Source organism: Aidingimonas halophila (assembly GCF_900106955.1).
In the GTDB taxonomy this organism is placed as follows: Bacteria; Pseudomonadota; Gammaproteobacteria; order Pseudomonadales; family Halomonadaceae; genus Aidingimonas; species Aidingimonas halophila.
The window spans coordinates 230,687-346,029 of record NZ_FNNI01000006.1; the positions used below are offsets into that span (position 1 = coordinate 230,687).

General features: G+C 59.1%; 96 protein-coding genes and 1 pseudogene (2 of these 97 running past the window's edge). 39 read left to right on the forward strand and 58 right to left on the reverse strand.

Annotated elements, in window-relative coordinates; all coding sequences use genetic code 11:
• Window positions 1–1,834, forward strand: the 3' portion of a protein-coding gene (locus tag BLW01_RS12905) for a sensor domain-containing phosphodiesterase (RefSeq protein ID WP_092570360.1). Its footprint begins 752 nt before the window's first position; only the last 1,834 of its 2,586 coding nucleotides appear in the window; its start codon lies beyond the left edge, outside the window; it ends in the stop codon at window positions 1,832–1,834.
• A 111-nt stretch (window positions 1,835–1,945) separates the two neighbouring features.
• On the opposite strand, the gene BLW01_RS12910 is transcribed toward BLW01_RS12905, so the two are convergent.
• From BLW01_RS12910 to relB, 6 genes and pseudogenes are all read right to left on the reverse strand, one after another.
• The gene (locus BLW01_RS12910) at window positions 1,946–2,314 is read right to left on the reverse strand and encodes a hypothetical protein (protein ID WP_139243937.1); all 369 of its coding nucleotides are present in this window, start codon (window positions 2,312–2,314) and stop codon (window positions 1,946–1,948) included.
• 45 nt (window positions 2,315–2,359) lie between these two features.
• A complete protein-coding gene (locus tag BLW01_RS12915; RefSeq protein ID WP_092570364.1) occupies window positions 2,360–6,415 on the reverse strand; it encodes an O-linked N-acetylglucosamine transferase family protein in 4,056 nt (1,351 codons plus the stop codon).
• A gap of 214 nt (window positions 6,416–6,629) precedes the next feature.
• Window positions 6,630–7,814 carry a FliC/FljB family flagellin gene (locus tag BLW01_RS12920; protein WP_092570366.1) on the reverse strand — a complete coding sequence of 395 codons (1,185 nt, stop codon included), beginning with the start codon at window positions 7,812–7,814 and terminating at the stop codon, window positions 6,630–6,632.
• A 413-nt stretch (window positions 7,815–8,227) separates the two neighbouring features.
• Entirely contained in the window at window positions 8,228–10,483 is a 2,256-nt protein-coding gene (locus BLW01_RS18895) for a flagellin N-terminal helical domain-containing protein (RefSeq protein ID WP_175529839.1), read from the reverse strand.
• A gap of 217 nt (window positions 10,484–10,700) precedes the next feature.
• Window positions 10,701–10,907 (reverse strand): annotated as a pseudogene (locus BLW01_RS18785) (type II toxin-antitoxin system RelE family toxin); the annotation flags it as partial.
• 42 nt (window positions 10,908–10,949) lie between these two features.
• Window positions 10,950–11,174 (reverse strand): type II toxin-antitoxin system RelB family antitoxin, encoded by a 225-nt coding sequence (gene relB / locus BLW01_RS12940; protein WP_092570374.1) that lies wholly within the window; start codon window positions 11,172–11,174, stop codon window positions 10,950–10,952.
• 270 nt (window positions 11,175–11,444) lie between these two features.
• Here relB and BLW01_RS12945 point away from each other — a divergent pair, with 270 nt between their 5' ends.
• Both BLW01_RS12945 and BLW01_RS12950 read left to right on the forward strand, forming a co-directional pair.
• Window positions 11,445–11,792: a toxin-antitoxin system TumE family protein gene (locus BLW01_RS12945; RefSeq protein WP_092570375.1), complete on the forward strand. Its 348-nt coding sequence runs from the start codon at window positions 11,445–11,447 to the stop codon at window positions 11,790–11,792.
• On the forward strand, window positions 11,792–12,145 hold the full coding sequence (locus tag BLW01_RS12950; protein WP_092570376.1) for an HVO_A0114 family putative DNA-binding protein: 354 nt from the start codon (window positions 11,792–11,794) through the stop codon (window positions 12,143–12,145). The genes BLW01_RS12945 and BLW01_RS12950 overlap by 1 nt, the downstream gene beginning before the upstream one ends.
• Before the next feature lie 72 nt (window positions 12,146–12,217).
• Here the strand turns inward: BLW01_RS12950 and BLW01_RS12955 are convergent, their stop codons facing one another.
• The gene (locus tag BLW01_RS12955; RefSeq protein WP_092570378.1) at window positions 12,218–12,688 is read right to left on the reverse strand and encodes a hypothetical protein; all 471 of its coding nucleotides are present in this window, start codon (window positions 12,686–12,688) and stop codon (window positions 12,218–12,220) included.
• Between the two features lie 148 nt (window positions 12,689–12,836).
• Here BLW01_RS12955 and BLW01_RS12960 point away from each other — a divergent pair, with 148 nt between their 5' ends.
• The 6 genes from BLW01_RS12960 to BLW01_RS12985 all read left to right on the forward strand — a co-directional run bounded on the left by BLW01_RS12960 (window position 12,837) and on the right by BLW01_RS12985 (window position 16,739).
• A complete protein-coding gene (locus BLW01_RS12960) occupies window positions 12,837–13,139 on the forward strand; it encodes a nucleotidyltransferase domain-containing protein (RefSeq protein WP_092570380.1) in 303 nt (100 codons plus the stop codon).
• Window positions 13,136–13,660: a hypothetical protein gene (locus BLW01_RS12965; protein WP_092570382.1), complete on the forward strand. Its 525-nt coding sequence runs from the start codon at window positions 13,136–13,138 to the stop codon at window positions 13,658–13,660. Before BLW01_RS12960 ends, BLW01_RS12965 begins: the two co-directional genes overlap by 4 nt.
• 10 nt (window positions 13,661–13,670) lie before the next feature.
• A complete protein-coding gene (locus BLW01_RS12970) occupies window positions 13,671–13,892 on the forward strand; it encodes a DUF2835 family protein (protein ID WP_092570383.1) in 222 nt (73 codons plus the stop codon).
• Window positions 13,893–14,210: 318 nt separating this feature from the next.
• On the forward strand, window positions 14,211–14,441 hold the full coding sequence (gene vapB, locus BLW01_RS12975) for a type II toxin-antitoxin system VapB family antitoxin (protein ID WP_092570385.1): 231 nt from the start codon (window positions 14,211–14,213) through the stop codon (window positions 14,439–14,441).
• Window positions 14,442–14,452: 11 nt separating this feature from the next.
• A complete protein-coding gene (gene vapC, locus BLW01_RS12980) occupies window positions 14,453–14,851 on the forward strand; it encodes a type II toxin-antitoxin system tRNA(fMet)-specific endonuclease VapC (protein ID WP_373294202.1) in 399 nt (132 codons plus the stop codon).
• 223 nt (window positions 14,852–15,074) lie between these two features.
• The gene (locus BLW01_RS12985; protein WP_092570389.1) at window positions 15,075–16,739 is read left to right on the forward strand and encodes a methyl-accepting chemotaxis protein; all 1,665 of its coding nucleotides are present in this window, start codon (window positions 15,075–15,077) and stop codon (window positions 16,737–16,739) included.
• A gap of 152 nt (window positions 16,740–16,891) precedes the next feature.
• Here BLW01_RS12985 and BLW01_RS12990 read toward each other — a convergent pair whose 3' ends face one another.
• Entirely contained in the window at window positions 16,892–18,694 is a 1,803-nt protein-coding gene (locus BLW01_RS12990) for a methyl-accepting chemotaxis protein (RefSeq protein ID WP_092570391.1), read from the reverse strand.
• A gap of 181 nt (window positions 18,695–18,875) precedes the next feature.
• Between BLW01_RS12990 and BLW01_RS12995 the strand changes: the two genes are divergently transcribed.
• Window positions 18,876–20,597 carry a GGDEF domain-containing protein gene (locus BLW01_RS12995; RefSeq protein ID WP_092570393.1) on the forward strand — a complete coding sequence of 574 codons (1,722 nt, stop codon included), beginning with the start codon at window positions 18,876–18,878 and terminating at the stop codon, window positions 20,595–20,597.
• Here the strand turns inward: BLW01_RS12995 and BLW01_RS13000 are convergent.
• The 17 genes from BLW01_RS13000 to BLW01_RS13080 form a co-directional block, all read right to left on the reverse strand.
• Window positions 20,581–23,424 carry a bifunctional diguanylate cyclase/phosphodiesterase gene (locus tag BLW01_RS13000; RefSeq protein ID WP_175529840.1) on the reverse strand — a complete coding sequence of 948 codons (2,844 nt, stop codon included), beginning with the start codon at window positions 23,422–23,424 and terminating at the stop codon, window positions 20,581–20,583. The genes BLW01_RS12995 and BLW01_RS13000 overlap by 17 nt on opposite strands.
• Before the next feature lie 106 nt (window positions 23,425–23,530).
• A complete protein-coding gene (locus BLW01_RS13005; protein ID WP_092570397.1) occupies window positions 23,531–24,133 on the reverse strand; it encodes a HupE/UreJ family protein in 603 nt (200 codons plus the stop codon).
• Window positions 24,134–24,175: 42 nt separating this feature from the next.
• Window positions 24,176–24,808, reverse strand: coding sequence for an urease accessory protein UreG (gene ureG, locus BLW01_RS13010; RefSeq protein WP_092570399.1), 633 nt, complete (start codon window positions 24,806–24,808; stop codon window positions 24,176–24,178).
• A gap of 126 nt (window positions 24,809–24,934) precedes the next feature.
• Window positions 24,935–25,630 carry an urease accessory protein UreF gene (locus tag BLW01_RS13015; RefSeq protein ID WP_092570401.1) on the reverse strand — a complete coding sequence of 232 codons (696 nt, stop codon included), beginning with the start codon at window positions 25,628–25,630 and terminating at the stop codon, window positions 24,935–24,937.
• Window positions 25,620–26,129, reverse strand: a complete 510-nt coding sequence (gene ureE / locus BLW01_RS13020) for an urease accessory protein UreE (RefSeq protein WP_092570403.1) — start codon at window positions 26,127–26,129, stop codon at window positions 25,620–25,622. Before ureE ends, BLW01_RS13015 begins: the two co-directional genes overlap by 11 nt.
• A gap of 165 nt (window positions 26,130–26,294) precedes the next feature.
• Window positions 26,295–27,998 carry an urease subunit alpha gene (ureC, locus tag BLW01_RS13025; RefSeq protein WP_092570405.1) on the reverse strand — a complete coding sequence of 568 codons (1,704 nt, stop codon included), beginning with the start codon at window positions 27,996–27,998 and terminating at the stop codon, window positions 26,295–26,297.
• Window positions 27,995–28,321: an urease subunit beta gene (locus BLW01_RS13030; RefSeq protein ID WP_092570407.1), complete on the reverse strand. Its 327-nt coding sequence runs from the start codon at window positions 28,319–28,321 to the stop codon at window positions 27,995–27,997. Before BLW01_RS13030 ends, ureC begins: the two co-directional genes overlap by 4 nt.
• A gap of 54 nt (window positions 28,322–28,375) precedes the next feature.
• Entirely contained in the window at window positions 28,376–28,678 is a 303-nt protein-coding gene (locus BLW01_RS13035; RefSeq protein WP_092570408.1) for an urease subunit gamma, read from the reverse strand.
• Window positions 28,679–28,825: 147 nt separating this feature from the next.
• The gene (locus tag BLW01_RS13040; protein ID WP_229806458.1) at window positions 28,826–29,737 is read right to left on the reverse strand and encodes an urease accessory protein UreD; all 912 of its coding nucleotides are present in this window, start codon (window positions 29,735–29,737) and stop codon (window positions 28,826–28,828) included.
• Window positions 29,734–30,432, reverse strand: coding sequence for an urea ABC transporter ATP-binding subunit UrtE (gene urtE / locus BLW01_RS13045; protein ID WP_092570410.1), 699 nt, complete (start codon window positions 30,430–30,432; stop codon window positions 29,734–29,736). Before urtE ends, BLW01_RS13040 begins: the two co-directional genes overlap by 4 nt.
• Window positions 30,432–31,265 carry an urea ABC transporter ATP-binding protein UrtD gene (gene urtD, locus BLW01_RS13050; RefSeq protein WP_092570411.1) on the reverse strand — a complete coding sequence of 278 codons (834 nt, stop codon included), beginning with the start codon at window positions 31,263–31,265 and terminating at the stop codon, window positions 30,432–30,434. The genes urtE and urtD overlap by 1 nt, the downstream gene beginning before the upstream one ends.
• Entirely contained in the window at window positions 31,262–32,377 is a 1,116-nt protein-coding gene (gene urtC / locus BLW01_RS13055) for an urea ABC transporter permease subunit UrtC (protein ID WP_092570413.1), read from the reverse strand. The genes urtD and urtC overlap by 4 nt, the downstream gene beginning before the upstream one ends.
• Window positions 32,378–32,383: 6 nt before the next feature.
• A complete protein-coding gene (gene urtB / locus BLW01_RS13060; protein ID WP_092570615.1) occupies window positions 32,384–33,979 on the reverse strand; it encodes an urea ABC transporter permease subunit UrtB in 1,596 nt (531 codons plus the stop codon).
• A gap of 126 nt (window positions 33,980–34,105) precedes the next feature.
• The gene (gene urtA, locus BLW01_RS13065; RefSeq protein ID WP_092570415.1) at window positions 34,106–35,467 is read right to left on the reverse strand and encodes an urea ABC transporter substrate-binding protein; all 1,362 of its coding nucleotides are present in this window, start codon (window positions 35,465–35,467) and stop codon (window positions 34,106–34,108) included.
• 318 nt (window positions 35,468–35,785) lie between these two features.
• Entirely contained in the window at window positions 35,786–37,288 is a 1,503-nt protein-coding gene (locus BLW01_RS13070; RefSeq protein WP_092570417.1) for a tripartite tricarboxylate transporter permease, read from the reverse strand.
• Window positions 37,289–37,327: 39 nt separating this feature from the next.
• Window positions 37,328–37,813 (reverse strand): tripartite tricarboxylate transporter TctB family protein, encoded by a 486-nt coding sequence (locus tag BLW01_RS13075; RefSeq protein WP_092570419.1) that lies wholly within the window; start codon window positions 37,811–37,813, stop codon window positions 37,328–37,330.
• 113 nt (window positions 37,814–37,926) lie between these two features.
• Window positions 37,927–38,916: a Bug family tripartite tricarboxylate transporter substrate binding protein gene (locus BLW01_RS13080; RefSeq protein ID WP_092570420.1), complete on the reverse strand. Its 990-nt coding sequence runs from the start codon at window positions 38,914–38,916 to the stop codon at window positions 37,927–37,929.
• A 227-nt stretch (window positions 38,917–39,143) separates the two neighbouring features.
• On the opposite strand from BLW01_RS13080, the gene BLW01_RS13085 reads away from it, so the two are divergent.
• The 4 genes from BLW01_RS13085 to BLW01_RS13100 are packed head-to-tail and all read left to right on the forward strand — an operon-like array spanning window position 39,144 to window position 42,889.
• A complete protein-coding gene (locus BLW01_RS13085) occupies window positions 39,144–39,752 on the forward strand; it encodes an IclR family transcriptional regulator (protein WP_092570422.1) in 609 nt (202 codons plus the stop codon).
• Between the two features lies 1 nt (window position 39,753).
• Entirely contained in the window at window positions 39,754–40,416 is a 663-nt protein-coding gene (locus BLW01_RS13090; RefSeq protein WP_092570423.1) for a response regulator, read from the forward strand.
• Window positions 40,413–41,801: a sensor histidine kinase gene (locus BLW01_RS13095; protein ID WP_092570425.1), complete on the forward strand. Its 1,389-nt coding sequence runs from the start codon at window positions 40,413–40,415 to the stop codon at window positions 41,799–41,801. Before BLW01_RS13090 ends, BLW01_RS13095 begins: the two co-directional genes overlap by 4 nt.
• Window positions 41,798–42,889 carry an ABC transporter substrate-binding protein gene (locus BLW01_RS13100; RefSeq protein WP_092570426.1) on the forward strand — a complete coding sequence of 364 codons (1,092 nt, stop codon included), beginning with the start codon at window positions 41,798–41,800 and terminating at the stop codon, window positions 42,887–42,889. Before BLW01_RS13095 ends, BLW01_RS13100 begins: the two co-directional genes overlap by 4 nt.
• 2 nt (window positions 42,890–42,891) lie before the next feature.
• Here BLW01_RS13100 and cobA read toward each other — a convergent pair whose 3' ends face one another.
• The 3 genes from cobA to BLW01_RS13115 form a co-directional block, all read right to left on the reverse strand.
• A complete protein-coding gene (gene cobA, locus BLW01_RS13105; protein ID WP_092570617.1) occupies window positions 42,892–43,722 on the reverse strand; it encodes a uroporphyrinogen-III C-methyltransferase in 831 nt (276 codons plus the stop codon).
• A 159-nt stretch (window positions 43,723–43,881) separates the two neighbouring features.
• Entirely contained in the window at window positions 43,882–45,342 is a 1,461-nt protein-coding gene (locus BLW01_RS13110) for a sodium-dependent transporter (RefSeq protein ID WP_092570428.1), read from the reverse strand.
• Window positions 45,343–45,412: 70 nt separating this feature from the next.
• The gene (locus BLW01_RS13115; RefSeq protein ID WP_092570429.1) at window positions 45,413–46,021 is read right to left on the reverse strand and encodes a LysE/ArgO family amino acid transporter; all 609 of its coding nucleotides are present in this window, start codon (window positions 46,019–46,021) and stop codon (window positions 45,413–45,415) included.
• Window positions 46,022–46,150: 129 nt separating this feature from the next.
• On the opposite strand from BLW01_RS13115, the gene BLW01_RS13120 reads away from it, so the two are divergent.
• On the forward strand, window positions 46,151–47,050 hold the full coding sequence (locus BLW01_RS13120) for a LysR family transcriptional regulator ArgP (protein WP_092570431.1): 900 nt from the start codon (window positions 46,151–46,153) through the stop codon (window positions 47,048–47,050).
• 13 nt (window positions 47,051–47,063) lie between these two features.
• On the opposite strand, the gene BLW01_RS13125 is transcribed toward BLW01_RS13120, so the two are convergent.
• Complete coding sequence (locus tag BLW01_RS13125) at window positions 47,064–47,378, reverse strand: MTH1187 family thiamine-binding protein (protein ID WP_092570433.1); 315 nt, start codon at window positions 47,376–47,378, stop codon at window positions 47,064–47,066.
• Between the two features lie 114 nt (window positions 47,379–47,492).
• Here BLW01_RS13125 and cfa point away from each other — a divergent pair, with 114 nt between their 5' ends.
• On the forward strand, window positions 47,493–48,644 hold the full coding sequence (gene cfa, locus BLW01_RS13130) for a cyclopropane fatty acyl phospholipid synthase (protein WP_092570435.1): 1,152 nt from the start codon (window positions 47,493–47,495) through the stop codon (window positions 48,642–48,644).
• A gap of 234 nt (window positions 48,645–48,878) precedes the next feature.
• Entirely contained in the window at window positions 48,879–49,808 is a 930-nt protein-coding gene (locus BLW01_RS13135) for a GGDEF domain-containing protein (protein ID WP_092570437.1), read from the forward strand.
• 24 nt (window positions 49,809–49,832) lie between these two features.
• Here the strand turns inward: BLW01_RS13135 and BLW01_RS13140 are convergent, their stop codons facing one another.
• The 8 genes from BLW01_RS13140 to BLW01_RS13175 form a co-directional block, all read right to left on the reverse strand.
• On the reverse strand, window positions 49,833–50,861 hold the full coding sequence (locus BLW01_RS13140; protein ID WP_092570439.1) for a DUF2955 domain-containing protein: 1,029 nt from the start codon (window positions 50,859–50,861) through the stop codon (window positions 49,833–49,835).
• Complete coding sequence (locus BLW01_RS13145; protein ID WP_092570440.1) at window positions 50,851–51,912, reverse strand: HlyD family secretion protein; 1,062 nt, start codon at window positions 51,910–51,912, stop codon at window positions 50,851–50,853. Before BLW01_RS13145 ends, BLW01_RS13140 begins: the two co-directional genes overlap by 11 nt.
• A 130-nt stretch (window positions 51,913–52,042) precedes the next feature.
• Entirely contained in the window at window positions 52,043–56,914 is a 4,872-nt protein-coding gene (locus BLW01_RS13150; RefSeq protein ID WP_092570442.1) for a hypothetical protein, read from the reverse strand.
• The gene (locus BLW01_RS13155; RefSeq protein ID WP_092570444.1) at window positions 56,911–57,681 is read right to left on the reverse strand and encodes a hypothetical protein; all 771 of its coding nucleotides are present in this window, start codon (window positions 57,679–57,681) and stop codon (window positions 56,911–56,913) included. The genes BLW01_RS13150 and BLW01_RS13155 overlap by 4 nt, the downstream gene beginning before the upstream one ends.
• A complete protein-coding gene (locus BLW01_RS13160; protein WP_092570446.1) occupies window positions 57,678–59,057 on the reverse strand; it encodes a hypothetical protein in 1,380 nt (459 codons plus the stop codon). The genes BLW01_RS13155 and BLW01_RS13160 overlap by 4 nt, the downstream gene beginning before the upstream one ends.
• 63 nt (window positions 59,058–59,120) lie before the next feature.
• A complete protein-coding gene (locus BLW01_RS13165; protein WP_092570448.1) occupies window positions 59,121–60,596 on the reverse strand; it encodes a glutamate synthase subunit beta in 1,476 nt (491 codons plus the stop codon).
• A complete protein-coding gene (gene gltB, locus BLW01_RS13170; RefSeq protein ID WP_092570449.1) occupies window positions 60,596–65,131 on the reverse strand; it encodes a glutamate synthase large subunit in 4,536 nt (1,511 codons plus the stop codon). Before gltB ends, BLW01_RS13165 begins: the two co-directional genes overlap by 1 nt.
• Before the next feature lie 63 nt (window positions 65,132–65,194).
• The gene (locus BLW01_RS13175) at window positions 65,195–65,812 is read right to left on the reverse strand and encodes a hypothetical protein (protein WP_229806456.1); all 618 of its coding nucleotides are present in this window, start codon (window positions 65,810–65,812) and stop codon (window positions 65,195–65,197) included.
• 153 nt (window positions 65,813–65,965) lie between these two features.
• Between BLW01_RS13175 and BLW01_RS13180 the strand changes: the two genes are divergently transcribed.
• Window positions 65,966–66,304 (forward strand): 4a-hydroxytetrahydrobiopterin dehydratase, encoded by a 339-nt coding sequence (locus tag BLW01_RS13180; protein ID WP_092570453.1) that lies wholly within the window; start codon window positions 65,966–65,968, stop codon window positions 66,302–66,304.
• Window position 66,305: 1 nt separating this feature from the next.
• Entirely contained in the window at window positions 66,306–67,493 is a 1,188-nt protein-coding gene (locus tag BLW01_RS13185; RefSeq protein ID WP_092570455.1) for an amino acid aminotransferase, read from the forward strand.
• 18 nt (window positions 67,494–67,511) lie between these two features.
• On the opposite strand, the gene BLW01_RS13190 is transcribed toward BLW01_RS13185, so the two are convergent.
• The 3 genes from BLW01_RS13190 to BLW01_RS13200 all read right to left on the reverse strand — a co-directional run bounded on the left by BLW01_RS13190 (window position 67,512) and on the right by BLW01_RS13200 (window position 72,248).
• A complete protein-coding gene (locus BLW01_RS13190) occupies window positions 67,512–68,771 on the reverse strand; it encodes a D-amino acid dehydrogenase (protein WP_092570457.1) in 1,260 nt (419 codons plus the stop codon).
• Between the two features lie 143 nt (window positions 68,772–68,914).
• Window positions 68,915–70,201 (reverse strand): MATE family efflux transporter, encoded by a 1,287-nt coding sequence (locus tag BLW01_RS13195; RefSeq protein ID WP_092570619.1) that lies wholly within the window; start codon window positions 70,199–70,201, stop codon window positions 68,915–68,917.
• A 112-nt stretch (window positions 70,202–70,313) separates the two neighbouring features.
• Complete coding sequence (locus BLW01_RS13200; protein WP_092570459.1) at window positions 70,314–72,248, reverse strand: putative bifunctional diguanylate cyclase/phosphodiesterase; 1,935 nt, start codon at window positions 72,246–72,248, stop codon at window positions 70,314–70,316.
• A gap of 350 nt (window positions 72,249–72,598) precedes the next feature.
• Between BLW01_RS13200 and BLW01_RS13205 the strand changes: the two genes are divergently transcribed.
• On the forward strand, window positions 72,599–73,393 hold the full coding sequence (locus tag BLW01_RS13205) for a 2OG-Fe dioxygenase family protein (protein ID WP_092570461.1): 795 nt from the start codon (window positions 72,599–72,601) through the stop codon (window positions 73,391–73,393).
• A gap of 204 nt (window positions 73,394–73,597) precedes the next feature.
• Here the strand turns inward: BLW01_RS13205 and BLW01_RS13210 are convergent, their stop codons facing one another.
• The 17 genes from BLW01_RS13210 to leuC form a co-directional block, all read right to left on the reverse strand.
• Window positions 73,598–74,179 carry a YceI family protein gene (locus BLW01_RS13210; protein ID WP_092570463.1) on the reverse strand — a complete coding sequence of 194 codons (582 nt, stop codon included), beginning with the start codon at window positions 74,177–74,179 and terminating at the stop codon, window positions 73,598–73,600.
• 64 nt (window positions 74,180–74,243) lie between these two features.
• Window positions 74,244–74,804 (reverse strand): cytochrome b, encoded by a 561-nt coding sequence (locus BLW01_RS13215; protein ID WP_092570465.1) that lies wholly within the window; start codon window positions 74,802–74,804, stop codon window positions 74,244–74,246.
• A gap of 88 nt (window positions 74,805–74,892) precedes the next feature.
• On the reverse strand, window positions 74,893–75,579 hold the full coding sequence (locus BLW01_RS13220) for a type 1 glutamine amidotransferase domain-containing protein (RefSeq protein ID WP_092570467.1): 687 nt from the start codon (window positions 75,577–75,579) through the stop codon (window positions 74,893–74,895).
• Window positions 75,580–75,643: 64 nt separating this feature from the next.
• The gene (locus BLW01_RS13225) at window positions 75,644–76,843 is read right to left on the reverse strand and encodes an O-succinylhomoserine sulfhydrylase (protein ID WP_092570470.1); all 1,200 of its coding nucleotides are present in this window, start codon (window positions 76,841–76,843) and stop codon (window positions 75,644–75,646) included.
• 12 nt (window positions 76,844–76,855) lie between these two features.
• Complete coding sequence (purF, locus tag BLW01_RS13230; protein WP_092570472.1) at window positions 76,856–78,382, reverse strand: amidophosphoribosyltransferase; 1,527 nt, start codon at window positions 78,380–78,382, stop codon at window positions 76,856–76,858.
• Between the two features lie 97 nt (window positions 78,383–78,479).
• Window positions 78,480–79,040, reverse strand: coding sequence for a CvpA family protein (locus BLW01_RS13235; protein WP_092570473.1), 561 nt, complete (start codon window positions 79,038–79,040; stop codon window positions 78,480–78,482).
• Window positions 79,037–79,696 carry an SPOR domain-containing protein gene (locus tag BLW01_RS13240; protein ID WP_229806455.1) on the reverse strand — a complete coding sequence of 220 codons (660 nt, stop codon included), beginning with the start codon at window positions 79,694–79,696 and terminating at the stop codon, window positions 79,037–79,039. Before BLW01_RS13240 ends, BLW01_RS13235 begins: the two co-directional genes overlap by 4 nt.
• Window positions 79,697–79,704: 8 nt before the next feature.
• Window positions 79,705–81,054: a bifunctional tetrahydrofolate synthase/dihydrofolate synthase gene (folC, locus tag BLW01_RS13245; RefSeq protein WP_092570621.1), complete on the reverse strand. Its 1,350-nt coding sequence runs from the start codon at window positions 81,052–81,054 to the stop codon at window positions 79,705–79,707.
• 7 nt (window positions 81,055–81,061) lie between these two features.
• Window positions 81,062–82,018, reverse strand: coding sequence for an acetyl-CoA carboxylase, carboxyltransferase subunit beta (gene accD / locus BLW01_RS13250; RefSeq protein ID WP_092570476.1), 957 nt, complete (start codon window positions 82,016–82,018; stop codon window positions 81,062–81,064).
• 73 nt (window positions 82,019–82,091) lie between these two features.
• Window positions 82,092–82,895: a tryptophan synthase subunit alpha gene (gene trpA, locus BLW01_RS13255; RefSeq protein ID WP_092570478.1), complete on the reverse strand. Its 804-nt coding sequence runs from the start codon at window positions 82,893–82,895 to the stop codon at window positions 82,092–82,094.
• Window positions 82,896–82,904: 9 nt separating this feature from the next.
• Window positions 82,905–84,155: a tryptophan synthase subunit beta gene (gene trpB, locus BLW01_RS13260; protein WP_092570623.1), complete on the reverse strand. Its 1,251-nt coding sequence runs from the start codon at window positions 84,153–84,155 to the stop codon at window positions 82,905–82,907.
• Between the two features lie 21 nt (window positions 84,156–84,176).
• Window positions 84,177–84,821: a phosphoribosylanthranilate isomerase gene (locus BLW01_RS13265; RefSeq protein WP_092570480.1), complete on the reverse strand. Its 645-nt coding sequence runs from the start codon at window positions 84,819–84,821 to the stop codon at window positions 84,177–84,179.
• Window positions 84,818–85,714, reverse strand: coding sequence for a tRNA pseudouridine(38-40) synthase TruA (gene truA, locus BLW01_RS13270; RefSeq protein ID WP_092570482.1), 897 nt, complete (start codon window positions 85,712–85,714; stop codon window positions 84,818–84,820). The genes BLW01_RS13265 and truA overlap by 4 nt, the downstream gene beginning before the upstream one ends.
• Window positions 85,715–85,886: 172 nt before the next feature.
• On the reverse strand, window positions 85,887–87,002 hold the full coding sequence (gene asd / locus BLW01_RS13275; protein ID WP_092570484.1) for an aspartate-semialdehyde dehydrogenase: 1,116 nt from the start codon (window positions 87,000–87,002) through the stop codon (window positions 85,887–85,889).
• 79 nt (window positions 87,003–87,081) lie between these two features.
• A complete protein-coding gene (gene leuB, locus BLW01_RS13280; protein ID WP_092570486.1) occupies window positions 87,082–88,158 on the reverse strand; it encodes a 3-isopropylmalate dehydrogenase in 1,077 nt (358 codons plus the stop codon).
• Between the two features lie 40 nt (window positions 88,159–88,198).
• Entirely contained in the window at window positions 88,199–88,846 is a 648-nt protein-coding gene (leuD, locus tag BLW01_RS13285) for a 3-isopropylmalate dehydratase small subunit (protein ID WP_092570488.1), read from the reverse strand.
• Window positions 88,847–88,849: 3 nt separating this feature from the next.
• Complete coding sequence (gene leuC / locus BLW01_RS13290) at window positions 88,850–90,301, reverse strand: 3-isopropylmalate dehydratase large subunit (RefSeq protein WP_092570489.1); 1,452 nt, start codon at window positions 90,299–90,301, stop codon at window positions 88,850–88,852.
• Between the two features lie 566 nt (window positions 90,302–90,867).
• Here leuC and BLW01_RS13295 point away from each other — a divergent pair.
• The 12 genes from BLW01_RS13295 (at window position 90,868) to BLW01_RS13350 (ending at window position 104,227) form a co-directional block, all read left to right on the forward strand.
• A complete protein-coding gene (locus BLW01_RS13295) occupies window positions 90,868–91,338 on the forward strand; it encodes a tripartite tricarboxylate transporter TctB family protein (protein ID WP_175529841.1) in 471 nt (156 codons plus the stop codon).
• 85 nt (window positions 91,339–91,423) lie between these two features.
• Entirely contained in the window at window positions 91,424–92,377 is a 954-nt protein-coding gene (locus BLW01_RS13300) for a tripartite tricarboxylate transporter substrate binding protein (RefSeq protein ID WP_092570493.1), read from the forward strand.
• Window positions 92,378–92,452: 75 nt separating this feature from the next.
• A complete protein-coding gene (locus BLW01_RS13305) occupies window positions 92,453–93,940 on the forward strand; it encodes a tripartite tricarboxylate transporter permease (protein WP_092570495.1) in 1,488 nt (495 codons plus the stop codon).
• A gap of 171 nt (window positions 93,941–94,111) precedes the next feature.
• Window positions 94,112–95,008 carry a LysR family transcriptional regulator gene (locus tag BLW01_RS13310; protein ID WP_092570625.1) on the forward strand — a complete coding sequence of 299 codons (897 nt, stop codon included), beginning with the start codon at window positions 94,112–94,114 and terminating at the stop codon, window positions 95,006–95,008.
• A 210-nt stretch (window positions 95,009–95,218) separates the two neighbouring features.
• The gene (locus BLW01_RS13315) at window positions 95,219–96,379 is read left to right on the forward strand and encodes an aromatic ring-hydroxylating oxygenase subunit alpha (protein WP_092570497.1); all 1,161 of its coding nucleotides are present in this window, start codon (window positions 95,219–95,221) and stop codon (window positions 96,377–96,379) included.
• A 25-nt stretch (window positions 96,380–96,404) separates the two neighbouring features.
• Window positions 96,405–96,791, forward strand: a complete 387-nt coding sequence (locus tag BLW01_RS13320) for a glycine betaine ABC transporter substrate-binding protein (protein ID WP_229806454.1) — start codon at window positions 96,405–96,407, stop codon at window positions 96,789–96,791.
• Between the two features lie 27 nt (window positions 96,792–96,818).
• Window positions 96,819–98,483, forward strand: coding sequence for a choline dehydrogenase (locus BLW01_RS13325; protein ID WP_092570501.1), 1,665 nt, complete (start codon window positions 96,819–96,821; stop codon window positions 98,481–98,483).
• A 12-nt stretch (window positions 98,484–98,495) separates the two neighbouring features.
• Window positions 98,496–99,455 (forward strand): PDR/VanB family oxidoreductase, encoded by a 960-nt coding sequence (locus BLW01_RS13330; RefSeq protein WP_092570503.1) that lies wholly within the window; start codon window positions 98,496–98,498, stop codon window positions 99,453–99,455.
• Window positions 99,456–99,501: 46 nt separating this feature from the next.
• Complete coding sequence (locus tag BLW01_RS13335; RefSeq protein ID WP_092570505.1) at window positions 99,502–100,986, forward strand: aldehyde dehydrogenase; 1,485 nt, start codon at window positions 99,502–99,504, stop codon at window positions 100,984–100,986.
• Window positions 100,987–101,023: 37 nt separating this feature from the next.
• A complete protein-coding gene (locus BLW01_RS13340; protein ID WP_092570507.1) occupies window positions 101,024–101,761 on the forward strand; it encodes a class II aldolase/adducin family protein in 738 nt (245 codons plus the stop codon).
• A 6-nt stretch (window positions 101,762–101,767) separates the two neighbouring features.
• Window positions 101,768–102,790, forward strand: coding sequence for a GlxA family transcriptional regulator (locus tag BLW01_RS13345; RefSeq protein WP_092570509.1), 1,023 nt, complete (start codon window positions 101,768–101,770; stop codon window positions 102,788–102,790).
• Window positions 102,791–102,877: 87 nt separating this feature from the next.
• Window positions 102,878–104,227 carry a hypothetical protein gene (locus BLW01_RS13350; RefSeq protein WP_308428097.1) on the forward strand — a complete coding sequence of 450 codons (1,350 nt, stop codon included), beginning with the start codon at window positions 102,878–102,880 and terminating at the stop codon, window positions 104,225–104,227.
• A 19-nt stretch (window positions 104,228–104,246) separates the two neighbouring features.
• Here BLW01_RS13350 and BLW01_RS13355 read toward each other — a convergent pair whose 3' ends face one another.
• Window positions 104,247–104,762 (reverse strand): zinc ribbon-containing protein, encoded by a 516-nt coding sequence (locus BLW01_RS13355; protein ID WP_092570511.1) that lies wholly within the window; start codon window positions 104,760–104,762, stop codon window positions 104,247–104,249.
• Window positions 104,763–104,899: 137 nt separating this feature from the next.
• Here BLW01_RS13355 and leuS point away from each other — a divergent pair, with 137 nt between their 5' ends.
• The 7 genes from leuS to BLW01_RS13390 all read left to right on the forward strand — a co-directional run.
• Window positions 104,900–107,482, forward strand: a complete 2,583-nt coding sequence (leuS, locus tag BLW01_RS13360; protein WP_092570513.1) for a leucine--tRNA ligase — start codon at window positions 104,900–104,902, stop codon at window positions 107,480–107,482.
• Window positions 107,483–107,516: 34 nt separating this feature from the next.
• Entirely contained in the window at window positions 107,517–108,008 is a 492-nt protein-coding gene (locus tag BLW01_RS13365) for an LPS-assembly lipoprotein LptE (protein ID WP_092570515.1), read from the forward strand.
• 6 nt (window positions 108,009–108,014) lie between these two features.
• Window positions 108,015–109,073: a DNA polymerase III subunit delta gene (gene holA, locus BLW01_RS13370; RefSeq protein WP_092570517.1), complete on the forward strand. Its 1,059-nt coding sequence runs from the start codon at window positions 108,015–108,017 to the stop codon at window positions 109,071–109,073.
• 108 nt (window positions 109,074–109,181) lie between these two features.
• Window positions 109,182–110,528 (forward strand): Na+/H+ antiporter family protein, encoded by a 1,347-nt coding sequence (locus tag BLW01_RS13375; protein ID WP_092570519.1) that lies wholly within the window; start codon window positions 109,182–109,184, stop codon window positions 110,526–110,528.
• Window positions 110,529–110,661: 133 nt separating this feature from the next.
• Window positions 110,662–113,436 carry a cation-translocating P-type ATPase gene (locus BLW01_RS13380; RefSeq protein WP_092570521.1) on the forward strand — a complete coding sequence of 925 codons (2,775 nt, stop codon included), beginning with the start codon at window positions 110,662–110,664 and terminating at the stop codon, window positions 113,434–113,436.
• Between the two features lie 181 nt (window positions 113,437–113,617).
• Window positions 113,618–114,283: an ABC transporter permease gene (locus BLW01_RS13385; protein WP_092570523.1), complete on the forward strand. Its 666-nt coding sequence runs from the start codon at window positions 113,618–113,620 to the stop codon at window positions 114,281–114,283.
• Window positions 114,284–114,332: 49 nt separating this feature from the next.
• A protein-coding gene (locus tag BLW01_RS13390) for an ABC transporter ATP-binding protein (RefSeq protein WP_092570525.1) crosses the window boundary here: on the forward strand, window positions 114,333–115,343 show its 5' portion. Its footprint extends 144 nt past the window's final position; the window shows 1,011 of its 1,155 coding nt (coding positions 1–1,011); it begins with the start codon at window positions 114,333–114,335; the stop codon falls past the right edge of the window.

The window sequence follows — 115,343 nt, forward strand, 5'->3', positions numbered from 1 at the left end:
CGAAACCATGGGCACACACGCCTCAGGACACCCTTATTATCTGGAGATCACCAACTTCCCGGTGATCATCGACGGTGACATCGTTGGCGTCTACGGCATCTGCCGCGACATCACCGAGCGTAAACAACAAACCGACGAGCTGCGCCTGCTCAAGCGTGGCATTGATGCTAGCCCGAACGGCGTCTTGATGGTGGATGCCTGCAAGCCCGACATGCCAATTGCCTATGCCAATCCCACGTTCTCGACCATTACCGGCTACAAGCATGAGGAAGTCATTGGCATCAACTGTCGCTTCCTGCAAGGACCCGAAACTGACTCCCAGGCTGTCGATGCTATCCGTCGCGGGATACGCACTCAGCGTGATGTTGAAGTGACACTGCTCAACTACCGTAAGGATGGCACGCCGTTTTGGAATCAACTGGTGATCAGCCCCGTTTTCGATGACAGAGGGACCTGCACTCACTTTATTGGCATCCAGCAGGATGTTACCCGCCAGAAGGGGCAGGACGCCCGGATCGCCTACCAAGCGAGTCACGACTTGCTCACCGGCCTGCCCAATCGTACGGCCTTCGATGCCCGCCTGTCAGAGGCCTTCCATGACAGTCAGCAGCATCAGAAGCTGCTGGCAGTGATGTATCTCGACATGGATGGCTTCAAGACTCTCAACGATGGCCTGGGTCATCATCTGGGCAACAAGGTGCTGGCCAAGGTGGCTACACGACTTCACGCGCTGGTGAGCGAAGGGCAAATGCTGGGACGACTGGTAGGTGACGAGTTCGGTCTGCTCCTGACGGGGTGCGATAGCCACGAGCAGGTCGTCGAGTTGGCAGATCGTATCCTGGAGACATTGGCAATGCCTTTCGAAGTCGATGACCATTGCCTTCATATCAGCGTCAGCATTGGCATCGCCTGTAACGACATCACGCTCGATCAACCCCACGAGTTGATGCAGCATGCTGACCTGGCCCTGGAGAAAGCCAAACGGCAAGGGCGCAACACCTGGCAATGGTATCGGGATCGCGAGGTAGCAAGCATCAAGGACAGTGTACTATTACGACATGACCTGCATACCGCGCTGCACGAAGAGCAATTTGAACTGTACTACCAACCGCTGGTGGAAACCACGAGCGGACGTGTCTGCGGTGTAGAAGCCCTGGTACGTTGGCACCACCCTAGCCGCGGCTTAATATCACCTTACGAGTTCATATCGTTGGCCGAGCGCACCGGCCAGATCATCCCATTGGGACGCTGGGTGCTTCGCCAAGCCTGCCTGGAAATGGCACGGTTCCGCACGCAGGAAGAGCGAATATTGCCGGTCGCCGTGAACATCTCCTCGTTGCAGTTTCACCGCGATGGCTTCCTCGATGAGGTACGCCGAATACTGGAAGAAACGGGCTTACCGCCGAATCAACTGGAATTGGAAGTCACGGAAAGTGTATTTCTGGACGGCGCATCCCAGGTCATCGACATGATGGAGACACTCAAGGCTATCGGCGTCCGTGTGGCGATCGATGATTTCGGGACCGGCTTTTCCAGCCTCAGTTACCTGCGCGACTTACCAACACACAAGGTAAAGCTCGACCGCAGCTTCATTTCCGACACACTATCCGACCATCGCAGTGCCGCTATCGTCCAAGGCGTCATCACCATGGCACACCACATGGAGATGATGGTCGTTGCCGAAGGCATTGAAACCGAAGCGCAGCAGCAGGACATGGTCCGCCGACATTGCGACCTGCTACAGGGTTACCGATTTGCAAGGCCCATGCCACTGGCAGAGCTCCGTTCATTGCCGGAACGTCTTCCGGCCAAGGGGTTCGGACACTCTCTTTGAATACTCCTCTTCCTTGAGCGTTCCCCCCACAGAATGTTCATGTCGATGGGAACAGTCGCACAGTGGCAGGAAGCTTGAGCGAATGATGACCAGTAACTCTCAACGCATCGCTCAATCCGGCGATGTATCAGCGCGCTGCACTTCCTGTATTCGCTCATACAGCTTCCGAGCACTCTCGATCGCCACTACCTCGTGTTGATCCAGTTCCAACACCGGCCCGGAACGGCGATGACCGGCATCGGTCACCTCCTGGAACGCCATGGCATAGCGGTTCATCAAGTGCTCGAGATTCATCATGATCATGGTGATCTCGAGCTCGAACTCCATCACCTGGTTTTCCAGCCGCCTCCGCTCCGCCGAGTCGTCCGCCGCCTCGAGCATCGACTTGAGCGTGTTGTTGACGACACGCTCCGTCGCTTTGACCTTGGGGAGGATGTCATCAAGGATGTCGCGGGGGGTGATCTGCATAGACTGTGGCATTAAGAACCTTTATTGCCGACTCAAAAGGACGTCGCACTCAGACTATCAAGAAGGAACCATCGAGTACTCTTCCCACAATGCTTGAACCTGCTCGATATCTACATCCTCAGCAACCTTGAACACCGCAGCAGTTTGAACACGATCAACGATTTCAAGAAACTCCAGCGCTACATGGTAACTATTTCTATTCCAGAAATCATGGACGAATATCCGCGCCTTACTCGGATCATCATGATTTTCCAGAATATGACGAATCGATGATAATATGCATGCGACACGGAACCGCCCATCAACAAGAATTAAATCAAAAGCTTCCTTATATTCATGAATCGCCAGGCTATAGCCTGGAAACTTGTCTTTCTTATACAAGGATACTGGATAACCCCATTCTTTTGTTGGACCGATATCGACAACACTAATCTGACATGCGTCACCCAGCTTTCTGGACAGGCCATTTACCCACGTAGAATCACTTTCTACACCATATACGGTCAGCCCTTGTTCAGCTGCCCATACGGTTGACCCTCCAGAGCCAAATTCAAAATAGGTTCTTGAATCACGCAACATCCAATGAAACAGATCACCTTCAGCCTCAGACATATGAGGTCTTTTTGGAACAATGATCTCATTTTTCGGAAGATTATCGTTCTTATTCTCAACTCCCCACCAACCAATACTTATTCCAATAAATTTTCCGAGATCACGACGAGCATTATCTGACTCAATATCAATTTCCAGGAAATTCCCGGATCCTTCAAATAGCGCTCTAACACTCTTGAAATGGTTTTCAATCCAGCGCTTCAACTCATCCTGATCACCATTCCCCACGGGTAATCCAGGTATATCTGATGACTCAATTCGAGCACCTAAATCCCCCCAACGCATGATACTAGCTACAGTTTTATCGGGATCACGATAATTTAGTATAAAAAGACAATCAGGATGATGCTGACGTATCTTCTCTATGACGGAAATATCTAGCTGAGGCCAAAAGTTCAAACCCTGAGATGGTATACACACATCGCCTTGTGTAATCGCATCATAATGACTCAGGTAATACCATGGGTCATCGTGGCTCTCAAGACCAAGGTACATCAGCTCACCGACATATCCTTCTTTAACTTTCCAGTGTGCCGAACGGTAACCGCTTTCTTCCAAGGCCTTTTGTAAAGTCGATGTTCCTGACTTTGGAAAGCCAACTACAAAAACTTTTCTTTTCTTCCCCCGTTGTGAACTGGAAGGAGATGTTACAGCTTGGCCCCCAAGCAGACCTTCATCGACCAGATAATGCTCAGCTAACGTTTCATCAGAATTCAGAATCAATTCATGCGTCAAGTCCTTCACTTGATAGACCGTATGAAGAATGAATGCCAGCTTCATTCGTCGATTATCATCAAGCATTGCCACGCGCTGTCGATTGGGCAGCAACAGCACGTCGGCATGTGTCAACTCTGTAGACTGGTATCGGATCAGATCGTCTCGCGCAGGGAGATGACTCTTGTGCTGAAGGTTATGAAGACGATAGAAACGGAAGCCGTTCTGCCGGGCCCATTCAGTCACTCTATCGAGAGTGACTTGAGACGCATGTGTCGGCTGGAAAGCGACACGCACCTGTATCAATAGCGTATCCTTCAAGGCCGCTTTGCCGTTCTCGAGTATCGTTCCGGTATCACAGCGATCATCCAGAACTAACCAATCCAGCGATGGCAGCCCCTCTATACTATCAAGCGCAATGGTATTCAGCGGCAATTTCGCCAATACCTTGGCGCCTTGAGCTTGCTCATCCGACAGGTTTTCCGAGGGCAGCGGCGGCAGTGATGCTGTCATCGAAGGGTCAAGACACGTGTAGAGCGTGGCCGGTTGTCCGTCGCCCAACGAGGTATTAGGATAATGGTGTACGCGCTCATGTTGGATCAAGGAGTGCTGCAAGGCCTCACTACGAGGGTCAAAGGTAATGACCTCGAACGCATTGAGTGACAACATCTGCTGCGTCGCGGCATGGTTCAGCAATTCGCCACCATTGTCGATGGCGATGATCTTGCCCTCGAACTGGAAGCGGAATCCAGAACTCTCCGTGTCGGCTGCATCATCACGCGTCGGTTCGATATGAACAGGGGTATCCTCATCTTCGAACCAGGCTTGCCCTTCCTTGTTGAAGGTCAATGCCGCCGGTGCCTTATCATCGCAATAGCGCTGCCAGATCGCGCGCATGGCCGTCGTAAAATGCTTGGCGAAACGCGGGCCATCGCACACCGGCGATTTAGTCAGTACCTCACGCAGATGCTGACGTATGGTCGATAGGCTATCCAGGTCACCGGCCAGTTCCAGTACCCGCTCCCGGTACTCATCCCAACTGTTCGTCACCAATTCCGGCATGCCGGCGTTGACGAGGTGGGTGGCACTATGACGGCCGGCAAAGGTCGGCCCCGGCATGGTGACGACGGGCACGCCCATCAATAATGCCTCACAGGTCGTCAGTCCGCCGGAGTAGGGCCAAGGGTCCAATGAGATATCGACTTGATTATAGGATTCCAATAATTCCTTATGCTTCTTCGGTCCTTCCAGCAGGATACGCTCTCGACCGATGCCATGGGACTCGAGATATTGATAAATCCATTCACAATAGCTTTCGTTAGTGTACTGACCACCTATCATATAAAGACGAGACTCAGGAACCTCTTTCATCAGCCTCGCCCACTCAGATAATAATGGCTCGTTAATTTTCGCTGGATTATTGAAGCAACCAAACGTCAAAAAACCATTAGTCAACACAGGGAGAGCGCTGACCTCAGGTGCATAATAAGGTGGCAGATAACATATATAATCGTCTGGAAGGCGAATCAGTTTCTCGAAATAGTATTCATCAGATCCATCAGGCGTTTCAACGAAATCACTGACCAAGTAATCAAAAGACTCAAGGCCAACAGTATTAAATAAACCTCCCACCCACTTCACAATCAATGGCGCTGGCTCTCGTGCCACAGCCATCAGGCGATTTCCCGATGTGTGGCCTGTCATATCAATCAATATGTCGATACTATCATCAACGATTTTATCGGCTAGCGCTTCATCCTGAAGATGAGGAACATCATGCCACTCATCAACAACCGCTTTTATCTTTTTACCAAGGTAATCATTGGCTAGGCGGTCAGCGTAGGCAATGAGCTCAAAATCTCGCTTATCTACATTTTCTAAACATGAAGTAATCATTTGCCCGACTGGATGTGACCGTAAACCACTGGAAACGAGACCTATCTTTAACCGTTTACTGACGGACTTTGTGGTAGCAGCTCTTGTTAAATCATCATTACGCGAATAATGTTCATGCCACGATGCAGCCATGCGGTAAAACGACTCAGCATCATGCGCCGGGTTGTAGTGAGCAGTAAAAAAATAATTCGAGAAAGGCAGATGATATCCTGGCGCCAGCTTCATGGCCTTTTGGTACTCGTCTTCTGCCTCAGAAAAACGCCCCATTGTGCCGTATAGGTTTGCCAGATTGCTACGTCCGCCAGCGTGGTTTGGATGCTCATATACTAGAGACTCAAGAAGTCGCAACCCTTCGTCATATTGACGCTTCCCGATTAGGGTATTCGCTTTCCGAAGCTTGGATAGTGCTGAATCCGGCTCAGCCTCCATCGCTATATCAAGATGCTCAATCGACGCTTCATGTTGATCTTTGGCTTTATAGATATCGGCAATACGAATATTCGCCTGATAATCATCGGGCCGGATCCGTAAGGCTTCCCTCAAATGATGTAACGCGTTGTCGTACTGTCCGAGCTTTTGATACGTCTTGGCCAGATTGCTGTGCGCTTCATGGTCTTCAGGCTGGATGTCGAGCGCTTTTTTCAATGGCTCAATTGCCTTATCGGGATCACCGCCTTCCATCAGCGTCGTACCCAATGCCTTCCAGCCAAACAGAGCACCGGGATAACGATCGACGATATCTTCGGCAACCGATAGTGCACTCGGCAATTCACGACGTTCATAATACGCCAGGAACGTATTAGCCCGCTCTCGATAGGAGGATGCTGCCGTTCGTTGGTTGCGACGACCACGCTGCTGATATGCCGATCGACGTTGCCGCTTTGAACTCATGCTTCCATCCTCTCTTATCCCGAATACACTTTGCCAATGTACCCTGTCCAACCAGTCGCCGGTGAGTCGAAAAACATGGGGGTTACCCCCTATTTTCGTGAATGCACTGAGATATCAGGCAAGTTTTCCCGGCGAATAAAGAAAGGGTGGCGCTGAACGCCACCCTTTGATGTCATCACAACTGATGACGGTGTTACCTCGGTCTTTGTTGGTATTACCCCAGCAGAGACAGGGCGTTCTGCGGGATCTGGTTGGCCTGCGCCAGTACCGATGTACCCGCCTGCTGGAGGATCTGTCCCCGCGTCATCTCGGAGACTTCGGTGGCATAATCGGCATCCTCGATCCGTGAACGGGCATCAGAGAGGTTGGTTTCGTTGGTTGCCAGGTTGTTGATGGCCGAATCGAAGCGGTTCTGGACTGCACCCAGCTCGGACCGCAGGCTATCGACCTGACTCAAGGCACTATCCAGGGTTTCCAGAGGATCTTCCGTGGGTTCCACTGACAAGCGGGAAAGATCATCAGTGTTCGACAAACTATCGAAATTAGCAGTGCCGCTTCCGTTGACAGTGGCTTCGTCGGGATTCAACGACATATAAGCCGTAACATCAGTGCTATCTGAATCAATATCGATACCCTGCGCTTGCAGATCCTCGATCTCATCAGAAGTCATCTCACTACCGTCGAAGCTAACCTTGGCATACAAGTCGCCATTGGCATCTGAATAAATAGTTTCTTCACTCGCAGCAGCAGAGGCGGATGCGAGACCGAAATCCGTACCATCCATTGCTGTAACGGTGCCAACGTCGCTGACATCCTCATCGCTCAGGAACTCATCGACAGTGGCGGTATCAGCGGCTTCTACATCACGCGGTCCATCGACATTAAAGTCAGTCAGACCGAGCGTTTCGGCACTGATTTCCTCCAGATTGATGCTGATGGACTCGCCATCGTTGGCGCCAACCTGAATTTCAAGGCTATCTCCCTCGGAGAGAACTTTTACACCGTTGAAATCGGTCTCTTCGGAGATGCGGTCGATCTCGCTCAGACGCTGGCCGATCTCGTCCTGGATGGACTGCAAATCTTCCTCGGAGTTAGTGCCGTTTTCCGCCTGAACGGTCAGTTCACGAACGCGCTGCAGGTTGTCGTTGACCTGATTCAGGGCACCTTCGGTGGTCTGGGCGACGGAGATACCGTCGTTGGCGTTACGCTGCGCCTGGCCCAGGCCAGTGATCTGGCTGCTCATGCGGTTGGCGATCGCCTGACCCGCGGCGTCGTCGGCGGCGCTGTTGATACGCAGACCAGAGGACAGACGCTCCATCGCTGTCGTCTGCACGTCACTGGAGTTGCTGAGGTTCTGCTGCGCGATTTGCGCGGTAATGTTCGTATTGATCACAGACATGATGATGTCCTTCCTCTCATTTGGTTTGGCTCCACTGGCGGACCTCGGTGGTGAAACCATTCCCGGGTCTGCCTCAACGGCGCCGTTGGCCGTTACCCCTGTTATCGGAAGGGGGTGGGAAAGCTTTAGGGTGGATTTGAAATTTTTTGCGGGAATGTTGTCACTATGGCAGGGCTGGCGCCCTGTATCGCGGCTAAAGCCGCTCCTACAACACCATAAAGCCCTTATGCATCAATGATATGGCTCGATTGGTGCGTTCTGGCATTCGGTAAGTGGCGAGTCGCAGGGCTGGCGCTCTGCATCGCGGCTGAAACCGCTTCACAAAACCCCGAAACCTTGAGGAATCAGGAAGGTGGGAGAGATTATAGTCGTAATGGGTCGTCAGGCGCCCCGGCGGTGCTATATTGGTGAGCTTATCCCAATAGCGAGAGCGCATTTTGGGGAAGCTGGTTGGCTTGGGCAAGCATGCTGTTGCCTGCTTGCTGCAGGATCTGGGATTTGGTCAGGTTGGCGGTTTCCGCGGCGTAATCGGCATCCATGATGCGTGATCGCGCGCTAGAGAGTTGGGTTTCCGCCGTTTCGCTGCTTTCGGCCACCGAGTTTAGCCGGTTTTCCAGGGCGCCGAGATGGCTACGTTTGCTGTCCACCATACCGATGGCCTGATCGAGCGCTGTTAGTGGGTTCTTGGGTTGCTTGAGGCGGATTTCCCGGGCGTCTTCGGTGATGTCGATAACGGTATGCGGCGTGCCATCACTTACGGAGTCATCGTTATCGAAACCGTTGGCATCCGTGCGCACATTGACGTTGTACGTGGTATTCAAGTCGGCGGGGTGATAAATGATGACTTCGTTGTTGCCATTAATCGTCTTGATCAGAATGTCGTTGTCTTCGGTATCGACCAGGTTCGCCACCTTGTAATTGCCGTAATCCGAGCTGCTGTCGGGTAGGTCAAAATAGTAGTTGCCGTCTCCCCCCTGCCGCAGTACGTCCTGATGATCATCACCATGGCTATCGGTATAGTTCACTTCGACATTACGCGGGTCGATCGTCACGGTCGATGTACCATTGACGGTCTCGACCTCATGCTGGGTGGGATCGAATGTGGTGGCGTCGTCATTCTGCGCGGAAACCGTGAACGACGTATCGTCGGCGTCACGCACCACATCCACCTGGGCTTCATAGTAGCTATACACTCCACCGCCCTCGTCCACCTCGATCATGTAGTGGTCATCGTCTTCACGTTGCATGAGGCGTACATCACCGGAGGCGAGCGCATTATCGTCAGAATCACGAAAATCGATCTCGCTGGTGTCGTCAGGCAAGTCGAGCCGGGGCGTTCGATCGATATCGGTCGTACTGGCGATATTGCCATCCCGTAACGGTATATCGTCATCGGCATGCACATTCACGGTCGTTGTCCCGTCACCGTGCGTTATCGCGCCGGTACGGCTTTCGTCCACTCTGTAATAGGCTGGTGTGCTGCCACTTTCGATATACTGGAAGCCATCCGCTTCTACGACCCCCTGGCCGGAAGGCGAGAGATGGCTGTTATCGCTGTGATAATAGCTGACACTGACATCGGGGTCCGTGACGTCTGCCCCGGCCAACGTATTGACTGGCGAAACGCCCCCCGCAATCATTGGCTGGTCATCGATGGCCTGGGCGGTCAGGCTGCCACTACCGGCTTCGAAACGTAACTCGGCTTCCAGGTAGCGGGTTTCGCCTTCGCCATCGGTGCTGGCGATCAGGTAACGACCGTCGTCGCTCTGCACGAGATCGCCACTGATCGTATTGCCGTTGCTGTCCAGCAGCTCTGTACTGGTGCCCCCTGTGGACTCGGGTATCTCATCAACCGTACGGTACAGCCGTTCGGTACTGATATTGACCGTACTTTGATCAGTCGCCGTTTCGTGCGTAGCCGTTACTGAAGCATCGTAGAATACCGGCTCGCCGCCCTCTTCTGCACTGACATAGTAGCCATAAGGGCCGTCTCCACTGCCTTGTGCCATGTTCCTCAGAGTGGGGGTATTGCTGGTCGGCACATCGAAATCCATCGTTGTATTGGGAGCATCCACGTGGATATCCAATGCTCGGCCAATCAATTGATCCCGGCGTGAGACATCGCCTTCGAGACCGGCCACCGTGAAATCTTCGAGTCCTAACGATTCGACACTGAAGCCCGGGCCAGACATATCGACACCAAGCTGTTCGCCGTCATTGGTGCCGGTCTGCAAGTCAATATCGCCGGCCTTGCCATCCAGTAGCGGGATACCGTTGAATTCTGCCGATTCGGCAATACGATCGATCTCTTTGAGATTGGCATTGATCTCTGCCTGGATGGCATCGCTATCATCCAGGTTCAGGGTACCGTTCAGTCCTTGTACGGTGAGTTCGCGGACTCGCTGGAGACGGTCATTCACTTGGCTCAATGCACCTTCCGCTGTCTGCAAGAGCGAGATGCCATCGTTAGCATTGTGCTGCGCCTGAGCATGGCCGTTGACCTGGCTGGTCATGCGATTGCCGATGGCGAGCCCGGCGGCGTCATCCTGGGCACCATTGACGCGCATTCCGGAAGCCAGTCGTTCCATGGCGGTTCGCCCTTCAGACAGGGCTTGTCGCTGATGTTGTTGACTGGTCAATGCGGCCAAATTGGTGTGAATCGCGTTCACGGCTTCTCCCTGTACCCAAGATCGCATGAACCATGTATCGGCAACGCCAAAGGGAACTTTAATGTCGCAGCCAACCATGCGCGTTGCGGCACAGTCTCTTGGGCGCGACTGGCAGGGTATCGAGGTCAGCGACACCGCCTATCGCGGCTGAAGCCGCTCCTACAGCCCCCCCAAAACCTTGTGGAATCAGGCAGGTAGGAGGGAATGCAGTAATGGTTCAGCGATATACCTTGCTACGATGAGCGACACGGATAACCAGAATACGAAGGTGGCCATCGTCGATACTGGCAATCAGACGATAGTTGCCTACACGGTATCGCCAGAACTCTCGCCACTCGCCTGTCAGAGGCTTGCCCAACCGGCGCGGATCGTCTGCCATTTGCAACCGCGAACGCAGAAAATCTCGAATTCGCTTGGCGTCGGCATGTCCATTTTTTGTAACTGCTTGACAGCATCATCCGTCAGTTCAATCTGCCAGGCCAAGATCACGTTCCACATCGTCCAGGCTGTGGGTCGTCATCTCGCCACGGCGGACACGTTCCAGGGTCTGCTCAGCCAGATAGATATCCTCGAGATCTTCCAGATGCTCCAGAATCGCTTCACGAGCATAATAGGTCTTGGTACGGCCAGTGGCTTTCGCCAATGCCTCAAGGCGTTTTTCGATATCTTCGGGGAGTCGTATTGCCAACACGGGAGGTCTCCTGGCAAGTGCTATACACGTATAGCATATACCAGGATCAATTCTATCACCATCAATATCCGGGGTTATCAATCAATCTGCTGTCGGTGGCACATGGGCAGGGCTTCCGCCCTGCATCGCGGCTGAAGCCGCTCCTACAAGCCCCCGAAACCTTGTGGAATCAGGCAGGTAGGAGGGATTTTAGTCACGATGGGAGTTGCGTCAATTGATAGCAGAAATCAACTGACATAAACTACAGCCATATCAAGGGGAGCAGCAATTATGTCCAATGGACTGGACACATTACTAGCGCTTGATGGTGTCAGTTACGCGATCGGGGATGGCTTTTGGGTAAAATTCGTGGTGTTCAGTGTTCAACCGACTTCACATATACCGCATGGCATCAAATACAGCCTGACACTACACCACCGTAGCGGCCAGCGATTGGTAGGGTTCGACAACGCTCATGCGCCGAAAGCAAAAAGGCGAAAGTTTACCGCAAAACGTCAAGAATGGGATCACCTCCATGAGCGCCATGATGTGTACGAGTACGATTTCGATACCCCGGAGCAATTGTTGGAAGATTTCTGGCAAGCGGTGGACCGCTGTTTAGCCGCTGAGGGAATATGATGAAAACCTTGAAAATCGGTATCATGAATCGCGATGCATTTCGGCAGCGTACGTTACAGATTGCCAAGGGTGAATATCATCCTGCACCGGATGAGCCCAAGATCTGGTTCGATAGCGTGGAAACGATGTCCCAAATGTTGAGCACCAAAAATCTCGAGTTGCTGAAAATCATCGGGGAACGTAAGCCTCAGTCGCTGGGCGAATTGTCGGCAATCACCGGTCGCCGCAAAGAGAGCCTTAGCCGCACGATCAAGAAAATGCAGGGATATGGTTTGATATCGATCGAAGAAGGCCCGCGTCACGCCCGTATCCCCATACCGGTTGCCGATTCATTCGAAGTCAAGCTTATGTAGTCGCGCTGCGAAAAATGGCAGGGCTTCCGCCCTGCATCGCGGCTGAAGCCGCTCCTACAATGGGGTGGGTGATCATGCTACGGCGCTTAAGGTCTCGCCCGGTTGCGGTGTCATGCCGGTGCCGGCCAGAGAGTTATATAGCGCGATGGCGCTGTCGTTGCCGGCCGGTGGGTTCTCTACCTTTGTCGCGGCGACGGATTCCCTCTCACCGGAATCAGCCGAGTAGGAATCGGCATAGGCGTCTTGCGACGTGTTATCGCCCTGCCCGCCCTCGGCATCGGCGCGCATCAGTTGGGCGGTGAGCTGCTGGTCGAGAGGGAGTTCGCCGTCAAGGCCGGTATCGCTGTCCTGTTGAGGCGCTTCGGCGAGCGCTTCGTCGTCTCCCATCCTGACGGCTTGAATCCAGGCGAGATCGTTGGCCCTGGCTCCTGCGTTCTCCCCGCTACGGGCGGCATTGGCGTGCTCCGCCGCCTTGACGTTCTGGACCGGTGCCGCTGTCGGTGACTGGTAAGGCTGGAAACCGGCAACCGAGGTGACTTGCATGGGCCGCCCTCCCCTGACTCCTTGTTCGGTGTAGGGTCAGTATTGAGGATGGGAGATATGACTGCAAGCACGGAAGGAACAGCGGGAGTTGGCCGGCGACAGCGGTGGTGGGTAAACTGTAAGCCAGCACTCGTATCAGGTGTCAGCCATGCGTATCTCACAGAAACAGGCCGAGACGATACAGTCGATCTGCCAAACGTGGTTGGGAGACGATCTCGACCTGCGCGTCTATGGCTCTCGTCTTGATGATAGCCGCCGGGGGGGCGACATCGATTTGCTCGTCATCACTCCAGACCCTGTCTCTCGGTTGAAGCGTGCTCAACTGACCATGGCATTGGAGGACGCTCTGGGCATTGCTGTCGATGTGTTATGTCATCAAGCTGGCACGACACCCTCGCCGTTTGCCTCCATCGCACTGAACCAGGCACATCCACTGAGAAGCGTGGCATGACTGACGATATCCTCACCGCTCAGAAACGACACTTGGCCCGCTTGCTGGAAGCCATACAGCGTTGCGCTTATTTCCTCTACCAATCGGAGCAACGTATCCAGTGGCCATTGACAGGTGAAACGCTCATCACCAGGAAAAAGGATGTCGATCTTTTCGAAACGCTGGCCGCCATCAATGAGCGTTTTGCGAAATTGCAGGACTCTCTGGCTACCGCCATGCGTCACTGCGCTTATCTTGCGGGGGAACCAAGTGACAACTTCCTGAAGGTTCTTGGCTTCTTTGAAAAAGAAGCAGTGATCACCTCTCGCGAGGATTGGCAGCGTTGTCGTGCTGCGAGAAACCTTGCCGCCCATGACTACGACACCGATTACCTGGAAACTGCCGAGCACTTCAATACGCTGCATCAGCTTTCCGGCATCTTATATGCGGCTTCCGAACGGTTCCTTGCTTTCTGTGAAACGCAGCTAGGCGTTTTGCCTATCAGCGATGATTTTTCCCAGGAATTCCAGTCCATTACCTAGGTCGTGCTGCATGCCCACTATCGACCTCTTCCTCGAACTCAGTAAGGAAACCTGCCTCGCCCACTACGAGGGCCGGGTGGACAACGTCTTCGCCCATAGCCTGGATGGGCGGCGGGTGGTGTTTCCGGCATCGGCCCTGCGGCGGGTCGTGACGAAGGACGGCGTCGAGGGCGTGTTCCGGTTGCACTACTCCTCGGAGGGGCGCTTCGAGTCAATCCAGCGACTCGAATAGCTATCGTGCTCTCCATCGCGGCTAAAGCCGTTCCTACAAAAAACCTCGCAAAATCCGTCAGGTAGGAAGGACCTTAGTCGCGATAGAGCTGCTAGTCGCTTTTGTATATCCTCTTGACATATACATCTCTCCTTCTAATCTGGGATATACTATTGGCATATGCTAGGCTTTGTACGAAAAGTCGGCGCGCGAAGGCTAGACAAGGCAAAAATCAACGAAAAAGCGGAATCTACGGGTGTAAATGAGCATTTTAAGGCGATTTTTAACGCCGTATTGTCGAGTGCAGGCAGCTTTCGTACAAAGCTTAAGGAGGTAATCATGCCAAAGGGGTCCGTATTTCAATCGAATCGAAGCCAGGCGATCCGGCTACCCAAGGTGGCGGCACTGCCAGAAGACGTGAAGCGGGTGGATGTCATCGCTATTGGCCGTACTCGTATCATCACTCCTGTCGGGGAATCCTGGGATAGCTGGTTCGATGACGTTGGGGTGACTGGCGATTTCATGGCGGTGCGTGATCAACCTGATGAGCAGGAGCGCGAATCCTTCTAATGCTCAAGTACATGCTCGATACCAATATCTGCATCTATACGATAAAAAACAAGCCACCCCATGTGCGAGACGCATTCAAGAGTCATCACGATCAACTCTGTATCAGTACGGTGACGCTGATGGAGCTGATCTACGGGGCGGAGAGATCAGGAAGTCCGGAGAAGAACCTCCACGTTGTAGAGGGATTTGCCGCCCGTCTGGACGTTCTGCAGTACGATAACGATGCCGCTGCACATACCGGTCAAGTCAGGTCGGAACTCGCTAACGCAGGTCAGCCTATTGGTCCTTATGACAGCATGATTGCCGGGCACGCCAGATCAATGGGGTTGATAGTCGTCACGAACAATGTGAGTGAGTTTCGTCGAGTTTCCGGCCTGAGACTCGAAGACTGGGCGGCCAGAAACCCTTGAGTGTGTCATTGATGTATACAAGCTCCCCACGAACCTTGCAGGATACGCTCTGGTCTCTTTTCTCACACCCGGCACATCAAGGGCGATGGCAATACATCTCAGTCGCACTCATATCTCTCTAACCAATTGATTAGAAAAGACTAATTTACTCAAGCATTCACTATCCCAGCCGATACTCCTGTTGCCTACACAAAGATAATGGTGAATACATTAGGGGGTACTGATGCTGGGTAAACTCAACCGAATCAACGTCAAGTATGCGGTGGCGTTCATTGCCGTGGCGTTGTCGCTTCTGGCAATCGTGGCGGTGGATGAGCGGTTGGTGAATGCCGTGAAGGAGCGCATGACGGCCTTCAGCAGCGAGTTCAACGTCGCCATTTCGGATGTGCTGAATGCCGATCGCGATTTATATCAGGGACAAATGGCCCTTCTGGAGTTTCTCGATGCCGACCCGGAAGGCGATGCCGGTCAAGGTTTCATCGCGGCATATGAGGAGAATGCCGGGCAGGCTTATGACAGGATGCACGCTTTCGAAGGCCACATGGCGGACTACCCAGATGTAGTGTCTGAACTCGATGAGTTCGAGGCCCGCTTCGAGGCGTGGGATACCATCTCCAAGGACATTGCCGAGTTGCACCAGGAAGGCAATACGGAAGAGGCAAAAACGCTTTTCTATGATGAAGGCATGCCACGCTTCAATGAGTTGCGTGAGGTGTACGATCTGGCCGGCCAGGCAGCCGATGCCAAGGTGGCCGAACTGGAAAACGTCATGCTCGATCGCATCAGCACCCAACAGACCTGGGTGATCGCGATTTCCGCGCTGATCTTCATCGCCGCGACGGCCCTGGCACTGATCGGTCCGCACCGTATGTCGAAGGCGATCCGTGAAGTCAGCGAGCGTATCCGCGAGATTTCCGAAGGCGACGGCGACCTGAGGGAGCGCATCGAGAGCCGTCGTACCGATGAGATCGGTGAGTTGGCCACTCAGTTCAATGGCTTTATCGATCGTATCGATAGAACGCTGCAGGCGGTGCGCTCCAGTACCCTGAGCGTCAATTCGGCATCGGACGAGATCGCCAAGAGTAGCCAGGATCTGGCATCGCGAACGGAGCAGACGGCGTCCAACCTGCAGGAAACCTCGTCGTCGATGGAAGAGATCACTTCCACGGTTCGCCATACGGCTGAAACCGCGACACAGGCCGATGAACTGGCACGCAGCAGCGCCGAGGTGACCCGCAACGGCATGAGTGCGATGCAGGATGTCGAGACGACCATGAACGACATCACCGAGTCGGCGTCGCGTATCAACGAGATCATCGGCATGATCGATTCCATCGCCTTCCAGACCAATATCCTGGCGCTCAATGCCTCGGTCGAGGCGGCTCGGGCCGGTGAGCACGGCAGAGGCTTCGCCGTGGTGGCCGAGGAGGTACGCACCCTGGCGGGACGTTCCAGTGACGCCTCACGCGAAATCCGTGAACTGGTGGAAACGTCCGTCGCCAATACCCATTCCGGCTCCGAGAAGGTGCGTAAGGCCGGTCAGACGATGGAAGAAATCGCTGAGAGCATCAATCGCGTGACGGAAATGATCGGTGAGATCAGTACCGGCGCTCAGGAACAGAGCAGCGGGATCAGTCAGGTCAATACCGCAGTGACCGAGCTGGATACCATGACGCAGCAGAACTCGGCGATGGTCGAACAAAGCAGCGCCGCCGCCGACGAGATGAGCCATCAGGCGGACCGCCTCATGGCCCTGATCAGTTCCTTCAAATTGAGCAATACCGAAGGTAGTGAGTCACGGACAGGCCGTACCCTCACCCATCAACAGAGTGAAGGACAGGAAAAGACGGATTCCAGGGAAGATCAGAAGTGGCTGGAATTCAGCTGAGTTCGTCGAGGCGGTAAGGACACCGCCTATCGCGGCTCAAGCCGCGCCCACGAAAGCCACAAACCTTGCAGAATCCAGCTGACGCCGCCCCACGACAATCCAGAACCTTTCAGGATCAAGCATGTGAGGCAGCGACAGTTACAGTGCAGTCATTAGAACGCTTCCCACTCCTCGACTTCACTTCCCTGGCGCGTTGCCGGGGAGCGTTGTGGTGTCGATGTAGAAGTGGAAGCCGCTGCTGAAGTCGAGTTGCCGGACAACGTCGGACGGCTGGACGCGGTGTTCCCACTGGCCGGTAGCGATTGACGTCGCGGAGTGGCGTTGTCATCTCCCAGCACGAAGGATGACACCAGCGCATTGAGGTGCTCGGCATGGCGGCGCATCTCGGCACTGGCACTGGCGGATTGCTGGACCATGGCGGCGTTCTGCTGGGTCATGGAGTCCATTTCCGCGACGGCGGTATTGATCTGACCGATACCGCTGCTCTGCTCCTTGGCACCGGCACTGATCTCGCCGATCACATCGGTCACCCGTGAGACGCTCTGGACGATGTCCTGCATGGTCTGGCCGGCCTGACGCACGATTTCGGCACCGGATTGGGTGTGACTGACCGACGTGTCGATCAATTCACGAATCTGGCTGGCGGCTTCGCTGGAGCGGCTGGCCAGCGTGCGGACTTCCTGGGCGACGACGGCGAAGCCCTTGCCGTGTTCACCCGCGCGGGCCGCTTCCACCGAGGCATTGAGCGCCAGGATGTTGGTCTGGAAGGCGATGGAATCGATCATGCTGATGATGTTGCTGATCTGCTCGGCGGAATCGTTGATATCGGTCATGGTCTTTTCGACCTGCCCCATCGCCGATTCACCCTGGCGCGCCACATCGGCCGTCTCGGAGACGAGCTGGTTGGCCTGATCCGCGGATTCCGCACTGTGGTTGACGGTCGAGGTGATCTCTTCCATCGACGACGAGGTTTCCTGCAGATTGGCAGCCGCCTGCTCGGTGCGCGTGGAGAGTTCATCGGTCCCCTGAGCAATCTCGCCGGCGGCATGGTTGACCTGCTCCACACTGCTGCGCACTTCTCGGAGCGTCTCCTGCATACGCGACACGAAGGCGTTGAACTGTGTGGCCAGTTCGCCGACTTCATCCTTGGTATCGACCTCCAGGCGCTTGGTCAGGTCGCCCTTGCCCTCGGCGATGTCCTGCATGGCGGCTGCGGTCTGACGGATCGGCCCGAGCGTGCGGCGCACCAGGAACCAGGCAATAACGGCAACGATCAGAAATATCACGGCACCGGTCAAGCCAGCACTGACAATCGAGTTTCTGAGATCAGCCGCTGCCTCGGCTTCCACATCCGCCATGGCTTCGTTGATGTCTCGGACATAGACGCCGGCACCGATCATCCAGTCCCAGGCCTCGATGCTGTCAGCGTAGGAATACTTGGTTTCCGTATCATCCGTCCCCGGATACTCCCACGGATATTCGTAGAACCCGCCACCATCGCGACTGACCTCAACCAGTTCACGAATGATGTAGTCACCGTCAGGGCTTTGCAGATCGCCGAGATTGGTGCCTTCCTGCTCCGGCTGATGAGGCAGGACGATATTCGTCGCATCGTATTCGAACGCAAAAATGTAATTGTCACCTTCGAAGCGCATACTGCGCAGGATCTCGGCGGCCCGTTCCCTGGCTTCGTCATCGTCGGCATCCGCATTGTCGACGATAGGAGCGATGGCGGTCTTGGCCTGCTGTACGACATCCCGCACGCTCTGCTTGCGGTTGTCGATCAGCGTTTCGCGTTGTTGCGCCAGGCTTTCACGATTCGTGTCGATGCGATCCATGGATTCGCGAGCGACCAGTACTACGGTCATGATGAACAACGGCAGCAGTACCAGCGCCAGGACCTTCGCCTGAAGGCTGATACCACGTCGGTGAGGTGATGTGTGAGTGGTTGTCATTGAGATGATTTCTCCAGAATCGTCTTCAGTCCTAAAGGGATGCCATCGTTTTTATTGTGCTTTGCAATATCGGCAAGCACTGGAAAAACTTGATGTCGGATGGGCAAGCGTTTAGCAACCCCATCAACGGCAAAGTAAGATAGACTCAATAAAGAAGGCTTAGGAGATCATAAGGACAACCATGACGGAGCCTCCGGTCAAGGCAGGGAATATGGCTGTCCGGCATTGCGTTCAATGCCGGCGAGTCCTGGCCCCCTTATGGCTGAGTCTTCTGTCGGCACTGTCATTGGGCGCTCCGGTGGCCAACGCCCAGGCCCCACGAGACGATCTGGAACCGGTGTCGTTACAGTTGCTCTGGTATCACCAGTTTCAATCGGCCGGATATTATGCAGCCCAGGATCAGGGATACTATCGGGATGCCGGCTTCGACGTGGAAATCCGTCATGGCGGTTATGACAACCAGGGCCGGTCCGTCGATCCGGTCGAGGAAGTCATCTTCGGGCGGGCGGACTTCGGGGTAACGCGCTCCGATATTCTGCTCCATCACAGCCGTGGCGCCCCGGTCACGGTCATCGCCAATATCATGCAGCGTTCACCGCTGACGCTGCTGACCCTGAAACGCTACGGTTTCGATCGCCTCGAGGATATCGGCGACCGTCCAGTCTCGTTGACGCTGCCCACCAACAACCCGGACAAACGGATCAGTGCCGAAACCGTTGCTGCGCTACGCAAGGCCGATGTGGACATTCGTGCACTCAACAATTCGCCCCCTAGCTGGGATCTCGACGATCTACTCAGCGGCACGACACAACTCACCACCGCTTATCGCACTGATGAGCCCTACCTCCTTCGTCAGGTTGGTGCCACGCCTGTCGAAATCGATCCGGCCGACTATGGAGTCGATTTCTATGGCGACACGCTGTTCACGCATCGCCAACTGGCCGACAACGAGCCGGAGCGCGTGGCCGCCTTTCGCGATGCCAGCCTGCGTGGCTGGGAGTACGCGCTCGAGCATCCGGAGGCGATCGCCACACTCATCGAACGAGAATACGGTACCCGCAGCGAACGTCATGATCGCGAGTTCCTGCTTCATGAAGCGGAGCAACTCCGAGAGTTGATGCAACCCCAGTTGATCGAGATCGGCTACATGAACCCCAGACGGTGGGAGTCGATCGCCGAGGTGTACCAAGAGTTGGGTATGATCCAGCAGGCGGATATCGGCTCGCTACTCTTTACGCCCGAGTCGAATGGCTCCCCTCACCTGGGGCGTTGGCTCGTGCCTGTCGGTACCGTTCTGGCGCTGGTGCTATTGGCTGCCGGCTACCTGCACGTGGTCAACCGTCATCTGACGCTGGAAATCGCCCGGCGGCGTCAAGCCGAGAACGCCTTGCGTGTTCAAGCCGAAAAGGATGGCCTGACCGGTATCGATAATCGCCGGTTGTTCGAAGCGCATATTCAGCGTGAATTCCAGCGCGCCCGGCGACATAATCTGCCGTTGAGCCTGATTCTATTCGATATCGACAACTTCAAGGCTATTAACGACGATTACGGACATCTGGTCGGAGACCGCGTGCTGAAGGCCATTCCCGAGGCAACCGCTCCGGTATTGCGAAGCAGCGATCTCTTTTCACGCTACGGCGGTGAGGAGTTCGTCGTTATTCTGCCGGAAACCCCCCTCGATGAGGCATGCCAGGTGGCCGAACGGATCCGCTGCGTCAATGGTGACCATCGAATCGACGGCGACGTCCCCAACGATCCGGTGACGTACACCCTGAGTCTGGGGATTGCCGAATTGCAAGCCGATGATGCGTCTGCCGAAGACCTCGTTCGACGTGCCGATACGGAACTGTACCGGGCCAAGACGGCGGGACGAAACCGGCTGAGTTCTAGGATGACACCTTAGCTAGCAGCCAGTCGGCGGCAAAGGCCTCATTGGTCTGCGGACGCGCAAAATAGAAACCCTGCGCCTGATCACACCCCAGCTCACGCAGGGCATCGGCCTGGCCGCGCGTTTCGACACCCTCCGCCACGGTTCGCATATTCAGGCTACGCGCCATGGAAATGATGGTCGCCACGATCGCCAGGTCACTGTCGTTCGAGAGCATGTTGCGCACGAAGGACATGTCGATCTTGAGCGTATCCAGCGGAAAACTCTTGAGATAGGCCAGCGAGGAATAGCCGGTACCGAAATCATCGACAGCCAGCGTGAACCCTGCCGACTTGAGCTGCTTCATCAAGGCGATCGCCTGCTCGGGGTCTTTCATGAAGCCGCCCTCCGTCAATTCGAGGGCGATCGCCGACGGCGCCACACCGTAGGTGGCGAGAATGCTGGTGATACGCTGAACGAAGCGCGGGTCATCCAGTTGCTGTGCCGCGATGTTGACACTGATCGGCGGCACCGACAGTCCCTGGCGACGCCAGGCGATGATCTGACGGCAGGTCGCCTGCAATACCCAATCCCCCAGCGCCGGTGCCATGCCGCGTTCCTCGACCAGCGGGATGAATTCGGCCGGACTGATCCAGCCCAGTTCGGCATCGAACCAACGACACAATGCCTCGACACCGACCAGGGATTCACTATCGAGACCGACCTGGGCCTGGAAGTTCAACTCGAGCGCATCGGTCTTGAGTGCCGACGTCAAGCGTTTCGCCAGCAGCAGGCGTCGCGCCACGGCCTCGCCCATCGCGGAATCGTATAGGCAATACCCACTGCCACGCTCCTTGGCATGATACATGGCAATGTCGGCGTGCTTGAGCAGCTCGCCTACGGTCTCCGCATGGGTGGGGTAGCAGGCCATGCCCAGACTCGCCTCCAACGACAGCTGCTGCCGGCGCACCTTGAAAGGCGGTTCCAGCACGCGTTGCAGTCGCTCAGCCAGCTTGCGCATGCCATCGAGATCGATATGCTCTGCCACCGCCACGAACTCATCACCGCCGAGACGGGCGAGCATGCAATTTGCCGGCAACACCTGGGACAACCGCTCCGCCACGGCGATCAACACCCTGTCGCCGGTATCATGACCGTAGGAGTCGTTAATGTCCTTGAAACGGTCGAGGTCGAGAAACACCACGCCCAATGACGTGTCTTTCTGAGCGGCCAGGGCAAACGCGGCTTCCAGATACTCCTTGAAGTAGGTGCGATTGGGCAGATTGGTTGCCGTGTCGTAGTAGGCAAGCCGGAAAATACGGGATTCGTCGTTCTGTCGCTCCAGTTCGGCAGCGGCGACGGCCGTGAATATCTGCAGTACCGAACTGACAAAGTCGACATCCTCCAGCGTGCGGCGGAACATGACCACCAACAGTCCGATGGGATCGCCATTGGCATCGTCCAGACGATAGCCGACATAGGCGCGGATCCCATGCAAGACATCCTGGTATTGGGCCGGCAACCGTTCGGTGATGGCGCCCTGCGACTCCCAATGGCCTTCGGTGATCACGCGTTCGCAAGGGGTGTCGGTCAAGTCATAGGAAACGTCTTCGACGCGATGCCCATCGATGACGGCGGCAATCGAGTTGACCTGCCGTGGATGCCCCTCATCCAATAGCCCCACGAAAGCAAAATCGGCATTCAGCGCCTGGACCATATGACCAGTCAACTGGTCGAAATAGGCGCTGCCACTGCGGGCAGAGACCGCCGTAGCAATGTTCAGCACGGCATGATGCATACGCTGCTGACGAGAACGCACACGCAGCGCATTGATCCCGTACGCCAGGTTATCGGCCAGTTCTTCGAGAAGCGCCAGCTCCCGTTCATCGACCTCATCACTGTCGAGGTCTTCGGCGCGATCAGGATGGTTCCGGCCTTCATACAGTGCCAGTATGCCAAAGATCGTGCCATCTTCCTGGCGCAGCGGCAGACAGATGATTCGTTGGAAGCCGCGCTTTTCGGCGTCACTCAACCAGGGGTTGAAACGTGCATCCTCATGCAGCCTATTCAGGACGACGGTCTTTCCGCTACGAATGCAACGCCCCGCCGGCCCCTGCCCGTAGGGGTCAACCTCCGACCAACTGAGACGAATGGCATCGTAGTAACCTTGCTCATTGCCGGCCCAGGCCTGAGGCACGATGCTTTTCGCTTCATCGTTCCGGGCATAGCCCACCGACGCCATGCGGTACCCGCCTGCCTCGACCGCCAGATGGCAGATCGATTCCAACAGCGACGACTCATCCGATGCCCTGATCAACGCCTTGTTGCATTGACCGAGCAGAGTCAAGGCACGATGCGAGGTCCGCAGGTGTCGTTCGACCTCTTGCCGGGTGAGTTCCGCGCCAGCGCGTGATGCAGCGACGCGGAGAACTTCGCGAGCTATCTCCACATTCGGCATCGGACGGCTATCCAGTACGGCGATCAACCCCAGGGCACTACCGTCCGGAGCGAATATGGGGATGCCCAGATAGCTTTCGGCGCCCAGATCTTCCAGCATGGGATCATCAGGAAAACGGGCGCAGATGCCCGAGGGATAGTGGCAAGGCTTGTTGCCGACGACACCATCACAGGGCGAGCCCTTGAGGGGATAGCTGATATTCGCACTGATACGGCTGCGGGACCAGACGGCCAGAGTCCGAACATTGAGACGATCGGCGGTGATTTCGCCGATCAGGACGAAATCGACCTGCAGCACCTTGGCCAGGTGCGTGACCAGGTCGTCAAAGAACGCATCACCGGCATCCAGCGCCAAGGTATCGGCCAGGACTTGAAAATTATCTTGTGCGGCAATCGCCTTTTTCAATGAATCGCTCCCCGGTGCCTTGGCATGGCAGAACGTGCACTCTACCACGTGTTATCGGCACATATATGATGACCTTGAAAGGCCGGCACCGGAGAGTCAAGTCTGGTCAACTCAATGCGAAGACACTTCCCAGGGCGGCGATGCCAACGCCCAGTGCGCGGACCCAGCCATTGCTGCGTGTCATCAGGAAACCGCCCAGGGCCTTGCCACCATAGGTGATCGCCAACGTGGCCAACGAGAAGCCGGCCAGATAGCTCATCAGCGAGGCGCCATGCGGGAGCTCGCTGCCGTGAGCGTGACCATGGAACAACATGAATGTGACGACCAGGACGGCTCCCACGACGCTCGGCAGTCTCGCCATGGCCGCCAGCAACACACCTGCCAGGAGCACGCTCAACGCGATCCCCGTCTCGACGCCGGGCAATGCGATGCCACTCCAGACCAACGCCGCACCGGCCCACATGCCCAGCAGCACGACGAGCGGGGAGAGGGTACGAAACAGACCGCTCTGCCGCACGCTCCACAGGCCGATCGCCACCATCGCCAGGAGATGATCCAGCCCCAGGAACGGGTGAGACAGGCCGGCGGCGAAACCGCCATGACCACCCCCATGGCCGGGATGTCCCCAGGCCAGGCCCGCCACCGCCAGTAACGGGAGACAGAGGCTCAGCGCCAGACGCGTCGGTTGATGAGGCAACGTGACAGTCATACAAGACTCCTTTCGCAAGATTCAATGAAGTAATGTCGAGACTCAGCTGGCCCGCGCCTGCGGGCGACGTTCAGGCAGCATGCCGCGATCGAGAATGAAACGGATGATCTCTTCGAGACCGACGCCGTCGTAGAGATTGGTAAAGACGAAGGGGCGATCGCCTCGCATCATCCTGGCATCGCGCTCCATGACATCCAGCGACGCATGAACCTGTTCGGCGATATCGATCTTGTTGATGATCAACAGATCCGACTTGGTGATGCCGGGACCGCCCTTGCGCGGGATCTTGTCACCGGCCGACACATCGATCACGTAAAGCGTCAGGTCGGAAAGCTCGGGACTGAAGGTGGCCGAGAGATTGTCACCGCCGGACTCCACCAGCACCAGTTCCAGATCGGGATGGCGGGACTGCAGATCATCGATGGCCGCCAGGTTCATCGACGCATCTTCGCGAATCGCCGTGTGCGGACAACCGCCGGTTTCCACGCCAAGGATGCGATCGGCGGCCAGCGCATCGTGCTTGAGCAGGAAATCGGCATCCTCGCGGGTATAGATGTCATTGGTGACGACGGCGAGATCATAATGGTCCCGCAGCGCCAGGCAGAGTTGCTTGAGCAGCGCCGTCTTGCCCGACCCCACCGGGCCGCCGACGCCGATACGCAGACAATGGGTCATGTTTTGGCTCCTTGATCTATCAGTGATTAGCGCGATGGACACCGCCCGATGCCTGGTCAGGCAGGGCTGCGCCCTGCATCGCGGCCGAGACCGCACCTACGACACCCGGGCCGCATGTCGTGGCAATCAACTCCTGAACAGCCGTGAGTACTGGGTTTCGTGTAACGCACTGGCGAGCGCCAGGCCGGGTAATGCCGGTCCCAGGTCGTCATCATCGAGCGTCAGGGCCTTGTCCACCGCCGTCACCAGCGACGGCCTCAGTTGCTCGACCAGGCGTTGCGCTGCCGTGTGCCCAAGCGGTAACGCCTTGCACGCCACGGCAAGCTGGTTTTCCAGCCAGGCCCAGGCAAACCCGAGCAGGGTCTGGCGAACCGGGACATCCCGGCAATGGGCAGTCCAGGCAAAGACCGTGGCATAGCCGGCGCCGCCGGGAAGCGAGGGTGCCACCGGCAATCGATCCAGGCTCCTCAGCAAACGCGCCAGCGCCTCGCCGAGACGCCGGTCCTCGGCTGCCAGTTCCGCGGTTTCCCGATTGGCCTGCAGCCAATCATCCCAGAATGCGATAGCGTCACTGTCAGCCGCTGCCCAGGCATGTTGCTGACGTAGCAGAACCGGCAGCTCGCAATGTGTCAGACCGTCGTCGAGCACCCCCTCCAACCAGTCACCGAGGCTGGCCTCATCGGTCACCCAATCCAGCTCGAAGGCACTCTCCAGGCCCTGCGACCAGGCAAACGCGCCGATCGGCAGCGCCGGGCTGACGAGTTGCAGCAACCCCAGCAGCGCCAGGTCGTCGTCTCGACGAAGAGGTTCATCAATGGGCATGGGCCTCCCCCTCTGCATGGTGGTGTGCATGCGAATGGTGGTGACCCTGATGGTGGCCACCCTGGGAATAGGCCCCCGGCTCCGGATCGAACGGCGCGTCATGATGATCGAGCGTCGCCCCCAGGCGCTCGGCCAGTTCCTCGAGGACATGATCGGGCGGGAAACGTACCCAGCCCCCCTGCTCATCCTCTCCCAGGGCTAACTGCACATGACGATTGCCCAGATGATAGGCGAGCCGCGCCAGTGGCAGGCCGGCCTCGGTCCGGGCCGTCACGACCGGTTCGTCGGCTGCCCTGACGAGAATCACTTCGCCACTGTCGGCACGTAGCCCTTCCCCGTCTCGCAACACCGGGCCGCGATCCAGGAACAGGCCAAGCTCACGCCCGGTATCGCTTCTTGCCTTGAAGCGGCCGCGCGTGCGCGACTCGAACGGCAACGTCAGGGTGTCGCCTGCCTGGTCGTGCTCGATGGCCCCCAGGCGTTCGATGAGTTTCAGCATTGCTATTACCTCTTCGCTGGCCGCCAGCCTTGCCCTCGCTCAACGCCACGTGACCTAAACCCTGCCCCCTCGGTCGGACTCCTGCGGTCGGGTCGCTTCGCCCGTGGGGGCAGCGGTCACGCGAGGTTTCGCGATGACAAGCTGGCTTGGCGATGTTGTCATGGCTCAAAACAGGTGGTAGCGCTGCGCCAGCGGCAGTTCGTTCGCCGGCTCGCAGGTCAGCAACTCATCATCGGCACGCACTTCGTAGGTCTGCGGGTCGACACTCAGCTTGGGACAGGCATCATTGAGCTTCATGTCACGTTTACGCACGCTGCGAACGTCACGACATGCCGATAATTGACTGCGCAATCCCAGTCGGTCGCCGATACCGGCATCCAGCGACGCCTGACTGACGAAGGCGAGCCTCGTCCGGCTCGGGGCCCGACCGAAGGCACCGAACATGTAGCGATAGTGAACGGGTTGCGGTGTCGGGATCGATCCGTTGGGATCCCCCATGGGCGCGGCGGCGATCATGCCGCCCTTGATGATCATGGCCGGTTTGGCACCGAAAAAGGCCGGATCCCACAGCACCAGATCAGCCAGCTTGCCGACTTCGATCGAGCCGACATCATGAGCGATACCATGCGTCAGTGCCTGATTGATGGTGTATTTCGCAATGTAGCGCTTGGCACGAAAGTTGTCGGCGCCGAGCGCCTGGTCTTCCGGCAACAGGCCACGTTGTACCTTCATCTTGTGGGCGGTCTGCCAGGTCCGGCAGATCGATTCGCCGACCCGTCCCATGGCCTGGGAGTCCGAGGCGATCATCGAGATCACCCCCATGTCGTGAAGGATATCCTCGGCAGCGATGGTTTCGCGACGGATCCGTGAATCGGCAAACGCCACATCTTCGGGAATGTTCGGGTCCAGGTGGTGGCAGACCATCAGCATGTCGAGATGCTCGTCGATGGTATTCACCGTATAGGGTCGGGTCGGATTGGTCGACGACGGCAGCACGTTGTCGCGAGCACAGGCCGTGAGGATGTCCGGCGCATGGCCGCCCCCCGCCCCTTCGGTGTGATAAGTGTGGATACAGCGATCCTTGAAGGCGGCCAGCGTATCCTCGACGAAGCCGGATTCATTGAGCGTATCCGTGTGGATCGCAACCTGCACGTCGTAGCGTTCCGCCACCCCCAGGCAATTATCGATCGCGGCCGGCGTCGTCCCCCAATCCTCATGCAACTTGAGCCCCATCGCACCGGCTTCCAGTTGCGATTCCAGTGCCTCGGGCAGGCTGCTGTTGCCCTTGCCGAGAAAGCCGATATTCATCGGCATATCGTCGACCGCCTGCAGCATCTTGCCGATGTGCCAGTCACCCGGTGTACAGGTGGTGGCATTGGTGCCGGTCGCCGGGCCGGTGCCGCCACCCAACATGGTGGTAATACCGCTCATCAGCGCTTCTTCCACCAGTTGCGGACAAACGAAGTGGATATGCGCGTCCAGCGCACCGGCGGTCAGAATCTTGCCTTCACCGGCGATGATCTCCGTACCCGGGCCGATGATGATTTCGACATCGGGTTGCGTATCCGGGTTGCCGGCCTTGCCGATGGCGGCGATACGACCGTGCTTGATACCGACATCGGCCTTGACGATGCCCCACCAGTCGAGGATCAGGGCATTGGTGATGACGCTATCCATGACCTCATCGCCAACGCGCTGGCTTTGCCCCATGCCATCGCGGATCACCTTGCCGCCACCGAATTTCACTTCGTCGCCATGATGCGTGGCATCACGCTCGACTTCGATCCACAACTCGGTGTCACCCAGCCGAACCCGATCGCCGGTCGTGGGGCCATACATATCGGCATAGGCTTGACGCGTTATCTTCATGATTGACCTCCCGAACGGTCCAGTTCGCCCATGACCTCCCCCCGAAAGCCGTAAATCCGGCGGGACCCGCTATAAGGAATCAGCGTGACCTCCCGGGTCTGGCCGGGTTCGAAACGGATAGCGGTCCCCGCCGCGACATCGAGACGGTAGCCGCGTGCCTTGGCACGATCGAAGGTCAAGGCGGGGTTCGCCTCGGCAAAATGGTAATGCGACCCGACCTGGATGGGACGATCGCCGGTATTGGCGACCTCGACGGTGATTCGCTCGCGACCCGCGCAGAGCTCGATATCACCGTCCTGCAGTTGATATTCACCGGGAATCATGGCGCCTCCTTACGAGGTTGCTGAAATGAGCGAGCGCAGCCATTTCGTACTCTGTTAGACAATGGGGCTATGTACGGTCACGAGTTTGGTGCCGTCGGGGAAGGTGGCCTCCACCTGGACCTCGTCCACCATCTCGGCGACCCCCTCCATCACATCGTCACGGGTCAGGATTTCACGGCCGTAACTCATCAGCTCGGCCACGCTTGTGCCATCGCGTGCACCTTCGAGAATCTCGAACGTGATGAGCGCAACCGCCTCGGGATAGTTGAGTTTCAAACCGCGCGCCTGGCGGCGTTCGGCAAGCTGCGCTGCAGAAAACAGCAGCAGCTTGTCCTTGTCTCTCGGGGTGAGTTCCATCAGCGGATCTCCCTCTATCGAATGTTCAGATACTGATGCTTGCCGTTTTCATGGGCGACTGATGTCGCTCCTACGGGTGGCCAGAAGCCGGTGTCGTGGGAGCGGTTTCAACCGCGATGCAGGGCGCGAGCCCTGCTCTGGATGTTGCTATGTCAACCATATCCTCGGCACACAGGCCTGCTGCCCCGTCATCATCGGACGCAACACCTCCCAGGCAAGCTGACAGATATCCCAGGCTTCATTGCGTTCGTTGCCCAGGTAGCGCAGCAGGACCACACCGTGGCGTCGGGTGATTGCCCATCGACTGGAAACCGGCACCGCCGCGCGTATGGCCTCGATCGCTGCCGCTTCATCGGCGAGTCCCACCACCCAGAGCGTCGCCTGGGACGTGGCACCACCCTGCCCCCACCGGCCATGGAAACGCGGGTGATTCGGATCGAGCGGCTGACGTTCCAGCCACAGGGGGCGTCCGTTCTGCATCAAGCGAAAGCGCTGCTCGATACGACCACTGACGAACGGAAGGTCACTGGCGGGACGTCCCAACGCCATGATTTCCCAGCCTACGCACTGTGCTCCCGGGGCCAGTTCCACCGTCGTCGACTGGGTGCCACGTGAGCCGTCGAAGGCGATGGTTTCCTGAGGCAGCCATTCCAACAAGCCGCCGGGCTCGACCTGCAGGTGGGTTCGCTGATGCCAGGCCACCCCCTGACTGTCGGCCCGGTAGAGCTTGTTGGCGGCCGGCGTGGTGAGCAAGGCATGAGCATCCGTCGCTACCGAAGCGTTGATCGATAAGGCATCGCCACTCACGAGCCCGCCGGGCGGATGCAGCAGGTAGACATGGCAAGCCCCCTGACGGCCCTCGGGATAAAACGGCCGCTGGACGCGCAACGGTCCCTGGTGCCGCGCATGCGACAGACACGTCTTTGACTCGCCATGCGCCTGCCGTGCACGAAAGACCAGGTCGAGCGAAGCCGACCAGTGGCGTTGCGCGTCGAAACGGTGGCCGGTATCGGAGTGCTTCGCTGCCATCTCGGGAATCGGTGTCGCTAGTGTCGTCATACCGTCAGATACCGCGTGATCAGATCGTCGGAAAGTTCGTCGATACCGCCCTTGGCCACGTGACGACCACGATCCATGATCATGAATCGGTCGGCATATTTACGCGCGAACGGCAGTTTCTGTTCCACCAGCAGCACGCTGAGACCGTCTTCACGAATCAAGGTACGAATCACTTCGCCGATCTGGGCCACGATGTTGGGCTGAATGCCCTCTCCGGGCTCGTCGAGAATCAGCAGGCGTGGCTCGATCACCAGCGCCCGGCCGATCGCCAATTGCTGCTGCTGGCCGCCCGACAGGTCGCCACCCCGCCGGTGGCGCATGTCGTGCAGGACCGGAAACAGCTCATGAATCCGTTCGGGGATTTTCTGTTTGCCATCGGCGCGAGCGGCGAGGCCGGTGCGAAGGTTCTCTTCCACGGTCAGCAACGGGAAGATCTGCCGACCTTGCGGCACATAGCCGATACCCAGTCGTGAACGCTCCTCGATGCGCTTACGGGTCAGTTCCACATCGTCCGCGAACAGAATACGACCGCTGCGCGTGGACTCCTCGCCCATCACGCATTTGAGCAGCGTGGTCTTGCCCACACCGTTGCGGCCCATCACACAGGTACACTCACCCTGAGGGACATCAAGATCGAGATCCCAGAGCGTATGGCTCTCACCGTAATAGTGGTTGAGCTTGTCGACCTTGAGCATCAGGCAGCCTCCTCGCTTTCCCCGAGATAGACTTCGATCACCCGGGGATCGCTTTGCACTTGATCCATGCTGCCTTCCGCCAGAACGCTGCCCTGATGCAGCACGGTCACCGTACGCGCGATCGAGCGCACGAACCCCATGTCGTGCTCGACCACGACCACCGACTGCTTGCCGGCCAGACTGGTCAGCAGTTCCGCGGTGCGCTCCATCTCCTGCTCCGTCATGCCGGCGACCGGCTCATCGACGAGCAGCAACCGCGGCCGTTGCATCAGCAGCATGCCGATTTCCAGCCACTGTTTCTGGCCATGGGAGAGAATGCCCGCCGGCTGGGCCTGCTGATCAGCCAGTTGGATCATCGTCAACACTTCCTCGATGCGGTCGCGGACGTCCCCGGTCAGGCGAGCCGTCAGCGTGGGGATGACGCGCTTGTCGGCCGTCATGGCCAGCTCCAGGTTCTCGAACACGGTCAGCGCCTCGAACACCGTCGGCTTCTGGAACTTGCGGCCGATGCCGAGCGACGCGATTTCCGGCTCGTTCATGGTCAGCAGGTCGTGCCGACTGCCGAACCAGACGTCACCGGTATCCGGACGCGTCTTGCCGGTGATGATATCCATCATGGTCGTCTTGCCGGCCCCGTTGGGACCGATGATGCAGCGTAGTTCGCCATCGTCGATGGTCAGATTGAGGTTATCGATGGCCCTGAAGCCGTCGAAGCTAACCGTGACATCCTCCATATAGAGGATCGGTCCGTGGCGCACATCGACCGGCGAGATGGCCGGTGCCAGGAACTCGAAGACGCGGTCTCGCCTGGCCATGGATTGCCAAAGGTTCATGCCGGCACCTCCGTCGTGTCCGATTCGTTACGTTGCTTACGCCGATACGCGAGCACACCGGCGATCCCTTTGGGCAGCAGCACCGTCGATACCACGAACAATCCCCCCAGGGCGAACAGCCAGGCATCGGGCATGACGCCGGTGAAGACCGTCTTGGCATAATTGACCAGGATCGCCCCGATGACGGCACCGTACAGCGTCGCCCGACCGCCCAGCGCCACCCAGACGACGATTTCGATGGAGAACAGCGGTTCGAATTCGCTGGGATTGATGATGCCGACCTGAGGCACATAGAGCGCCCCCGCGACACCGGCCAGCATCGCCGAGACGACGAAGACGAAAAGCTGTACCCGTTCGACGCGATAGCCCAGGAAGCGGGTTCTGGCCTCGGCATCGCGAGACGCGACGCAGACACGCCCCAGTTTGCTGGCAACGATCGCCCGACACAGCACATACCCAAGGGCCAGTGCCACCCCGGAAGCAATGAACAAGCCCAATCGCGTCGCGCCACTGCGCAAGTCGAAGCCGAGAATGTCGTAGAAATCGGTCAGGCCGTTATTGCCGCCGAAGCCCATTTCGTTGCGGAAGAATGCCAACATCAACGCAAACGTCATGGCCTGGGTGATGATCGACAGATACACCCCGGTCACCCTGGAGCGGAAGGCCAGATAGCCGAAGACCAGGGCCAGTGCCCCGGGCGCCAGCAGGACCATCAGGAAGGCGAACCAGGCCATGTCGAAGCCGTGCCAGTACCAGGGCAGCGACTCCCAATTGAGGAACACCATGAAATCCGGCAATACCGGGTCGCCGTAGGTCCCCCGATCCCCGATCTGGCGCATCAGGTACATGCCCATGGCGTAGCCGCCCAGCGCGAAGAAAGCGCCGTGCCCGAGGCTCAGAATCCCGAGATATCCCCAGACCAGATCGACGGCCACCGCCAACAGGGCATAGCAGAGATACTTACCCAGCAAGCCCACGGTATACCCCGACACGTACAACGGGTTCTCCGGTGGAAGCGCCAGATGCAGGATCGTCACCAGGGTGACGGCCAGCACCAGGATCAGCAGGAACAGTCGGGTCGAACGTTCATTGAAAGGTCTAGATAACCACATGACGGTTTAGCCCTCCGCTGCCCGGCCCTTCTGCGGGAAGAGTCCGCGGGGGCGTTTCTGAATGAACAGGATGATGAAGACGAGCACCAGAATCTTGGCCAGGACTGCACCGGCCCAGGGTTCAAGAATCTGGTTGATGACACCCAGCGACAGGCCGGCCACCAGCGTACCCCACAGGTTACCGACGCCACCGAATACCACGACCATGAAGGAGTCGATGATGTAGCTCTGCCCCAGATTGGGGCCGACGTTGGTCAACTGCGCCAGGGCGACACCGGCCAGTCCGGCCACACCGGATCCCAGGGCGAAGGTCAGGATATCGACGCGCGTGGCGCGGATGCCCATCGACCGGGCCATGGCGCGGTTCTGGGTCACGGCACGCACCTCGAGTCCCAGCCGCGTACGCCGCATGATCAGAATCAACCCGACGAACACCAGCACGGCAAATGCCATGATGTAGAGACGATTGAGTGTCAATGACAGCGCATCGTTGATCGCCACCGAGCCGCTCATCCACTCGGGCGTCGTCACCGTGCGATTGAGTGGCGAGACCACGGTGCGCACCAGTTGCTGAAGAATCAGACTGACCCCGAAGGTCGCCAGTAGTGTTTCCAGCGGACGCCCCTTGAGGTGCTGGATGACACTGCGCTCGATGATCACGCCCACCAGGGCCGACACCAGAAAGCCCACCGGGATCGACAGCAGCACCGCCAGACCGGGATGTCCGGGCAGCAGTTGCTGCATCATCCAGGTGCTGTAGGCGCCCAGCATGATCAATTCACCATGCGCCATGTTGATCACGCCCATGACCCCGAAGGTGATCGCCAGCCCGATGGCGGCAAGTACCAGCACGGAGCCCATCGAGAGGCCGAAATAGAGGGTTTCGAGCCCTCGGTTGACCTTGAGCTTCTGCTCGATATCGACCAGGGCGGCGCGTGCGGCATCAGCCACCGCTCCCTCGCCCTCGGCGGCCCGGCTCAAGGCAATGCGAACATCACTGTTGAGACTGCCGGACAATGTCTCGACGGCGTCCATCTCCCCCTGTTCGAGACGATAGACCGCCAGGGCCTGATTCAGCCGGTTCCTGACATCCGCATCCGCTTCGTCATCCAGCCGCGATTCCAGGGAATCCGCAAGTTCGTCATCGACGTCACCGATCAGACCTTCGGCGGCATCGAGTCGCTCATCACGCTCACCGGTATAAAGCTCGACCATCGATAGCGCCGATCGCAACTGGCTGCGCAGGGCGTTATTGATATCGATACGTGACAGCTCCCGGCGGGAAATCTCACCGACATCTTCACCGGTCAGTGCATCTCTTGCCGGCCATTCGCGACCGACATTGTCGGTGATGATCACGAAACGGCCATCATCCTTGTGCCGTTGCAAGTCACCATCCAGCAGTGCCTGCAACCAGTCGTTGGCGCGCTCGTCTTCACTCTGGATGATCGCCTCGATGGCCTCCGCCTTGTCCTGGAAGGAGCGGACATCCAGCGCTTCCAGTAATGCCTGGCCGTCATCGGCATCGTCCTGTGCCATCGCCGCGAATGGCAGAGCGATCAGAAGAAGGCACAGCAACCACAGGTTGACGATCCTTGTCATGGCGGCATGACAGCGTGTCTGCCCCATCAATGTGCAAGGAATCCTCATACGGTTCTTCCTTTGAGTGGCGTGAACGAGAGTTATACGTATCGGTAGCGGGCCCGGCCATGCCGGACCCACCACGGATCAATCCTCGGAGAGAGCCTCTTCGGCCTGCTCCTCGGCATCGCTACCCATGCACTCGCCTTCTTCCACGTTGTAATTGCCGCACTCCATCGGCTTGCGCCAATCGGCAATCAAGTCACGAGAATCGGGAAGGTAGTCGGACCAGGCGTCGCCCGCCACGGTCGAAGGAGTTTCCCAGACGACGGCGAACTGGCCATTGTCCTGGATCTCGCCGACCATCACCGGCTTGGTGATGTGGTGATTCGGCATCATCGTCGCGTAGCCACCCGACAGGTTGGGCACGCTCACGCCGATGATGGCGTCCTTGACGGCATCGACATCGGTGGTGCCGGCCTTGCGCACGGCTTCGGTCCACATATTGAAACCGATGTAGTGAGCTTCCATCGGATCGTTGGTCACGACTTCTTCATCGTCGTTGTACTCGATCCAGGCATCGATGAAGTCGTAGTTGGCATCGGTATCCACGCTCATGAAGTAGTTCCAGGCCGCCAGATGGCCGACGAGCGGCCCGGTATCGATACCGGAGAGTTCCTGCTCGCCCACGGAAAATGCCATGACCGGGATATCCGCGGCATCGATGCCCTGGTTACCCAGTTCCCGATAGAACGGCACATTGGCATCGCCATTGATGGTCGAGACCACGGCCGTCTTCTTCCCTTCGCTGCCGAACCGCTTGATCTCGGAGACGATGTTCTGCCAATCGGAATGACCGAACGGCGTATAGTTGACCATGATGTCCTCGTCCGCCACGCCGAACTCATCCTTCAGATACGCCTCGAGGATGCGATTGGTGGTACGTGGGAAGACATAATCGGTACCGGCCAGGACCCAGCGTTCGACACCCACTTGATCGTGCAGATAATTGACGGCGGGGATTGATTGCTGGTTGGGGGCGGCTCCGGTGTAGAAGACGTTTTCCGACGATTCCTCGCCCTCGTACTGCACCGGATAGAACAGCAAGCCATTGAGCTCTTCCATGACAGGAAGCACCGCCTTGCGAGAGACGGATGTCCAGTTGCCGAAAATGACATCGACCTCTTCCTGCTCCAGTAGCTCGCGCGCACGCTCGGCAAACAGCGGCCAATCGGAAGCGGGATCGACGACGACCGGCTCCAGTTCACGCCCGAGCAGGCCGCCTCTCTCATTCTGCTGCTCGATGAGCATTTCCACGGTATCTTTCAAGGTCGATTCACTGATGGCCATCGTGCCGGAAAGCGAGTGCAGTATGCCGACCTTGATCGGATCGTCATCCTGCGCCAGGGCCGGAGTCGTGATACCGAGCGCCAACAGCGACGCGGTAATCCAACGGGGAGATGGGATGCGTTGGTACACGATGTTCTCCTTGCGATTGATTATTGTCATCACACCTGATCGGTATGGCCGAAAGGGTGCGCCAGCCATCAATCTTTGCAAGGGGTACGCCAGATGCCTGCACCATCCGAAAAAATTATTGAAAACCATGAAGATACAATAAAATCGACACAATCGAACGGCACTGGCAGGCACCAAGCTAGTGCAGTATGTTTGTGCACAAAACCGGGATGCACTGAAAGCGAGAGCCCTTATGCACCGACAATGTGCAAACGAGGAAAGGGAGCGAGAGAGACAGCAAAAAGGGCTGGTCCACAGTCCAGCCCTTTCGTTCAACAACAGGAGATCGCTATCGACACACGATAGTCGTCATCCGGCCTGACGCGCCTGGGCGCCCTTCACCGCCTTGCGCACCAACGGCCCTGCGACAGAGAGTACGGCAATGATCAGCAGGGTCAGGGAAATCGGCTGTTCGATGAACACCATCCAATCGCCGCCGGAAATCTGCAACGCCCGCCGCATCGACTGCTCCATGATACCTCCCAGAATCAAGGCGAGAATCATGGGCGCAGCCGGGAAACCGAACAGACGCATTCCCAGGCCCAGCAAACCGAAAGCGAGCAACAGAAGCAGGTCATAGATACTGAATGCCAGTCCATAGACCCCGATCATGCAGAAGATCAGGATCAGTGACAGCAGTAGCGCCCGTGGCAATTCGAGAATCTTGGCAATCAAGGGAATCAGCGGCAGGTTCAATACCAGCAGGAAGATATTGCCAAGATACATACTGGCGATGACACCCCAGAACACATCGGGACGATCCTCGAGCATGGCCGGCCCGGGCGTGATCCCCATGACCAGCAGGGCACCGAGCAGTACGGCCGTCGTCCCGGAACCGGGCACCCCGAGCGTCAGCAGCGGCACGAACGACCCGGTACAGGCGGCGTTATTTGCCGATTCCGGTGCGGCCACGCCTTTGATGTTACCCTGGCCGAAGGTGTCACCATCCTTCGCCAGGCGTTTTTCCATGCTGTAGCCCAGGAAGGAACCGATCGTAGCCCCCGCGCCCGGCAATACACCGGTGAAAAAGCCGAGAATGGAGCTGCGTCCTGCAACGGGAAGGATCTGGCGAGTTTCCGAGCGGGACAGCTTCAGTGAACCGATGGCGCTACGCGGCTGCTCCTTGCCACCGCCACCACGCAACAGCATGTAGAAGACTTCCGCCAGTGCGAAGATGCCCAGCGCCACCACCAGGAAGTCGATACCATCGAGCAGATGGGCGGAGCCGAAGGTGAAACGCTCGGTCGATGTCTGGTGATCGATGCCGACGAGAGACACCATGATACCGACGACACCGGAAATCAGCCCCTTGATCAGCGATTTGTCCGACAGGCTCACGACCGCCGTCAAGCCGAGCACCATCAACGCAAAATACTCGGCAGGCCCGAAGCTGATTGCCACCTTGGAAAGTAGCGGTGCCACCAGCATCAAGCCAATGACGGACAAGGTACCGCCGATGAACGACGAGTAGGCTGCAATGGCGAGAGCCTTGCCGGCGAGCCCCTTCCTGGCCATCGGGTAGCCATCGAAGGACGTGGCGACGGTGCCCGAAATGCCGGGCGCATTGAGAAGAATCGATGAAGTCGACCCGCCGAAAACGGCCCCGTAATAGACCCCGGCCATCAGGATAAGGCCCGACGAGGGATCCATGGAGAACGTGATAGGGATCATCAGTGCAATGGCGCTGATCGGTCCCAGGCCGGGGAGCATGCCGATGATCGTGCCGGCAAACACCCCGCAAAAGACGTAGACGATATTCATCGGGCTCAGGGCGATCCCGAACCCGTACATCAGGTTATTCAGTGCATCCATGGGAATCTCTCTTGCTGGCGTGCGTTGTCATGTGGGGGTTCAGATCGGCAGCACGCCCGGCGGCAGATGAACGTTCATGAATTTCGTCATGGTCAGGTACAGTGCCAGAACGACGCCGAGCGACACGGCCAGGTTGATGGCATGGCGACGATAGCCGTAATAGATGGTCAGCCCCACCGACAACAGTGTCGACGCCAGCACGAAACCCAACGGCTCCAGCAGCAACGCATAGGCGGCGATGGCAATGGCTGTGATGATGACTCGCGACCAGGGACGCAACAGAAGTGGCAATCGGGCGCTTTCGGCTTGTGCATCCGCATCGGGGATATCCCGTTCCTGAGGCTTCTCCAGAAACAGCATCCCGGACAGGATCAATAGTGAATAGCCCAGCACCTTGGGAAACATGTCCGAATCCACGGGTCGCGGCAAGGCGAACGCAGGAATCTGGTATGCCCCTATCAGGAAGATGACGGAAAAGACAGCGAGTATCAGAGCGAGAATCTGATTGACGTTGAGTCGTGACATGGACGTATTCCTGAGCGAGTTGGCTCAAGTCAATGAAATGCAAGGATGCGTTTCGACCCCGCAGCGGGGCCGAAACGCGTCGTGGGTACTTCAGCAACTATCAACGGGATCGATCAGCTCTCTTCATCGAGCAGACCCAGTTCCCCCAGGATGCCGCTGAACTCGTCAGCCTGGCTGTCGAGGAATTCACCGAATTCTTCGCTACCCTGATAGGCATCGATCCAGCCAAGCTTGTCGCGCTCTTCCGCCCAGCGATCGGTCTCGAGCATTTCCTTGAAGAGATCCTGATAGTAGGTCACCGCATCTTCCGGCATATCGGGCGGCCCCATGACGCCACGCCAGATATCGAAGGTGTAATCCACTCCCTGCTCTTCGAACGTCGCGACGTCACCCAAGGAGCCGCCCAGCCGGTCGGAAGAGGAAACGCCCAGAGCCCGGACATCACTGTCGTCGTCCTCGATCTGGCCGACAGCTTCACCAGCCCCGGTGACCACCGCTTCGACGTGCCCCCCCATCAGGTTGGTCATGGCATCGCCGCCACCGGAGAACGGCACATAGTTGACACTACTGGCATCCAGACCCGCGGCGTCCGCGAGGCCGGCCATGGCGATATGGTCCATGGAGCCGGGCGCACTGCCGCCGCCGACACTCAAGCCAGGATCTTCTTCCATGGCATCGAGCAGGTCATTGATGTCCTCGTAGTCGGAGTCGTCGGCGACCAGCACCGTCGCATAGTCGGTACTGAGTCGGGCGATCGGCGTGAAGTCGTTGTGGTCGTAGCGCGATGACTCGGTCAACGGCACGAGAATGATGGGGGGGCTGGTGGCGAACAGGGTGTGTGCATCGCCCTCGCGCTTGGCGATTTGCGACCAGGCGACGGCACCACCGCCCCCGGGAGTGTTGATCGGTGCGAATTCCTCGTCAGCAAGCCCCTCTTCCTGAATGACCCGCGATGAGGTGCGTACCAAGGTATCCCAGCCACCACCGGGGTTGGCCGGGGCGATGAACTCGACGGACTCGGACGGCTCGAAGGCAGAGGCCACGCCTGCCGTCAGCGTCAAGGACGTCGCAGCTAACAATGTGATTGGCGTTCTCATCGACATTGTTGTTGTCCCTTCTGGTTGATTGAAAATGTCGTCTCAACAACAAGCTTAGCAGCAGCTTGCAGGAATCCTGAACGAACCTTACAATTCTGTAAGGAAGAACTTCATTCCTTGGAATAGAAAGCTAGGTGGAATACTGGGTAGAGTCAACAGCGGCCTGCCCATTTAAAACCAAAGTCTAAGAGATGCCGCTGGGCAACCGGCGGCCTTTAAGGAACGATGACGACATGGCACAGGATCGCGTAGAAGCCGTCGAACGGGCCCTGACGATACTCGAAGCGTTCGATTCCGATCAGGAGCGATTCACCCTCACGGACCTGGCCAGTGCGACGGGCTATTACAAGAGCACGCTGTTGCGCTTGCTGGGTTCTCTGGAACGCTTTGGTTATGTTCAGCGCGGTAGCGACGGACGTTATCGGCTCGGCCACGCACCAATGCGGTTGGCCAGACGGCATCTGCCCAGCCGACGCCTGGAGGTCTGGTTGCAACCGACTCTCGACCGGCTGGTCGCGCAAAGTGGCGAGACGGCGTCGTTGATCGAAGTCAATGGTGGCAAGGCCGAGTGCCGCCTGGTAGCTCTTCCCGACACGGCGCTTCGTCATGACCTGCGTCCCGGTCAACGCTGGTCGGTCACCGACAGGTCTCCCGTGCTGGCGTTCGATGGCGGTATCATGATCGGCCGCTTCTTGCACGACACCGTCGAGGACGGCAACTGGTGGCTGACACTGTCCGGTCCGCAGGGGCGGCTCGATCAGACTCTCGCCACACGTTATCTCGATGCCGCCATCGCCGAACTCGATCGCCGCCCTTCCGAAAGTCAATCCGGAGAAGCGTGATATGAGCCTGTTGCTGGTGGAGGACGATGCGCTGCTTGCCGATACACTGGGTGACGCCCTGCGCCTGGAAGGCCATGATGTCGTCACCATCGATGACGGCGATCGTGCCCATGACGTCCTGTCACTACCCGACCATGGCCATGAGCTGATCCTGCTCGATCTGAATCTGCCCGGCAGAGGGGGCCTGGATGTATTGGCGACCTTGCGAACCCATGATGGCGAAACCCCCGTACTGATTCTGACGGCACGCGGCGCCGTCGAGGACCGCGTCCGCGGGCTCGACCTGGGGGCTGACGATTATCTGGCCAAGCCGTTCGCACTCGACGAACTGGAGGCCCGGGTTCGTGCACTGCTCCGCCGACATGCCCGTGGCGGGCCGTTACAGGTCGGTTCGTTGACCTTCGACAGCGTCACACAACGCTTCACACTCGATGGCGAATCGCTGGCCCTCCCCCCTCGCGAACAACGGCTGTTGACCTGCCTGATGTCGCATGCCGGCGAGCCGGTGGACAAGGCGCGTCTCGTACAGGAAGCCTTTGCCGACGATGCCGTGGGCGATAATGCCATTGAGGTATATATTCACCGGCTACGTCGCCGCCTGCGTGGTAGCCGGATCGACCTGCGTACCGTGCGCGGCCTCGGCTATTTGCTGGAGTCATCGTGAAAGCACCGGACAGTCTCTTCCGTCGGCTGCTATTGTGGCTCTTGCTGCCGCTATTGGCGTTGGGCGCACTCATGCTGGTACAGGCCTATCTCGACGCTCGCCGCACCGCTGATCGCGCCTTCGACCGTCTCCTGGAGGCGTCGTCGCAAGCCATTGCCGAGCAGGTGCAATGGCAGGATGAGCGCTTGTGGCTCGATCTGCCGCCGGCCGCCCTGGAAATGCTGGCAACCGACGCCGAAGAGCGCGTGTTCTATGCCCTTTATGATGATGATGGCGAATTCATCACCGGCAACGCACGGCTGCCTGGCGACCCCCGAAGCGACGATATCTCGGGCGAGGCCATGTACTACGACGACGTCCAGTGGCAGGACCTTGCCCTTCGTCAGGGGGTTCGTCGGACCCGATTGGAGGACTGGCGACAGCGCGAAGGATTCGAGGTTCGCGTCGCCCACACCCGTGAAGGTCGGGAACGTCTGACATGGCGCTTGTTCCTGGGCAACATGGCGTATATCGGGGCCATGGCGGTACTGGCCATCGCCGTCCTGTTGCTGGCCGTACGTTCGGCTCTACGCCCGCTGACCCGGTTGCGACGCGCCATTCGCCGCCGCGACCCACGCACACTGGCACCGCTGGAACTCCCGCTGCCTCGCGAGCTGGCGGAACTGCGCGAGACGCTCAACGAGTTGCTGGCCCGCATGCGTCGCGTTCGCGCCAACCAGGAACGGTTCATCGGCGATGCCTCGCACCAGCTTCGCACCCCGTTGGCCGGTCTCTCGGCGCGTGCCGAGCTGGCCTTGCGCCAGGACAACCCGGAGGTCTGGCGTGCCGCGCTCCAGGCCATGCAGACGACCAGCGCCAGTACGGCACGTCTGGCCGTTCAATTGCTGTCATTGACGCGGCTCAACAATCCGGAGGCCACGCCCGAACTTTCCGCCCTCGATCTCAATGACATCGCTAGACAAGCCGTACGCAACGCCTGGAATCGTTGTCATCGTGACGGCATCGATATAGGGGTCGACGTCTGCGACAGCCCCGTCACGATCGACGGCATCGATTGGCAACTGGAGGAAGCGCTGAGCAACCTGATCGACAATGCCGGTCGCTATGGCGCTACCCACATTACGGTGCGGGTCAACGCCACGCCCCCCGAACTCGTCGTGGAAGACAATGGGCCCGGCATACCGGCGGAACAACGCCTGCTGGTGCTGCGCCCCTTCCATCGCGGAGAAGAGAGTGGCGATGGTTCCGGCCTGGGATTGGCGATCGTCGATGGCATAGCACGCACGCATGGCGCCCGCCTGCGACTCGACGATGCGCGCCACGAGAGCGGACTCTGCGTCACCCTGCGATTCCCTGCACCGACCCCTACGGAGACCAAGCAATGAGAGTGTTCCCTATCGTCCTTTCGGGTTGGCTCTGGCTACTGCCGATCGTCGCCATGGCCGACGACGATAGCCTGCATTTTCCCGCCCGAGAGACAGACCGGGAAAACACCGAGCCCCGGGAGCTGATCATCCGCGGAGCGCTCGACGTGCCACAATTCGAACCGGTGCTGGAAGATTTCCACCAGCGCTATCCCGACATCGATCTTCATTATCGCAATTTCTCGACCCTGGCACTCCATCAACATTTCCTCGACGACGACACAGGTACCGATGTGGTGATCTCATCAGCCATGCCGTGGCAGTACCGGCTGGCCAACGACGGCCACGGCCGAGCGCTGGATTCGCCGGAAGCGATGGCATGGCCGGATTGGGCCCGCTGGCGGGATGAACTCTTTGCCGTGACATTCGAGCCGATCGTGATGGTCTACCACGAAACGCTGACCCAACGGTTCGACCACATCGAGAATCACGATGACCTGCTGTCGCTGCTCGAAGACGAGCGGGAAGCCCTGCAGGGCCGAGTCGTCACCTATGATCCTGCACGAAGCGGTGCCGGCTATACCTATGCCATCGAGGAATCGCAGCTGTCGCCACGCTACTGGGAACTGATTGCCGCCTTCGGCGACGTGAATGCAGACCTGGTGGGCACCACCGGCGAAATGCTGGAAGGACTGGCCGATGGCGAGTATCTGATCGGTTACAACCTGCTGGGAAGTTACGCTCGCGATTTTGTTCGCGACCATCCGCAATTGACCGTCGTGATACCCGACGATTATGCCCTGGTTGTCCAGCGACCGGTATTCATGGCAAAACACGCGCCCAATCCCCGGACGGCCGAGTTGTTCCTCAACTACCTGCTGAGCGAAGCGGGTCAACGCGTGCTTGCCGAACGCACTTCACTGGGCGCCGTTCATCCGGCGCTCGATGGTGACGGCACGGCCAGCGCCTTGCGTAAGCGGCTCGGCGATGCACTACGCCCCATACGACTCGGTCCCGGACTGCTCGCCACTCTCGACGACCTCAAGCGGGAAGCACTACTGAGCCGCTGGAATCGGGAGTATCAGCGCCAGCGCAACGATGAGGACTAGGGTCAGGCAGAGTTCGACTGCCGTTGCGGAGTGGGATGCTTGCCATTCTCCCATCCCTCGCTCGCGGCCCGACCTCCATCGAACCAGGACAGCGTATCGTGAAGCGCCACGACACCGCCGACGATAACCAACGTCGGCGGCGTGACACGCTCCCGATCGAGGGATTCAGGCAGAGCGGCCAATGTGCCACGATATATCCGCTGTCTGGCGGTCGTGCCCTGCTCCACCAGTGCCAGCGGCGTATCCCCGGCCAGGCCATGGGCCATCAGTTGCTCGCGAATGACATCCAATGTGCCCAGGCCCATATAGAACACCAAGGTCTGTCCGGCACCGGCCAGAGTCGACCAGTCCAGATCACAGCTGCCATTCTTGAGATGGCCGGTCACGAAACGCACCGACTGGGCATGGTCGCGATGCGTCAGAGGAATGCCGGCATAGGTACTACATCCTGATGCTGCCGTAATGCCGGGAATGACATCGAACTCGATACCGGCCTCCACCAGAGCTTCCAGCTCTTCACCACCGCGACCGAAGATAAAAGGGTCTCCGCCCTTGAGCCGCACGACACGTTTGCCCTGCCGAGCCCAATCCACCAGCGCCCGATTGATCCCGTCCTGAGGCAGACTATGCTTCGACCGCGCCTTGCCGACATAAACACGCTGGGCGTGAGAGCCGGCCAGTTCCAGAATTTCCTCACTGACCAGGCGGTCATGGAGTATCACGTCCGCGACCTGAAGGCGACGCAGGGCCTTGATGGTCAACAGTTCGGGATCGCCCGGACCGGCCCCCACCAGTGACACCTGACCGCGCGGGAAATCGCGCAGTCGATGCATGTGTTCGATGTCACTACGTGTCTTCACATGCTCATCCTCTTATAACGTTCGAGCCAATAAAATCCCGCTCATTATAGCCAACGATAAGGACATTGATGCGATTTGGCCAGTAACGCTTGATTGCATCGTTATAACGTCAGGCACCAATCGCCCACGCCCTCATTCGACCCGTGGTTGCCTCAGCCGAGGACTGGCAAGCTCGCCGGCGACTGTCGCCGCCACCAGTATCGTCAACAGCCAGGGCCATTGCGAGGCCAGATCGAGAGTCACGAGCCCCAGCGAATCGATGAAGATCAGCACGATCCCCAACGGACTGACATACCGTACCATGAACAACCAGATCGCATGCTGTACGGGTTTCAGGCCCAACTCAGAGCGGAAGATCTCATGACGTAGCAGGAAACCGGCCATCAGGGCCATGCCCAATCCGCCCAAGGGCATCATGAAGCGTGAAGTGAGGAAATCCAGCCAATCGAAAACATGCTTGCCTGCCAGAGTCCAGTCCGCGCCGATGTTGAACGACAGCATCGCCATCGTACTGACGACCCATAACAGGCTGCCGGCCCCCCAGGCCGCCTTGGCCCGCGAGATACCCTTGCTTTCATTGAGCCAGGCCACGGTGGCTTCGATCATCGAAATGGCAGACGTCAGCGCCGCCATCGACAGCATGGCGAAGAATATGATGCCGAACAACATGCCCAGCGGCATGCCCTGAAACGCCAGTGGCAAACTCATGAAGATCAGACCAGGCCCACTGGCCGGATCCATGCCATTGGCAAAGATCACCGGGAAAATCGCCAGCCCCGCCATCAGTGCGACAACCGTATCGGCGAGTGCGACGCTGACCGTCGTGCGGGCGATGGATCGCTCATCCGGAAGATAGGCACCATAGGTCAGTATGGCGCCCGAGGCCAGCGACAGCGTAAAGAAGGCATGTCCCAGGGCCGCCAGCAACCCTTCACTGGAGAGCTGACCGAACTCGAACGAAAACAGGAACGTTGCCGCCGTTCCGAATCCCCCCGAAAACGCGGCATAGACGATCAGCAGCGCCAGCATGATCACCAGGCCGGGCATCATCCAGCTGACACTGCGCTCGATTCCTTCGCGCACGCCCTTGCCGACGATCAGCATGGTTACCACCGTCACCAGCGTACTCCAGAAACCGAGATGCCAGGGATTGGCGTTGTTGGCCTCGAATATCCGTGCCATGTCATCGACACTGGCACCACTCACCCCCCCGCTCAGTGTCTTCCAGAGATAGGAGAACGACCACCCGGCCACAACGACGTAGAACGAGAGAATCATGAAACCGCAGAGCATCGCCATCCAGCCGAACAGCGACCAGCCTGCACCATGCCCCGATTCGCGAACGACCCGTCGGATGGCATCGATGGGACTCCCCCTGCCACGCCGACCGAACGCGATCTCGGCCATCATGACCGGAATACCGACAGCAAGAATGCAAAGCAGATAGACCAGCACGAAGGCGCCGCCGCCATACTCGCCGGTCATGTAGGGAAATTTCCAGATATTGCCCAGTCCAACAGCGGACCCCGTGGCGGCCAGCACGAACCCCCAGCGACCGAGCCATAGCGTTCTGGGGCGTTGTCTCGTTGTCATATCGCACCATCATGAATCATCGTCGAGGGCGCGATACTACCCGCAGATGGCGGCAACGTCGACCTGCCGGTCAGGGCAACATCGCTCCCGCCGCCAGACGCCAGGCGATAGCGGCCAGCATGATACCGATGACGCTGTCGATGACACGCCAAGCCCAGGGTCGGGTGAGTCGCGACGCCAACCACCCAGCGGCAGCCACCAGGCCGAAGAACCAGACGAATGACGCCAGGGCGGCGCCCAGGAAGAATCCCACCGGGCTGTGCTGTACGGCACCGATCGCACCCAACATGATCAAGGTTTCCAGATACACTTGCGGATTCAGGAGCGTGACGGCGAAGGCCGCGAGCAGGACGCGACGGCGTCCTCCCATCAGTTTGGCTTCCGGTGCCAGGGCGTGTGGCGTCATCGCGCGACGAAAGGCCAGAGCAGACTGCCACGCCAGAAACACCGTCCCACCCCATCGAGCCAACGCCATCATCCAGTCCTGCTCGGCAATCAGGGCACCCATGCCGAGCACCCCCAAGCCGACCAGCAGCCAATCGCAAATGGCACAGATCGCCGCTACCCACCATGCGTGTTCGCGTCGCAATCCCTGACTCAATACGAAGGCATTCTGTGCCCCGATGGCGACGATCAAGCCGCCGCCGACCATCAATCCATGAACTGCCGAAGCCAGCATCTTCCTCTCCACTCTCATCCGGCCACTCCCGGCATACGGCGCCGAGACTTTAATCTCTGGAGAGTTCAAGCTAGGCTGGTGGCAGAAATAAATGAAATTAATTCAGATAACCCGTTATTAACGAACCTAATGCTGGACTACAAGCTACTCGAAGCACTTGCCACAGTCGTCGATCAGTCAGGATTCGAACGCGCCGCTCGCCATCTCGGCCTGACCCAATCGGCGATATCACAGCGCATCAAACTCCTCGAAGCCCGACTGGGCCAGCCGGTGCTCGTACGCAGTCCCTCACTGGCACCGACCGCCATCGGACGGCAACTGCTCAATCATGTGCTGCAGGTCAGTCTGCTGGAACACGACCTGCTCAAACGGGTGCCGGCACTGGGGGAACGGGAACAGCGACTACGTCTGGCGATCAATGCCGACAGCCTGACGACCTGGTGGTCGGACGCGGTGGGCGAGTTCTGCCAACGGCATGATGTGTTGCTCGACATGGTCGTCGAGGACCAGGATGTGGCATTGAAACGCATGCGCGATGGCGAAGTGGCCGGGTGCGTGTGTGCCACACAGCGACCGGTCCAGGGAGCGCGCTCCTACCCATTGGGCGGGATGCGCTATCGGGCACTGGCGAGTCCGGCCTACATTACCAAGCACTTTCCGAACGGCATCACTCAACAGGCACTTCGCCAGGCGCCAGCCATCGTGTATGGCCCGGATGACCGGCTACAACATCGCTATCTGGAACTGCATGGCGTACGGGACCCGTTTCCGCATCACCTCTGCCCATCGTCACACGGTTTCGTACGGCTGGCACTGGCGGACATGGGATACGGCCTGTTTCCGGAGCACCAGGTCCACAGGGAACTGGCCGAAGGCAAACTCGTCGACCTCGACAACTCACGCTACATCGATGTGCCCCTGTACTGGCATCACTGGCGTCATGGGGGAGAAACGCTCGACGCGCTCACCCGACACCTGCTGTCGACCTGCCACCGCTGGCTGGCACCACTGGATGAAGGAGCACATTGAACGTCGCCGCCGGCTAGACAGTCCCCTGGCCCTGCAGGTCAGCATTGACACTATCGATCTTGTCCTGCATGTGTTGCTCGCGATCGGTCCGTGTCCCCAGTTTCAACGTCGTGGTAATGCGCGGCGCTCCCATGGCATGGACCTCTTCATGACAGCGCTTGACCGCCGCCATGACATCATCCCAGGGCCCCTCGATATTGGTACCGTACGCATGCATGTGATGATCGAGTCCCGCGTCTCGAATCACTCGCTGACAAGCCGATACATAAGCCGATACCGACACACCGACACCGAGTGGCACGATGCAGAAATCAACGATGACGTGCATAACCCACTCCTCAAGCGGTATCCTAAGGAAGAATTGACAGCGGTATAATATTGACACGATACGCTTTTCTCACTATTTCTCACAAGCGTGATCGCTGCAGGAACAGGAGGCCTCATGACCAGTGATCCTCGCGTCGGTCCCATCGCCCTTCCCGATACCCGGGCCAGACGCGTAGTGGAACAACTTCTGGACGGGTCGGGCGTCGAGCTCAATGGCGACCGCCCTTGGGACATTCGTGTGCTGCACCCCGATTTCTTCTCACGTGTTCTGCATCAAGGCACGCTGGGGCTGGGTGAATCCTACATGGATGGCTGGTGGGAATGTGATCGTATCGACGAATTCGCGCACCGATTGCTGCGGCACGGCCTGGCCAATCGAGCGCACTCCACCGCCAAGCGGCTTTTGTACCGCTTGCAGAGCGGGTTCTTCAATTTCCAGAGCAAAGCACGGGCTTATATGGTCGGGGAGGCCCACTACGATCTGGGCAATGACCTGTTCGAGCGTATGCTCGACCCGACCATGTGCTACTCCTGTGGTTACTGGCATGACGCTGATACGTTACACGATGCTCAGGTCGCCAAGCTCGATCTGGCAGCTCGCAAGCTCGGTCTGGAATCCGGTATGCGGGTCCTCGACATCGGTTGCGGCTGGGGCAGTTTCGCCGAGCATGCCGCCCGTCGTTACGGAGTGGAAGTCACCGGCATCACCATCTCCAAGGAGCAGGCTGCCTTTGCCGAAGCGCGCTGCCAGGGACTGCCGGTCGATATCCGGCTGATGGACTATCGTGATCTGGACGGACAGTTCGACCGCATCGTCTCGATCGGCATGTTCGAACATGTCGGGCACCGTAACTACCGCACCTACTTCGACACCGTGGAGCGTCTGCTGGATCCCGCAGGGTTGTTCGTCCTGCACACCATCGGTTCGAACACGTCGAAAATCAGCGTCGATCCCTGGATCAACAAGTACATCTTCCCCAATGGCGTGCTGCCCTCGATCGAACATATCGCCAGAACGACCGAAAACCGTCTGCTGATGGAAGATTGGCAGAATTTCGGCCCCGATTATGATCGGACCCTGATGGCGTGGCTGGAGAATTTCGACACGCACTGGCCCGAGATCGCGCACAACTACAACGAACGCACCCGGCGCATGTTCCGTTACTATCTCTCCGTATGTGCCGGCGGTTTCCGCGCCCGCCACCTGCAACTCTGGCAAGTCGTGTTTTCGAAATGGCGAGCCGGCCGCTACGACGCCCCCCGCTGAACGACGACAACGCGCTGAACGCATGCAGGATGTAAGATATCTCTTACATCCTGTGTGTAATAACACAAGGCCCGGCTTGGGCGTATATTAGCGCGTTGACCTATAACACTCAGTCTGCACCTCAACGGCGTGAAAACGCCATGTTGACCATAGAAGGAAGGCGTTTCGCGAGGTTCAGGCTCGGCACAATAATACATAATCCAGTGCTGCAGGATGCCGCAGGGAACCAAGCCTATGCCTGCCGATCATATGCTACCGGCCGATGACCGTGACAGCCTCGAGCAATTGAAGATCATGACCGAGCGTATCCCCGGCATGATATTTCAGTTTTTTCGCAGTACCCAGGGAGCTATGTCGTTTCCCTACCTGGCCGGCAGTGGCGCCCTGCTCGGTGAGGCGGACAAGCGCCTGCTGGCTGAAGACGCCAACCATGCATTCGAACGGATCGATTCCGAGGACTTTCCCCAGCTGATGACGGCGATCGAACGCTCGGCTCACCAGCAAACGCCTCTGGCAACTCAGTTCCGACTGCGCTGGAACGCTGACAGTGTCCGCTGGATTGCTGCACGAGCCCAGCCGGAACGTCGTCGCAATGGCACGTTATGGCACGGAGTGATGCTCGACATCAGCGAGCAAGTCGCGCACGAGGCCCATCTGCGCCGACTGTCGGATACCGATGCCTTGACCGGTCTGGCGAATCGACGCAAGTTGATGAAACGTCTCGACGAAGAAATTGCCAAGAGCAATCGGTATGGCACACCTTTATCATTGATGCTGCTCGACCTGGATCATTTCAAGCAGGTCAACGATACCTGGGGACACCTGCAGGGCGATCAGGTATTGGCCGAATTCGGTTCACTATGCACCGGGCTGATACGTACCGAAGACACCCTGGCCCGGCTCGGCGGCGAAGAGTTCGCCATCCTCCTGCCATTGACTCCCCAGTCGCACTGTCAGGCGCTGGCCGAACGGCTACGGCACCACATCGCCGGCCACGATTTCGGTATCGGGCAGGGAAAAGTCACGGCCAGTATCGGCGTTGCGGAACACCGGGTCGGTGAATCCCGGGAGCGACTCATCGACCGGGCCGATAATAGCCTTTATATCGCCAAGGAACAGGGCCGCAACCGGGTCATCAGTTGTACTGTCACCGCTATCGGTTGATATCTGCGAGATCGTGTCATCCCATCATGCCGTGGAACGGGTCGGTTCCCAACTGTCCAGCAGTCGGTGCAGCAACGCCATGACGGCCAGGGTGACCACCAGCGCGACACTCATCGATGAGAAGCGATACAAGGCGCTGTAGACCATATCCTGCTGCGGCCCGAGGTACTGGCCGAAGAGAATTCCCAATGTCGTCAGTCCCCCGAAACCGACTCCCGACCCCGCCCCTTCCAGGACATGCAGACGGGCAAACAGCATCAGCCCTGCCCAGTAACACAAGGTGACCAGCACCAGATGGCCGCCATGATTGTACAGCACCAGTTGCAACAGCAGCGCCAGGTTGCAACCCAGCAGTGTGCCGACGGCGCGTTTGGCGGCCGATACCCTGGCACCGGGATAACTCAAGGCAAACAGGATCAGGATCGTCGCCATCTGTGCCGACAGCGAGTCGCGCAGGTCGAAGATCTGGAACACCACGAACGACAGTGTCGCCGTCACGGCACCGATCAGCGTTTCGTGTCGAATCCGGGCGGGAGACTTATCCGGTCGCGCCGGCATCTGCCGAGCAGCCACATCGGGAAAAACTGCATGCATCAGCATCGCAATCGCCACTGCCAGCAAGCTCGCCACGATGTTGCTTGCCAGCAGATCGGCCAGATCCAGATCCGGATAACTGGCGAAATGCAGCAGGATGCTCAATGTCAGAACACCATTGGCACCAAACAGGAATAACGCGCCCCTGGCCATGAGACGGAAACGTGCATAGAAGAGCGCGAACACCAGCGCCGTCATCACCACCGGCATGTGCTGAGTCAGACCCACGACGAGACTGACTTCCAACGCATTGACACAGACATTGACGATGAACTGACGGATGACCTGGGCATTGATGACCGGTACCAGACCCAACAGGAACATGGGAAAGACGGTAAAGAACACACCATAGTTCCAGCCCATCACATGGCTGATGACGAAACCCAGCGCCCCGCCGCCGGCGACCCTCAGACACTGACGTAACCCGTTGTCGCTCAAGGCGTGGTGTTCAGTAGACATGGTGGACCCAACTGATGGCATGTATCTGCAACCAGGCGAACGGCCATGCCAGCCAGTGATCGCCGGGTACCAATTGCACCGTCGCCCGGGCACCGCTCGCTGGAAGCGACGCCGGCAACTCATCGAGCGTTACGTGCAGTCGCAAGCGTTGCGCATCGCGGACCCAGCGATCCGTGGTGGGGATATCGGCCAACTGGCCGTCCGCAGGGATCTGGCCATCCTGTACCCCGGGGTCCACTGATCGCACCTCGGCCTGGAACACTTCGCCCGGCCAGGCATCGAATACCACCCGCACCGGATCCCCCGGCGAGACATGGCGGAGTGTCTTTTCACGGAAATCGGCGACGATGTCGAGTTCATCCTCGACAATCGCCAGGACCGACGAACCCGACGAGGTGACACTTCCCTCCTGAAGCTGAAGGTTGGTGACGATGCCATCGTGCTCCGCTCGCACCCGGGTGCGCTCAAGATCGAGTTGCGCCGTTGCCACGGCATTTTCCGCCTGACGCAAACGTAGATTGGCCTCGCCGTCCTCTCCCAACTCCACCTCGAGTGCGTCGATATTGGCTTGCGCGGCATCAGCCGAGGCTCTGGCACTCTGATAATCGGCGTCGACCTGTTCATATTGCTGACGCGAGACATCCTGACGTTCGGCCAGCGTGTCGTAACGCCGACGTTCCCGTTCGAGCTCATCGGCCGATGCCCGAGCCGCCACCAGCTCCGCCCGGGCTGCCGCCAACTCGGCCTTGAGTCGTGCATTGTCACGACGTGCCTCCTCGCGAGTGAGCCGTGCCCGTTCCAGGGCCAGCCGGTAGGGTTCCTCATCGAGCCGGAACAGAAGGTCGCCTTCCTCCACCCGGGTGTTATTGTCGACGACAACGCGCTCGACCCGGCCATCAACTTCCGGAGCAACGGAGGTCACCGGTCGCATGGCTCTGGCCTGAGGCGTCATGGGCATGTAGGTATCGGCAATGATGAAATAAAGAAACAGACCGATGAATGCCGCGATCGCCACGCGGACCCAACGGGCGAAACGTTGTTCTGGAGTCATCTCGTCTCACAGGTTTGACAATGGTTCCAACCAGATAGCAACGCCCCGCAGACCGGAAACCCACAGCATCCACGGGGCGTAGAGACGAGAATACTAGCATCTAATTAGCATGCTAACAATTAAGCGGCGATCAGGATTCCTCCATGGACGGTTCCGTAACATGGATACCGAACACGCTGGCCTCCCCCTCGCTACGGCCGACGCTGGCCGGTTCCAGAACGTGGCCATCGCGGACCACGACATGTCCGCCCTGGCCTTGCTGACCACCGATCACACTGCCGACAAGATAGGTCGGGAAAATTCCTGGATCGTTCTCGTAGTTGGGGTTGTGAATCAACCCGATCATCTGGAAACGCCCACGGGTATTGCGCAACGACTCCAAGGAATCCTGAATCAGGCGCCGATGCGAAAGCTTGGAGAACAACCCGTCGAGCAGGATCACGCTCTCGCGTCCCCCCTGTCCACGACGCTGGCGTGCACCAGGATACTCACGCAGACCGCGCTCAATGGCGAACTCGGAGAGCTTGACCAACCACATCAGTGACACTGCCTCGCGCTGACCTTCCGACATATCCTCGTTGAGAGAGAACAGGCGACCATGGGGACGGATGGCGTCGTGCTTGAGTCGAATCGAGACATCACGGAACAGGCCACGATAGATGCGCCGGCGGATCTGTCGGGCCAACTCATCCTGCTTGTCGGTCGCGCGGCGAGAGGTATTGCCGCTATCGTCACCCTGTCGTTGACGTCGGCGCTGGGCAGCCTGATGCTCGTCGATATCAGCCAGCAATTGCTGAATGAGTTCACGCACGGCGGCATCATCGATCAAGGACGCCTTCACTTCGAAGAAGGCGCCGCCTTCACTACTACGGCGAGCCACGCGCTTGAGGATATCGAGATTGCCGGCGGCGTCGGCAATGATCGACCCCAACCGCTCGACCAGGGTCCCCTCGATGTGCTCGCGTGAGGCATGCAACTTGGCGACACGTTCACGATGCTCCCCAAGCTGACACACCAGTTGATCGTGCAGGGCGCCAAGCGACTCGAGTGCACCGGGACCGGCCCCATCGAGAGTCGACAGGCGGGCCCGCTCGGTGTCATTGAACAGGCGACTTGCCGCGGCTTCGTCGAGCGAACCGGCCAGTTGACGCTCATGATTTTCAAGCTCTCTGGCGAGCCGCTCGCGCTGTCGTGAACGTTCACCCAGGTTGAGTTCGCCGAGGGCATCGAGCAAGGTCTGCTGGCAGGTGTCCAGCGTATCGGTCCCTTCACCGGCGCCGGCAAGGCGATGCCACTGGTCCAGGGCATCGTTCAGCCTATCGACATCGGGATGGTCGCTCGGCCAGCCGCTGATCTCGCTCAGATTGTCATGAGCCCGCAATCGGTCACTCCACCCCGCTGACAGCTCACGTACACGCTCCAGCCAGGCAATAGCAAGCTGGTCGACCCAGTTCATGGCCTGTCGTCCGGTCTCCAGTCGTGTCTCGACCGTCGTCTGCTCCTGCAACCGGGTCTTGCGCGACTCTCGGATCTCGGACAGTTCGCGCTTGAGTCGAGCAATGTCACGTTCGAGTTTCTGGCGTCCGCCCCGCTCATCGCGTACCTCCAGATACGCGCGAATGCGGGAGAAGTCGAAGTCGGCCCGACGCCCGGCCAGCCTCACAGCCTCGTCGAGCTCGGCCTCGACCTGCGACGCCATCTCCATGAACGCTTCACCGCCTTCCCGCTCGAAGGCATCGAGCCGCCGTAACCGTTCACGCTCGCCGTCGGCAAACAGGTCACGCCGCCGTGATGCCAGGGACGACAGACGACTCTCGAGTGTCTCGAAACGCTCGGCATACTGGTCGAGCCGCTCACTCGCCTCCGCTTCCTGTTCGGCAAGGTGCTGCAAGCGTGCATCGAGTTCCGCCAACCGGTCGATACCGCCGGCATCGGCAAACTGCTCGGCTGCCAGCCATGTGGCACCGTACTGCTCCAGCGCGCGCTCTGCCTCATCTCGCCGTGGTGACAAGTCGGCCAGTCTGGCTTCGGCGTCCGCCACTTCCTTGGCAATCGATTCGACCGCCTTGTCTCCGCCTTCCTGCAGATACCGCTGGTAATCATCGATCGACGACAATGCTTCCTGGCTCATGCGTGGCGACAACTGCTCCCGTTGCAACGCCACTGCCGCCTTGTCCCGCTCCAGGGATGCCAGGGCGGTTTCGACATCTTCCGTTTCCGCCGCTTGGGCCTGGCGTGCCAGTGCAAAGGTGTCGCCGTGCGGATCCAGGCGCGTGATCTCCTCATCCAGCGCGGTCCGTCGCTCGCGATCAATCTCGAGTCGTTGCTGTGTCTCCTTGCGCAATGCCTCCAGGTGCGCGGGATCCAGGGCCGCCTTGACTGCAAGCGTTTCGACGCCCTGCACGGCACCCAGTGGTGATTGTCCTGTCGTCAACATGGCCTCTAGACGACCGGCCTCTATCACCGGTACGCCGACCCCTGCATCGACCAGACGACTCGCCGCTTCATGAGCCGCGGCCTCGCCGTCGACAACCGGGGCAAACAGATGACCGGCGGCCTGAGCCAACCAATGGCGATGCTGATCGGGGGGAGCCTCGACCGAGGTCAGGACACGGTGGAGAGGCGCGTAATCGATACCGGCTTCATCGAGATGGCGCTGGGCCTCGGTTTCGGCCGCGTGCCGTGCCAGAGGATCGCCACTGAGCTGTTCGAGATAGTGTTCCCGGTCAATGATGCGCTGGTCGAGCGTTTCCGTTTCGCGCAGCAACCGTGGGTAGCGTGCCTTGGCATCCTTCACCCAGGCCTCGGGAGACACCTCGTTCGCCTCATGAAACGTCAACCAGGCTTCATGCAGTTCGCGCAGCCGGGCTTCTTCACGCTCCAGGCGACGGGCTTCATCGTCGAGTTCACGCGACTGTCGGTACAGCCGATCACGCAAGTGCACCGGTTCCGCATCGCCATGCCAATGTGCATATGACGCTGCCGCGTCGGCCAGGGATGCCAGTTGCGATTGACGATGACGTGCGGTCTCGAGACGCTGCCGCCACTCCTGGCAGGACTGCTTGAGACCTGCCAGTTCGTTCTTCTTGTGCGTCCAGAACCCGGCCACTTCGGCGTCGGGCCAGTGGTCCATGAACTGCTGCCAGGCTTCCCGGCCATGTTGCAACGGCGCCTGCTCACCTTCGAGCCGTTGACGCTCGCCACGCAGCCGTTCCAGTTCGGCCCGCGCCGACTCCCTGGCAGCGGCCACTTCGTCACGCTCGGCCGTCAGGTCGGCGTGTTCAGCATCCAGTGCTTCCTGCTGTTCACTCTTCAGCGCCAGCAGTTCGCCAGGCGTGGTATCGGGATGCGCGGCCTTGAATTCGGCGTGCCCTTGCGACGCTTGTTTGAGTTCGCCCATTCGCGACAGATGCTCTGCCAGCCGGCGGCGTGCCTGATCGGCGGTTTCCTGCACCGCCGCCTCCGTGGCATCGGGATGTTCCAGCTCCGTTTCCGAAAAGAGCCCCTCGGACAGCGCCTGGGTATAGAAACTCTGGTTATCGGTAAACTCCCGTTGACGGGATTCAAGCTGCTCGCGCTCCTGATCGAGCCGCTCCCATTCGCTATCCAGCCGGTCGATATCCGTCTTGAGTTCCTTGAGATAGGTGCGGTCGGCAATCACTTCTTCCCGCCAGCGGTTGCCATCCATCGATTCGAAGGTGTCGGCGGCTTCATCGAGTTGCGACAGGGCACGATATCGTGCCGCATCATCGCTGAATGCCTGACTGTCGGCAAGCCATTCCCGTGCGGCATCGAACGCGACATGACCCACATCTCGGGCCGCCGGCCAATCGGCATCGGGCACGTGAATCAAACGGCGGTGCGAATCGACTCGCGCCCCCCGCTCGGACAACGCCTGTCGGACATGCCGCTCCGATTGCCGCGTCAGTCTTGCCAGCAACCACAACGCAACCCGGGGACGCCCGGTATCGCCGGCCACCCAGGCAAGACCGCGGGCCCAATCGTCACCGCCCAGCGGAATGCCCGGCAGTCCTGTCAGGGCCTGACCGCCGATCAATCGCTCACTGGCTGCCAGGGCATCATCCATCGCTGCCAGGGACTCCCTGGCATCGCGTAACGCCTGTCCCTGGTTGTTGAGTGACTCGAGATAGGCCACCTTGTCCTCGGCACGGCCCTGATCGGCTTCCGCCTCGTTCAACCGGTGACGGAGTTCGGTGACCTTGGTACCGGAGTTGAGGATCACGTCCTCGATGAGTTCCTCTCCTTCATCGGTCTCGCCCTGGGTGGCTCCGGAAAGTATCTGGGGGGCCAGCACTTCGAAGAAGAAGGCCTGATCGGCGTTTTCTCCGGCACGCGGCCTGATGGCATTGAATATCTGGCTCTTGTCGGCTCCCCCTTCTTTCTGGAAGGACGCGAGTTGTGCCAGCTCACGACGCGACACATGGGCGCCGACCGCATCCAGCCACTCCTCGCGATTGGCGCTGCGAGTCACACCATGGGCCCGCATCGCCGCCTGGACATCGGCATTGGCGTACAACGCCAGCTTGCCATCCTCGGTCATATGATGGACCGGCACCTGTTCCAGCCGCCCGGCATAGTGATAGAACGACAGGCCACTGCCATCACAGTAACCGTACATGCCGAACACCACAGGTTCACCGGCGACCTCATCCCCGGCGCCGGCAAGCATGTCCTCCTGGCCACCGTCACTGCCACCGGTGCGAAATTCGACCCGCAGGTGCGTCCAGCTCCGCCCCTGACCGCCGACGCTCGACGGGGAACACTTGCGGCGCGTGCGGGTCAGCAGGGTGCGATCCCGCGAGAGCATGCCGATCAATGCCTCGGCCAGCGTGGTCTTGCCAAAACCGTTTTCCATGCTGATGGCACTCGACTGACCACGCAGATCGAGTAGCAGGTGCCGCATCTTGGCATCCCAGGGAGAGGCGATATCGCCGTGCTTGTTGAGCAGGTTCGCGACTTCGATGCGGTGGATCACGCTCATGCGGAGGCCTCCTCGGCCGGGGACTCGACAAGGGATTGCAGGTGGGATAGATGGTGTACGCCGACCTGCTCGACTTCGAGGGCACCCAGCAGCGTCTGCTGCCAGATATCACCCGCGTCGTCATGGCTGTCGCGCACCGGTTCGAGCTGACCGGCACGTACCTGGATGTCGAGGAACGCTCGCACGCGACGGCTGATATCCTCGCCTCGCTCATCGAGCAGCGCACGACGGGTTTCGGGAGCGGCATCTTCCATCATGCGCAGCGTCTCGAGTTGCTCACGCATCAGCTCGATGAGTTCCGTGGTCGAGAACGCCGCCTCCTGGTAACGGCTGACATCCGACGGCGCACGGTTGAGACGGGTATACAATAGCGTCTGCATCAGCAACCAAAGCTGCAGATACCATTGGGCCAGTTCGGCACGACTCTCCTGGCGCAGGCGCAGCGCATCGAAGACCGGATCACGGGTATAGAGCGGCGGCAGTTCCAGTTCCGGATCCGGCAGCAACGCATAGAGACGCGACCCCGGTGCAATGCCCGGGTAATCGCCCGGTTCGAAGATCCGCAGGCGAAGTCCCTGGCCGGCCAGGAAGTCGCGCAAGGCGTCGCGCTCGGATTCATGGGCGTCATCGATCAGGGCGCAGACATCGCGTTCGGCGAGCTGGCCCTCTCTGGCAGCACGACGCTTCCGTCTGCCACCGGGTTGGCGTTCCGCCGTGCGATAGCGCAATAAATAGGCGACCACTTCCCCCATTTCAGTCATGTTCATACGGTATCTTCCTGTGCAAAACGCAGCGAGGGAGTCACCGCCCCCTCGATACGGCGGCCATCATCCAGCGTGACCACGAAACGACGGGGCTCGATGCCGACCGTCAGGCGTTCATCGAGCAATTGGGTATCCACGAAGGTGTTGAGCAGTTGTGCCAGGCAGTCCTCGTCACCGAGACGGTGCCAGGCTTCCTCCAGTGCCTCGGGCAGCGATAGGGGCGACCGGTCCAGACGTTCGCGCAATGCCGGCCCCTGCGTATCCAGAAAGCGCACCAGCAGGGGATCGTCCTGTGGCACGTCCTGCTGTTCGTCGAACACCAGCGCCGTCGCCCGGGTTTCCGCACGGCGCGTCTCGATCAGTGGCATCAACGTATCCACCCGCGGTACGACAGTCGTCACGGCGAAGGGCATCATGCGCGGCACGATGGCGTCCCTCATGGCCGTCGGCAACGGCTGACTCAACAGCCCGCGGGCCAGGTCGGAAAAATCGATCACGCCCATCGACTGTATGCGTCCCTCGGCAATATCCGAAAGCAGTTCCGACAGCCGCCGGGAAAGATTTTCGATTGCCGTCAGCACCCGCCCAATGGCGCCGGACAGCATGCGCAAGTCCCACTCCTCTTCCTGGGCCTCACGCCATTGCTCGAAACGAGACATCACCTCGGGCGTGGACAGTTGCGAACGGGCTCCCAGCAGCGTGTTCTGAATCGTGGACAAGGCATTGTGATAATGGCGCTCGTTGTCGAGAAAGGCTTGCAGCTTGCCTTCCCGCGAGGGGTTTTCACGCACCCGTCGCAGCTCCTGGGTGAGCCCCCGCGTCGCCATGAGAATCTGATTGGTGATATCGGGGATGCGGGCGAAGTCACCTCGCGCCAGTGCAGCCAGTATCTTGGCGGCGTCGTATTCGGAATACAGCAGGTCTTCGACCTGGCTGGCCAATGTCACCGCCTGACGTCCACTGGGCGTCAGCCGGACCTGGCCTGTATGGCCCTGCTTTTCGATCAGTGCGGTACGCTTCGAGCTGCTGACGGTGCGCTCCGACGCATCGATATCCGACGACGAGACGCGGTAATGCAATTCACTCGGGGTCGACAGCAGATTGATGACGAACGCCAGATCATCCGCGGGCAGTTCGGGATAATGATCACGCAGGGCGGCCAGACAGCGTGTCTGGGAGACGAACGCGCTGTTGGTGGTGAAATCCATGTCGAGCAGGAAATCCAGCAGCAGGCAGCCGAGATCCAGCCAGTAACCATCGCGCAGGCCGCGGCGCTGCTCCTGGCTGACCTGCACGAACGGCGATCCTGGTTCGTGAGCGCTATCGTGCAGATCGATCAAACGTGTCGTGGCAAGGAGTAGCTTGCTCCAGGCAGTCATGGGTCGTCCCTGAAGGAAAAACGCCCATTATGCCAATCCTCGCTCTCGCGGTCATCGGACGTGTCAGTCATCCGTGGGCGGTGACTGTGTCGCGAGGCTCGGGGGCAAGCGAGACTCGCCCATCAGATAGCCGTCAATGTGGTGCGCGGCATCACGTCCCTCCCCGATCGCCCAGACCACCAAAGAGGGACCTCGCCGGCTATCCCCGGTGGTAAAGACCCCCTCAAGGGAGGTCATCATGGACTCATCGGCCGCCACCCGACCGCTGTCGGTCAGGGTAATTCCCTGTTGCGCGAGCGCCTGTGCCTGGGCACCACCAAAGCCGATGGCGATCAAGACCAGATCGGCCGCCACTCTGACGTCATGTTCCAGCACGGTTTTATCGATACGCCGCCCTTGCGTGTCGAGCGTCCACTTGACTCGCTCGGCCATCAGGGCATCGACACGCCCATCACCGTCCTCATCGACGAACGCAGTGACATCGAGAGCATAGAGCGCCTGACCGCCTTCCTCCAGAGCATAGGTCTGCTCGAAGATGCTCGGCTGCCAGGGCCAGGGATTGTCCTCCGGGCGTGTAGCGGGCGGCTGATCGCGGACACTGATCTGTGCCACATCCACCGCCCCCTGCCGATGCGCCGTAGCCACACAGTCGGCCCCTGTATCGCCACCGCCAAGCACCACCACGCGCTTGCCGCCGGCATCGATCGAGACCGGGCCACCCCCTGCCTGGCGCCGATTTTCATCGGTCAGATACGTCATCCCGAAGTGAATGCCCGCCAGCTCGCGCCCCGGGACCGACACGTCGCGATGGGCCTGGGCGCCGATGGCAAGACAGACGGCATCCGCACGTTCACGCAACTCGGCAAGCGACACGGTCACACCGACCTCGACCTTCGTCTGGAAAACGATCCCCTCTCGGCGTAGTTGATCGAGCCGACGCGTCACCTGGCGCTTGTCGAACTTGAAATCGGGTATCCCCAGGGTCATGAGGCCGCCAAGGGACTCATCCCGCTCATAGACGGTGACGGTATGGCCGGCGCGATTGAGCTGTTGGGCGCATGCCAGCCCCGCCGGTCCGCTACCGACAACCGCCACTTGCTTGCCGGTACGGTGCCGCGGCGGTTCAGGCCGAATCCAGTCCATCTCCCAGCCCTTGTCGACAATGGCCCGTTCGAGACTCTTGATTGCAACCGCGTCGGCATTATAGGCCAGCGTACATGCCGGCTCGCAGGGCGCGGGGCAGGTATAACCGGTGAATTCGGGAAAATTGTTGGTGGCATGCAGCCGCTCCAGGGCCTCACGCCACTGGCCGCGATACACCAGATCATTCCATTCGGGAATCAGATTACCGATCGGGCAGCCGCCATGACAGGTCGGCACACCGCAATCCATACACCGCTCGCCTTGCCGGCGCAGGTGCGCTTCCTCCCAGCTCGGCGCATAGATTTCCCGGTAATCCCCCCGTCGTTCGGCAGGGTCGCGCTTACCGATCGCCTCGCGCGGATGCTTCAGAAAACCATCGGGATGCCGTTCATCCATCAGGCCACCTCCCGGGCGACGGACGGCAATGCCGTCCGGATATCGCGCCCCTCGGACAATTCACGATTGACGATGTCGGCATAGGCTTCGGGGACCACTTTACGCATGCATTTCAACGTCATCGTCCAGTCATCCAGCAGAGCACGAGCCCGTCGACTCCCGGTGTAGACGAGGTGGTTCTCAAGCAGCCTGCGGACAAGTGCGACGTCGCGATCGTCCTGGAGCCGTTCCAGTCCGACCCGCTCGGGATTGATGAACGCCGCCAGCGTTCCGTCCTCATCGAACAGATACGCTTCGCCACCACTCATGCCGGCGGCGAAGTTCTTGCCACATGGTCCGAGAATCAACGCCACGCCGGCCGTCATGTATTCACAGCCATGATCCCCCACGCCTTCGACCACTGCCAGAGCGCCGGAATTGCGGACACCGAACCGCTCACCTGCCAGGCCGTTGATATAGGCCTCACCGCGAGTGGCACCAAACAACGCCACATTCCCGATGATGACATTATCGGCCGCGGCATAACCGGCGGTATCCGGCATCCGAATGGTGAGCAGACCACCGGATAGCCCTTTGCCGACATAGTCATTGGCTTCGCCACACAGATGCAAGCCGATGCCGTCAGCGACGAATGCCCCGAAGCTCTGCCCGGCCGAACCATGGAGGTGCACGTCCAGACCACAGCCTTCGGGAGGTTGCCCGCCATGGTGCTTGACCCACCGCGAGGACAGCAGCGTGCCGACACTACGGTCGCGATTGCACACCGGTGTCTCGAGCCGGACTGTCTCGCCACTCTCGAATGCCTCCGCCGCTCGGGCAATCAAGCGCTGATCCAGTTTGTCTTCGAGCTGGTGATTCTGCTCACGCGACTTATAGGATGTGTCGCTGGATTCGACGCGGGTCAGTAATGCCGACAGATCCAATGAGAATCCGCGAGGGTGTTCCACCCGACGCTCACGCAACCGGTCGACTCGCCCGATCATCTCGCGTAGCGTCCGAAAGCCAAGACGGGCCATGATCTCGCGCAACTCTTCGGCAACGAAGCGCATATAGTTGACGACATGCTCGGCCTGACCATCGAATTGCTCACGCAGGCGCGGATCCTGCGTCGCCACGCCGACCGAACACGTATTGCAGTGGCATTTGCGTAACAAGAGACAGCCGACAACAACCATGGGGGCCGTACCGAACCCGAACTCTTCGGCACCGAGCAGCGCAGCCATGGCGACGTCCCGTCCGGTCTTCATCCCGCCATCGGCCCGTACGGTGATCCGGGAGCGCAGGCGGTTGGCCATCAGGACTTGATGCGTTTCCGCCAATCCCAGTTCCCAGGGCGTGCCGGTGTGCTTGATCGAGGTCTTCTTGGCCGCCCCGGTGCCTCCGGCATCGCCGGAAATCAGCACGGCATCGGCACGGGCCTTGGCCACCCCGGCCGCAATAGTGCCGACATTGGCCTTGGAAACCAGCTTGACATGAATCTCGGCTTCCGGATTGGCGCATTTGAGATCATGGATCAACTGGGCCAGATCCTCGATCGAATAGATATCGTGATGGGGCGGCGGTGAAATCAGTCCCACACCAGGTACGGTAAAGCGGACTTCGGCGATCGCTTCATCGACCTTGCCACCCGGCAATTCGCCTCCTTCGCCGGGTTTGGCTCCCTGAGCCATCTTGATCTCGATCTGGCGTGCATTGGCCAGATACTGTGCCGTGACGCCGAAACGGCCCGAGGCACACTGTTTCATCGAGTTCTCTGCATCCGTACCGAAACGCTCGACCTGTTCGCCGCCTTCGCCACTGCCGGCCTTGCCGCCGATACGATTCATGGCAATGGCCATGACTTCGTGGGCCTCGCGTGAGAGGGCGCCGAACGACATCGACCCGGTCCCGAAGCGGGTCAGAATCGAATCGGCGGACTCCACCTGACCGATGGGAATCGATACCGCCTCATCAATCTCGAAATCGAGCAAGCCTCTTAGCGTCTGCAACCGCTGATCCTGGTCGTTGATGAGTTCCGCGAAACGACGATAACTTTCCGCGTCATTCTGACGTGCGGCCTGCTGCAGGTAACCGATGGTCTGTGGATTCCATTGGTGCCACTCGCCGTCACGCCGCCAGTAGAAATCGCCGCCTTGCAAAAGCGGCAGATTACCGGCGATACGGTCACTGTAGGCAACGGTGTGGGCGCGGACGTTGTCGGCATCGATCTCGGCAAGGCCGATACCCGGAATATGCGCCGGCGTACCGGTGAAATAGTCATCGACCAGCGAGACATCGAGACCGATGCCCTCAAAGGCCTGCGCCCCCTTGTAACTTTCCAGGGTCGAAATCCCCAGCTTGGCCATGACCTTGAGCAGCCCATCCTCGACGGCCTGCTTGTACGCGTGGCAGGCGGCACCGGCCTCGTCCACTCCGTTCAGCGATCCCGAGGCATGCAATTGCTCGAGACTGCGGTAGGCCAGCCAGGGATAGACCGCATCCGCTCCATAGCCGATCAGCGTGCAGTGATGATGCACGGCATAAGGTTCCCCGACACAAAGTATCAATGAGGCCTGACTCCGTTTTCCAGCGCGAATCAAGCCATGGTGGACGGCGCTGACCATGAGCAGAGACGGAATCGCCACACGCGTCGCCCCCGCCCGACGATCATCGAGCACCAGCAGGGAGCTACCGCGATCGATCGCGGCTTCCGCGTCCTGTCTCAGTCGCTCGATCACCTTGGCGAGGTCATCGCCGGGCGCATAGGTGGTGTCGAGGCGGGACACACGCAACCCATCCCGATCCAGCGTCTCGACGGCAGCAAACGAGCGGTCATCGAGAATCGGTGATTCGAGGCAGAGTCGACGGCAGTGACGCGACGTCGCCTCAAGCAGGCTGCCCTGAGCCCCGAGGTGGGAGCGCAGCGAGGTGACAAGCGATTCACGCAAATAATCCAGTGGTGGATTGGTGACTTGAGCAAACAATTGGTGGAAGTAAGCGAACAGCGGCTTGCGCTGTGCCGACAGCACGGCCAACGGGGTATCGTTGCCCATTGCCCCCAGTGGGTCCTTGCCCGATTCCGCCATGGGTGCCAACAGTACCCGCAAGCCTTCCATGGTGTAGCCGAAGGCACACTGATGCGCCGTCAATGCCGCCGATGGCAACCGCTCCCCAGTCGATGCCGGCCGATCTTCGGTCAATGCCTCGAGCGAGACCCGTTGGCTCGCCAGCCATTCGCCATACGGTGCGGCACGCGTCAGTTCATCGAAGATCTCCGCCTCCGGCACGATACGCTGCTGGCGCGTATCGGCAAGGAAGAGCTGGCCCGGCCGCAGTCGACCCTGTTGAACGATCTCACCGAAATCGGTATCCAGCGTCCCGTTCTCGCTGGCCATGATCAGCTTGTCGTCACGCGTGAGGCAGTAGCGACAGGGACGTAACCCATTACGGTCGATCACGGCACCAACGGCATCACCGTCGGTAGCCACCACCAGTGCCGGCCCATCCCAAGGCTCCATGAAGGTAGAGTGATAGTCATAGAAGGCCCGCTTCTCGGCCGACATCGCGGCATCTTGTTCCCAGGCTTCGGGAATCAACATGCGCAAGGCGTGCGGCAACGAGCGACCACCGATCAATAACAGCTCGAGGACGTGATCGAAATCCGCGGAATCGCTCTGGCCCTCCTCGGCGAGTACCGGCAGAATCCGCTCGACGTCATCACCGAACCGGTCACTCGATAATAATGGCTCACGAGCCCGCATCCAGTTGACATTGCCCCGCAGCGTATTGAATTCGCCGTTATGCACTACGGTACGGTAAGGATGGGCCAGCTCCCAGGCGCCCAGCGTATTGGTCGAAAACCGCGAGTGAACCAGAACCAGTGCGCTTTGCGTGCGTGCATCCTGCAGATCCGGGTAGTAGCTGCCCAGTTGAGCACAGGTCAGCAACCCCTTGTAGACGATGCGCTTGCGATCGAGGCTACAGATATAAAAAAGCTCTGCGCCCTCACCGCCCAACTCACGGTCACGAACTCGGTTCTGAATCTGACAACGCAGCACATAGAGTCCCACGTCGAGTGCGGATGCCGACAATGGCTGATTCGGCACCACGATACACTGCTCCACCCGAGGCTCACTCGCCAGGGCCGTTTCTCCCAATCCCCGGTTATCGGTGGGCACCAAACGCCAGGCCAGCAGGCGATACCCCAGATCCTCGACGGTCGACTCTATCAGTCGTTTGATGGCCCGGTAACGTGTCTGATTGCGAGGCAGAAACAGCTGCGCAATGCCGTAGCTACCCTCAGACGGCAAGTCGTCGATGACATCGTTCAACAAACGATGGGGGACCTGGAGCAGCATTCCGGCACCATCACCGGTATTTTCCTCTGCACCGCGGGCCCCCCGGTGATCGAGATGACACAGCATCCGCAAGCCATCATCGACCAGTTCATGGGATCGCTCGCCACGGATATTGAGAACCGTACCGACCCCGCAATGCGCATGGCCGGTACGGTTGGTATTCAGTGACGGGCGCGATTGGCCTCTCGGGTATCGCATATCGCTGGTTACCCCCTGCCCGGTGACTATGTCCTATCCAATAATAGGCACTGTCTCTCCATACTAGGATATGGATCGCCAACGCTGCAGACAGATCATCAACAGTTGTACCGGTAGATAGACCGCCAGCGGCCATGCCACCATCAGGCCGACCAGATAAACGAGCGGATCGAGGCTCTCCTGAGGCTGACCGAAGGGCCCATGTACCCAATTGATATTGCGTTCGGGATCGGTGATTGCATAACTCAGTGGAACGATCAGCCACGTCAAGCCGGTTTGCCACAGGATCGCACGCCGATCGAAACCGAGTCGCCACACCGACAGCGATGCCACGATCGGCAGAATCAGATGATAGAGCGACAACGCCCGTGTCACCGCCGGATGGTCCGGGTCAAACATGTATTCGGTACCGCCGATCGGGTGCCAGCCCGTCACCAGCGCGGTTCCGACATCCACGGCCCACAACGTGCCCACCAGCAGGACCGCCAGCAACTGCATGGACATCAGGCGGCGGCTCTCCGTCCAGAGAGCGACCAGAATCAGGAAATTGGCCAGATTGCACAACCACAGGAAGTTCTGTGGTCCCAGCAACACGACATAGGTGGGAGCCCAACACAGGATCCAGAGACTGAACAGCCATTTCGGCCACCACGGCAGCCGTCGCTCATGCATTCTTGCCATGCTGCCCCCTTGCATCTCCTGCGCACTTCGAAACCATCCACTATCGGGATTGACTCACGCACCTGACAACCCCATATGTGATAGATGAGCACAAGCGTCTTATCCTTTCCAATGACGCTTGTTTCACTGCCGCAACGCAAACGAGGAGGCAACATGGCCAATCTGTCCCAACAGACGTGTGAAGCGTGCAGTATCGATGCCCCACGGGTCAGCGAGGAAGAGATCGCCCAGTACAAGCAGGACATTCCCGAGTGGCAGATCGTTGAGCGGGATGGCATCATGCAACTGGAGCGGGTCTTCAAATTCCCCAATTTCCAGCAAGCCCTGGATTTCACCTACAAGGTCGGCCAGCTTGCCGAGGAAGCGGACCATCATCCGGCACTACTGACCGAATGGGGGAAAGTGACCGTTACGTGGTGGTCCCACAAGATCAAGGGCTTGCACAAGAACGATTTCATTCTGGCCGCCAGAACCGACGAGGTAGCAGCATAAAATGTTCGAGCAGATTGAGCGGGTGCCCGGGGATGCCATCCTCGGGTTGATCGAGGCCTTCAACAAGGATACCAATCCACAAAAGGTCGATCTCGGGGTCGGTGTCTATCGTGATGCCAAGGGTACGACGCCCGTGATGCGGGCCGTCAAGGAGGCCGAGGCGATACTGCTCGAAAACGAGACCACCAAGAGTTATATCGGGTCTCACGGCGATCCTCGCTATGCCGACGTCGTTCTCCCTCTCGTGCTGGGAAGCGGCTCCCCTGTTCTGGCCGACAATCGCGCCAGCCTGACGCAATCGCCGGGGGGGACCGGCGCCTTGCGCCTGGCGGCGGATTTCGTGCATACCCAACTTCCCGGCAAGGGCATCTGGGTCAGCACTCCGACCTGGCCCAATCACCTGGGCATTTTCGAGGCCGCCGGCCTGAAGATCGGCAAGTATCCTTATGTCGATGAGAACAACCGGTTGGACTTCGCCGGCATGCTTGACGCCATCCGGGAAATTCCCGAAGGGGACGTCGTCGTACTGCATGCTTGCTGCCACAACCCTTCGGGCTTCGATCTGTCGAAGGAACAGTGGCATCAGGTACTGGCGGTCGTACAGGAGCGTCACCTGCTACCCCTCGTCGACTTCGCCTATCAGGGCTTCGGTGACGGCCTCGACGACGACGCCTATGGCGTCAGACTGCTGGCAGAAAACCTCGATGAGCTGCTGATCACCAGTTCCTGCTCGAAGAATTTCGGACTCTACCGTGAACGAACCGGCGCATTGATCGCCATCGCCCGAAACAACGAACAGATGGAAAATGTCCGGTCGCAGATGGCGATCGTGGCCCGTGAGAACTATTCCAACCCGCCGGCCCATGGTGCTGCAGTCGTTCGAGAGATCCTCGAATCTGCCGAACTGGCCGCACATTGGCAGGAGGAGTTGACCGAGATGCGCGACCGCATCAACGGTCTGCGTCGTGAATTCGTATCGGCCCTCGAGCCCTATGGTCTCTCCGACAGGTATGCGTTCATCGCCGAACAGCGTGGCATGTTCTCGTATACCGGCTTGACCCCGGAGCAGGTCGACCGTCTCCGCGATGAATTCGGTATCTACATGGTGCGTTCAGGCCGGGCCAATGTCGCCGGACTCGCCTCCGACAATCTGCCCTATGTCGCCAAGGCTATCGCCGCAGTCCAGTGACCGCGGCGACCCGGCCTGTCAGGCCGCGTAGCGGCCGACATCCAACCCCCGGGGATCGATGGCGGGCTGCCGTCCCGCCATCAGATCCGCCAGCAGATGAGCGCTACCGCAGCTCATCGTCCACCCCAGCGTTCCATGCCCGGTATTGAGCCACAGGTTGTCATACTTGGTGCCACCAATGATGGGAGTGGAATCCGGCGTCATCGGACGCAGACCGGTCCAGAATTCTGCTCTGGCAAGGTCTCCACCTTCCGGAAACACATCGCGCACCACCATACTGATCGTCGAGCGACGCTTCTCCAACAGGTTGAGGTCGTACGATGCCAGTTCAGCCGTCCCTCCCACACGAATCCGATCATCGAAGCGGGAAATCGCCACCTTGAAGGTCTCATCCATGATCGTGGACTGCGGTGCGCCACCATCGTCAATCACGGGAATGGTCAGACTGTAGCCTTTGACCGGATAAATCGGCAGACGGATATCCAGATCCTTGACCATCAGTGGTGAAAAGCTGCCCAGACAGACCACATAAGCATCCGCCGTCATGGCTCCCGCGCTGGTCATGACCGATTCGATAGTATCGGCACGCCGTTCGATACGCTGAATATCGATACCGAAACGGAACGTCACACCCAACTGGTCGCGGCAGTATTCCGCCAGACGATTGGTGAACAAGTGGCAATCACCGGTCTGATCATCAGGCAGATGCAGCCCACCGACGAATTTACCGGGCACTCTGGCCAAGGCCGGCTCCACGTCCGTGATGTCATCGGCGCCCAACAACCGGTGACGAACACCGCACTGTTCAAGAATCTTCATGTCCTTGGCCGCTGAGGCGATCTGACTTTCATGGCGGAAGAGCTGCATCAGGCCACGCTGGCGGTCCTCGTAGCGAATGCCGGTCTCCTCGCGCAAATGATCGATGCAGGCCCGGCTGTATTCAGCCACCCGGACCATGCGCTCCTTGTTGGTGGCATAGCGCTCGGTCGTGCAATTGCCGAACATCTGCATCATGAAGCGCGCCATGGCGGGGTCCATGCGCGGCTGAATCTTTAGCGGGGCATGCTCCTGGAACATCCATTTTACGGCCTTGCGGGGAATGCCTGGAGCAGCCCAGGGTGACGAGAAGCCAAAGGAGACCTGCCCGGCATTGCCGTAGCTCGTTTCCATCGCCGGCGCCGCCTGTCGATCGATCACCGTCACTTCATGTCCCTGACGAGCCAGGTAATAGGCACTGGTGACACCCACGACGCCGCTGCCCAGAATCAATACATGCATCATCACGCTCCACGCTTGTTGTATGAATCGGTGCAGTATAAAAGCAACGTCGCAGAATAATCGTTTGTTTTACCTCATATGGATAAACTTATACATCAAATTTTGATTGTAAAATGGTTAATCGTTTTAATAAAAGCAATAATTCAAGTTGTTTTTCCTGCTGTCGCTCTGTCGCGATTTCGCGTCATACGATATACACGCCAGGCAAGTATACCGGCCAGCACATTGCCCCCTGCTGCCCCCATGGCCAGACCATGGATACCTCCCAGCTGTGTCCCGAGCCACAAACAGGGGAGGTAGCAGATGAAAAGACGCGCTCCGGACATCAGCATCGCTTTCAGCGGCCACCCCAGCGCATTACCCGCCGAGACCACGATCATGCAGACACCCAATAGCGCGTAACTTGGCAGCAGGAAGCGAATCAATATCGCCAGGTCGCCGCGTACCTCCGGACTCCCCGAGAGAACCAAGGCGACCCAAGGCGCTCCCAATGTCATCAGCAGACCGAGCCCCAGTTGCCAGACGATGACGACCCGTACCGCCAATCTCATCAGCGACTCGATGCGTTGCCAGTCTCCGCCGCCATAGCATCGGCCCAGCCAGGGAGGCAATGACATGGTCAGTGCCAGTACCACCATCAACGACAGGGTTTCCAATCGACTGGCCAGCCCCCAGGCAGCTACGCTGGCCTCCCCCAGCGATGCCACGATGCTGATGGCCAGCATCTGCGCCAGCGGCGGCATCAATTGGCTGATCATGGCCGGACCGGCAATTCCCATGAAATCACGCAGCGATTGTCGCGCTTCAGTGATCAGTCCCCGCCGGGCCAACCAGCCAGTGCCCTGCAAACGCCATGACAGGACCATCAGGCCACTGGCAAATGCCAGCGCCGTTGCCCAGGCGGCTCCCGGCAATCCCAACCCATGCCAGGGCCCGACACCGAAAATGAGTAGCGGATCCAGCGCCAGATTGATCACACTGGTCGCCACCATCAACTTGCCGGGCAGGCGCGTATTACCATGAGCACGAAACAGGCTATAACCGAAATAGAGCAAGGCGCCCAACCAGGCGGCAAGCAGTTGCGGTGCCCAGTATGAGCGAATCAATGCCAGGCTCCGAGGACCGGCGCCCAGACGGGTGAAGATCGGTTCGTGCACGATCCACAGCACGATCGTCAGTACAGCGATGACAAGGCCGCCGACCCAGAGCACCAGACTGCCGAGGCGACGCGCGCGTTGCTTCTCACCGGCTCCCAGCGCCCGCGAAATCAAGGCCGCAATAGCGATTCCCATACCGACCTGGAAACCGATGATCAAGAACGAGAGCGGAAACGTGAAGGATTGCGCAGCCAGGGGACGCGTACCGAGCCGGGCGATAAAGGCACTGTCAACCAGTTGCATGCCCAGCAGCGACAGCACTCCGATAGCCATCGGCCATGTCTGACGCCAAAGTTGACGCCCCAGTCCCGTTTCCGTCGTTGCAGTTACCGACACGCTGTCTCCATCCAGAACAAAGAGCGCGTATTGTAACTTGCTTTACTGACTAGCCCGAGTACCGGTTGATAGGCGTCACCAATCCCGTCAACAAATTTTGCGCATCGTCGGCGGCCATGGGCTTGAAACAGTAATAGCCCTGGACCAGATCACACCCGAGCTCACGCACCAGCTCCAGCTGTTCTTCGGTCTCCACGCCCTCGGCGATCACCTCGAGTCCTAGCCGATGACCAATGAACACGGTGGCCGCCATGATGGCACGATCGCTGGGATCATCCGGGGAGTCGCGAACGAAACTGCGATCGATCTTGAGGGCCGTCACGGGAAACAGTTTCAGATAGCTGAGAGACGAGTAGCCGGTACCGAAGTCATCGATAGCGATTTTCATGCCGCGATGATAGAGGCGCCGCAAGGTATCGAGGACATTGTCATCGGCCTGAATGAGAACATTCTCGGTCAACTCGATGCCGATATCCCGGGAGGTCAACCCATAATGCTCCATACAGGCCTCGAGTTGATCGAACACTTCGAGGTAGGTCACCTGCTTGCCCGAAAAGTTGATATCAACCCGATAGTCGTTCAACTCCAGTTGATTCCATGCGGCCTTTTGCCTGCACACCTCTTCGATCACCCACTTTCCCAATCGATGAATCAGATTCGAACGCTCGGCGACAGGAATGAATTCGCCCGGCGAAATCGATCCGCCTTCCGGGGGAAACCAGCGCACCAGTGCTTCCAGATTCTCGATACGCCCGCTGTTGGCTGCCACCTGCGGCTGATAATGCATCGACAATTCATCGTCGCGCAGCGCATGTTGCAGGCGTTCGGCCAGGCGATGCTGATGAACCAGCTCGTCATGCAGTTGCTGGTTGAAGAACCAGTAGCAATTGGGGCCGAACAGCTTGGCGCGGTTCTTGGCGACATCGGCATTATGGACCAATTCACGTGCCGTGTTGCCATTATAGGGAAACAGACTGACCCCGATGCTGGCTGTCAGATGGATCTCACGATCAGCCAGTACATAGGGCTGATTGAAGGTTTCCAGGACGGACTCGACCAACTGAAGCGCATCACTGTCCGTTTCGAGCCGGGGAAACGCCATCACGAATTCGTCACTACCGAAGCGTGCCAGAAGATCCGAACCACGCTGGCGCTGACGCAACCGCTGAGCGACCAGAAGCAGTAGCGCATCACCCAGCTCATACCCTTGCGCATCGTTGATTTCACCGAACCTATCGAGATCGACGAAGATCACCGCAACCTGGCGATTCTGACGACCGCTTTCTGTCAGGCAATCATTCAGTTCGGTTTCGAAACTCTGGCGATTGGGCAGATGCGTCAGGGTGTCGAAATTCGTCACGAATTCCAGATCCCGCCGGGCCTGCTTCTGATCGGAGAGATCCACATCGACACAGAACATCAATGGGTTTTCGGTGTGCTCGCCGATCATGACATGGTGCGAGAACACGGCTACCGGCGCCCCGGTCTTGTGCGTTAGTTCAAGTTCTTCAGCCGGGATCTCGATACCGTGCGTGATCCAGTCATGATGGGCATCGATCACGGCCTGACGCATCGAATCCGGAATAATCAGTTCCTCGAGCTTCCTCCCCTGGGCCTCGTCGGGCAGATAACCGTAGAGACGGGTGCTGGCCTCGTTCCAGTAGATGACACGCCGATTGCGATCATATCCCTGAACCGCCACCTTCGGCAGACTTTCCAGCAAGGCACGAAACCGCTGCTCACTCTCGGAATAGTGTCGCTGAACGGTTTCCAGCCGCCCGTCCAGCTCCGATGCCTCATGGTGTTGCTGACGATGAAACAGCCATATGACGGCACAGGCACTGACCAGCGCCACTGCTGACAAGGCACCGAGCCACCAGGCACGGGTAGCCGTCACGATGAATACCAACAGGACAACGCTAGCCGTCAGGATCGACAACCCATAGAGCCAAGTGGATTTTCCACTGCGTTTCCTGACGGTCATGCTGGTACCTCTAGTCTGGTAATGCCGATACTCATGTGCCGATGAAACCACCGTCGGTTGATAAAACGGACGCGAGATCTTGTGAAACTATCCTACACGGAACTGCCTCCATCCCCCACCCCAACTCATTGATCTGATGCGTTTACGCTACATCATCCAATGATCGTGATGAGATTCCTCCTGCCAGTGACTGCTTTCACCATAGCGCTTTTTTAGCAGAAATCCCCTTCTAACAAAGCAGATACATTTTATTGACATTTTTTATCATATCTTTCCACTCTTTATTAGGTTGCCACAGAGCAACGACATTTCTCATCGATTCCCGATGAGATCATCAAGAGGAAATCATCATGAAACATGAAAGCTTGAAGCACGGATATGATCTGTCTGGTCTCATTCGCGAGCGTGACGCAAGTTACTGGGAACCCCATGTATCTGCTGAACTGGCTAGCCAAGGATGGAGCCTGACGGATATCAAGGCGCATGTCGACCTGGAAGCGTGGCGAACGTTTGCCAGAGACCTGCCCCGCGACCCTTATGTCAACCGTCGTTGGAAACGAATGTCATGGCTGAATCTGACCGACAACGATAACGTTGAAGTCATGGGTGAGTGCCCCATGGCACAAGGAGGCATGTTCAACGATGCCGAAAGCATGGCGGATAAATTGCGCTACTACCCCGGTCTGACTGACGCGTTCGTTTCACGTAGCGATGTCAAGGCCTTCGTTCGGGCCTGGGCCAAGCTTTGGGGCATCGGCCCCCGCGAACCGATCCTGATGCAAATCACGGGCGTGCGGGGCAAAGGCAAACTGGACCCGTTACAAGGCCAGGGCATTCATGCCGATGGTTGCAAATACCTGAGCATCCTCGTTCTGAACCGGGACAATGTCAGCGGGGGAAATAGCCATCTCTATGCCGACAAGGCCGGTACGCTGCCATTGATGAGCCGCGTGCTGGCGCCGGGAGAGATACTGCATATTCGGGATGACCAGTTGTTCCATAGCGCCGATGGGCTGGCTCAGCAGGATACCAGCACTCCATACGAGCGCTTCATCATTATCATCAATAGCCGATTCGTGGATGGTTTCCAGAACCGTATGTTGCGCCGCCACTTTCCCGACGCGGTGCTCAACGACGTTTTCTGATCGCTATCCGTCACGATGAACCGCACAGATAACGGCTAAGGAGGGCTATTAAAGCAGCGTCCGCATACGTCAGGGAAGCGAGAAGACGAACGAAGGAAGAGTAAAGAGGACGATGTCAAGAGGGAAGGAAAATACCAGGATGAAACAGCGGACAGGATGTCATGCAAGCCGGTCAACAAAGGGGCGTTGACCGGCTTTTTTTCATTACTGACGAATCCCTTCGAAGGTCACGTACAGTTCCAGTTCATGCATGACTTCCGGGAAATCACTCATGTCGATGCCGAAGTCGTCCAATGCCAGGGTGGTGGTACCTTCAAAACCTTCACGGTAATCCCCCCAGGGATCCTCTCCCCCACCAATGTGCTCGACATCCATGGTGATGGAGCGGGTTTCACCATGCAGGGTCAGGTCACCCTCCAGTTCACCTTCACCCTCGCCTGTACTGGTAAAGCCGGTCGAGCGGAATGTCGCTTCGGGATATTCACCGGCATTCAGGAAATCATCGCTGAGAATATGCTTGTCACGCTCGCCATGGTTCGTGTTGAGGCTGTCCACATCAACGTCGATACTCACCGAAGACGACTCGACATCATCCGGATCGTAACTGAACTCACCGGAGAACTCCTCGAACGACCCGAGGATATAGGAATAGCCCAGATGGCTGATCTTGAACTGGATGAAGGCATGCTGACCTTCAGTATCGATCACATAATCGGCGGCCTGGGCCTGCGTCATCGCAGTCAACGTCACCGCTGTTACAGCGGCCAGGGCGGTTCTTTTCAACATGCGTTTTTCTCCTTTCCGAGGGGACACGGCTCAACGAACCGAATCACGATTGCCGAAGCCGCACTCAGTCCATTTTCCTGCGACTCGATGTTGGCGACAGCATCCGTATCAAGGTGTCATTCCGATCAATGAAATGATGTTTCAGCGCTGCCAACATATGGCCGATGGCAAGCGCCATCAATATCAACGATGCATACCAGTGAACGATGCCGGCTAGCGTTGCCTGGTTGCGCAATCCACTGATCACGGCAGGCACTTCGAACCAACCGAACACCTGAATACCGCTACCGTCGGCCGTGGAGATCAGGTAACCGCTCACCAACACCACCAGCATCAACACATAAAGTGCTATATGGCCCAAATGGGCTGCAATGCGCTCAAGACGATGTCCCTGGCTATGCGGTGTCGGCTGACAGGCTCGCCAGACCAGGCGCAGAATCGTGGCGCCGAACAGGATCATGCCAACGGAGCGATGCCACCAGGGGGCCAGATAGTACCAGTCGTCGTAGTACCCCAGACCGGTCATCCACCATCCCAGCGCAAACAGGCCGACAACGGCCACCGCACTGAGCCAGTGCAACAGAATGCTGGGAAGTCCCCATCCACCTGAGGTGTTACGCCACATCATCGTTTCCTTAATCCAGTTGCGCTTCAGTCAGGTCATCCAGGGATACGAAAAGTATCGATGCCTTGGCCCGCCGTCTCACCCTGTTTCAATCAGAGGCGAGCGTTTCAAGCAGCAGTTGGGCCGCCGGCGCGCTCGATGCCGGATTCTGCCCGGTAATCAGCAATCCATCACGCACCTGGTATGGCGCAAAGTCCTCAGTGCTACGCGTATATAACGCCCCGGCCTCCTGCATGGCATCTTCCAGCAAGTGAGGGACCACGTCTGTCAGACCGACCGCCTGCTCCTCGCTGTTGCTAAAGCCCGTCGCACGGCGGCCTGCCAGCAGCGCACCACCCTGTTTGCTACTGGCCTTCAGCAGTACGGTCGGCGCATGGCAAACCGCACCCACCGGTTTGTCGGCGGCCACAAAGGCATTGATCAGCCTCAGGGAGTCGGCATTATCCGTCAGATCCCAAAGTGGCCCATGGCCCCCGGGATAGAAAATGGCATCGAACCCGTCGGCCTCGAGGTCAGCCAGTGTGTGGGTGTTGGCCAACTGGAACTTGGCGTCTTCATCCGCCTCGAAACGGCGGGTAGCTTCCGTCAGCGCGTCGGGTTGAGTCGAATTGGGGTCCACCGGCGGTTGCCCTCCCTTGGGCGAGGCCAAGGTGATGTCAGCACCGGCATCCTTGAAGACGTAATAGGGTGCGGCAAATTCCTCGAGCCAGAATCCCGTCTTATGGCCCGTATCCCCCATACTGTCATGCGAGGTCAACACCATCAGAATCTTCATGTCGAACTCCTCCAACAGAAAGTGTCGTCTCACCATTTCTTGAATGGCGGTTTACGACAAGGGTTCAAGGGGAACGCAGTGAATCCAGTCCCCGCGACAGGTCCGCCTTGAGATCATCGAGATCCTCGAGCCCAACGGCAATACGGATCAAGCCCTCGCTGATCCCGGCAGCCGCCTTTTGCTCATCGGACAACCGACCGTGAGTGGTCGTGCCAGGATGCGTGATGGTCGTTTTGACGTCCCCCAGATTACCGGTTATCGACAGAATACGAGTCGCATCGATGACCGACCAGGCTGCCGTGCGCCCTCCGTCCACCTCGAAACCGAGTACGGCACCATAGGCTTTCTGCTGCCGCCTTGCCAGTTCATGCTGAGGATGGTCGGGTAGCCCACAGTAATGCACCTTCCGTACCGCGGGGTGCGAATCAAGCCATTCCGCCATGAGCTGGGCATTTTCGCAATGCGCGTTCATACGCAGACGCAGTGTCTCCAGTCCCTTGGTGAATATCCAGGCATTGAAGGGGCTCAGGCAGGGACCACAAGTTCGCACCACCCCGAACAGCGCCTCGAGCTCCTTGTCGGGCCCGACCACCGCGCCGCCGATCGCACGCCCTTGTCCATCGAGATATTTGGTCGCCGAATGGATGATCAGGTCGGCCCCCAGTTCGAGGGGACGTTGTAGTGCCGGTGTCAGGAAGCAATTGTCGATGGCCAGCCAGGCACCATGGCGGTGCGCGATATCTGCCAGTGCCGAGATATCGACGATCTCGGACAGGGGATTGGACGGCGTTTCGGCGAACAGCAGACGGGTCCGTGGCGTGATCGCCGCCTCCCAGGCCTCCAGGTTGGAGAGCTCGACATAATGGGTGGTAATACCAAATTTGCCCAGATACTTGTCGAAGAGGCTGACAGTCGAACCGAACAGCGAACGCGACGCCACGATCTCGTCGCCCGCCTCCAGCAACGCCAGGACAGTGGAGAGAATCGCCGACATGCCGGAACTGGTGGCAATGCAGCGCTCTCCGCCTTCCATGGCAGCCAGGCGTTTCTGGAATGTGTCGACCGTCGGATTGGTGAAACGCGAGTAGACATTGCCCGCTTCCTCGCCACAGAACTTGCGCGCGGCTTCGGCGGCACTGCCATACACGAAGCTCGAGGTGGGAAAAATCGGCTCCCCATGCTCCTGTTCGTGCGTGCGTACATGGCCGGTACGGATTGCCTGCGTTTCCAGCCCCCAGCCGCCGTTCTCCTCTTGATCACTCATGCCAGCCCCCACTCATTCCACATCGAGATCGTCGTCCTGGTTGTGCATGCCCACCAACGCATGGTCCCCGGCACTCTGCCGTTCCTTGGCATCATCATTGCGAGCGCTCTCCAACGCATCCAGATAAGTATCGTCGATATCGCCGGTAATGTAGCGACCATCGAATACCGAACAGTCGAACGACTCGATCGCCGGATTCACGACCCGGCACGCCGCTTTCAGATCCTCGAGTTCCTGATAGAAAATGTGATCGGCACCAATCAGTTCACCGACTTCCGCCTCGCTGCGCCCATGAGCGATCAACTCGCTGGCCGCCGGCATATCGATACCATACACATTAGGGTAGCGTACCGGCGGTGCCGCCGAGGCGAAATACACCTTGTTGGCCCCGGCTTCCCGAGCCAGCTGAATGATCTGCTTGCAGGTGGTTCCACGCACGATGGAGTCGTCCACCAGCAGTACGTTCTTGCCCTGGAATTCGATGTCGATGGCATTGAGCTTTTGACGTACCGACTTCTTGCGCTGTGTCTGGCCGGGCATGATAAAGGTTCGACCGATATATCGGTTCTTCATGAACCCTTCCCGATAGGTCACTCCCAGGTGCTGTGCCAGTTCCAGTGCCGAGGTACGGGACGTATCGGGGATGGGAATCACCACATCGATGTCGTGTTCCGGCCACTCACCGAGAATCCGGTCGCCAAGCTTGCGGCCCATTTGCATGCGGGTGCCGTACACATACGCACCGTCGAGGATCGAATCAGGACGAGCCAGGTAGACGTACTCGAAAATGCACGGCGCCAGTTGCGGATTATCCGTGCATTGTTGCGTATGGATTTCGCCATTGAGATCAACGAAGATTGCTTCCCCCGGTGCCAGATCACGATGCAACTCGAAACCGCCCACATCGAGAGCGACCGATTCGGATGCGATCATCACTTCCCGTTTCCCCTCGTGCTGGCGCGTGCCGAAGACGACAGGACGGATGCCATGGGGATCACGAAATGCCACCATGCCGAACCCATTGATGATCGCTACCGCAGCATAACCGCCACGACAACGACGATAGACGCGACGCACTGTATCGAAGACATCTTCGGGGTCCAGATGGTGCCCCTGCTTACCCAACTCATGGGCAAAGACGTTGAGCAATACCTCGGAATCCGAACTGGTATTGATATGCCGGAGGTCCGTGGAGAACAACTCCTGTTTCAGTTGGTCGGAATTGGTCAGGTTGCCATTGTGTGCCAGCGCGATACCGTAAGGTGAGTTGACATAGAACGGCTGCGATTCCGCCTCGCTCGACGAGCCGGCGGTCGGATAGCGCACATGACCGATGCCGAGATGCCCCTTGAGCCGGGTCATGTGACGCGTATGAAAAACGTCACGTACCAATCCATTGCTCTTGCGCAAGAGAAAGCGACCCTCGTGCCAGGTCATCATTCCCGCGGCATCCTGTCCTCGATGTTGAAGAACCGTCAGCGCATCGTACAGAGGCTGATTGACCGCCTGATTGGCCATAAGGCCCACGATACCGCACATTCCGACATACCTCGCTTGATGAAATGCCGATACCGGTCAAACCGGTATCCTTGATGATACTCATGATGACACCACTACGGTGAGAAACGCACGCCGTTCAACGCTCGGAATCCATCGCTTCGCTATCCGACTCATCGGGCTGGGTCAACTCACGCAGTTCCTCGGCACGCTCCGGATCCTGCTGTTCCCAGTCCCGGAGCTGGTCGAGTGACCAGTCACGAAGCCATTCGAGCGTAGGTCGCACTTCGGCTCGCTGCCAGGCTTCGAGCTGCGACAAGGGGGTAAGAGAGATGAGCACCGTTGCCAAGACCAGCACCACGGCTCCCCTGAGAATTCCGAAGGCCGTTCCCGCTACACGGTTGAAAAACCCCATGCCAACCCATTCGACGGCCGCGTGAATCGCCCGGATCACAATGCCGCACAGCATGATCACCACGAAGATCACGAGCACGAAGGCCAGTACCAGCCGCCCATCGGCGTGATCGATCATGCCGGTGAACATATCCGCCACGGGTTCGGCAAAAGCGCGGGCGGCAAGCAGTGCGATGACCCAGGCCGCCAACCCTAACCCTTCGCGTATCAGACCTCGCATGAAGCCGGCCAACATGGAGATGGCCAATACCGCCAGAAAGACACCGTCAAGCCATGTCAGGGTCATCCATCCTCCCGAACCCGAACCAGAAGACCCTGGATGTTGACGCGCTCCTTGAGGTCATTCATGGCTTGCTCACCATCCTCGGAACTGTCGAACGGACCGACATATACGCTCGTCAGATCGTCATCCCGCTCGCGCTGATACGTCGTGAACCCTTCCTCGCTCAGTTGCGACGCGAGCCCTTCGGCATTATCGATTTCCCGGAAGCTGCCTACCTGAACCGCCCACTGCCCGGGCTCGGCATCAGCCGTGGGAGCCGTCGTTTCCGGCTCTTGCTCGGCATCGCTGTCATCGGACTCCTCCGATTCCGAGGCGGCATCATCACTGTCGCCACCCTCTTCGGCATCACGCGCCAATTCGGCAATGGGATCGGTATCGGATGCCGTCGACGTAGACGCGCTCTCAGAATCGCTGTCGTCCTCGGTATCGGCGATATCCTCGGGAACGTCTTCGACGTTCGGCGCTTCGACCTCCTCATCAGAAAGACTCTCGGGCGGTTGCGGATCATCGACCTCGGTCCGCTCGACATCGACAGGCTGGTCAATAGTCAGGACCGGTGTCTGTTCCGAATCCCGTGGAGCGGGGTCATCAAACAGCATCGGGATGAAGATCACACCCAATGCCACAATGATAATCGCGCCACTCAGGCGCTCACGCATGCCGTATTTCATCCCGTCCTCCCTGGAGGATCCGATCGCGACACCGCATCATCGGTGGCCATTTTTCCTATATCGGCACTCAGCACACCGGCAACGGTAAAAAAGGAACCACAGACCAATACCTGGTCATCGGGACCAACCTGCGACATCAACCAGTCGGCCCCTTCCGACGGTGATGCGGCCTGGTACAGCACCCGGCATCCCGCTGCTTCCAGACGCGCCGACAACGCCGCCGCCGAACGTCCACGCTCTCCCTCGAGAGAGACGCTCACCCAGGCATCGATTACCGGGGACAGCACCTCGATGACGCCATCCGCATCCTTGTCCTCGACCATCCCCAGCAGTGCAATACGTCGTCCCGGGCATGCCAACGCCGACAGGCGCGCAGCCACATGGCCAGCCGCATGCGGGTTGTGCGCCACATCCAGACACCAATGACCGAGCCACTGCATGCGTCCGGGTAAATGAACCGCGCTGAATGCCTGCCGACAACATTCATTGTCGAGCATGACATGGCAAAGGGAAAGGGATTGCAAGGCGGTGGCGGCATTGTCCAGTGGCAACTGCGGATCCGGCAAACCACGCAGTGTCAGGCGAGCTCCATCGGCGTGCCTTCCCCGCCAACACCACTCCCCTCCACTCGGCTCCCACGTCCAGTCGAATGCATTACCCAGGGCATATGCCTCGGCCTGCAATGCGTCAACGACCTCGTTCACGCTGTCCGGGAGATGTCGACTACCCAGCACGACAGGGCGCTGTTGCCTGATGATTCCGGCCTTTTCCCGGCCAATGACGTCCAGGTCATTACCCAGAAACGCGGCATGATCGTGAGCAACGGTGGTCACCACCGCCACATCGGCATCAATGATATTGACGGCATCCAGGCGGCCTCCCAACCCCACCTCGAGTACAGCCAGGTCAGGGCGAGTATCGGCAATCAGACACAAGGCCGACAGCGTACCGAACTCGAAATAGGTCAGGCTGACCGGTTCCGGATGGATGCGGGCGAGCTCCACGCGCTCGAATGCTTCGACGAGACTGGCATCGTCCACCTCGGTACCATCCAGCCGCACACGCTCGTTGTAGCGAACCAGGTGCGGTGACGTATAAGTCGCTGTGGACAGACCATGAGCGCGGGCCAGAGCTTCCAGCATGGCGACCGTCGAGCCCTTGCCATTGGTGCCTGCCACCGTGATGACGTGCTGGGCAAGCGAGCCATCGTCCAATCCCATCCGTCGGCCCACTTCCGCCACACGTTCGAGGCCCAGATCGATACTCGTCGGATGCAGGCGCTCGATGCGTTGCAGCCATGACGCCAGCGACAACCTGGGAATCGACGATGTTCCGGATTCGCTCATGACGATATCACGAATGTGCCTGGCCACTGTCCTGCTCGTCGGACTCGGTCGCCTCCTGTTCGGCGACATCGACCAGATCGGGCTCCCATTCCTCCGGCAGGCCTCTGACCGGTAAGTTCGACAGCTTGCGTAGTACGCCGCCGACACGCTCACGCATTTCGCCGCGATGCACGATCATATCGACGGTTCCGTGCTCGAGCAGGAACTCACTGCGCTGGAACCCTTCCGGCAACTGTTCACGTACGGTCTGCTCGATCACCCTGGGGCCGGCAAAACCGATCAACGCTTCCGGTTCGGCAATATTGAGATCACCCAGCATGGCCAGAGAGGCCGACACGCCCCCGAAAACGGGGTCAGTCAGCACCGAAATATAAGGCACACCCGCCTGTTTGAGACGCTCCAGTGACGCCGAGGTCTTGGCCATCTGCATCAACGAGAACAGCGCCTCCTGCATGCGCGCGCCTCCCGAGGCCGCAAAGCAGACCAGCGGGATTCCTTCATCATGGGCCAGAGTCGCCGCTCGCACGAATTTCTCGCCGACCACAGCCCCCATGGACCCCCCCATGAAAGTAAACTCAAAGGCCACGGCCACGATAGGCATCCCATCGAGCTTGCCGCGCATGGCGACCAGGGCATCGTTCTCGTCAGTCTCTTTGGCGGCCGCCGCCAGACGATCCTTGTATTTCTTGGAATCGCGGAAACGGAGCCGATCCACCGGTTGCAGATCCGCCGCAATCTCTTCACGTTCCTCCTCATCGAGGAACCAGCCGAGCCGCTTGCGTGCGGTCAAACGCAGGTGATGATCGCACTTGGGGCAGACATTGTGATGCTTTTCCAGCTCGGGAAGATAAAGTATTGCCTCACATTTGGGGCACTTGCGCCACAAACCGTCCGGTACGCTTGCACGGCGGTCCTTGCGCTGAATACGTCCCACGGACGGAACGATCTTGTCTAGCCAGCTCATATCAGAAGACTTCCATCGTTAGCGGTCGAGTACCCAGCAGGGCCGGGTATTCCATGAAATCGTCGGGGCTTGGTCATGCATCCATCGCGCGACGCATGTCACCCAATACCTCTTTCAGGGTCGGAGCGATAGTCGCCGGATCATCTGCCCCTTCCGCGATGCGGTTGACCAGCGCGCTCCCGACGACAACGCCATCGGCGACACGTCCCACTGCCGCGGCGGACTCACCGTCACGAATTCCGAACCCGACACAAAGCGGCAGGTCCGTCATGCGGCGCAAGGGCGTCAACTGGCGATCCACGGCATCGACGTCAAGAGTGGCCGCTCCGGTCACTCCTTTCAGCGAGACATAGTACAGATACCCTTCGCCTTGAGCACATATTCTAGCGGCACGGTCTTCGGAGGTGGTAGGAGCCAACAGAAAGATGGAAGCCAGCCCATGTGACTTGAGCAGCGGCCCGAATTCGTCCGCCTCCTCCGGCGGCATGTCGACGACCAGGACACCATCGACGCCGGCCTCACTGGCGTGTTGCGCAAAGGCGTCATAACCGAGACGTTCGACAGGATTGAGATATCCCATCAGGACGACCGGCGTGTCCGTATCACGGCGACGAAATTCCCGTACCATGTCGAACAGATGATGCAGTCTCGTACCATGGCGCAGCGCGCGCTCACAGGCTTTCTGGATGACCGGACCATCGGCCATCGGATCGGAAAACGGCACGCCCAGCTCGATGACGTCGGCTCCGGCGTCCACCAGAGCGTGCATGAAGCCTACTGTGTACTCGGGTGAGGGGTCACCGGCCGTGATGTAGGGGATCAGTGCCGTACGGTTCTGCGCCTTGAGCGTGGCGAAACGTTGGTCGATTCGATTCATCAGGTTCCCTCAGATTTGGATGCCGTCGATCCCGGCCACTGTCTGAATGTCCTTGTCTCCCCGACCGGACAGATTCACCACGATATGCTGATCGGGACGCATGGTCGGCGCCAGGACCTTGGCATGTGCCAGTGCGTGGGCCGACTCCAGCGCCGGCATGATGCCTTCGAGCCGGGTCAGCTCGCGAAACGCTTCCAGCACTTCGGTATCGTTGGCCGCCACATATTCGACACGACCGACATCTTTCCACAGCGCATGCTCCGGTCCGACACCGGGATAATCGAGGCCGGCCGAAACCGAGTGCGTATCGGCGATCTGCCCGCCTTCATCGGACATCAGGTAGGTCCGATTGCCATGCAGCACGCCACGCGGGGCATTCGACGCCAGCGGTGCGGCATGTCGACCGGTATCCAGGCCATCACCCCCGGCTTCGACGCCGTACATCCGTACCTCACGGTCCTCGACGAAGGGATAGAACAATCCCAGGGCATTCGATCCCCCGCCGACACAGGCGACCAGGGCATCCGGCAAACGCCCGAACTGCTCCAGTGACTGGGCGCGGGCCTCACGGCCGACCACCGAGTTGAAATCGCGAACCAACAGCGGATAAGGATGAGGTCCCGCGACCGTACCGATGATGTAAAAGGTATCGTCGACGTTCGTCACCCAGTCGCGCAGCGCCTCGTTCATGGCATCCTTGAGGGTGCGGGTACCGGACTCGACCGGAACGACGTCGGCGCCCAGCAAACGCATCCGATACACATTGACCTTCTGGCGCTGGACGTCCTCGGCGCCCATGTAGACCTCGCACTTGAGCCCGAGTCGCGCCGCGACCGTGGCGGTTGCGACACCATGCTGCCCTGCCCCCGTCTCGGCAATGACACGCGGCTTGCCGCTTTTCTTGGCCAACAGCGCCTGCCCGATAGTGTTGTTCACCTTGTGCGCACCGGTGTGATTGAGGTCTTCACGCTTGAGCCATATCTGCGCACCGCCCAGTTTCGCTGACCAGCGCTCGGCATGGTACAACGGCGAGGGACGACCGACATATTGGGCCAGGTCCCGGTCGAATTCGGCACGGAAATCCGGATCGTCACGAAGCGCGAGATAGGTCTTCTCGAGATCCTCCAGGGCGAAGCTCAAGGTTTCGGATACGAACCGACCACCGTAAGGCCCGAAATGGCCACGCGCATCGGGCAAGCGGGTCAAATCGCCGTAATCGATCACGGATGTATCGGTTGCAGGGGAATCGGTCACAGGGATCACCTCACGAGTTCATGTGCGCTATTGGGAGTGGCTGAAACATACCTGGTCGATAAACTCATTAATCCTGTCGGCATCCTTGATACCGGGGCCGTGCTCCACCCCTCCCGACACATCGACGGCAAAGGGGTGTACGGTGCGAATCGCCTCGCCGACATTCTGCGGTGTCAAACCTCCCGCGAGAATAACAGGTTTCGTCAGACTTGCGGGGATTCGCGACCAGTCAAAGGTCTCGCCGGTACCGCCCGGCACACCGGGCCGATAAGCATCCAGCAACAAGGCACTGGCATCGGCATAACGGGAGGCCGCTTGCGTCACGTCGATATCTTCACGCATGCGTAGCGCCTTGATCCAGGGACGAGCGAAGCCGCGACAATCATCCGGCGCCTCATTGCCATGAAACTGTAGAAGATCCAGATACCGGCCGGCCTGCTGAATCAACGCCGGTTCCTGATCGACGAACAGTCCCACACGCGTCACGAATGCCGGCACCTGGGCGCTCAGTTCCGCCAACCGTTCCAGCCCGATGGCACGTTGGCTGCCAGGCCAGAGCACGAAGCCCAATGCGTCTGCCCCTGCTGCCACGGCGACCTGCAAATCTTCCTCACGGGTGATGCCACAGATTTTCACCCGTGTACGACGCAGTGGCGGTGATGTCTCATTCATGCCGACCCCTTTCGGAATTCAACCCACGGACAGTGCGGCAACTCGCGTTCCCCCGTCCACTCGCCAAGGAAGGCCAGGAGGATGGGCCCCAAGGGTTCGCGTGGCAATGCGAAACGCTCATCATAAATGCTATCGACGAAATGGAGGCCGCAACCAGGTGCCGTGACATCCGCACGGGTGCGGTCACCGAGTGCAAGCAGACGAGACAGATAATCGGTACCCTGCTCGCCACGGCCTACGGTCACCAATGCCCCCACGATATTGCGAATCATGTGGTGTAGAAAAGCATTGGCCTGGATATCCACGACCACCAGTGCGCCATGACGGCTGACCTCGACGAAATGCAGGTGGCGCCAGGGCGTTTTCGATTGGCATCCCGCAGCGCGAAAACTGGAGAAGTCGTGTTCTCCAACCAGGCACTGTGCTGCTTGATGCATGGCGTCTGCGTCCAGCGGATCCCGACACCATGTTGCATTGGCGCGCTCGAGTACCGGCCGACTCGGTTGATTGAGGATCACGTAACGATAGCGTCTGGCCAGCGCCTTGAAACGGGCGTGGAAATCGTCACCCACGGGCGTCACCCAGCGAACGGCGATGTCGCGAGGCAGATTGGCATTGGCGCCGAACACCCATGCCTTGCGGGTACGCCCGACCGGCGCATCGAAATGAGCGATCTGACGCGTTGCATGCACGCCACTGTCGGTACGGCCACTGCAGTGTACCTTGACAGGCCTGTCAGCCACCTTGGACAAAGCGCGCTCGACTTCGGCCTGAACGGACGATGCATGTTTCAGACGCTGCCAGCCACAATAGGCACTACCGTCGTACTCCAGGCCGAGAGCCAGGCGACCCATCAAACGGTGGCGATCATCAAGAGGCTGGAACAAAGGCATCGGCAAGTGACAGTGTCTCTATCGAAAACACACTATTATCCAGATGCGACAAGGCTAACGCCACCGTATCGAAGCGCAATCCGCGATAGAATCACTCCGAGCTACCCATGAACGAGGCACGACCGCTGAAAAAGCAGGTCGTGTCTCGTCGATGCTTCAGATAAACGCGTACTCAGTGACGATCGCGCAGAATCGACAACATTCGCTTGAGCGGCTCGGCAGCCCCCCACAATAACTGGTCACCCACCGAGAATGCCGATAGATAGTCGCCGCCCATGGCCAGCTTCCGCAAGCGCCCGACCGGCACCTCCATCTTGCCGGTCACGGCTGCCGGGGTCAGCGCATCGTTGGTCGCCTCCTTGTCGTTGGGAACCACCTTGACCCACTCGTTATGGCGAGCGATGCGATCCTCGATTTCATCCAGCGGGACGTCCTGCTTGAGCTTGATGGTAAACGCCTGACTATGTGAACGCATCGAGCCGATGCGGACACAGAGCCCATCGATGGGAATCGGGTTATCGCCAAGACCGAGAATCTTGTTGGTTTCGACACTGCCCTTCCACTCTTCCTTGCTCTGGCCATTTTCCATCTTGACGTCGATCCAGGGAAGCAGGCTGCCGGCCAGTGGCGCACCAAAGTTCTCGACCGGGAAATCGTTACCGCGCATGGCATCCGTAACACGACGGTCGATATCGAGAATGGCACTGGACGGATCGGCGAGCTGCTCTCTGGCGCTATCACGCAACATGCCCATCTGATCGAGCAGTTCTCGCATGTGCTTGGCGCCGGAGCCGGATGCCGCCTGGTAGGTCATGGAGGTCATCCACTCCACCATATTGGCCTCGAACAGGCCGCCCAGCCCCATCAGCATCAGGCTGACGGTACAGTTACCGCCGACGAAGGTTTTCGTTCCCTTGTCGAGCTGGGCGTCGATGACGTGGCGGTTGACCGGATCGAGCACGATGGTCGACTCATACGACATGCGCAACGTACTTGCGGCATCGATCCAGTACCCCTGCCAGCCGGACTGACGGAGTTCCTGATAAATCCTGCCGGTATAGTCGCCACCCTGGCAGGTCACCACGACATCCAGGGCCTTGAGCGCTTCCAGGTCGTAGGCATCCTTCAACGGTGGCACATCGACACCGACATCCGGACCGGGCTGACCGGTCTGCGAAGTGGAAAAGAACACGGGCTCGATACCGGCGAAGTCGTTGTCGTCCAGCATCCGCTGCATCAGCACGGAGCCGACCATGCCCCGCCATCCGACAAAACCGACTGTCAACATAAGACTGTCCTCCTGTAATTCGTCGTCGCCTCATCTATCGAGGCCACCCTTGCCTTGACGGCAAGCGGTGATAAAAAAGTCATCCAGCGAATGCGTCCAGTACCGCAGCCCCCATTTCCGAGGTCGTCACCTGACGTGTCCCCGGGTAAGCGATATCGGCGGTTCGCAGCCCCTTGTCCAGCACCTGGCCGACCGCGCCTTCAATTCGCGCTGCGTACGCCGGCTCATCAAGGGAGTAGCGAAGCATCATGGCGACAGAGAGAATCGTGGCCAAAGGATTGGCTTTGCCCTGGCCGGCGATATCGGGTGCGCTGCCATGGCAAGGTTCATACATCCCCTGGCCGCTCTCGTTGAGCGAGGCCGACGGCAACATGCCGATGGACCCCGTCAGCATGGCTGCGGCATCGGACAGGATATCGCCGAACATGTTGCCGGTGACGATGACATCGAACTGCTTGGGCGCTCGCACCAACTGCATGGCGGCATTGTCGACATACATGTGCGACAGCTCGACGTCGGGATACTCTTCGGCCAACCGGTCCATGACCTCGCGCCACAATATCGTGACTTCCAGCACATTGGCCTTGTCGACGCTGCAGACACGCTTGTCACGCTTGCGCGCCATCTCGAAAGCGACCCGGCCGATACGCTCGATTTCCGACTCTGAATACACGTACGTATTGAAGCCGACTCGCTGCCCGTCTCGCTCCTCGATACCACGCGGGTGGCCGAAATAGATGCCGCCGGTGAGCTCCCGCACGATCATGATGTCGAGACCGGAGACCACCTCGGGCTTGAGGCTCGATGCCTCGACCAACTGCGGGTACAGAATCGCCGGCCGTAGATTGCCGAACAGGCCCAACTGCTTGCGCAGCCCCAGCAATCCCTTTTCCGGGCGTTTGCTCAAGTCCTCGATGGCATCCCATCTGGGACCACCGACAGCCCCCAGCAGAATGGCATCGGACGCTTTGGCCCGATCCAGCGTCTCGACCGGCAACGGTTCGCCATGGACATCATAGGCACTACCGCCAACCAACCCTTCTTCAATGACGACATCCAGCCCCTGTTGCTGGCAGGCCTGCAGTACCTTGATCGCCTCCTGGGTGATTTCCGGGCCGATACCATCCCCCGGCAACACGAGAATCTTGCGACTCATAATCCACTCTGTTCAGTTGAAACGTTGCCCCGGGGGCGGTTCATTGCGCCTGACGGAACAGCCACGGGCGGGCCTGCCGATGGCGCGCCTCGAAATCCCTGATCGCTGCCTCGTCCTGCAAGGTGATCCCGATATCGTCGAGTCCGTTGAGCAGGCAATGCTTGCGAAATGCGTCGATCTCGAACGTCAGCACCTCGCCATCGGGCTTGGTGATACGCTGGTTCGCCAGATCGACATCCAGCGAGTAGCCTTCATTGGCCTCGACGTCACTGAACAGTTGGTCGACGATATCTTCATCGAGACTGATCAGTAACAGGCCATTCTTGAAGGCATTATTATAGAAGATATCCGCAAAGCTCGGTGCAATGATCACTCGGAAACCGAAATCCTCCAGCGCCCAGGGCGCGTGTTCGCGGGAGCTGCCGCAACCGAAGTTGCGTCGTGCCAACAGGATGCTCGCGTCCCGGTAGCGCGCCTGATTGAGCACGAAGTCCGGATTGAGCGGACGTTGGCTGGCATCCTGTCCGGGATACCCTTCGTCGAGGTAGCGCAATTCATCGAACAGGTTGACGCCGAAACCGGTACGTTTGATCGATTTCAGGAACTGTTTCGGAATGATCAGATCGGTATCGACATTGGCCCGATCCAAGGGGGCGACGGCACCTTGATGACGCTCGAACTTTTCCATGAATCACGCCTCCTGTACTTGGGTATCGTCGTTGGCCGCGAATTGGCGCACGTCGACGAAATGCCCGGCGATGGCCGCGGCCGCCGCCATGGCAGGACTCACCAGATGCGTGCGCCCACCATAACCCTGGCGTCCTTCGAAATTGCGGTTGGACGTCGACGCACAATGCTCGCCCGGCCCCAGTTTGTCGGCATTCATCGCCAGGCACATGGAGCAGCCGGGTTCGCGCCACTCAAACCCTGCCTCCTTGAACACCTTATCCAACCCTTCGGCTTCCGCCTGGCGTTTCACCAGACCGGATCCCGGGACGACCATGGCCAACTTGATGTTATCGGCCACCTTCTTGCCACGGGCCACGCGCGCTGCCTCACGCAGATCCTCGATACGCGAGTTGGTACATGAACCGATGAAGACCTTATCGAGCTTGATGTCGGTGATCTTCTGGTTGGGTGACAGCCCCATGTATTCCAGCGCCCGTGTATAACTGTGCTTGACCGTATCGTCCTCCGCCGAGGCAGGATCCGGCACTTCACCGGAGACGTTGGTGACCATTTCCGGACTGGTTCCCCAGGAAACCTGCGGTTCGATCTCGGCAGCGTCGAGGGTCACGACCTTGTCGAATTCGGCACCGTCGTCCGACACCAGGTTGCGCCATTCGGCCACGGCGGCATCCCAGAGCTCGCCTTGAGGTGCAAAGGGACGCTCGGCCAGATACTCGATCGTCGTATCGTCGACACCGATCAGCCCGACACGGGCACCGGCTTCGATCGCCATGTTACAGACCGTCATCCGCCCTTCCATCGACAGGTCACGGATGGCACTACCGGCAAACTCGATTGCATAGCCCGTACCGCCGGCCGTACCGATGCGCCCGATGATGGCGAGCACGATGTCCTTGGCAGTCACGCCGGCCCCCAGCCGGCCTTCAACGCGCACCTGCATGTTCTTCATCTTTTGCGCCAACAGGCATTGAGTGGCCAGCACGTGTTCGACTTCAGAGGTGCCGATACCATGCGCCAGGGCGGCAAAAGCGCCGTGAGTCGCCGTGTGGGAATCCCCGCAGACCACGGTCATGCCCGGCAGCGTGGCACCCTGCTCGGGACCGACGACATGCACGATGCCTTGACGGGCATCGTTGATACGGAACTCTTCGATACCGAAGGATTCGCAATTGTCATCCAGTGTCTGCACCTGAATCAGCGAGACCGGGTCCTTGATGCCGGTGTTGCCCTCGGCACGCTCCTTGAGCGTCGTCGGCACGTTGTGATCGGGTGTCGCCAGATTGGCGTCCAGACGCCATGGGCGACGACCGGCAAGACGCAAGCCTTCGAAAGCCTGGGGCGATGTCACTTCATGCAACAACTGCCGGTCGATATAGATCAGCGCGGTGCCATCGTCGCGCTCCTTGACCAAATGTTGCGACCACAATTTGTCATAGAGTGTCTGGCCTGCCATGTCTCTCCTCCCTTCACGGTCTTCGCCGCTCGACTGGATATGGGATCAGCCTAGGCGGTTCAATCCATAAAAGCAATTCATGTTTTTTATGCTTTGGATTCAATATTGGAATACACAATTCTCTTCCCATTCATATAGAACCCTTAGCGACAACCGCGAGGATGTCACGCTACCACCCGTCCGGGGGGACCGCCATGCCCTTAGCCTGGAAGAAACGAGCCAGGCAGGGGATGACGACACCAATGAGGGTGAAATAACCGAACAGATGGGAGACAGACATCAGATTTCCTGGCGAAAAGTCGGTCCAGTCATCAATTGGCCCTGTCAGGACTCAGTCAGGCACGCCGCGTTTCAATGCCTAGCGGCGCGCGGCGTTCTTCGACGAAAAAGCGCGCCACAGACCAGGCGAGCGATACGGCTGTGCACCAGCAGGCCGGCGCAATACGAGGAAAAACCGAAATTCGTGCCAGTCGACACTTGCGTTACCGGTAACATCGTACGAAACTGCCTATCAAACAACAAATAGTGATCGAAGTAACCGGAGGACGCCAACGCTTATGTGGGGCATGAAGAGTCGGTATTGGCCCGAATTCGTATTCGGCATCGTCGGTGCAGCCGGCGCGGTATGGTTGTTGAACGAAGCGGCGAGTTTTCCGCCGCGCTCGAGCCTCTTTCCCACCGCCCTGCTGTGGTGCCTGCTGGCGGTGACGGCGATCATGGCTATCCAGGCCGCCTACCGAGGGTGGCTCCGACGCGACGAAGCCGACGCCCCCGAAGCCAAGGCCGGTGGCCTGCTCGCACCCTCCGTGCTGCTGGCCGGCGCTGGCGTGACGCTCTCAGCTTTCGGCTTCTACATCACCGCGCCTCTGGTGATCTTCGCTTTTCACACCCTGCACGCCCATCGATCCGGTGAAGGCGCACTGGCCCGGCCCAGCTTGACGCGCGGCTTGTTGCTAGCGGCCCTCGCGACCCTGGTCATGTATCTGACTTTCGACGTGTTGATCGGCCTGCCGGCACCCTCGGGCACCTTGTTCTGAGGCGGTACGGCGGGTAACGCAACTGTTCGGCGCCAATCGATGCGCCGGATAACCACAACAAGAGCAAGATAGAGGAGCACAAACCATGAAACGCACACTCGCATTATCGCTGATCACCCCCCTCGCCTTCACGGCGACCGGGGTCTTGGCGGAAAGCAACTACCCGAACCAGGACATCACCATCATCGTGCCCTACAGTGCCGGCGGCAGCGGCGATACCGTGTCGCGCATCATCGCCGACCCGCTGTCGGATGAACTGGGCGTCGATGTCAACGTCGTCAACCGGCCGGGCGCCGGGGGCGAAGTGGGCATCACGGAAATGGCGAACGCCGATCCGGATGGTTACACCGTCGGCGTGTTCGGTTACCCGGACAACTTCGTCGTGGAAAACACCCGCGATGTCGACTTCAACTCCGACGACGATCTGGAGTTCCTGGCCCAGTTCGACTCGACCCCCATGGGCATCTTCGCCAAGCCCAACGCAGCCTATGACGACCTGGATAGCCTGCGGGAATACGCCTCGGACAACCCCAACGCCCTGGTGATCGGTGAAAGCGGCGCACTTGGCCTGCTGAGCGCCCTGGCCTTCGAGTCCAACCTCGATGTCGAATTGACCGAGATCCGCTACGACGGTGGCGGCGACTTGATGAACGCCATCCTTGGCGAGCACATCGACCTGGCCTCAACCTCTTCGATGAGCCACGATCCCATCGTTGATGGTGGTGGTACGCCGATCGCCTTCGCGGCAGCCGAGCGCATGGATATGTTCCCCGACGTTCCCACCATGAAGGAGCTCGGTGTCGACCAGGTCATGGAAGTCGGCCGTGTCATGGTGGTTCCCACCGGTGTTCCCGACGAAGTACGGGATACGCTGACGGACGCGCTCGATGCCATTTCCACCAACGAGGAAATGATCGATACCTTCCTCGAGGCCGACCTGCCCTACAACTATCTGGGCTACGATGACATCAACGAGAAGGTCGAAACGTCCAATAAGCAGTTCCAGGAAGTGATCGACAACAACGCCGATCAGTTCTGAGGGAACGGGCCCGACCATCGAAAGGGGCCGCCAGGGCCCCTTTCACTTGTTGCGTTCTATCATGAGGACCATTCGATGGATCTCTCTCTGTTGGGGCATCTGTTCACCCCCGCCGTCTTCCTGGCAGCCTTCGCTGGTGTGCTGATCGGTATTGTCGTCGGCGCCATCCCTGGCCTGAACGGGGCCGTGGGTATTTCACTGATGCTGCCGATGACCTTTGCCATGCCGCCGCAACTAGGCATTCTTCTGCTCGGCGGCATCTACATGGGATGCATGTACGGCGGATCGATCACCGCCATCCTGATCAACGTACCCGGCGATGTCGTCGCCGCACCCGCGGCCATGGAAGGCTATCCCCTCACCCGCCAGGGGCAGGCACGCAAAGCCCTCTATTATTCGATATTCTCCAGCATGATCGGCGGTACCGTCGGCGTGTTGGTGATGATCTTCTTCACCCCACCACTCGCCCGCTTCGCCTTGCAGTTCGGCCCGGCAGAGATGTTCTTCGTCTCCCTGTCGGGGCTGATCATTGTCGGGGCGCTCTCGGGCAGCATTCCCAAGTCGGCTTTCGCGGTATTGTTCGGCTTGTTGATCAGCACGGTGGGCATCGACCAGATCGCCGGAACCGACCGTTTCACCTTCGGCGAGAATCAGCTGCGTTCGGGCATCTCGGTGGTCCCGGTCGTGCTGGGACTGTTCTGTATTGCCGAAATGCTGTCGGTTCTGGGCCGCCGGGAGACCGTCGAAGGTGGTTACCGCGACCAGGCCATCAAGCGGCGTACCGTCCTGTTTGACCTGATGCGTCACAAGATGCTTCTCGCCAAGGGCTCGGTCATCGGCACCATCATCGGCCTGTTGCCAGGCGTAGGCACCACGCTGGCGGTATTCATGTCCTATACCGAGGCCAAGCGCAGTTCCAAACACCCGGAAACCTTCGAAAAGGGCAATGTCGAGGGCATCGTCGCGGCCGAAAGCGCCAACAACGCCACTGTCGGCTCCGCCCTGGTACCCTTGCTGGCACTGGGCGTACCGGGCAGCCCCACCACGGCCATCATCGCCGGGGCCTTGGTCGTCCATGGGGTCATCCTGGGGCCTTCCCTGTTCCAGAACCGGCCCGACATCGCCTTCGTGTTCATCTATGGCATGTTGTTCACCGTTGTCGCCATGGCGCTGATCGGCGCTTACGGCATCAAGTATTTCTCCTACATCCTGAGGATCCGCACCGCCTATATCGTACCCACCGTGCTGGTGCTATCGCTGTTCGGCGCCTATAGCCTGCGCAACAGCCTGTTCGATGTGTTCGTCGCCATCGTCATCGGCATTCTCGGCGCACTGTTCCGGCGTGTCGGCATCCCGCCGGCACCCATCATCATCGGTGTCGTGCTCGGGCCGCTCATCGAAACCAACCTGTCGCGGTCGATGCGCATCGCTGAAGCGCGCAGCCTGTCATTGCCGCAATACTTGTTCGACTCCGGCCTCTCCTGGGTGCTTTTCGGCATCGTGATCGTACTGTTGCTGATCGTCATCCAGATGCGGCGCAAGATGGCCGCCACGGAAGGGTAGCGTCTCTGGAGGACGCCATACTGAGTTGCAAGCCTCACCTGGATCATCAGCCGGGCCGAGCGGCGTGGCCGCATGGTCAATCGCGTCATCGGCGGCCCGGCCGAGCAGTTGCACGAACGCCATGACACCGACATGATCGAGCGAATACATTGCTGGACAAGACCTCATTCCATGGACACACAAAGTCTACAAGCGTTTCTCAGCGTCGCCGACAACGGCTCCTTCTCGCTGGCCGGCGAGCAGTTACACCTGACTCAACCTGCCGTCAGCAAGCGCATCGCCACACTGGAGGATCAGGTCGGCACGAAGCTGTTCGATCGCATCGGCCGCCATGTCGCGTTGACCGAAGCCGGTCGCCTGCTGCTGCCACGGGCGCGCCAGATATTGATGATGGTCAATGACAGTCAGCGCGCCCTGTCGAACCTGTCAGGCGATGTCGTCGGCAGCCTGATCATGGCCACCAGCCATCACATCGGCCTGCACCGGTTACCGCCACTCCTCAAGGCATATACTCAAGCCCATCCGGAAGTCCGCATGGACATGCGCTTCCTTGACTCGGAACAGGCGTATCAGCAAGTGCTGGAGGGGGAGCTGGAAATCGCCGTCGTCACATTGGCCCCGGTCCCCGACCCTCACCTCACTGTCGTGCCCGTCTGGATAGACCGGCTGCGCTTCGTGTGCGGGCATGACCATCCGCTGGCCTTCCGCAACGACCTGGCATTATCAGCGCTGTCGGATTACGACGCCGTCCTGCCCGGTCACTTGACGTTTACACGCGGGATTGTCGTCGACACCTTCGCCCGGGACGGCCTCAAGGTGAATGTCGCGTTGTCCACCAATTATCTGGAAACCCTCAAGATGATGGTCAATATCGGCCTGGGCTGGAGTGTATTGCCCGAGACGCTGATCGATGAGGAAGTCAAGGTCCTGCCGATCGAACACCGCCCCATCCAACGTCCGCTGGGTTATCTGGTGCACAAGAACCGTACCCTGTCGAATGCGGCCCGCTCGATGCTGACACTGCTGGATGAAGCGCGTGAGGAAATGGCCAGGTCCTGGTCTCTCTGATGGAATGTCGCTAAATATCATTCAGAAAAAGGATGGAATAGCGTTACAACGCTTAAAACTCCTTAAAATCTGATCAATAACGTCACAATAACGACGTTTAATATCAATCATCATGGCATGCGATGTCCGAAAATCTCATGTCACCTGCATCGCAGCGCCCTAGCCTTGTGCAAAACGATCCAAAACGACTCGCTTGCATGAGGTGGCTCGATGAACGAACGAACCGAACCGAGGTCCTGGGCGGCCCAGGACACGGAAAACGCACTGACACTCCCTTCCCGTTATTTTTACGACCCCCATCTTTTCGAGGCGGAGCGAGATCGTATCTTCATGGGGGCCTGGCACTTCGCCTGCCATGTCAATGAGCTTGCCGAGCCGGGCGCCTTCGTGGTGCGCGAGATCTTCGACCAGAGCGTCATCGTGATGCGCGACCGCCAGGGCGAGCTGCATGCATTCCATAATGTCTGCCAGCACCGAGGCAACAAGCTGCTTACCGAGACGCGCGGCGTCCAGAAGGGTGTCATCCGCTGCGCCTATCACTCCTGGTGCTACGGGTTCGATGGCAGCCTACGCGCCGCGCCGCGCAGCGATCGCATCAAGGCTTTCAATGTCGATGACTATCATATTCCCCCGGTACGCCTGGAAGTCTTTGCTGGCGGCGCCTACTTCAATTTCGACCCCGACGCAACCGACATGCAGACGCTCTTCCCCGGGGCCGAAGATGCCATTCGAGACGCGATTCCCGACCTGGATGCCATGCAACTGGTCCAGGAGGATGACGTCATTGTCCCGGCCAACTGGAAGGTGATCATGGACAACTCCATCGAGGGGTATCACTTCCAGCTTTCCGGGCCGCATCACGTGGATCTCGCTTCCCTGATCGATTTCGACGGCTACGAACTGACGCATCATGACCACTGGTGGACTTATGGTGCTCCTCCCAATCCCGAAGCCAAGCAGGCTTATGGCGTGCCGCTGAATCGTCCGGTCGCTCGCGGTGACGGTTTCTTCAACATCGGTATCTGGCCGCACAACACGTTCTATCAGTTCCCGTTCTCGCAGTGCATGGGGACCTTCATGATCATTCCGCTCGATGCGGAGCGCTCGATCCTGCGTTTTGGATACTACAGTCCGCACGACACGCTGCCGGAAGTGACCAAGGCCAGCATGCAATGGATGAACGAGGAACTCGGTCCCGAGGATATCGACCTCAACGTCACCGTCCAGCAAGGATTGCACTCCCTGGGTTACGACCAGGGCCGCTACATGATCGACGAGGCGCGCAGTAACGAGAGCGAACATCTGGTGCTCCACTTCCACCGCCTCGTTCACCGTGCGCTGCATGGCCATGACGGGGACGCTACGGCATGACATTCACCGACAAGCGTGTTCTGTGATGTCTCAGGTCGAGAGCGATATCGGCAATGACGACTGGATCGTCTTCCTCGGCTGGGAGCCGCACTGGATGAATGTCGACTTCGATATCCACTACCACGAAGACCCGGAGAACCTGTGGGGTGAAGCCAGCTCGGTCTCCTCGGTCGTGACCAGTGATTTCGCTGATGATCAGCCCAATGTCATTGCCTTCCTCGAGAACAGGATCATTCCCATCGAGGTACAGGACCAATGGGTTTACCGCTACAGCCGCCAGGATCGACCGCTCGAAACGGTGGCTGCCGAGTGGATCCGGAACCATCCGGATCAGGTAAACGAATGGCTCGAAGGCGTCACCACCGCTGATGGCCAGGAAAGCGCCCGGGCGGCGTACCAAGCCACATTGTGATTTTTGACAAGCATGCGGGAACAACACATGACGGCGAGTGAATCGTACGACTACATTATCGTCGGAGCAGGGTCTGCCGGCTGCGTACTGGCCGAACGGCTGACTGCTGATGGCAAACATCGCGTGTTACTGCTAGAAGCCGGCCCCCGGGATCGTTCCTGGACCATCGACATGCCGGCTGCCATGGGGTCGGCCATCGACGGACCGCACTTCAACTGGCACTACTGGTCCGGCCCTGAGCCTTACCTTGACGACCGTCGGATCGCCACGCCACGGGGCCGAACACTCGGTGGGTCCTCATCGATCAACGGCATGGTCTATATTCGCGGCCATGCACGCGATTACGATGCCTGGGAGGAAGCCGGATGCAGCGGTTGGAGCTATCGCGAGGTACTTCCCTACTTCCAGCAGGCCGAAACGCATAAACTCGGCGCGAACGCCTACCATGGTGACGACGGCCCGTTGCATGTCAGCCTCGGCCGACCAGACGACCCGCTGGCAAAAGCCTTTCTTCGCGCTGGAGAGGAAGCGGGTTATGCGGCCAGTGACGATCTCAATGGCTACCGCCAGGAAGGCTTTGGGCGTGTCGATCGGACCACTCGCGGCGGCAAGCGCTGGAGTACGGCGCGCGGCTATCTGTCACGAGCCAGACGGCGCTCCAACCTGACAGTGGTGACTCATGCCCTGGCGCGCCGAGTCCTGGTGGGCGATAACGGCGCTGACGGCATCGAGTACCGCCACAACGGTATACTCCATCACGTCCGGGCCAGTCGCGAAGTCATCCTGAGCGGCGGCGCCATCAATACCCCACAGCTGCTGCTGCTTTCCGGCATCGGTCCGACCGACGAACTGTCACGCTGGGATATCCCCTGCACACACGAACTTGCCGGCGTGGGCCGGCGACTGAGCGATCACCCCGACACCGTCGTGGCCTACCGCTGTCAGCGCCCGGTGTCTCATGCCCCCTGGACGCATATGCCACGCAAATGGTGGTTGGGTATGCGCTGGTTCCTTGATCACAGCGGCCTTGCTGCCAGCAATCAGTTCGATGCCGGCGCCTTCATCCGTTCGCGGGCGGGCGTGGAACATCCCGATATCCAATTGACATTCATGTCGATGGCGGTCGAGCCGGGCACCACCGAGAGCTTGCGCGAACACGCCTTCCAGATTCACATCGACCTGATGCGCCCGACCAGCCTCGGCCGCATCCGCCTGAACTCCACCGACCCTGCAAGGGCGCCGGAGATCGTTTTCAACTATCTCGCCACCGAACGCGACCGTACCGACATGCGTGCCGCCGTGCGTCTGGTCCGCGAAATCGTGTCCCAGCCCGCCTTCGACGGGCTACGGGGCGAGGAGATAACCCCGGGTACGTCGTGCCAGGATGATAATGCTCTGGATGCCTGGGCACGTCGCACCATGGAAACCGGTTATCACGCCGTCGGCACCTGCAAAATGGGAGCGTCGGATGATCCGGACGCCGTCGTCGATCCCCAGTTACGGGTTTACGGTCTCGAGGGACTCCGTGTCGTCGATGCATCGATCATGCCCCGGGTCGTCAGCGGTAACACCAACGCACCGACCATCATGATCGCCGAAAAGGCCAGTGACATGATCCTGGGCCAATCCCCACTACGGCCATCCGACGCTCCATTCTGGATTCATGCTGACTGGCAGAGTCAGCAACGCTGAGGAGGTCATGCCATGACGGCGACAACAACGGCACTGAATGTCGTAATCGACAGCCATCGACGTCTGTCGCAGCGAATCCACCAGATCGAGCTGGTGCCACGTGATGCAAGACCGCTGCCATTTGCGCCGGCTGGGTCACATCTGGAAGTGCGGCTGCCCAATGGCATGACGCGTCATTATTCACTGCTGGATAGCGGCAGCGAGGGATGCTATCGCATCGGCGTACTCAACGACCCGACATCCCGGGGTGGCTCGGCGTTTCTGACCGAACAGGCGAGCCCCGGCACAGCATTGAGCGTCTCCGCACCGAAAGATCATTTCCCACTCGATGACTCCCTGGAGCGTTACGTACTGATCGGCGGTGGCATCGGTATCACGCCGTTGGTCGCCATGGTTCGCCAACTGCGTCAGTGGGAAGCCCCACTGGAACTCCACTACCTGGTACGTCATCGTGAGGATGCCGCTTTTCTCGCGGAGCTGGAAGCCCTGGTTCCCGAAGCACATCTGCATCTACATGAATCCTCTCGGCAGGGCCGGACCGATCCGCGCACGCTGGTCGGCCATCATGATCCCGACGTCGGCGTCTACGCCTGCGGTCCGGACGGCTTGCTTACCGCCCTGACCGAGGCGACACGCCATTGGCCCGAGGGCGCGCTACGCATGGAACGCTTTCGCGGTATCACCGAGACCGTTTCCCATGACCGTTCCTCCTGCCTGGTGGAACTCAAGCGCAGTGGGTCTCGATTCACGCTGGCACCGGATGAGTCACTGCTCGACGGCCTGACTCGCACCGGTGTGGCGCCGGATAGCCTGTGCTGTGAAGGTGCCTGCGGCACCTGTGCCGTCACGGTACTCGAGGGTGAAATCGATCATCGCGATGTACTGCAATCCGACAGCGAAAAAGCGGCCAACGAACTCGTCTATGTCTGCGTCTCACGTCCCAAGAGCGAGAAGCTCGTGCTCGATCTCTGAGCCGGGCATCGACACGTCGCTTCACAATCATCACCGAGGTAACCCAATGACCCTGACCTACGCTGACTGGCAACAACGCGCCGCCGACCTGTCGCTCAATGGCAGCGCCTACATCGACAGCCGCCGTGTAGCCTCCCGTCAAGGCGAGTGGCTGGAATCGATCAATCCCATGACGGGCGAAACACTGACGACGATCGCCGCTTGCGGCATCGAGGAGATCGATAACGCTGTCGCCGTTGCCCGGCGCACGTTCGATACCGGCGCCTGGTCACGTGCCGAGCCGACGACACGTCGCCAGACGCTGCAAGCCATCGCCGCAGCGATTCGCGACAATGCCGAAGAACTGGCCCTGCTCGACAGCCTCGAGGTTGGCAAGTGCATTCACGAAGCCCTGGATGATGTGGAAGAATCCGCCTTGCTGTTCGACTGGTTCGGCGAAGTCCAGGACAAATGCTATGACCAGCTCGCCCCCAGTCCCAGCCATGTACAGGCGACTGTCGTGCATGAACCGCTTGGCGTGGTAGGCGCCGTGGTACCGTGGAACTTTCCCCTTCACAATGCCTCGGTGAAACTGGCACCGGCACTGGCCGCCGGTAATAGCGTGGTGCTCAAGCCCGCCGAGGAGTCGTCGCTCTCCGCGCTGCGCCTGGCGGAACTCGCGACCCAGGCCGGCCTCCCACACGGCGTGCTCAATGTCGTGCCGGGATATGGGCATATTGCCGGTGAAGCCCTGGGGCGTCATCACGATGTCGACGCACTCGGCTTTACCGGATCGACCGAGATCGGCAAGCGGTTCTTGATCTATTCCGGTGAATCGAACATGAAACCCGTCTGGCTCGAGTGCGGCGGCAAGAGTCCGCACCTGATCTTCGACGACTGTCCCGATCTGGATACCGCCGTGGACAACGCCGTGGCGGGCATCTTCACCAATGCCGGCCAGGTCTGCTCGGCGCATTCACGGCTGCTACTGCAGGAGGGTATCGCCGATCGCTTCCTCGACGCCCTGCAGGCACGCATATCCACCCTGGTTGCCGGCGACCCACTCGACCCCGCCACGATGCTCGGCCCACTCGTCAGTCAGGCCCAGTTCGACAAGGTCTGCGAGTATCTGGCCATCGGCAAGCGTGAGGCCACGCTGCTGTGTGGCGGCGACACCCGGCAGATCGCGGATGGCAGACTGTTCGTCTCGCCCACGGTATTCACGGAGGTGGCCTCACATCACCGTATTTTCCAGGAGGAGATTTTCGGTCCCGTTCTCACCGTGACACGCTTCGATGAAGAGAGCGAAGGCGTGACACTGGCCAACGAAAGCCAGTATGGTTTGGCGGCATCGCTCTGGACCTCGGACCTGGGACGCGCTCACCGTCTGTGTGATGCCATTCAGGCCGGTACCGTGACGGTCAACGGCGTCGATGCCGTCAGCCCGCAGACTCCCTTCGGCGGGATGAAGCAGTCAGGCATCGGTCGTGATTACGCCTTGACCGGGATGCACAAGTACATGGCACTCAAGACCCGCTGGATTCATTATTGATGATGGCCGATCCGTTCTATCGACACAGGAGTCACACATGACGTCATCCACCGAGATCCCCGGAACGCCCCGGCAGCAGCTCGCCTGCGTCTTCCGCTGGCTGGCACGCCTCGACATGAACGAGGCCGTGGCCAACCATTGCAGCCTGGCCACCCGAGGAGACGGCACGCGCTTTCTGGTCAATCCCGAAGGTCGCCACTTTGCCGAAATGCGAGCCAGCGACCTGGTCGAGGTGGATGCCGGTGCAGGCCAACGTCGCCCTGCCGGAATCGACCCCACGGCCTGGGCCATCCATGGTGCCATGCACCGTCAGGGACGCGGTGTGGGGTGTATCATGCACACCCATTCGCTCTACGCCACCGCACTGGCTTGTCTCGAATCCCCGGAACTGCCGCCGGTGGAGCAGAATGCCATGCGTTTCTTCGAGCGCGTTCACATCGATACTGGTTTCGATGGTATGGGTCTGGACGAAGAGGCAGAACGCCTCGGTCGTCTGGCCGGAACGGCCCCGGTACTTCTGCTCGGTAATCACGGTGTCGTCACCACGGGAGCCGATGTTGCGGAGGCTTTCGATCACCTGTATTACTTCGAGCGGGCCTGCCGTTCCTATCTGGTGGCACGTGCCAGTGGCTTGCCGCTGCGACCGGTATCCCCGGAAATCGCGCGCAAGACGGCCCGGCAGTGGGAAGATAGTCTGAATCACGGCTCCGCTCATATGCATCTGGCCGCGCTGATGCGTCTTCTCGATCGCGACGAGCCCGATTATCGGGACTGACCTTCCATGACTGCCCCGACGTCCGCCCGACGCCGAACCCCATCCCCCGAACGAATCGGCATTCTACTGATGCCGCAATTCTCGTTTGCCGGGCTAGGGGCGCTCCTGGATCCGCTGTTCATCATCAACTGGCTGGCTCAGGAACCGCGCTTCCAGTGGCAACTGCTGGGCAGTGATGCGTCGATCGCCGCCTCCAATGGCGTGCCCTTGAGCGTCGACACCGACTGGCCGGCCCCCACCGAGCTCGACAGCGTATTCGTGCTGGCCAGCTTCGAAACCAAGACCCATACCGGCGACAAGCGCATCGCCATGTGGCTGCGTCATTGTGCGGCGGCAGGTGTCGAATTGGGGGGTATCGAGATGGGCACCGAGGTATTGGCAGCCGCCGGCGTCCTGGATGATCAACGCGTTGCCGTGCACTGGGACAACCTGGAAGGCTTCCGCGAACTCTACCCGCGGATTCAGGCGACCAGCGATCTCTACACGATCGCCGGCCAACGGCTGAGTTGTGCAGGGGGGACCGCCGTACTCGACATGGTGCTCGCCTGGCTGACTCCTCGGGTCGAGTCTCCCTACATGGAGGAGCTACGCAACCACCTGCTGGAACGCCGTCAACGCAAGGGCGACACCGAGCAGCTCGCGGCCGCACCCGAGCATCATGTCGAGACATCGGCGCAACTGCGCAAGGTGATTCGCGCGATGCGCCGAACCATCGAGAATCCTCTGCCGGCCCCCGAACTGGCCGCCCTGGTCGGCTTGTCGGCCCGGCAGTTGGAAAGACGATTCAAGGCCGAACTGGGCGTGACCCCCATCCGTTACTACCTGTGGCTGCGTATCAACCGGGCCCACCGGCTACTGCAACAGACCGACCTCAGCGTTGCCGAGGTGGCAAGCTGTGCCGGCTTCGGCTCTCTGGAACACTTTTCCCGCGCCTATCGGAAGTTCTTTGGCTGTGCGCCCAGCGACGATCGTCTACAGTCACGGGATGCGCCGGTACTGCCGGTCCGCTACCTGCCTCATCAACGATAATGACCTTCGACTTGTCTGATGTCCGACAAATCCCTAGGATGCTAATGGTTAGCGCCATTTCTCTTACGTTCCGGAAACTTTGCTTCAATGACCAGCAAGGAGTCGCTCAGCGTCAACGCCCACCCCAGTGATACGGCCATGCCGCCCTGGCGACATCCCGTTTCCGGTATGGCAATCTTTATCGGCTTGCTCTTGCAGATCGCCAGTTTCACCGGCCTACCTATCGGTTCGGGACTCGTCGGCTACTTCTTCTGGGTTGCCGTCGCCTTGCTGTGGACGGATCTCGACCCTCGCACCCGCCTGCAAGCCGGCGTACTCTCCACGGCTGGCCTGATTCTGCTGCTCGTCAGCCGGTACCACTATCAAAGCCATGTCGACTGGCCGACCATCCTCGGGGGCAACACCTATGTAGTGGCCATGCTGGTCGGTGTCAGTTTCATCGGCCTGATCGGCTCACGCGGCGGTGACAAGGGACATGCCAGCGTCGGTACCCGAGGACTGATCAGCACCTGGCTGAGTGTTCATATGCTGGGCTCGATCCTCAATCTCTCGTCGGTCTTCATGATCGGTGACCACATCAAGGCACGGGCACCACTGCAATTGCCTCAGATACTGACGCTGAACCGCGGTCTTTCCAGCGCGGCTTTCTGGTCTCCGTTCTTCGCCTCGATGGGGGTGGCAATGAGTGCGGCGCCGGAGATGCACTACGTCAGTCTCCTCGTCACCGGCCTGCCACTGGCCCTCATTTCCTGCCTCGTGACTCGTTTCGAAATGCAACGACGGTTCGATCTCTCCAATGTCCACGGTTTCTCGTTGTCACCGACGAGCCTGCTGATGCCGGTATCGATGGCAGCGCTGGTCATGCTGTTCCATTACGTTCTTACGCCTTCACTGACCATCGTCAGCATCATCACGTTCCTGCTGCCTGTTGCTGCCCTTATCCTCAATCTGCCGAAGGGGATGGGCTGGACGGCACGACGCGTTCTCACTCATACCCGAGTCCGCTTACCGGCGATGCGTGGTGAAGTGTCACTGTTCCTGTCGGCGGGCCTGTTTACCTTGGGGCTTTCGACCTTTATCGATGCCGCCACGGGCAGTCAGTGGGTCTTGTTCGACCATTTCGGCGCTCGCGAAGCGATGATGAGCTATCTGGCCATCATCGCCAGCGCCATGATCGGCCTGCACCCGATCATCGGCGTGTCGACGCTGGCCTCACTGCTCGATATCGACAGTGTCAACCATACCTTGCTGGGCCTGGTCGCTCTCTGTGCCTGGGCAGTCGGCGCCGCCATCGGTCCGCTGTCGGGTATCAATCTGTCGTTGCAAGGGCGCTATGATACCAACGGCTACCGCATCATGAAGAACAACATCGTCTATGCCTTGCTCATGTCAGGCTGTGTCTTCGTCGCCATCATGCTGGTGGCCAATGCAACGTAGCACCCCCGCTGCATCACCGTCAGGTTTCCGAGGCCCGTGAAAAGTAACGGTGCCCGCACTGATGGCAAGGCTCGATGCGAGTCACGCGCTCCAACTCGAGAGTCGCGCCACAATGCACGCACGCCATACGTCCGGGCGCGGCGATTTCGCCCTCGCAGTAGTCGGCCCGAGCGGCCTCCAGATCATCGTCGAATCGCGCCTTGTCGACGATCGAACGGTCGGCGATCGAAAGCAGGGATTCAGACACCTTGCGCGACAACGCCGACAAGTCGATACCCAGCCAACTGGCCACACTCTCTCCACCGGCGGCCAGATAGCGACGCATGTCCTTGAGGTCACGCTCGACCCAGGCTCTCAGCAACGACAACTCATTCTTGGTGTAGTCCTCCAACTCGGCTTCGAACTCCACCGCCTCATCGAGATCGCGCTGCAGATTTTCCCAGGAGAGTTCTTCTGCCCCCTCCTTGAGACGCGAGAGCAATCGCTCATATCCCTCACGCAGGCGATGTTCACGCTGCTCCTTGTTCTCGCTCATATTGACCTCCTCGCACATGGATACACCCTATGGCCCCTACCTGACAGCGCCTCGCTAGGGTATGCTTGATAACCATTTAGACGTCATCGACTCTTATTCATTCGACCATCGACAACGCAAGGTATCGCATTAACCCAATGGACGCACAGTATACGCCCCACGACATCGAACATGACGCTCAGCAATACTGGGAAAAGCATCAGTGTTTCAAGGCCGTAGAAGACGCCAACCGCGACACGTTCTATTGCCTGTCAATGTTTCCCTACCCCAGCGGCAAGTTGCACATGGGGCATGTACGCAATTACACCATTGGCGACGTCGTTTCCCGTTTTCAACGCATGCAGGGCAAGAATGTCCTCCAGCCGATGGGATGGGACGCTTTCGGCATGCCGGCCGAAAACGCTGCCATCAGCAACCGGGTACCGCCGGCCCAATGGACCTACGAGAACATTGATGCCATGCGCCGCCAGTTGAAGTCGTTGGGCTTCGCCTATGACTGGAGCCGTGAATTCGCCACGTGCGACAGCGATTACTATCGCTGGGAACAGTGGTTCTTCACCAAACTGGTTGAAAAGGGGCTGGTCTACAAGAAAATGGCCGCTGTCAACTGGGATCCGGTGGACCAGACGGTTCTCGCCAACGAACAGGTCATCGACGGCTGTGGCTGGCGTAGTGGCGCACCGGTGGAGCGCAAGGAAATTCCCCTGTGGTTCCTCAAGATCACCGATTATGCCGAAGAGCTGCTGGCCGATCTTGACAATGTCGACTGGCCCGAGCAGGTCAAGACCATGCAGCGCAACTGGATCGGTAAATCCACCGGTGTGGAAATGGCCTTCGATATCCGCGCTGCTGATGGCACGGCCAAGGCGCCGATCCGGGTCTATACGACCCGTCCGGACACGCTGATGGGTGTCACTTACATGGGGCTGGCAGCCAACCATCCGCTGGCCCAGGAGGCAGCCAGAAGCAATACCGCGTTGGCGGAATTTCTTGAAGAGTGTGCGCAAGGCGGTACTTCCGAAGCCCAGTTGGCAACCATGGAAAAGAAAGGCATGGATACCGGCTTCAAGGCAGTACACCCGCTCACCGGCAGGGAAGTCCCCGTCTACGTCGCCAATTTCGTGTTGATGGAGTACGGCACCGGCGCCGTGATGGCCGTACCGGCGCATGACCAGCGTGACTGGGAATTCGCCACCAAGTACGCGCTTCCCATCGAACCGGTGATTGCCGATGACGAGGGGCAGGCCCCGGACCTGTCTTGGGGCGCCCATGTCGCCTATGGAAAATTGATCAATTCCGGGGAGTTCGACGGACTCGATTTCCAGGCGGCTTTTGACGCCATCGCGCAGCGGCTCGAAGAGCAAGGGCATGGCGAAGTCAAGACCAACTTCCGGCTACGGGATTGGGGCATAGCCCGACAACGTTATTGGGGGGCTCCCATCCCGGTCAAATACGGCCCCGAGGGAGAGACCGTTCCACTGACCGATGATGAGTTGCCGGTCGAGTTGCCGATGGAGGTCGAGGTCGACGCCACCGGTTCGCCGTTGAAAAAGATGCCGGCATTCTATGACCTCGGTGACGGCTGGACACGCGAAACCGACACCTTCGACACCTTCATGGAATCCTCCTGGTACTATGCACGGTTCTGTTGTGCGGATAACCGTGAGGCGATGCTCGACGAACGCGCCAACTACTGGCTGCCCGTCGATCTCTACATCGGCGGTATCGAGCACGCCATATTGCACCTGCTGTACGCTCGTTTCTTCCATAAGCTGATGCGGGATTTCGGCCTGGTCGACTCCGACGAACCGTTCCAGCAACTCTTGACGCAAGGCATGGTGATCGCCGAGACGTTCTACCGCCCCACCGCTAACGGTGGCAAGGAGTGGTTCAACCCCGCCGATGTCGAGGTCGAACGGGATGACAAGGGGCGTCCGGTCCGCGCCACTCTGAAACAGGATGGACGACCTGTGGAGATGGGGGGCATCGAGAAGATGTCCAAGTCGAAGAACAATGGCGTCGACCCTCAGGCAATGATCGACCGTTTCGGTGCCGATACGGTGCGCCTGTTCATGATGTTCGCCGCACCACCGGAACAGTCCCTGGAATGGTCGGACTCCGGCGTCGAAGGTGCGCACCGTTTCATCAAACGACTATGGCGCCTGGTCGCTGATCACATCGACGCCGGCACTCCGGCGGCGCTGGATATCGACGCACTCGACGACAACCAGAGCGAACTGCGCCGCAAGACCCACGAAACCATCAAGAAAGCCAGTGACGATATCGGTCGCCGCACGACCTTCAATACGGCTATTGCCGCGGTCATGGAGCTTTCCAACGCACTCGGCAAATTCGATGACACCTCGCCACTCGGACTGGCCGTCGCGCGGGAAGCAGCCGAGGCCTGTGTGCTGCTGCTGGCGCCGATCACGCCACATGCCTGCCACGCGCTCTGGCGCGAACTCGGCCATGACACGCCCGTCATTGACGCCGCCTGGCCCAAGGTCGACGAATCGGCGCTGACGCGTGACACAATCGAGCTGGTCGCTCAGGTCAACGGCAAGTTGCGTGCCCGCCTGCAGGTACCGTCTGATGCCGACAAGGAAGCCATCGAAGCGCAGGCTCTGGCCGCCGACAACGTCAAGCGCCATATCGAAGGCCGCACGGTGCGCAAGGTCATCGTAGTGCCCGGCAAGCTGGTCAATGTCGTGGTTGCATGAGCCGAATTTCGTCGTGGACCAGGAGGGCTAGATCATGCGACGCCGTACATTCCTGACATACAGTCTGGCGATGCTGGGGACAACCGGGCTCGTCGGCTGTGGTTTTCGATTGCGTGGCCTGGACGGGGACATTGCCGGGCTCGATAGATTGGCATTCGACGCTGCCGACAGCGACCTGTCCGATGTCGTGCGTGACGAGCTCGAGGGGGCCGGGACCCTGATCGATGATAAAGCGCCATTACGGCTCAATCTGGGTCCGGAGACACTGAACCAGTCGGTATTGACGTTCGGCAGTGCCGGTAGCCGTGAAATCGAATTGACCCTGACAGCGCCCTTCTCCGTCCAGCAGACGGCAAACGATGCCTACCTGATGAACCAGGAGCAACTCGAGGTCACCACGACGTACAGTGTCACGGACGATAACCTGCTGGCACAGGACGACTTGCGTGCAGAAGCCACTGAACGGCTGCGTCGTGACGCGGCTCGACAGTTACTCGATCGGTTACGCTCGCTGGCAGACGACTGACACCTCATGAAAGTCTTCCCTGACAAGCTCTCAGCCGAACTGGAAAAACGTTTGCCACCGGTAGTGATCGTTGCCGGTGACGAACCATTGATCCACATGGAAGCCTGCGATGCCGTACGGACCGCAACGCGGGATCGCGGCATCGAAGAGCGCGAGGTGCTGCACGTCGAGAGTGGTTTTGCCTGGGGGCGTTTGACAGAATCCGCCGCCAGCCTCTCGCTGTTTGCGTCCAGCAAGCTGATCGAACTCCGTCTGGGTAGCCAGAACCTCGGACAGGATGGCGCCAAGGCACTGGAGCATTACGCCAATCAATTGTCGCATAGCGACAATGTCCTGCTGATCGCCTCCGCCCGACTGGAGCGCAAGCAGCAACAAAGCAAGTGGTTCAAGGCTCTCGACAAGGCCGGCATATTCGTCCCCGTCTGGCCGGTCGATCACCAGCGCTTGGGATTCTGGATCCGTGACCGGGCCGTTCGGCATGGTCTTTCCATCAACATGGAAGCGGCGCGCCTGCTGGGTGAACGCACGGAGGGCAATCTACTCGCCGCTGATCAGGAGTTGCAGAAACTGGCTTTGCTGATGCCTTCCGGCACCCAGGTCGATACCGATACCATTGCCAGCGGTGTCGAGGACAGCGCCCGCTATGATGTGTTCACACTGGCGGATGCGTGCCTTCGTGGTGAACGGGAACGCGCGTCGCGAATCATCGGAGGCCTTCGCGGTGAAGGAGTGGAGGCCCCGATCGTACTATGGGCTCTGACCCGGGAATTACGCACGCTACTATCGCTGTATCAGCATCTCGACCAAGGGCAGAGTTTCGAGCACGCCTGCAAGTCACAGAAACCGCCGATCTTCGACAAACGGCGCCCCGCCTACCAGCAGGCGCTCAACCGGCTACCGGTCAAACGACTGCACAAGTTATTGCTGTTTGCCCAACGTCTCGACCTTGCTATCAAGGGCGCCAGCCCGATCCCGCTCTGGGATGGCTTGCACGACCTGGCCCTGACACTGGCCGGTGGGCGCGGGCTGCTGGCGGAATCCTCCTTTTCGTACAAAGTGGGTTGAGTTCGCCCCCACCCCCCTGATCTCGGTCTCATATTACGGTATCATGCCGCGCTTTGCGCCCATCGCGGTGTCTGAACGTACCATCCATTCCAACGACACGAGTCCGCCATGAATGCCGTCGTTCTGGCCATCCTGGTGATGGTCACCTTGAGTCTCGCTCGCATTTCCGTCGTCTTTGCCCTCATCATCGCCAGCCTGGTCGGCGGTCTCTACGCCGGCTTGCCCCTATCGGAGGTTCTCGATGCGTTCAACGATGGGCTGGGAAATGGGGCTACCATTGCACTCTCCTACGCCGTTCTCGGTGCCTTTGCCGTGGCGCTATCCCGCTCAGGAGTGACCGAACTACTGGCCGATCGCACCATCCACCGGCTGGGGCTGGATAACAATGATCGGAGACACCGATCGGTGGTGTTGACGTTGCTGGGTGCTCTGCTCGCTGCCGCCATCAGCTCACAGAATCTGATTCCGGTGCATATTGCATTCATTCCCGTGCTGGTTCCGCCTCTGCTCAAGCTGATGAACCATCTCCAACTGGATCGGCGCGCCGTGGCCTGCGTGATCACTTTCGGTATTACCGCCCCCTATATGTTGCTGCCGGTAGGCTTCGGTTCGATCTTTCTCAATGATCTGTTGCTGGGGAACATCAATGAAGCGGGCGCCGAACAAGGGCTTGCAGTGGATGCCGGGATGGTGCCTTTGGCCATGGGCATTCCCATCAGCGGCATGCTACTGGGTTTGATTATCGCCGTTTTCTTCAGCTACCGCCGTCAACGCGTGTACGAGGATCGCGACCTGGCTCATGGCGATGAGCGACCTGCCCAGGCAGCTCAACACCTGGCTACCTGGCAAATGCTGGTGCTGGCCGTCGCACTGGTGGGCACGGTGGTGATTCAGCTACTGACAGACTCGATGGTGTTGGGCGGACTGTTCGGCTTTGCCCTGCTTTCGGTCAGTGGCGTGTTTCGCTGGCACGAACAGGACGATATTTTCACCGAAGGCATGCGAATGATGGCACTGGTCGGTTTCATCATGATCACTGCAGCCGGATTTGCCAGCGTGATGCAGGAAACCGGACAGGTCGAGACACTGGTCGCCAGTTCGACCGAGGTGATCGGCGACAACCGTGGCCTGGCGGCTCTGATCATGCTGCTGGTAGGGCTGTTCATCACCATGGGCATCGGTTCGTCGTTCTCGACCATACCGATCATCGCTTCGCTTTATGTGCCGCTGGCACTCAATTTCGGCTTTTCTCCCATGGCCACCGTCGCACTGGTCGGCACCGCTGCCGCACTCGGCGATGCCGGCTCACCGGCGTCGGACTCGACGCTTGGCCCTACGGCAGGGCTCAACGCCGATGGTCAGCATGACCATATCTGGGACTCCGTCGTACCGACATTCCTCCACTACAATATCCCACTCATCATTTTCGGCTGGCTGGCGGCAATGGTGCTTTGACCCTACCACCAGGTTGCCGACACATGCCGGCAACCTGGTGAATGACTCATTTCTTGCTCTGGATCACTGCAGTGCAGCATATGTTGTGCTAAACAGGTAGTCATGCCCTATCACTGTGATCCAGAGTCTTCCAATGCCCGCATCGAACGAACCGCCTCGCCCACCTTGGCATGCCCTATCTGTCGAAGAGACATTGTCACGCTTGACTTCCCACACCCAGGGGCTTGATGACGCCGAGATCCAGCATCGTCTGGATATCCACGGACGGAACCGGCTACAGCAGGAACGCATTCGCCCCTGGTGGAAACGACTCCTGGTCCAGTTCAATAACGTGCTGATGCTGATCCTGCTGGTCGCTGCGTTGGCCAGCCTGGGCATGGGACATGTGCTGGACACACTGGCCATTCTTGGCGTGGTGGTCATCATTGCATTGGTCGGGTTCATCCAGGAAGGCAAGGCCGAGAAGGCACTGGACAGTATTCGGCGCATGCTGTCGCCCCGGGCCAATGTCGTGCGGGGCGGGCAGCGTCGGCAAGTGGATGCCGAAGTACTGGTCCCCGGCGATATCGTGCTGCTCGAAAGCGGCGACCGCGTGCCGGCGGACCTTCGCCTGCTGGATGCCAAGCGAGTGCGAGCCGATGAGGCAGCATTGACTGGCGAGTCGGTCCCGGTCGACAAGCAGACGATGCCCGTCGCTGACGACACCGAGCTGGCTGAACGTTCGAACATGGCTTATGCGGGGACCATCATCGCTCAGGGCAATGCCACCGGCGTTGTCGTGGAGACAGGCGCACGTAGCGAAATTGGACGAATATCGGAGTTGTTGCGCGACGTCGAGAAACTGAAAACGCCGCTACTGCGCCAGCTCGACCGTGCCGGACGCACGCTCGCCATCGTGATCGTGCTGACGGCACTGCTCACCGGGGTGTTCGGCATTCTGGTCCACGACCAACCATTGAGCGACATGTTCATGGCCAGCATCGGCCTGGCAGTCGCAGCCATTCCGGAGGGCCTGCCCGCGATCGTCACCATCGGGCTGGCACTGGGCGTGCAAACAATGGCCAGACGCAACGCCATCATTCGGCGCCTGCCTGCAGTCGAAACGCTGGGATCGATTTCCACCATTTTTTCCGACAAGACCGGGACACTGACCCGCAATGAGATGACGGTACAAGCCATCTGGCTGCCTGAAGGCCAATTCCGTGTCACGGGCGTCGGCTATGCGCCGGAAGGCGACTTCGTCGCACTCGATGACGACGGTAATGATGCATCCACTACCGTATCGCTTGATGACCAGCCCGATCTGGGTCACTTGCTTCGTGCCGGCGTGCTATGTAACGACGCCGAATCGGCCGAAGAAGCCGGCCGTTGGCATATTCATGGTGATCCTACAGAGGGCGCTCTGGTCGTGGCTGCCGCCAAGGCGGGGCTATCGTTTCGGACATTACGTCACGATCATGCCCGCCATGATGCCATCCCCTTCGAGTCGGAGCGTCGTTACATGGCAACCCTGCACGACCTCCACGGCACCACCTGCCTGTTCGTCAAGGGGGCCCCGGACCGGCTGCTGGAGATGTGCCATCGGGTTCGCGTCGGTAATCAGACACAACCGCTCGACACGCAGGAATGGCACGCCCGTATCCACGCACTATCGTCCCGTGGCTTACGCGTATTGGCCCTGGCCGAAAAAACCGGGGAGCCCCACGCCGGAGACCTGACCGATGAACATGCCGAGGAAGGGCTGGTATTGCTGGGGCTGGTCGGCCTGCTCGACCCACCAAGGGAGGATGTCATCGACGCTGTCGAGCGCTGCCTGACAGCGGGTATTCGCCCCGTCATGGTGACCGGTGATCATGCCGAGACCGCGCTCGCGATAGCTCGGCAGCTGGGCTTTTCCCACACCGACCGCGCTGTCACCGGTCGGGAGATCGAAGCCATGAGTGATGCCGATCTTGCAGCCTGTATTACCGAGATCGACGTATTCGCTCGTGCCGCCCCCGAGCACAAGCTGCGACTGGTCAAGGCCATGCAGGCCCGGGGCGGCATCTGTGCAATGACCGGCGACGGGGTCAACGATGGCCCCGCCCTGAAGCGTGCCGATGTCGGGGTCGCCATGGGTGTCCAGGGGACGGAGGCCGCCAAGAATGCCGCAGAAATGGTGCTGGCGGATGACAATTTCGCCAGCATCGTCAGCGCCATCGAAGAAGGCCGCAAGGTCTATGACAATATCCGCAAGACCATCACCTTTTTATTGCCCACCAATGGCGGACAGGGGCTTTCGATTCTTCTTGCCGTCCTGGCCGGCGGTTCATTGCCGGTGACACCGCTACAGGCGTTGTGGGTCAATATGGTCGTCGCCATCACTTTAGGGCTTGCCCTGGCTTTCGAGCCCGGCGAACCCGATCTCATGAAACGACACCCTCGGAATCCTGACGCCCCCTTGCTGGACGGTTTTCTACTGTGGCGCGTGGTATTCGTATCGGTCCTGTTACTGGCCGGCGTCTTCGGCATGTTCACCTGGTTGCACGACATTCAGGGTAACAGCCAGGCCCTGGCCCGCAGCGGGGCCGTCAATATACTGGTCATGGGCAGCGCCGCTTACCTGATCAACAGCCGATACCTTGTTTACAGTGCGTTGTCGAAGCAGGGAGTCTTCGGCAGCCGCTCGGTATGGTTGGCGATCACTCTGGTCGTACTGCTGCAGTTGGGCTGGACCTACCTGCCGTTCATGCAACGCCTCTTCGGTAATGAGGCGCTGTCACTCATCCACTGGCTGGTCATCGTCTCGGCCAGCATCATCCTGTTTCTCATCGTCGAACTGGAAAAGGGAGTATGGAGATATTTTCATCGCTCACTCAGGGGGCGCTCGTCTACTCATGACCCTCTGACACCACGCAAGACAACATGATGAGGAATGAATCAGTATCATCAATTATTGTAATTTTATATCGTTATTCATTATCAAAACAAATAGATCACTCCCTCTGCTAAGCTAATGTCAATTCACGACGGGGCTTATGACAGCCAGTGCTTGGCTGCCGAGAACCCTGTCATGTCAGACAAGGGCCGATGCCGAGAGGAGACTGCATTTGGAACTGATTCAGTACGCCTTCAACAATATCGAGTTGTTGGGCACCCGGACACTGGAACACATCTCGCTGGTCAGTGTTGCCGTCGGGATCGCTACCCTGACCGGTGTGCCTATCGGTATCGCCATTACACGTAACGAAACCGTTGCCCGCACCGTTCTCTACATCGCATCCATCATTATCACGATCCCTTCCATCGCACTGTTCGGGATCATGATTCCGATCCTGTCGACCATCGGCCAGGGGATCGGTTACGTACCGGCAGTCATTGCCGTTCTGCTGTACTCACAGCTGCCGATCATTCGTAATACTTACACCGCCATCAACAATGTCGATCCCGCCTTGCGGGAAGCCGCACGCGGTATCGGCATGAGTGCCAACCAGCGACTGCGCATGGTCGAGATTCCTCTCGCCGTCCCCGTCATAATGGCCGGCGTTCGTACCGCCGTGGTACTCAACATCGGCGTCATGGCGATTGCCGCCTATATCGGAGCTGGTGGGCTCGGCACCTTCATCAGCCGCGGCATTTCCCAGTCGGACCCACGCCAGCTGATCGTAGGCGCCGTCGCCGTGAGTCTACTGGCGATCATCGTCGACTATTCGCTATTGGCACTGCAGAAACGCTTGACCCCCAAAGGTCTGGAACGTGCCGCTTCCAGCCCCTGACATCCTGCGACGGGTCAACGACTTCCGCCTAACGAACAAGGACACATGAATGATTCGACTCGATAACCTGACCAAGGTCTTCGACACGCCCAAGGGCGCGGTGGTTGCCGCGGACCATATCAGCATGGAAGTGCCCCGGGGCGAAATCTGCGTACTGCTCGGTCCCTCGGGTTGCGGCAAGACCACGACGCTGAAGATGATCAACCGCATCGTACGACCGACATCGGGCAAGGTATTCATCAACGATGAAGACACCTCCGGTCTCAATACTCAAGAGCTTCGCCGTAACATCGGTTATGTCATCCAGCAGATCGGCCTGTTCCCGAACATGACGATCGAAGAGAACATCACCGCCGTTCCACGCTTACTGGGTTGGGATGCCAAGCGTTACAAGGAGCGTGCCCGGGAGATGATGGCGATGATCGCCATGGAGCCCGACGCGTTTCTCAAACGCTATCCAAGTGAACTGTCCGGCGGCCAGCAACAGCGTATCGGAGTCGCCCGCGCTCTGGCTGCCGACCCGCCTGTCATGTTGATGGACGAACCGTTCGGGGCCATCGACCCGATCAATCGCGCCGTGATTCAGGATGAGTTCCTCAAGATGCAGCAGGATCTCAAGAAGACCATCATGTTCGTCAGTCACGATATCGATGAAGCGATCAAAATGGGTGATCGGGTCGCCATTTTTCGGGAAGGCAAGCTGGTACAGTATTCGACCCCCGACGACCTGCTCGCCGCCCCCAAGAATGCCTTCGTCGAGTCCTTCCTGGGCGAGGATCGCGCACTGAAACGGTTGAACCTGGTCAAGGTTCGGGAAGTCATGTCGCACGAGATAGGTACCGTCACCCCCGATGACAGCCTTGAAACCGCACTGCAGCGCATCGACGACTACGGTTACCAGAACGCGATCGTGATGATCAATGATCGGCAACGTCCCACCGGGATGATCACTCGGGCCATAGCACGAACGACCAAAGGCTATTGTCGGGATCACTTCCAGGGCATCCCCGCCGCGGTTCATCTAGACGATGACCTACGCAAGGTGGCTTCGCTGATGTTC

Excerpts from the sequence above, each read along its gene's own strand:
- BLW01_RS12910 (WP_139243937.1), bottom strand. The coding sequence starts at position 2,314 with ATGCCACAGTCTATGCAGATCACCCCCCGCGACATCCTTGATGACATC.
- BLW01_RS12915 (WP_092570364.1), bottom strand. The coding sequence starts at position 6,415 with ATGAGTTCAAAGCGGCAACGTCGATCGGCATATCAGCAGCGTGGTCGT.
- BLW01_RS12920 (WP_092570366.1), bottom strand. The coding sequence starts at position 7,814 with ATGTCTGTGATCAATACGAACATTACCGCGCAAATCGCGCAGCAGAAC.
- BLW01_RS12945 (WP_092570375.1), top strand. The coding sequence starts at position 11,445 with ATGTCCAATGGACTGGACACATTACTAGCGCTTGATGGTGTCAGTTAC.
- BLW01_RS12950 (WP_092570376.1), top strand. The coding sequence starts at position 11,792 with ATGAAAACCTTGAAAATCGGTATCATGAATCGCGATGCATTTCGGCAG.
- BLW01_RS12955 (WP_092570378.1), bottom strand. The coding sequence starts at position 12,688 with ATGCAAGTCACCTCGGTTGCCGGTTTCCAGCCTTACCAGTCACCGACA.
- BLW01_RS12960 (WP_092570380.1), top strand. The coding sequence starts at position 12,837 with ATGCGTATCTCACAGAAACAGGCCGAGACGATACAGTCGATCTGCCAA.
- BLW01_RS12965 (WP_092570382.1), top strand. The coding sequence starts at position 13,136 with ATGACTGACGATATCCTCACCGCTCAGAAACGACACTTGGCCCGCTTG.
- BLW01_RS12970 (WP_092570383.1), top strand. The coding sequence starts at position 13,671 with ATGCCCACTATCGACCTCTTCCTCGAACTCAGTAAGGAAACCTGCCTC.
- vapB (WP_092570385.1), top strand. The coding sequence starts at position 14,211 with ATGCCAAAGGGGTCCGTATTTCAATCGAATCGAAGCCAGGCGATCCGG.
- vapC (WP_373294202.1), top strand. The coding sequence starts at position 14,453 with ATGCTCGATACCAATATCTGCATCTATACGATAAAAAACAAGCCACCC.
- BLW01_RS12985 (WP_092570389.1), top strand. The coding sequence starts at position 15,075 with ATGCTGGGTAAACTCAACCGAATCAACGTCAAGTATGCGGTGGCGTTC.
- BLW01_RS12990 (WP_092570391.1), bottom strand. The coding sequence starts at position 18,694 with ATGACAACCACTCACACATCACCTCACCGACGTGGTATCAGCCTTCAG.
- BLW01_RS12995 (WP_092570393.1), top strand. The coding sequence starts at position 18,876 with ATGACGGAGCCTCCGGTCAAGGCAGGGAATATGGCTGTCCGGCATTGC.
- BLW01_RS13005 (WP_092570397.1), bottom strand. The coding sequence starts at position 24,133 with ATGACTGTCACGTTGCCTCATCAACCGACGCGTCTGGCGCTGAGCCTC.
- ureG (WP_092570399.1), bottom strand. The coding sequence starts at position 24,808 with ATGACCCATTGTCTGCGTATCGGCGTCGGCGGCCCGGTGGGGTCGGGC.
- BLW01_RS13015 (WP_092570401.1), bottom strand. The coding sequence starts at position 25,630 with ATGCCCATTGATGAACCTCTTCGTCGAGACGACGACCTGGCGCTGCTG.
- ureE (WP_092570403.1), bottom strand. The coding sequence starts at position 26,129 with ATGCTGAAACTCATCGAACGCCTGGGGGCCATCGAGCACGACCAGGCA.
- ureC (WP_092570405.1), bottom strand. The coding sequence starts at position 27,998 with ATGAAGATAACGCGTCAAGCCTATGCCGATATGTATGGCCCCACGACC.
- BLW01_RS13030 (WP_092570407.1), bottom strand. The coding sequence starts at position 28,321 with ATGATTCCCGGTGAATATCAACTGCAGGACGGTGATATCGAGCTCTGC.
- BLW01_RS13035 (WP_092570408.1), bottom strand. The coding sequence starts at position 28,678 with ATGGAACTCACCCCGAGAGACAAGGACAAGCTGCTGCTGTTTTCTGCA.
- BLW01_RS13040 (WP_229806458.1), bottom strand. The coding sequence starts at position 29,737 with ATGACGACACTAGCGACACCGATTCCCGAGATGGCAGCGAAGCACTCC.
- urtE (WP_092570410.1), bottom strand. The coding sequence starts at position 30,432 with ATGCTCAAGGTCGACAAGCTCAACCACTATTACGGTGAGAGCCATACG.
- urtD (WP_092570411.1), bottom strand. The coding sequence starts at position 31,265 with ATGAACCTTTGGCAATCCATGGCCAGGCGAGACCGCGTCTTCGAGTTC.
- urtC (WP_092570413.1), bottom strand. The coding sequence starts at position 32,377 with ATGTGGTTATCTAGACCTTTCAATGAACGTTCGACCCGACTGTTCCTG.
- urtB (WP_092570615.1), bottom strand. The coding sequence starts at position 33,979 with ATGACAAGGATCGTCAACCTGTGGTTGCTGTGCCTTCTTCTGATCGCT.
- urtA (WP_092570415.1), bottom strand. The coding sequence starts at position 35,467 with ATGACAATAATCAATCGCAAGGAGAACATCGTGTACCAACGCATCCCA.
- BLW01_RS13070 (WP_092570417.1), bottom strand. The coding sequence starts at position 37,288 with ATGGATGCACTGAATAACCTGATGTACGGGTTCGGGATCGCCCTGAGC.
- BLW01_RS13075 (WP_092570419.1), bottom strand. The coding sequence starts at position 37,813 with ATGTCACGACTCAACGTCAATCAGATTCTCGCTCTGATACTCGCTGTC.
- BLW01_RS13080 (WP_092570420.1), bottom strand. The coding sequence starts at position 38,916 with ATGTCGATGAGAACGCCAATCACATTGTTAGCTGCGACGTCCTTGACG.
- BLW01_RS13085 (WP_092570422.1), top strand. The coding sequence starts at position 39,144 with ATGGCACAGGATCGCGTAGAAGCCGTCGAACGGGCCCTGACGATACTC.
- BLW01_RS13090 (WP_092570423.1), top strand. The coding sequence starts at position 39,754 with ATGAGCCTGTTGCTGGTGGAGGACGATGCGCTGCTTGCCGATACACTG.
- BLW01_RS13100 (WP_092570426.1), top strand. The coding sequence starts at position 41,798 with ATGAGAGTGTTCCCTATCGTCCTTTCGGGTTGGCTCTGGCTACTGCCG.
- cobA (WP_092570617.1), bottom strand. The coding sequence starts at position 43,722 with ATGCATCGACTGCGCGATTTCCCGCGCGGTCAGGTGTCACTGGTGGGG.
- BLW01_RS13110 (WP_092570428.1), bottom strand. The coding sequence starts at position 45,342 with ATGACAACGAGACAACGCCCCAGAACGCTATGGCTCGGTCGCTGGGGG.
- BLW01_RS13115 (WP_092570429.1), bottom strand. The coding sequence starts at position 46,021 with ATGCTGGCTTCGGCAGTTCATGGATTGATGGTCGGCGGCGGCTTGATC.
- BLW01_RS13120 (WP_092570431.1), top strand. The coding sequence starts at position 46,151 with ATGCTGGACTACAAGCTACTCGAAGCACTTGCCACAGTCGTCGATCAG.
- BLW01_RS13125 (WP_092570433.1), bottom strand. The coding sequence starts at position 47,378 with ATGCACGTCATCGTTGATTTCTGCATCGTGCCACTCGGTGTCGGTGTG.
- cfa (WP_092570435.1), top strand. The coding sequence starts at position 47,493 with ATGACCAGTGATCCTCGCGTCGGTCCCATCGCCCTTCCCGATACCCGG.
- BLW01_RS13135 (WP_092570437.1), top strand. The coding sequence starts at position 48,879 with ATGCCTGCCGATCATATGCTACCGGCCGATGACCGTGACAGCCTCGAG.
- BLW01_RS13140 (WP_092570439.1), bottom strand. The coding sequence starts at position 50,861 with ATGTCTACTGAACACCACGCCTTGAGCGACAACGGGTTACGTCAGTGT.
- BLW01_RS13145 (WP_092570440.1), bottom strand. The coding sequence starts at position 51,912 with ATGACTCCAGAACAACGTTTCGCCCGTTGGGTCCGCGTGGCGATCGCG.
- BLW01_RS13150 (WP_092570442.1), bottom strand. The coding sequence starts at position 56,914 with ATGAGCGTGATCCACCGCATCGAAGTCGCGAACCTGCTCAACAAGCAC.
- BLW01_RS13155 (WP_092570444.1), bottom strand. The coding sequence starts at position 57,681 with ATGAACATGACTGAAATGGGGGAAGTGGTCGCCTATTTATTGCGCTAT.
- BLW01_RS13160 (WP_092570446.1), bottom strand. The coding sequence starts at position 59,057 with ATGACTGCCTGGAGCAAGCTACTCCTTGCCACGACACGTTTGATCGAT.
- BLW01_RS13165 (WP_092570448.1), bottom strand. The coding sequence starts at position 60,596 with ATGGATGAACGGCATCCCGATGGTTTTCTGAAGCATCCGCGCGAGGCG.
- gltB (WP_092570449.1), bottom strand. The coding sequence starts at position 65,131 with ATGCGATACCCGAGAGGCCAATCGCGCCCGTCACTGAATACCAACCGT.
- BLW01_RS13175 (WP_229806456.1), bottom strand. The coding sequence starts at position 65,812 with ATGGCAAGAATGCATGAGCGACGGCTGCCGTGGTGGCCGAAATGGCTG.
- BLW01_RS13180 (WP_092570453.1), top strand. The coding sequence starts at position 65,966 with ATGGCCAATCTGTCCCAACAGACGTGTGAAGCGTGCAGTATCGATGCC.
- BLW01_RS13185 (WP_092570455.1), top strand. The coding sequence starts at position 66,306 with ATGTTCGAGCAGATTGAGCGGGTGCCCGGGGATGCCATCCTCGGGTTG.
- BLW01_RS13190 (WP_092570457.1), bottom strand. The coding sequence starts at position 68,771 with ATGCATGTATTGATTCTGGGCAGCGGCGTCGTGGGTGTCACCAGTGCC.
- BLW01_RS13195 (WP_092570619.1), bottom strand. The coding sequence starts at position 70,201 with ATGGCTATCGGAGTGCTGTCGCTGCTGGGCATGCAACTGGTTGACAGT.
- BLW01_RS13200 (WP_092570459.1), bottom strand. The coding sequence starts at position 72,248 with ATGACCGTCAGGAAACGCAGTGGAAAATCCACTTGGCTCTATGGGTTG.
- BLW01_RS13205 (WP_092570461.1), top strand. The coding sequence starts at position 72,599 with ATGAAACATGAAAGCTTGAAGCACGGATATGATCTGTCTGGTCTCATT.
- BLW01_RS13210 (WP_092570463.1), bottom strand. The coding sequence starts at position 74,179 with ATGTTGAAAAGAACCGCCCTGGCCGCTGTAACAGCGGTGACGTTGACT.
- BLW01_RS13215 (WP_092570465.1), bottom strand. The coding sequence starts at position 74,804 with ATGTGGCGTAACACCTCAGGTGGATGGGGACTTCCCAGCATTCTGTTG.
- BLW01_RS13220 (WP_092570467.1), bottom strand. The coding sequence starts at position 75,579 with ATGAAGATTCTGATGGTGTTGACCTCGCATGACAGTATGGGGGATACG.
- BLW01_RS13225 (WP_092570470.1), bottom strand. The coding sequence starts at position 76,843 with ATGAGTGATCAAGAGGAGAACGGCGGCTGGGGGCTGGAAACGCAGGCA.
- purF (WP_092570472.1), bottom strand. The coding sequence starts at position 78,382 with ATGTGCGGTATCGTGGGCCTTATGGCCAATCAGGCGGTCAATCAGCCT.
- BLW01_RS13235 (WP_092570473.1), bottom strand. The coding sequence starts at position 79,040 with ATGACCCTGACATGGCTTGACGGTGTCTTTCTGGCGGTATTGGCCATC.
- BLW01_RS13240 (WP_229806455.1), bottom strand. The coding sequence starts at position 79,696 with ATGCGTGAGCGCCTGAGTGGCGCGATTATCATTGTGGCATTGGGTGTG.
- folC (WP_092570621.1), bottom strand. The coding sequence starts at position 81,054 with ATGAGCGAATCCGGAACATCGTCGATTCCCAGGTTGTCGCTGGCGTCA.
- accD (WP_092570476.1), bottom strand. The coding sequence starts at position 82,018 with ATGAGCTGGCTAGACAAGATCGTTCCGTCCGTGGGACGTATTCAGCGC.
- trpA (WP_092570478.1), bottom strand. The coding sequence starts at position 82,895 with ATGAATCGAATCGACCAACGTTTCGCCACGCTCAAGGCGCAGAACCGT.
- BLW01_RS13265 (WP_092570480.1), bottom strand. The coding sequence starts at position 84,821 with ATGAATGAGACATCACCGCCACTGCGTCGTACACGGGTGAAAATCTGT.
- truA (WP_092570482.1), bottom strand. The coding sequence starts at position 85,714 with ATGCCTTTGTTCCAGCCTCTTGATGATCGCCACCGTTTGATGGGTCGC.
- asd (WP_092570484.1), bottom strand. The coding sequence starts at position 87,002 with ATGTTGACAGTCGGTTTTGTCGGATGGCGGGGCATGGTCGGCTCCGTG.
- leuB (WP_092570486.1), bottom strand. The coding sequence starts at position 88,158 with ATGAGTCGCAAGATTCTCGTGTTGCCGGGGGATGGTATCGGCCCGGAA.
- leuD (WP_092570488.1), bottom strand. The coding sequence starts at position 88,846 with ATGGAAAAGTTCGAGCGTCATCAAGGTGCCGTCGCCCCCTTGGATCGG.
- leuC (WP_092570489.1), bottom strand. The coding sequence starts at position 90,301 with ATGGCAGGCCAGACACTCTATGACAAATTGTGGTCGCAACATTTGGTC.
- BLW01_RS13295 (WP_175529841.1), top strand. The coding sequence starts at position 90,868 with ATGAAGAGTCGGTATTGGCCCGAATTCGTATTCGGCATCGTCGGTGCA.
- BLW01_RS13300 (WP_092570493.1), top strand. The coding sequence starts at position 91,424 with ATGAAACGCACACTCGCATTATCGCTGATCACCCCCCTCGCCTTCACG.
- BLW01_RS13305 (WP_092570495.1), top strand. The coding sequence starts at position 92,453 with ATGGATCTCTCTCTGTTGGGGCATCTGTTCACCCCCGCCGTCTTCCTG.
- BLW01_RS13310 (WP_092570625.1), top strand. The coding sequence starts at position 94,112 with ATGGACACACAAAGTCTACAAGCGTTTCTCAGCGTCGCCGACAACGGC.
- BLW01_RS13315 (WP_092570497.1), top strand. The coding sequence starts at position 95,219 with ATGAACGAACGAACCGAACCGAGGTCCTGGGCGGCCCAGGACACGGAA.
- BLW01_RS13320 (WP_229806454.1), top strand. The coding sequence starts at position 96,405 with ATGTCTCAGGTCGAGAGCGATATCGGCAATGACGACTGGATCGTCTTC.
- BLW01_RS13325 (WP_092570501.1), top strand. The coding sequence starts at position 96,819 with ATGACGGCGAGTGAATCGTACGACTACATTATCGTCGGAGCAGGGTCT.
- BLW01_RS13330 (WP_092570503.1), top strand. The coding sequence starts at position 98,496 with ATGACGGCGACAACAACGGCACTGAATGTCGTAATCGACAGCCATCGA.
- BLW01_RS13335 (WP_092570505.1), top strand. The coding sequence starts at position 99,502 with ATGACCCTGACCTACGCTGACTGGCAACAACGCGCCGCCGACCTGTCG.
- BLW01_RS13340 (WP_092570507.1), top strand. The coding sequence starts at position 101,024 with ATGACGTCATCCACCGAGATCCCCGGAACGCCCCGGCAGCAGCTCGCC.
- BLW01_RS13345 (WP_092570509.1), top strand. The coding sequence starts at position 101,768 with ATGACTGCCCCGACGTCCGCCCGACGCCGAACCCCATCCCCCGAACGA.
- BLW01_RS13350 (WP_308428097.1), top strand. The coding sequence starts at position 102,878 with ATGACCAGCAAGGAGTCGCTCAGCGTCAACGCCCACCCCAGTGATACG.
- BLW01_RS13355 (WP_092570511.1), bottom strand. The coding sequence starts at position 104,762 with ATGAGCGAGAACAAGGAGCAGCGTGAACATCGCCTGCGTGAGGGATAT.
- leuS (WP_092570513.1), top strand. The coding sequence starts at position 104,900 with ATGGACGCACAGTATACGCCCCACGACATCGAACATGACGCTCAGCAA.
- BLW01_RS13365 (WP_092570515.1), top strand. The coding sequence starts at position 107,517 with ATGCGACGCCGTACATTCCTGACATACAGTCTGGCGATGCTGGGGACA.
- holA (WP_092570517.1), top strand. The coding sequence starts at position 108,015 with ATGAAAGTCTTCCCTGACAAGCTCTCAGCCGAACTGGAAAAACGTTTG.
- BLW01_RS13375 (WP_092570519.1), top strand. The coding sequence starts at position 109,182 with ATGAATGCCGTCGTTCTGGCCATCCTGGTGATGGTCACCTTGAGTCTC.
- BLW01_RS13380 (WP_092570521.1), top strand. The coding sequence starts at position 110,662 with ATGCCCGCATCGAACGAACCGCCTCGCCCACCTTGGCATGCCCTATCT.